At 60.2% G+C, this 112,168-nt stretch carries 118 protein-coding genes and 1 other RNA gene (1 of these 119 running past the window's edge); 51 read left to right on the top strand and 68 right to left on the bottom strand.

Translation table 11 applies throughout. From position 1 onward, the window contains the following. From AAC599_RS04830 to AAC599_RS04770, 13 genes are all read right to left on the bottom strand, one after another. A protein-coding gene (locus AAC599_RS04830) for a cell envelope integrity protein TolA (protein ID WP_340149273.1) crosses the window boundary here: on the bottom strand, positions 1-283 show its 5' end (the start). It extends 668 nt beyond the left edge of the window; the window shows 283 of its 951 coding nt (coding positions 1-283); the start codon lies at positions 281-283; the stop codon falls past the left edge of the window. A 15-nt stretch (positions 284-298) separates the two neighbouring features. Continuing rightward, entirely contained in the window at positions 299-769 is a 471-nt protein-coding gene (gene tolR, locus AAC599_RS04825) for a protein TolR (RefSeq protein ID WP_340149272.1), read from the bottom strand. Between the two features lies 1 nt (position 770). Continuing rightward, positions 771-1,490 carry a protein TolQ gene (gene tolQ, locus AAC599_RS04820; RefSeq protein WP_340149271.1) on the bottom strand — a complete coding sequence of 240 codons (720 nt, stop codon included), beginning with the start codon at positions 1,488-1,490 and terminating at the stop codon, positions 771-773. Beyond that, positions 1,491-1,979 carry a tol-pal system-associated acyl-CoA thioesterase gene (gene ybgC, locus AAC599_RS04815; RefSeq protein ID WP_340149270.1) on the bottom strand — a complete coding sequence of 163 codons (489 nt, stop codon included), beginning with the start codon at positions 1,977-1,979 and terminating at the stop codon, positions 1,491-1,493. Then, positions 1,972-3,018: a Holliday junction branch migration DNA helicase RuvB gene (gene ruvB, locus AAC599_RS04810; protein ID WP_340149269.1), complete on the bottom strand. Its 1,047-nt coding sequence runs from the start codon at positions 3,016-3,018 to the stop codon at positions 1,972-1,974. The genes ybgC and ruvB overlap by 8 nt, the downstream gene beginning before the upstream one ends. Next, positions 3,015-3,632, bottom strand: a complete 618-nt coding sequence (gene ruvA / locus AAC599_RS04805) for a Holliday junction branch migration protein RuvA (RefSeq protein WP_340149268.1) — start codon at positions 3,630-3,632, stop codon at positions 3,015-3,017. The genes ruvB and ruvA overlap by 4 nt, the downstream gene beginning before the upstream one ends. Continuing rightward, on the bottom strand, positions 3,629-4,144 hold the full coding sequence (gene ruvC, locus AAC599_RS04800; RefSeq protein WP_340149267.1) for a crossover junction endodeoxyribonuclease RuvC: 516 nt from the start codon (positions 4,142-4,144) through the stop codon (positions 3,629-3,631). Before ruvC ends, ruvA begins: the two co-directional genes overlap by 4 nt. A 26-nt stretch (positions 4,145-4,170) precedes the next feature. Next, a complete protein-coding gene (locus AAC599_RS04795) occupies positions 4,171-4,923 on the bottom strand; it encodes a YebC/PmpR family DNA-binding transcriptional regulator (RefSeq protein ID WP_340149266.1) in 753 nt (250 codons plus the stop codon). A 107-nt stretch (positions 4,924-5,030) separates the two neighbouring features. Further along, entirely contained in the window at positions 5,031-5,849 is an 819-nt protein-coding gene (locus AAC599_RS04790; RefSeq protein WP_340149265.1) for a TIGR00282 family metallophosphoesterase, read from the bottom strand. Next, on the bottom strand, positions 5,846-6,418 hold the full coding sequence (locus tag AAC599_RS04785) for a 5-formyltetrahydrofolate cyclo-ligase (protein WP_340149264.1): 573 nt from the start codon (positions 6,416-6,418) through the stop codon (positions 5,846-5,848). Before AAC599_RS04785 ends, AAC599_RS04790 begins: the two co-directional genes overlap by 4 nt. 36 nt (positions 6,419-6,454) lie before the next feature. Further along, a non-coding RNA gene (gene ssrS / locus AAC599_RS04780) (6S RNA) lies at positions 6,455-6,613 on the bottom strand. A gap of 9 nt (positions 6,614-6,622) precedes the next feature. Further along, a complete protein-coding gene (locus tag AAC599_RS04775; RefSeq protein ID WP_340149263.1) occupies positions 6,623-6,934 on the bottom strand; it encodes a cell division protein ZapA in 312 nt (103 codons plus the stop codon). A 2-nt stretch (positions 6,935-6,936) separates the two neighbouring features. Then, positions 6,937-7,197 (bottom strand): hypothetical protein, encoded by a 261-nt coding sequence (locus AAC599_RS04770; protein WP_340149262.1) that lies wholly within the window; start codon positions 7,195-7,197, stop codon positions 6,937-6,939. Between the two features lie 403 nt (positions 7,198-7,600). On the opposite strand from AAC599_RS04770, the gene tkt reads away from it, so the two are divergent. The 9 genes from tkt (at position 7,601) to AAC599_RS04725 (ending at position 16,863) form a co-directional block, all read left to right on the top strand. After that, positions 7,601-9,604, top strand: coding sequence for a transketolase (tkt, locus tag AAC599_RS04765; RefSeq protein ID WP_340149261.1), 2,004 nt, complete (start codon positions 7,601-7,603; stop codon positions 9,602-9,604). 55 nt (positions 9,605-9,659) lie between these two features. After that, positions 9,660-10,667: a type I glyceraldehyde-3-phosphate dehydrogenase gene (gene gap, locus AAC599_RS04760; RefSeq protein ID WP_340149260.1), complete on the top strand. Its 1,008-nt coding sequence runs from the start codon at positions 9,660-9,662 to the stop codon at positions 10,665-10,667. Between the two features lie 35 nt (positions 10,668-10,702). After that, a complete protein-coding gene (locus AAC599_RS04755) occupies positions 10,703-11,896 on the top strand; it encodes a phosphoglycerate kinase (RefSeq protein WP_340149259.1) in 1,194 nt (397 codons plus the stop codon). Positions 11,897-11,924: 28 nt separating this feature from the next. Next, the gene (locus AAC599_RS04750) at positions 11,925-12,938 is read left to right on the top strand and encodes a class I fructose-bisphosphate aldolase (RefSeq protein WP_340149258.1); all 1,014 of its coding nucleotides are present in this window, start codon (positions 11,925-11,927) and stop codon (positions 12,936-12,938) included. 14 nt (positions 12,939-12,952) lie between these two features. After that, positions 12,953-13,612 carry a thiamine phosphate synthase gene (thiE, locus tag AAC599_RS04745; protein ID WP_340149257.1) on the top strand — a complete coding sequence of 220 codons (660 nt, stop codon included), beginning with the start codon at positions 12,953-12,955 and terminating at the stop codon, positions 13,610-13,612. A gap of 42 nt (positions 13,613-13,654) precedes the next feature. Next, entirely contained in the window at positions 13,655-14,218 is a 564-nt protein-coding gene (gene efp / locus AAC599_RS04740; RefSeq protein ID WP_340149256.1) for an elongation factor P, read from the top strand. A 47-nt stretch (positions 14,219-14,265) separates the two neighbouring features. Beyond that, a complete protein-coding gene (locus AAC599_RS04735) occupies positions 14,266-15,069 on the top strand; it encodes an inositol monophosphatase family protein (RefSeq protein ID WP_340149255.1) in 804 nt (267 codons plus the stop codon). Positions 15,070-15,157: 88 nt separating this feature from the next. After that, a complete protein-coding gene (locus tag AAC599_RS04730) occupies positions 15,158-16,174 on the top strand; it encodes an NADPH:quinone oxidoreductase family protein (protein WP_340149254.1) in 1,017 nt (338 codons plus the stop codon). 41 nt (positions 16,175-16,215) lie between these two features. Further along, positions 16,216-16,863: a hypothetical protein gene (locus AAC599_RS04725; protein ID WP_340149253.1), complete on the top strand. Its 648-nt coding sequence runs from the start codon at positions 16,216-16,218 to the stop codon at positions 16,861-16,863. Between the two features lie 13 nt (positions 16,864-16,876). Here AAC599_RS04725 and AAC599_RS04720 read toward each other — a convergent pair whose 3' ends face one another. Together AAC599_RS04720 and AAC599_RS04715 are read right to left on the bottom strand one after the other, a co-directional pair. Beyond that, positions 16,877-17,209: a YbjQ family protein gene (locus AAC599_RS04720; RefSeq protein WP_340149252.1), complete on the bottom strand. Its 333-nt coding sequence runs from the start codon at positions 17,207-17,209 to the stop codon at positions 16,877-16,879. Further along, entirely contained in the window at positions 17,206-17,418 is a 213-nt protein-coding gene (locus AAC599_RS04715) for a hypothetical protein (RefSeq protein ID WP_340149251.1), read from the bottom strand. Before AAC599_RS04715 ends, AAC599_RS04720 begins: the two co-directional genes overlap by 4 nt. A gap of 247 nt (positions 17,419-17,665) precedes the next feature. Here AAC599_RS04715 and AAC599_RS04710 point away from each other — a divergent pair, with 247 nt between their 5' ends. From AAC599_RS04710 to AAC599_RS04690, 5 genes are read left to right on the top strand one after another with little or no spacing between them, the layout of a single operon-like run. Beyond that, positions 17,666-18,658 carry an OmpA family protein gene (locus tag AAC599_RS04710; protein WP_340149250.1) on the top strand — a complete coding sequence of 331 codons (993 nt, stop codon included), beginning with the start codon at positions 17,666-17,668 and terminating at the stop codon, positions 18,656-18,658. A gap of 2 nt (positions 18,659-18,660) precedes the next feature. Then, positions 18,661-19,860 (top strand): hypothetical protein, encoded by a 1,200-nt coding sequence (locus AAC599_RS04705; protein WP_340149249.1) that lies wholly within the window; start codon positions 18,661-18,663, stop codon positions 19,858-19,860. Between the two features lie 32 nt (positions 19,861-19,892). Beyond that, entirely contained in the window at positions 19,893-21,275 is a 1,383-nt protein-coding gene (locus tag AAC599_RS04700; protein WP_340149248.1) for a peptidoglycan -binding protein, read from the top strand. Beyond that, the gene (locus AAC599_RS04695) at positions 21,276-22,211 is read left to right on the top strand and encodes a glycosyltransferase family 9 protein (protein ID WP_340149247.1); all 936 of its coding nucleotides are present in this window, start codon (positions 21,276-21,278) and stop codon (positions 22,209-22,211) included. Continuing rightward, positions 22,208-23,269, top strand: coding sequence for a glycosyltransferase (locus tag AAC599_RS04690; RefSeq protein WP_340149246.1), 1,062 nt, complete (start codon positions 22,208-22,210; stop codon positions 23,267-23,269). Before AAC599_RS04695 ends, AAC599_RS04690 begins: the two co-directional genes overlap by 4 nt. On the opposite strand, the gene AAC599_RS04685 is transcribed toward AAC599_RS04690, so the two are convergent. Continuing rightward, complete coding sequence (locus AAC599_RS04685) at positions 23,258-25,066, bottom strand: ABC transporter transmembrane domain-containing protein (RefSeq protein ID WP_340149245.1); 1,809 nt, start codon at positions 25,064-25,066, stop codon at positions 23,258-23,260. The genes AAC599_RS04690 and AAC599_RS04685 overlap by 12 nt on opposite strands. A gap of 164 nt (positions 25,067-25,230) precedes the next feature. Here AAC599_RS04685 and rpmE point away from each other — a divergent pair, with 164 nt between their 5' ends. After that, complete coding sequence (gene rpmE, locus AAC599_RS04680; RefSeq protein ID WP_340149244.1) at positions 25,231-25,458, top strand: 50S ribosomal protein L31; 228 nt, start codon at positions 25,231-25,233, stop codon at positions 25,456-25,458. A gap of 81 nt (positions 25,459-25,539) precedes the next feature. Here rpmE and AAC599_RS04675 read toward each other — a convergent pair whose 3' ends face one another. Next, positions 25,540-25,986 carry a DUF1465 family protein gene (locus AAC599_RS04675; protein WP_340149243.1) on the bottom strand — a complete coding sequence of 149 codons (447 nt, stop codon included), beginning with the start codon at positions 25,984-25,986 and terminating at the stop codon, positions 25,540-25,542. 214 nt (positions 25,987-26,200) lie between these two features. Between AAC599_RS04675 and AAC599_RS04670 the strand changes: the two genes are divergently transcribed. The 3 genes from AAC599_RS04670 (at position 26,201) to AAC599_RS04660 (ending at position 28,449) form a co-directional block, all read left to right on the top strand. Continuing rightward, the gene (locus AAC599_RS04670) at positions 26,201-26,656 is read left to right on the top strand and encodes an Hsp20 family protein (RefSeq protein WP_340149242.1); all 456 of its coding nucleotides are present in this window, start codon (positions 26,201-26,203) and stop codon (positions 26,654-26,656) included. A 162-nt stretch (positions 26,657-26,818) separates the two neighbouring features. Then, positions 26,819-27,808, top strand: coding sequence for a succinylglutamate desuccinylase/aspartoacylase family protein (locus AAC599_RS04665; protein WP_340149241.1), 990 nt, complete (start codon positions 26,819-26,821; stop codon positions 27,806-27,808). A gap of 41 nt (positions 27,809-27,849) precedes the next feature. Beyond that, on the top strand, positions 27,850-28,449 hold the full coding sequence (locus tag AAC599_RS04660) for a cadmium resistance transporter (protein WP_340149240.1): 600 nt from the start codon (positions 27,850-27,852) through the stop codon (positions 28,447-28,449). 2 nt (positions 28,450-28,451) lie between these two features. On the opposite strand, the gene AAC599_RS04655 is transcribed toward AAC599_RS04660, so the two are convergent. From AAC599_RS04655 to AAC599_RS04635, 5 genes are read right to left on the bottom strand one after another with little or no spacing between them, the layout of a single operon-like run. Next, positions 28,452-28,895, bottom strand: a complete 444-nt coding sequence (locus tag AAC599_RS04655) for a thioesterase family protein (protein WP_340149239.1) — start codon at positions 28,893-28,895, stop codon at positions 28,452-28,454. A 13-nt stretch (positions 28,896-28,908) separates the two neighbouring features. Continuing rightward, positions 28,909-29,757: a dTDP-4-dehydrorhamnose reductase gene (gene rfbD, locus AAC599_RS04650; RefSeq protein ID WP_340149238.1), complete on the bottom strand. Its 849-nt coding sequence runs from the start codon at positions 29,755-29,757 to the stop codon at positions 28,909-28,911. Next, entirely contained in the window at positions 29,757-30,809 is a 1,053-nt protein-coding gene (gene rfbB, locus AAC599_RS04645) for a dTDP-glucose 4,6-dehydratase (protein WP_340149237.1), read from the bottom strand. The genes rfbD and rfbB overlap by 1 nt, the downstream gene beginning before the upstream one ends. Next, positions 30,806-31,375, bottom strand: coding sequence for a dTDP-4-dehydrorhamnose 3,5-epimerase (gene rfbC / locus AAC599_RS04640; RefSeq protein ID WP_340149236.1), 570 nt, complete (start codon positions 31,373-31,375; stop codon positions 30,806-30,808). Before rfbC ends, rfbB begins: the two co-directional genes overlap by 4 nt. Before the next feature lie 56 nt (positions 31,376-31,431). Then, positions 31,432-32,310 (bottom strand): hypothetical protein, encoded by an 879-nt coding sequence (locus AAC599_RS04635; protein WP_340149235.1) that lies wholly within the window; start codon positions 32,308-32,310, stop codon positions 31,432-31,434. 151 nt (positions 32,311-32,461) lie between these two features. Between AAC599_RS04635 and AAC599_RS04630 the strand changes: the two genes are divergently transcribed. Then, complete coding sequence (locus AAC599_RS04630) at positions 32,462-33,088, top strand: glutathione S-transferase N-terminal domain-containing protein (protein ID WP_340149234.1); 627 nt, start codon at positions 32,462-32,464, stop codon at positions 33,086-33,088. Positions 33,089-33,114: 26 nt separating this feature from the next. On the opposite strand, the gene AAC599_RS04625 is transcribed toward AAC599_RS04630, so the two are convergent. From AAC599_RS04625 to AAC599_RS04605, 5 genes are all read right to left on the bottom strand, one after another. Then, positions 33,115-33,807, bottom strand: a complete 693-nt coding sequence (locus AAC599_RS04625) for a hypothetical protein (protein ID WP_340149233.1) — start codon at positions 33,805-33,807, stop codon at positions 33,115-33,117. Then, entirely contained in the window at positions 33,797-34,861 is a 1,065-nt protein-coding gene (locus AAC599_RS04620; RefSeq protein ID WP_340149232.1) for a DUF2157 domain-containing protein, read from the bottom strand. Before AAC599_RS04620 ends, AAC599_RS04625 begins: the two co-directional genes overlap by 11 nt. A 92-nt stretch (positions 34,862-34,953) precedes the next feature. Then, the gene (gene ettA / locus AAC599_RS04615; protein WP_340149231.1) at positions 34,954-36,633 is read right to left on the bottom strand and encodes an energy-dependent translational throttle protein EttA; all 1,680 of its coding nucleotides are present in this window, start codon (positions 36,631-36,633) and stop codon (positions 34,954-34,956) included. A gap of 88 nt (positions 36,634-36,721) precedes the next feature. After that, positions 36,722-37,588 (bottom strand): hypothetical protein, encoded by an 867-nt coding sequence (locus AAC599_RS04610; RefSeq protein ID WP_340149230.1) that lies wholly within the window; start codon positions 37,586-37,588, stop codon positions 36,722-36,724. Between the two features lie 55 nt (positions 37,589-37,643). After that, entirely contained in the window at positions 37,644-38,609 is a 966-nt protein-coding gene (locus tag AAC599_RS04605) for an AEC family transporter (RefSeq protein WP_340149229.1), read from the bottom strand. Positions 38,610-38,818: 209 nt separating this feature from the next. Between AAC599_RS04605 and AAC599_RS04600 the strand changes: the two genes are divergently transcribed. Next, positions 38,819-39,694, top strand: coding sequence for a hypothetical protein (locus AAC599_RS04600; RefSeq protein WP_340149228.1), 876 nt, complete (start codon positions 38,819-38,821; stop codon positions 39,692-39,694). A gap of 5 nt (positions 39,695-39,699) precedes the next feature. On the opposite strand, the gene AAC599_RS04595 is transcribed toward AAC599_RS04600, so the two are convergent. Next, positions 39,700-40,023, bottom strand: a complete 324-nt coding sequence (locus tag AAC599_RS04595; protein WP_340149227.1) for a TfoX/Sxy family protein — start codon at positions 40,021-40,023, stop codon at positions 39,700-39,702. 6 nt (positions 40,024-40,029) lie between these two features. After that, positions 40,030-43,518, bottom strand: coding sequence for an indolepyruvate ferredoxin oxidoreductase family protein (locus AAC599_RS04590; protein ID WP_340149226.1), 3,489 nt, complete (start codon positions 43,516-43,518; stop codon positions 40,030-40,032). A 302-nt stretch (positions 43,519-43,820) separates the two neighbouring features. Between AAC599_RS04590 and AAC599_RS04585 the strand changes: the two genes are divergently transcribed. Next, a complete protein-coding gene (locus tag AAC599_RS04585) occupies positions 43,821-44,213 on the top strand; it encodes a YbaN family protein (protein WP_340149225.1) in 393 nt (130 codons plus the stop codon). Positions 44,214-44,223: 10 nt separating this feature from the next. Here AAC599_RS04585 and AAC599_RS04580 read toward each other — a convergent pair whose 3' ends face one another. Continuing rightward, the gene (locus AAC599_RS04580) at positions 44,224-45,609 is read right to left on the bottom strand and encodes a PLP-dependent aminotransferase family protein (RefSeq protein WP_340149224.1); all 1,386 of its coding nucleotides are present in this window, start codon (positions 45,607-45,609) and stop codon (positions 44,224-44,226) included. A 132-nt stretch (positions 45,610-45,741) separates the two neighbouring features. On the opposite strand from AAC599_RS04580, the gene AAC599_RS04575 reads away from it, so the two are divergent. Then, positions 45,742-46,374: a LysE family translocator gene (locus AAC599_RS04575; RefSeq protein ID WP_340149223.1), complete on the top strand. Its 633-nt coding sequence runs from the start codon at positions 45,742-45,744 to the stop codon at positions 46,372-46,374. A gap of 9 nt (positions 46,375-46,383) precedes the next feature. On the opposite strand, the gene AAC599_RS04570 is transcribed toward AAC599_RS04575, so the two are convergent. Together AAC599_RS04570 and AAC599_RS04565 are read right to left on the bottom strand one after the other, a co-directional pair. Beyond that, positions 46,384-48,198: an ATP-binding protein gene (locus AAC599_RS04570; RefSeq protein WP_340149222.1), complete on the bottom strand. Its 1,815-nt coding sequence runs from the start codon at positions 48,196-48,198 to the stop codon at positions 46,384-46,386. A gap of 10 nt (positions 48,199-48,208) precedes the next feature. After that, positions 48,209-49,249 (bottom strand): TAXI family TRAP transporter solute-binding subunit, encoded by a 1,041-nt coding sequence (locus tag AAC599_RS04565; RefSeq protein WP_340149221.1) that lies wholly within the window; start codon positions 49,247-49,249, stop codon positions 48,209-48,211. A 150-nt stretch (positions 49,250-49,399) separates the two neighbouring features. Here AAC599_RS04565 and AAC599_RS04560 point away from each other — a divergent pair, with 150 nt between their 5' ends. The 6 genes from AAC599_RS04560 to AAC599_RS04535 all read left to right on the top strand — a co-directional run bounded on the left by AAC599_RS04560 (position 49,400) and on the right by AAC599_RS04535 (position 53,050). After that, positions 49,400-50,263, top strand: a complete 864-nt coding sequence (locus tag AAC599_RS04560) for an alpha/beta hydrolase (RefSeq protein ID WP_340149220.1) — start codon at positions 49,400-49,402, stop codon at positions 50,261-50,263. Positions 50,264-50,290: 27 nt separating this feature from the next. Then, the gene (locus tag AAC599_RS04555) at positions 50,291-50,677 is read left to right on the top strand and encodes a nuclear transport factor 2 family protein (RefSeq protein ID WP_340149219.1); all 387 of its coding nucleotides are present in this window, start codon (positions 50,291-50,293) and stop codon (positions 50,675-50,677) included. Between the two features lie 2 nt (positions 50,678-50,679). After that, positions 50,680-51,312 (top strand): LysE family transporter, encoded by a 633-nt coding sequence (locus AAC599_RS04550; protein ID WP_340149218.1) that lies wholly within the window; start codon positions 50,680-50,682, stop codon positions 51,310-51,312. After that, a complete protein-coding gene (locus AAC599_RS04545) occupies positions 51,309-51,797 on the top strand; it encodes an N-acetyltransferase (protein ID WP_340149217.1) in 489 nt (162 codons plus the stop codon). Before AAC599_RS04550 ends, AAC599_RS04545 begins: the two co-directional genes overlap by 4 nt. Before the next feature lie 11 nt (positions 51,798-51,808). Further along, positions 51,809-52,369: a hypothetical protein gene (locus tag AAC599_RS04540; RefSeq protein ID WP_340149216.1), complete on the top strand. Its 561-nt coding sequence runs from the start codon at positions 51,809-51,811 to the stop codon at positions 52,367-52,369. A gap of 132 nt (positions 52,370-52,501) precedes the next feature. Next, positions 52,502-53,050: an STM3941 family protein gene (locus AAC599_RS04535; protein ID WP_340149215.1), complete on the top strand. Its 549-nt coding sequence runs from the start codon at positions 52,502-52,504 to the stop codon at positions 53,048-53,050. A 6-nt stretch (positions 53,051-53,056) separates the two neighbouring features. Here AAC599_RS04535 and AAC599_RS04530 read toward each other — a convergent pair whose 3' ends face one another. Genes AAC599_RS04530 through AAC599_RS04515 form a run of 4 tightly spaced genes read right to left on the bottom strand, consistent with a single transcriptional unit; the run spans position 53,057 to position 54,583 of the window. Beyond that, complete coding sequence (locus AAC599_RS04530) at positions 53,057-53,437, bottom strand: DUF2238 domain-containing protein (RefSeq protein WP_340149214.1); 381 nt, start codon at positions 53,435-53,437, stop codon at positions 53,057-53,059. Next, positions 53,373-53,654 carry a DUF2238 domain-containing protein gene (locus tag AAC599_RS04525; protein ID WP_340149213.1) on the bottom strand — a complete coding sequence of 94 codons (282 nt, stop codon included), beginning with the start codon at positions 53,652-53,654 and terminating at the stop codon, positions 53,373-53,375. Before AAC599_RS04525 ends, AAC599_RS04530 begins: the two co-directional genes overlap by 65 nt. A 51-nt stretch (positions 53,655-53,705) precedes the next feature. Then, positions 53,706-54,125, bottom strand: a complete 420-nt coding sequence (locus AAC599_RS04520) for a cytochrome c (protein WP_340149212.1) — start codon at positions 54,123-54,125, stop codon at positions 53,706-53,708. After that, complete coding sequence (locus AAC599_RS04515; RefSeq protein WP_340149211.1) at positions 54,122-54,583, bottom strand: VOC family protein; 462 nt, start codon at positions 54,581-54,583, stop codon at positions 54,122-54,124. The genes AAC599_RS04520 and AAC599_RS04515 overlap by 4 nt, the downstream gene beginning before the upstream one ends. Before the next feature lie 46 nt (positions 54,584-54,629). Between AAC599_RS04515 and AAC599_RS04510 the strand changes: the two genes are divergently transcribed. After that, entirely contained in the window at positions 54,630-55,046 is a 417-nt protein-coding gene (locus AAC599_RS04510) for a lipocalin-like domain-containing protein (protein ID WP_340149210.1), read from the top strand. Here AAC599_RS04510 and AAC599_RS04505 read toward each other — a convergent pair. The 4 genes from AAC599_RS04505 to AAC599_RS04490 all read right to left on the bottom strand — a co-directional run bounded on the left by AAC599_RS04505 (position 55,043) and on the right by AAC599_RS04490 (position 62,807). Beyond that, complete coding sequence (locus tag AAC599_RS04505; protein ID WP_340149209.1) at positions 55,043-55,834, bottom strand: enoyl-CoA hydratase-related protein; 792 nt, start codon at positions 55,832-55,834, stop codon at positions 55,043-55,045. The two genes, AAC599_RS04510 and AAC599_RS04505, sit on opposite strands and share 4 nt — an antisense overlap. Before the next feature lie 114 nt (positions 55,835-55,948). Then, a complete protein-coding gene (locus AAC599_RS04500) occupies positions 55,949-56,575 on the bottom strand; it encodes an RT0821/Lpp0805 family surface protein (RefSeq protein ID WP_340149208.1) in 627 nt (208 codons plus the stop codon). A gap of 92 nt (positions 56,576-56,667) precedes the next feature. Beyond that, positions 56,668-61,020 (bottom strand): translocation/assembly module TamB domain-containing protein, encoded by a 4,353-nt coding sequence (locus AAC599_RS04495; protein ID WP_340149207.1) that lies wholly within the window; start codon positions 61,018-61,020, stop codon positions 56,668-56,670. After that, positions 61,020-62,807, bottom strand: a complete 1,788-nt coding sequence (locus AAC599_RS04490) for an autotransporter assembly complex family protein (protein ID WP_340149206.1) — start codon at positions 62,805-62,807, stop codon at positions 61,020-61,022. The genes AAC599_RS04495 and AAC599_RS04490 overlap by 1 nt, the downstream gene beginning before the upstream one ends. Positions 62,808-63,123: 316 nt before the next feature. Here AAC599_RS04490 and AAC599_RS04485 point away from each other — a divergent pair, with 316 nt between their 5' ends. The 3 genes from AAC599_RS04485 (at position 63,124) to AAC599_RS04475 (ending at position 65,050) form a co-directional block, all read left to right on the top strand. Then, complete coding sequence (locus tag AAC599_RS04485; RefSeq protein ID WP_340149205.1) at positions 63,124-63,753, top strand: DUF6134 family protein; 630 nt, start codon at positions 63,124-63,126, stop codon at positions 63,751-63,753. A gap of 121 nt (positions 63,754-63,874) precedes the next feature. Then, entirely contained in the window at positions 63,875-64,549 is a 675-nt protein-coding gene (locus AAC599_RS04480; protein WP_340149204.1) for a hypothetical protein, read from the top strand. A gap of 123 nt (positions 64,550-64,672) precedes the next feature. Beyond that, positions 64,673-65,050: a PilZ domain-containing protein gene (locus AAC599_RS04475; RefSeq protein WP_340149203.1), complete on the top strand. Its 378-nt coding sequence runs from the start codon at positions 64,673-64,675 to the stop codon at positions 65,048-65,050. Here AAC599_RS04475 and AAC599_RS04470 read toward each other — a convergent pair whose 3' ends face one another. The 21 genes from AAC599_RS04470 to AAC599_RS04370 all read right to left on the bottom strand — a co-directional run bounded on the left by AAC599_RS04470 (position 65,051) and on the right by AAC599_RS04370 (position 81,899). Further along, positions 65,051-66,286, bottom strand: coding sequence for a beta-ketoacyl-ACP synthase (locus AAC599_RS04470; RefSeq protein ID WP_340149202.1), 1,236 nt, complete (start codon positions 66,284-66,286; stop codon positions 65,051-65,053). It abuts the gene before it with no gap. Beyond that, positions 66,283-67,008 carry a 3-oxoacyl-ACP reductase FabG gene (gene fabG, locus AAC599_RS04465; protein WP_340149201.1) on the bottom strand — a complete coding sequence of 242 codons (726 nt, stop codon included), beginning with the start codon at positions 67,006-67,008 and terminating at the stop codon, positions 66,283-66,285. Before fabG ends, AAC599_RS04470 begins: the two co-directional genes overlap by 4 nt. A 13-nt stretch (positions 67,009-67,021) precedes the next feature. Next, entirely contained in the window at positions 67,022-67,444 is a 423-nt protein-coding gene (locus AAC599_RS04460) for a hypothetical protein (protein ID WP_340149200.1), read from the bottom strand. Then, positions 67,441-68,619, bottom strand: coding sequence for a beta-ketoacyl-[acyl-carrier-protein] synthase family protein (locus AAC599_RS04455; RefSeq protein WP_340149199.1), 1,179 nt, complete (start codon positions 68,617-68,619; stop codon positions 67,441-67,443). The genes AAC599_RS04460 and AAC599_RS04455 overlap by 4 nt, the downstream gene beginning before the upstream one ends. Beyond that, the gene (locus AAC599_RS04450) at positions 68,616-69,119 is read right to left on the bottom strand and encodes a DUF3261 domain-containing protein (protein WP_340149198.1); all 504 of its coding nucleotides are present in this window, start codon (positions 69,117-69,119) and stop codon (positions 68,616-68,618) included. The genes AAC599_RS04455 and AAC599_RS04450 overlap by 4 nt, the downstream gene beginning before the upstream one ends. After that, complete coding sequence (locus AAC599_RS04445) at positions 69,110-70,342, bottom strand: tryptophan 7-halogenase (protein WP_340149197.1); 1,233 nt, start codon at positions 70,340-70,342, stop codon at positions 69,110-69,112. The genes AAC599_RS04450 and AAC599_RS04445 overlap by 10 nt, the downstream gene beginning before the upstream one ends. Beyond that, entirely contained in the window at positions 70,343-72,667 is a 2,325-nt protein-coding gene (locus AAC599_RS04440) for a hypothetical protein (protein ID WP_340149196.1), read from the bottom strand. Next, on the bottom strand, positions 72,664-73,272 hold the full coding sequence (locus AAC599_RS04435; RefSeq protein ID WP_340149195.1) for an outer membrane lipoprotein carrier protein LolA: 609 nt from the start codon (positions 73,270-73,272) through the stop codon (positions 72,664-72,666). The genes AAC599_RS04440 and AAC599_RS04435 overlap by 4 nt, the downstream gene beginning before the upstream one ends. Then, complete coding sequence (locus AAC599_RS04430) at positions 73,266-73,676, bottom strand: acyl-CoA thioesterase (RefSeq protein WP_340149194.1); 411 nt, start codon at positions 73,674-73,676, stop codon at positions 73,266-73,268. Before AAC599_RS04430 ends, AAC599_RS04435 begins: the two co-directional genes overlap by 7 nt. Beyond that, positions 73,673-75,379, bottom strand: a complete 1,707-nt coding sequence (locus tag AAC599_RS04425; protein WP_340149193.1) for a glycosyltransferase — start codon at positions 75,377-75,379, stop codon at positions 73,673-73,675. The genes AAC599_RS04430 and AAC599_RS04425 overlap by 4 nt, the downstream gene beginning before the upstream one ends. Next, positions 75,376-75,756, bottom strand: a complete 381-nt coding sequence (locus tag AAC599_RS04420) for a hypothetical protein (RefSeq protein WP_340149192.1) — start codon at positions 75,754-75,756, stop codon at positions 75,376-75,378. Before AAC599_RS04420 ends, AAC599_RS04425 begins: the two co-directional genes overlap by 4 nt. Positions 75,757-75,768: 12 nt before the next feature. Beyond that, entirely contained in the window at positions 75,769-77,127 is a 1,359-nt protein-coding gene (locus AAC599_RS04415; protein ID WP_340149191.1) for an AMP-binding protein, read from the bottom strand. A gap of 3 nt (positions 77,128-77,130) precedes the next feature. After that, a complete protein-coding gene (locus AAC599_RS04410; RefSeq protein ID WP_340149190.1) occupies positions 77,131-77,709 on the bottom strand; it encodes a hypothetical protein in 579 nt (192 codons plus the stop codon). After that, the gene (locus AAC599_RS04405) at positions 77,690-77,935 is read right to left on the bottom strand and encodes an acyl carrier protein (RefSeq protein WP_340149189.1); all 246 of its coding nucleotides are present in this window, start codon (positions 77,933-77,935) and stop codon (positions 77,690-77,692) included. The genes AAC599_RS04410 and AAC599_RS04405 overlap by 20 nt, the downstream gene beginning before the upstream one ends. Beyond that, positions 77,932-78,201: a phosphopantetheine-binding protein gene (locus AAC599_RS04400; RefSeq protein ID WP_339630773.1), complete on the bottom strand. Its 270-nt coding sequence runs from the start codon at positions 78,199-78,201 to the stop codon at positions 77,932-77,934. Before AAC599_RS04400 ends, AAC599_RS04405 begins: the two co-directional genes overlap by 4 nt. Continuing rightward, positions 78,194-78,967, bottom strand: a complete 774-nt coding sequence (locus tag AAC599_RS04395; RefSeq protein ID WP_340149188.1) for a lysophospholipid acyltransferase family protein — start codon at positions 78,965-78,967, stop codon at positions 78,194-78,196. The genes AAC599_RS04400 and AAC599_RS04395 overlap by 8 nt, the downstream gene beginning before the upstream one ends. Then, positions 78,960-79,697 carry a beta-ketoacyl synthase chain length factor gene (locus AAC599_RS04390; protein ID WP_340149187.1) on the bottom strand — a complete coding sequence of 246 codons (738 nt, stop codon included), beginning with the start codon at positions 79,695-79,697 and terminating at the stop codon, positions 78,960-78,962. Before AAC599_RS04390 ends, AAC599_RS04395 begins: the two co-directional genes overlap by 8 nt. Positions 79,698-79,706: 9 nt before the next feature. After that, positions 79,707-80,114, bottom strand: coding sequence for a hypothetical protein (locus tag AAC599_RS04385; RefSeq protein ID WP_340149186.1), 408 nt, complete (start codon positions 80,112-80,114; stop codon positions 79,707-79,709). A 185-nt stretch (positions 80,115-80,299) separates the two neighbouring features. After that, positions 80,300-80,737: a PAS domain S-box protein gene (locus tag AAC599_RS04380; protein WP_340149185.1), complete on the bottom strand. Its 438-nt coding sequence runs from the start codon at positions 80,735-80,737 to the stop codon at positions 80,300-80,302. Beyond that, on the bottom strand, positions 80,734-81,417 hold the full coding sequence (locus AAC599_RS04375; RefSeq protein ID WP_340149184.1) for a 5-formyltetrahydrofolate cyclo-ligase: 684 nt from the start codon (positions 81,415-81,417) through the stop codon (positions 80,734-80,736). The genes AAC599_RS04380 and AAC599_RS04375 overlap by 4 nt, the downstream gene beginning before the upstream one ends. Positions 81,418-81,431: 14 nt before the next feature. Beyond that, a complete protein-coding gene (locus AAC599_RS04370; protein ID WP_340149183.1) occupies positions 81,432-81,899 on the bottom strand; it encodes a group III truncated hemoglobin in 468 nt (155 codons plus the stop codon). Between the two features lie 83 nt (positions 81,900-81,982). Here AAC599_RS04370 and AAC599_RS04365 point away from each other — a divergent pair, with 83 nt between their 5' ends. Further along, positions 81,983-82,396, top strand: a complete 414-nt coding sequence (locus AAC599_RS04365) for an Rrf2 family transcriptional regulator (RefSeq protein ID WP_340149182.1) — start codon at positions 81,983-81,985, stop codon at positions 82,394-82,396. A gap of 12 nt (positions 82,397-82,408) precedes the next feature. Here the strand turns inward: AAC599_RS04365 and AAC599_RS04360 are convergent, their stop codons facing one another. Continuing rightward, complete coding sequence (locus AAC599_RS04360) at positions 82,409-83,086, bottom strand: ChrR family anti-sigma-E factor (RefSeq protein ID WP_340149181.1); 678 nt, start codon at positions 83,084-83,086, stop codon at positions 82,409-82,411. Next, positions 83,086-83,682 carry a sigma-70 family RNA polymerase sigma factor gene (locus tag AAC599_RS04355; protein ID WP_340149180.1) on the bottom strand — a complete coding sequence of 199 codons (597 nt, stop codon included), beginning with the start codon at positions 83,680-83,682 and terminating at the stop codon, positions 83,086-83,088. Before AAC599_RS04355 ends, AAC599_RS04360 begins: the two co-directional genes overlap by 1 nt. Before the next feature lie 161 nt (positions 83,683-83,843). Here AAC599_RS04355 and AAC599_RS04350 point away from each other — a divergent pair, with 161 nt between their 5' ends. Genes AAC599_RS04350 through AAC599_RS04340 form a run of 3 tightly spaced genes read left to right on the top strand, consistent with a single transcriptional unit; the run spans position 83,844 to position 87,225 of the window. Beyond that, complete coding sequence (locus AAC599_RS04350) at positions 83,844-85,175, top strand: FAD-dependent oxidoreductase (RefSeq protein ID WP_340149179.1); 1,332 nt, start codon at positions 83,844-83,846, stop codon at positions 85,173-85,175. Then, positions 85,165-85,980, top strand: a complete 816-nt coding sequence (locus AAC599_RS04345) for a DUF1365 domain-containing protein (protein WP_340149178.1) — start codon at positions 85,165-85,167, stop codon at positions 85,978-85,980. Before AAC599_RS04350 ends, AAC599_RS04345 begins: the two co-directional genes overlap by 11 nt. Further along, complete coding sequence (locus AAC599_RS04340; RefSeq protein ID WP_340149177.1) at positions 85,981-87,225, top strand: cyclopropane-fatty-acyl-phospholipid synthase family protein; 1,245 nt, start codon at positions 85,981-85,983, stop codon at positions 87,223-87,225. A gap of 9 nt (positions 87,226-87,234) precedes the next feature. On the opposite strand, the gene AAC599_RS04335 is transcribed toward AAC599_RS04340, so the two are convergent. Both AAC599_RS04335 and AAC599_RS04330 read right to left on the bottom strand, forming a co-directional pair. Then, a complete protein-coding gene (locus AAC599_RS04335; protein ID WP_340149176.1) occupies positions 87,235-87,681 on the bottom strand; it encodes a nuclear transport factor 2 family protein in 447 nt (148 codons plus the stop codon). Continuing rightward, complete coding sequence (locus tag AAC599_RS04330) at positions 87,678-88,424, bottom strand: SDR family NAD(P)-dependent oxidoreductase (RefSeq protein ID WP_340149175.1); 747 nt, start codon at positions 88,422-88,424, stop codon at positions 87,678-87,680. Before AAC599_RS04330 ends, AAC599_RS04335 begins: the two co-directional genes overlap by 4 nt. 160 nt (positions 88,425-88,584) lie before the next feature. Between AAC599_RS04330 and AAC599_RS04325 the strand changes: the two genes are divergently transcribed. Further along, positions 88,585-90,174 carry an AMP-binding protein gene (locus tag AAC599_RS04325; RefSeq protein WP_340149174.1) on the top strand — a complete coding sequence of 530 codons (1,590 nt, stop codon included), beginning with the start codon at positions 88,585-88,587 and terminating at the stop codon, positions 90,172-90,174. Positions 90,175-90,176: 2 nt separating this feature from the next. Here AAC599_RS04325 and AAC599_RS04320 read toward each other — a convergent pair whose 3' ends face one another. Then, entirely contained in the window at positions 90,177-91,091 is a 915-nt protein-coding gene (locus AAC599_RS04320; RefSeq protein WP_340149173.1) for an NAD(P)-dependent oxidoreductase, read from the bottom strand. 201 nt (positions 91,092-91,292) lie between these two features. On the opposite strand from AAC599_RS04320, the gene AAC599_RS04315 reads away from it, so the two are divergent. From AAC599_RS04315 to AAC599_RS04250, 14 genes are all read left to right on the top strand, one after another. Further along, positions 91,293-92,813 carry an acyl--CoA ligase gene (locus AAC599_RS04315; RefSeq protein WP_340149172.1) on the top strand — a complete coding sequence of 507 codons (1,521 nt, stop codon included), beginning with the start codon at positions 91,293-91,295 and terminating at the stop codon, positions 92,811-92,813. Beyond that, positions 92,810-93,793, top strand: a complete 984-nt coding sequence (locus AAC599_RS04310; RefSeq protein ID WP_340149171.1) for a 2-dehydropantoate 2-reductase — start codon at positions 92,810-92,812, stop codon at positions 93,791-93,793. The genes AAC599_RS04315 and AAC599_RS04310 overlap by 4 nt, the downstream gene beginning before the upstream one ends. Before the next feature lie 132 nt (positions 93,794-93,925). Next, on the top strand, positions 93,926-95,680 hold the full coding sequence (locus AAC599_RS04305) for a gamma-glutamyltransferase (RefSeq protein ID WP_340149170.1): 1,755 nt from the start codon (positions 93,926-93,928) through the stop codon (positions 95,678-95,680). 5 nt (positions 95,681-95,685) lie between these two features. Next, the gene (locus tag AAC599_RS04300) at positions 95,686-96,861 is read left to right on the top strand and encodes a GNAT family N-acetyltransferase (RefSeq protein WP_340149683.1); all 1,176 of its coding nucleotides are present in this window, start codon (positions 95,686-95,688) and stop codon (positions 96,859-96,861) included. Between the two features lie 2 nt (positions 96,862-96,863). Next, on the top strand, positions 96,864-97,682 hold the full coding sequence (locus tag AAC599_RS04295; protein ID WP_340149169.1) for a thioesterase domain-containing protein: 819 nt from the start codon (positions 96,864-96,866) through the stop codon (positions 97,680-97,682). Further along, positions 97,675-99,504 carry an AMP-binding protein gene (locus AAC599_RS04290; RefSeq protein WP_340149168.1) on the top strand — a complete coding sequence of 610 codons (1,830 nt, stop codon included), beginning with the start codon at positions 97,675-97,677 and terminating at the stop codon, positions 99,502-99,504. Before AAC599_RS04295 ends, AAC599_RS04290 begins: the two co-directional genes overlap by 8 nt. A gap of 164 nt (positions 99,505-99,668) precedes the next feature. Further along, positions 99,669-100,877 carry an acetyl-CoA C-acetyltransferase gene (locus AAC599_RS04285; RefSeq protein ID WP_340149167.1) on the top strand — a complete coding sequence of 403 codons (1,209 nt, stop codon included), beginning with the start codon at positions 99,669-99,671 and terminating at the stop codon, positions 100,875-100,877. Positions 100,878-100,888: 11 nt separating this feature from the next. After that, positions 100,889-103,036, top strand: a complete 2,148-nt coding sequence (locus tag AAC599_RS04280; protein ID WP_340149166.1) for a 3-hydroxyacyl-CoA dehydrogenase NAD-binding domain-containing protein — start codon at positions 100,889-100,891, stop codon at positions 103,034-103,036. 149 nt (positions 103,037-103,185) lie between these two features. Beyond that, entirely contained in the window at positions 103,186-103,680 is a 495-nt protein-coding gene (locus AAC599_RS04275) for a MarR family transcriptional regulator (protein WP_340149165.1), read from the top strand. Then, a complete protein-coding gene (locus AAC599_RS04270; RefSeq protein WP_340149164.1) occupies positions 103,661-104,869 on the top strand; it encodes an HlyD family secretion protein in 1,209 nt (402 codons plus the stop codon). Before AAC599_RS04275 ends, AAC599_RS04270 begins: the two co-directional genes overlap by 20 nt. Next, positions 104,866-106,401 carry a DHA2 family efflux MFS transporter permease subunit gene (locus tag AAC599_RS04265; RefSeq protein ID WP_340149163.1) on the top strand — a complete coding sequence of 512 codons (1,536 nt, stop codon included), beginning with the start codon at positions 104,866-104,868 and terminating at the stop codon, positions 106,399-106,401. Before AAC599_RS04270 ends, AAC599_RS04265 begins: the two co-directional genes overlap by 4 nt. A gap of 99 nt (positions 106,402-106,500) precedes the next feature. Beyond that, positions 106,501-107,652 (top strand): acyl-CoA dehydrogenase family protein, encoded by a 1,152-nt coding sequence (locus AAC599_RS04260; RefSeq protein ID WP_340149162.1) that lies wholly within the window; start codon positions 106,501-106,503, stop codon positions 107,650-107,652. Next, a complete protein-coding gene (locus AAC599_RS04255) occupies positions 107,649-108,707 on the top strand; it encodes an acyl-CoA dehydrogenase family protein (RefSeq protein ID WP_340149161.1) in 1,059 nt (352 codons plus the stop codon). Before AAC599_RS04260 ends, AAC599_RS04255 begins: the two co-directional genes overlap by 4 nt. A 42-nt stretch (positions 108,708-108,749) precedes the next feature. Further along, positions 108,750-110,438: an amidohydrolase family protein gene (locus AAC599_RS04250; RefSeq protein WP_340149160.1), complete on the top strand. Its 1,689-nt coding sequence runs from the start codon at positions 108,750-108,752 to the stop codon at positions 110,436-110,438. A 4-nt stretch (positions 110,439-110,442) separates the two neighbouring features. Here the strand turns inward: AAC599_RS04250 and AAC599_RS04245 are convergent, their stop codons facing one another. Further along, the gene (locus AAC599_RS04245) at positions 110,443-111,294 is read right to left on the bottom strand and encodes a TauD/TfdA family dioxygenase (protein WP_340149159.1); all 852 of its coding nucleotides are present in this window, start codon (positions 111,292-111,294) and stop codon (positions 110,443-110,445) included. Positions 111,295-111,337: 43 nt separating this feature from the next. Further along, positions 111,338-112,123 (bottom strand): short-chain dehydrogenase/reductase, encoded by a 786-nt coding sequence (locus AAC599_RS04240; RefSeq protein ID WP_340149158.1) that lies wholly within the window; start codon positions 112,121-112,123, stop codon positions 111,338-111,340. Between the last annotated feature and the right edge of the window lie 45 nt (positions 112,124-112,168).

The following is a 112,168-nucleotide window of genomic DNA, read 5'->3' as shown; positions in this document are numbered from 1 at the left end:
CGGGCTCGGGCTCTGGCTTTGGCTCGGGCGCAGGCGCCGGCTCGGGTTTCGGCTCCGGCTTCGGCGCCGGTTCCGGCTTCGGCGCGGGTTCGGGCTCCTTCTCCTTCTCGGGCTCCGGTGCCGGTTTGGGCAGGTTGGTTATCTCCGCCACATCGACGATCTCCACCTCGATAATCACCGGCGGCTCGAACAGCTTCGGGTCCGTGAACAACGGCAGGCCCGTATACATGACCACAAGGATCAGCAGATGCAGAACGGCCGAAGCTAGGGCAGAGACTCTCATCGGTCGGAGGACCCCTTACTGGTTACTGTCGTTTGTCGCTTTGGGCCGCGCGCTTCCGGGTCCGGCGGACACCATGGCGACGCGCTTGAACCCGGCGTCATGGATTTCGCCCATGACCTCGAGAACACGACCGTAATTCACATTGGTATCGCCGCGCACGAAAATGCGCTGGTCCTGCTTGGCGCCGGTGACGGCCTGAAGCTTCGGCACCAGATTTTCCAGCATGACCTCCACATCCTCAAGGAACAGCCGTCCCTCGCCATCGACACTGATGACCAGCGGCTCGTCATTGCCCTGCACCGTCGCCGCCTTGGTATTGGGCAGCTCCAGCGGGACACCGACGGTGAGCAGCGGTGCCGTCACCATGAACACGATCAGCAACACCAGCATCACATCGACAAAGGGCGTCACGTTGATTTCCGACATCTGGGTATGACGGCGGCGGCGGCCCTTGCCGGTAAAGGCTTTGTAGTTATTCGCATCCATATCAGTCGTCCTGATCGAGCTGGCGCGAGAGGATGGCGGAGAATTCTCCGGCAAATCCTTCCAGCCGCGTAATGATCCGCTGCAGATCGTTGGAGAATTTGTTATAGGCGACAACCGCCGGAATGGCCGCAACAAGGCCGAGGGCGGTGGCGAACAGCGCCTCCGCGATACCCGGCGCGACAACGGCGAGGCTGGTGTCTTTGGTGGCGGCGATCGACTGGAAGCTGTTCATGATACCCCAGACCGTGCCGAACAGGCCGAGAAAGGTCGCCGTCGAGCCAACCGTCGCAAGGAAGCCGAGATATTTCTCCAGCCGTTCCACCTCGCGGTCGATGGTCACCCGCATCACCTGATGGATGCGCGCCTGCAATCCGGTATGGGTATGCTTGCCAAGTCCCCTCTCGGTCGAGCGGGACCATTCCTTCATCGCGGCGGCAAACAGCATGGCCAGCGGATTGTCGGGATTGGATCCGACGCGGCGATGCAGGTCCTCCAGATTGCCGCCGGACCAGAATTCATTCTCGAAATCGTCCGCATCGGCCGTGATCCGCCGGAAGCGGATAATCTTGTCGATAATAATCGCCCAACTCCAGAAGGACGCCAAAATCAGCACGATCATGACGATCTGCACAACAATATCCGCCTGCACAAACAGGCCGATCATCGATAAATCATGAGCCTCGCCCCCCATCTGGGAGACCACAATTGCATCGTTTTCCATTTACTCTTCCCTGGCTAAAGTCTTCGCTCGCAAAGCCGAATTGCCCAATATCGCATTAAACTTTTCATTTATGGCAGAAGAAAGACGCTGCGGCCGCCCTTCCGTATCCAGGCAGGCGACCCGCACTTTCGTTTCCACCAGACGTTCCTCGCCGCGGTTGATATCCTGCCGCATATGCAGGGACGCGCCCCGCAAATCCGTCACCGTCGTGACGACTTCCAGTTCATCCTCCATCCGCGCCGGACGGAGATATTCGATTTCGCAGGCCCGGACGACGAAATTCGCCCCCTCCTCCACCATCATCGCCTGCTGGTTGATGGCCAGTCCGCGCAACATGTCCGTGCGCGCCCGTTCGGTGAACTTAAGATAGTTCGCGTAATATACAATACCGCCCGCATCCGTATCCTCCCAGTAGACGGACAGCGGAAAGATATGCCGCGTCCCGTCGGCACCGCTTTCGAACCGGCCGAGCATTCTGGGGTCAGTCATCGGGCTTCTCTTCCTCGATCAGTGACAGCTGCTCGCTGACCGCCTTCGGAAAGGCGAGGCCGAGATGGTCAAAGGCGGCCTTTGTCAGCAACCGCCCGCGCGGGGTCCGCTGCAGAAAGCCCTGCTGGATCAGATAGGGCTCGATAATATCCTCGATCGCGTCGCGCGGCTCGGAGAGCGCCGCCGAGAGCGTTTCCACCCCGACCGGGCCGCCGCCGAAATCATGGGCGATCCGCCCGAGATAGCGCCGGTCCATACTGTCCAGTCCGCGCTTGTCCACTTCCAGCCGGTTGAGCGCCGCATCGGCCTTGACCGCATCGACAAGGTCGGACCCGGCCACGGCCGCGAAATCCCGGACCCGACGCAGCAGCCGTCCGGCGACGCGGGGCGTGCCCCGGCTGCGGCGGGCAATCTCAATGGCGCCATCTTCCGTCAAATTCACACCGAGGACGCGGGCGCCGCGGGCGACGATCAGTTTCAACTCGTCCGGCTCATAGAAATTCATCCTAAGCGGAATACCGAAGCGCTCGCGCAGCGGCGTCGTGATCAGGCCCGAGCGCGTCGTCGCACCGACCAGTGTGAACGGCGGCAGATCAATGCGTACGGAGCGGGCCGCCGGTCCCTCCCCGATGATCAGGTCGAGATGGAAATCCTCCATCGCCGGATAGAGAATTTCCTCCACCGCCGGGCTCAGGCGATGAATCTCGTCAATGAACAGAACGTCGTTTTTCTCAAGATTGGTGAGCAGCGCCGCGAGATCGCCCGCCTTGGTGATGACCGGTCCGGCGGTGGCGCGGAAATTCACCCCGAGCTCCCGCGCGACAATCTGCGACAGGGTCGTCTTGCCAAGACCGGGCGGTCCGAAAAACATTACATGATCAAGGGCTTCGCCGCGCGACTTCGCCGCCTGGATGAAGACGCTCAAATTCTCGCGGACCTGTTTCTGGCCGATGAAATCGTCAAGCACCTGCGGGCGGAACTGGGTCTCGATATCGTCCTGACCGCTGGCGGCGGCGCTGACAAGCCTGTCGTCACTCATGCGGCAAGCTCCTTCAGTCCGGCGGTGATCAGGGCTTCAACGGTGGCATCAGGGCCAAGGGCACGCGCGGCGGCGGCCACGGCCCCGAAGGCGTCCGCCCGGCCATAGCCAAGATTGACCAGCGCCGAGACCGCATCTCCGGCGGCGCCCTGCGCCGGTTTCGGCGCGGTGGCGCTGATCTCGGCATTAAAGGCGACGGGGCCAAGGTCCATTTTCGCGACCTTGTCCTTCAACTCCGCCGTGATCCGGCCCGCGACCTTGGGCCCGACGCCGGACACACGGGTAAGCGCCGTCTTGTCCTGGGCGGCGACGATCTGCGTCAGCTCATCCCCGGCATAGAGAGAGAGGATACCGAGGGCGACTCGCGCGCCGACCCCCTGCACGGTCTGCAGCAGCAGGAACCAGGCCCGCTCCGCCACGCCGTCAAAGCCGTAGAGATGAATGTGATCCTCGCGCACATGGGTTTCGATATGAAGGCTGACGATCCCCCCCGCTTCCGGCAGGTTGCGGAGCGTGCGGCCGGAACAGAAGACGAGATAGCCGACGCCGCCGACATCGATGACGATCCAGTCTTCGCCAATGCTATCGAGCTTTCCGGTCAGCTTCGCGATCATCCTGCCCGTCCCGCCATCATGGTGGCTTTTCCAAGGTTGCGCCGGCTGCCCGCATAATGGGCATGGCAGATGGCAACGGCGAGCGCATCCGCCGCATGTTCATTGGCGATCTCGCAGCCGGGCAGCAGCATGCCGACCATGGCGTGGATCTGTTGCTTCCCGGCATGGCCCGCACCGACCACCGATTTCTTGATCTTGTTGGGGGCGTATTCTTCGACCCGCAGGCCGTGCAGCGCCGGGACCAGCAGGGAAATACCGCGCGCCTGGCCGAGTTTCAGGGTCGAGACCGGGTTCTTGTTGACGAAGGTTTCCTCGACCGCGGCCTCAACCGGCTGCCAGTCGGCGATGACTTTCGCAATGCCGTCATGGAGTTGCACCAGACGCTGCGACAGGTCCAGCGTGCCGTCGGAGGAAATCGCGCCATTGGCCAGATGGCGAAGGGAATTGCCCTCTGCCTCGATGATCCCCCAGCCGGTGTGGCGAAGCCCCGGATCCAGCCCCAGTAAACGCATAATAAAACTACTACCCTTTGTAAGAGTTATCCGTCCAGTTTCTCCATAATTTCTTCGGGAATGTCAAAATTGGCCGAAACCTTCTGCACATCGTCATTGTCTTCCAGCACATCCACCAGCTTGAACAGGGAATTGGCCAGGTCTTCCGTCTCCACCGGGATGGTGTTCTGCGGCTTCCAGACAACGCCCGCTTCCTGCGGGGAACCGAATTTCTCCTCCAGCGCGTCGCGCACGTCGTTGAAATCCTCCATCGCGCAAGAAACGTCATGAATCTGCGTATCGCTTTCGACATTCTCCGCGCCAGCTTCCAGCGCCGCCTCGAACATCTCATCGGCGTCGATATTCTCCGCTGAAAAGATAACCTGGCCGATGCGGTCGAACATGAAGGAAACGGAGCCCGTCTCGCCCATCGTGCCGCCAGCCTTGGCGAAAGCGGCGCGGACATCGGCGGCAGTGCGGTTGCGGTTATCGGTCAATGCCTCGACAATGATGGCAACGCCGCCGGGACCATAGCCTTCATAGCGGATTTCCTCATAGGTCTCCGCGTTCCCCTCGCCGGAGGCGCGCTTGATCGCCCGGTCGATATTGTCATTGGGCATATTGTCGCTACGGGCAGCGGAGATCGCGCCGCGCAGGCGCGGGTTCATGGCCGGGTCCGGCAGGCCGGACTTCGCCGCCACGGTCAGTTCGCGGATATGCTTGGCGAAGATCTTGGCCCGCTTTTTATCCTGCGCACCCTTTCGGTGCATGATGTTCTTGAATTGGGAATGTCCCGCCATGTCTTGATCTCTTGGTCCTGATACTGTTGTTTACGATGTTCGATGTTCCGCCGTTTGTAACCGATCCTCCGCCAAGAGGCACGTCCTTTTTGCATCGCCGCTTATGGTTAATCGATTACGGGCCACTGCTCCATCAGACGGCCGCCGACCCGGAGCGGCGAAATATATTTCGCAAGGCCGGTTTTGTCATCCGTTTCTACGAAAATACCACAGGCCGTTCCGGGGCCAAGCGCCGGGGTGAACCGTCCGCCGGGGATTTTCCGGACAAAACGGCGCAGCGGTTCCTCCGTGTCCATGCCGATCACCGAATTATAGTCGCCGCACATCCCGGCATCGGTCTGGTAGGCGGTGCCGCCCGGGAAGATCTGCGCGTCCGCCGTCGGGATATGGGTATGGCTGCCGACCACCATGGAGACGCGACCGTCGCAATAATGCCCCATGGTCATCTTCTCGGAGGTGATCTCACCATGAATATCGACGAGGATTGCGTCATACTTTTTGTTTAAAGGATTTCCGGCGAGCAGTTTATCGACGGCGGCAAAGGGATCATCGAGCGGGTCCATGAACAGCCGTGCCATCACCTGCATGACCAGGATGCTCTTGCCGCGGCGGGTCTTGAACGCGCTTGCGCCGCGCCCCGGCGTATCCTTCGGATAGTTGAGCGGGCGGATCATGCGCACGTCCTTCTCCAGATAGGGCATGATCTCCTTCTGGTCGAAGCTGTGATTGCCAAGGACGATGCAGTCCGCCCCGGCATCATAGAACTCGGCGGCGATTTTCTCGGTGATGCCGAAGCCGCCCGCCGCGTTCTCGCCATTGACGACGACGAAATCCGTCGACAGCCGCTTGCGGATTTCCGGCAGCCTCTCGATGAGAACTTCCCGGCCCGACCGGCCCACCACATCCCCAAAATACAGGATTCTCAAACTATCTTCCTAACATACTGCTCAGTCACAACCCAGTCGAGCCGATGGTCATAGCGGTCGGTGACGACTTTCGCCACCTCCTGCGCCGCATAGGCATAGCCAATCGCCACGCATGCCCCCTCCCGTTTCAGTTTCTCCAGGGTGCGGTCGTAAAATCCGCCGCCGTAGCCCAGTCTATAGCCCGCGGCGTCAAAGGCAAGCATCGGTGTGATCACCAGCGTCGGCGTGACATAGGGCGCGGAGGTCGCCGGGACCAGCACCTTGAAGGCGCCGGGCTCCAGCACCGTGTCCGGCTCCCACCGGCGGAAGGCGAGCGGATGATCCTTCTTCTCGACGACGGGAAGCGCGCAATTGACCCCACGCTCATGCAGCGCATGAAGCAGCGGCCTTGTATCAAGCTCACTGCCGAGCGGCCAGTAGAGGGAGACCGTCTCCCCCGCCAGCGTCGGAAATGCGCCCAGGAATTGCGCCGCCGCCCGATCGCCGACGTCGCCCGTCTCCATCTTCGCCCGGGCCGCGAAGGCCGCGTCGCGCTGGATCTGCTTCTGCTGGGAGAGGGACAAGGTCACGAACGGATTATCATCAATCGTCGGTAAAAAAGAAAATGCTGCACCAACATAGCCGTCGACGCGTGGAAATCTCTGTGGCCTGACAAGTCAGGTGGGCGCCGGTATGATAGGACCACGGTCCAGTCAGGGATCAGCTCCCAGGATTTCGTTATTGGCCCCAGGATATCATTCGTCTAACGCACAAGCCAGTGCAGCACAGCTCATTTAAGCGTTTTCAAGCTTTTGTGCAATAGCCTCGATTTTTTCTGCCCAGGCCTCCTCGGAGGCGCTGTTATCGCCCCCCTCCGCATCCTCGCGCAGCTTCTCGATGGTCTCATAGGCCTGCGACAGGTCATCGGCGATCAGCAGGGACGCCATCATCAGCAGCTGCCCCTCGCTCGCGTTGCCGATCGATTCCGTCAGGTCCTGCACTTTTTTATCGACGAATTCCGCCAGATATTCCAGATGCTGTTCCTCCCCGTCGCCACAGACGATAGGATAGGAGCGGCCGTTTACCTTGACTGTCAGTGATCCCATTTCTACTGCTCCAATAGCATGCTGAGCTGGTCGATGGAGTTGTCGAGGCGGCCGGAGACGGTCTGCGTCTTGCGTTTCAGCGCCTCATATTTCCCGCGCAACGCCTCCAGCTCGGCTTTCAGTGCTGCATTTTCCGCCGCCAGATCGGAGCCAACGGCCACCTCCGCCGCGTTATTGCGGTTCTGGAGGGCGCCTGCGGCAGCCTTTTCCAGCCGGGCAATCGCGGCGTCAATTCTCGATTCGCTGTTCTGCTCGTTCCCCATCAGTCCATTCCACACTGTTTATGGTCAGTTACCGGAAATCCCTCACCTTTGACAATACGATCATGCCGTAATGCTCGTCAACCTAATTGGTTGCCTCACTTTTTCCACAATTCCCGCTGTTTCCGTGAACTAAGCGGTTGACGTGGTGCGAATTGGGCGGCATCTTCCCCCCGATTCCGTAGCGAATGCCTTTTTGACCGGCAATTCCGGAGACCGTCGCGCCTTCTCAGGGAGAGCTACCCATATCCGGACTGACCCGGCAAACTGGAGACATTTTGAAACCAACCCGAAGACGGGCACCAGCAATCTGAAAGCACATCCCGTGTGATCGCTCGGCACCTTGCCGCAACTGGCACCGCTGACGATATGAACGGATTTTCTGGTGGATGGAGATGAGCCAAGTATGAATAAAATCGGGCTTAAGTCGTCAACAAACTCAAGCGAACATAACGATATGGCGAATGCCATTCGCGCCCTCTCGATGGACGCGGTCCAGGCCGCGAATTCAGGGCATCCGGGCATGCCGATGGGCATGGCCGATGTCGCCACGGTCCTGTTCTCCAAATTCCTGAAGTTCGATCCGGCCAAACCAAACTGGGCCGACCGCGACCGCTTCGTGCTGTCCGCCGGTCACGGATCGATGCTGCTCTATTCCCTGCTCTATCTCACCGGCTACAAGGACATGACACTGGGGGAGATCAAGAATTTCCGCCAGCTCGGCGCGAAAACCGCCGGTCATCCGGAATTCGGCCATGCAGACGGGATCGAGACGACGACCGGTCCGCTCGGCCAGGGCCTGGCCATGGCTGTCGGCATGGCGCTCTCGGAAAAGATGCAGGCGGCGCGCTTCAAGGACATCGTCGATCACCATACCTATGTGATCGCCGGCGACGGCTGCCTGATGGAAGGCATCAGCCATGAGGCCATTTCCTTTGCCGGCCACCTCGGCCTTGGCAAGCTGATCGTGCTATGGGACGACAACTCCATCAGCATCGACGGCGCGACCGAGCTTGCAGTCTCTGATGATCAGGAAAAACGGTTCGAGGCCGCGGGCTGGGACGTGCATGCGGTCAACGGCCATGACGCCGAAGAGATCGAAGCCGCCATCAAGGCGGCGCAGAAAAGCAGCAAGCCGTCGATGATCGCCTGCCGCACCACTATCGGTTTCGGCGCCCCGAACAAGCAGGGCACCTCCGGCGCCCATGGCGCACCGCTTGGCGATGATGAAATTGCCCTCGCCCGGACCGAGCTGGGTTGGCCCCACGCGCCTTTCGAAATCCCGAACACGATCCTTGATAAATGGCGTTGCGTCGGCACCAAGGGCGCCCGCCTCTCCGCCGCCTGGGAAAAGTCCTTCAAGGCGCAGCCCGAAGATGTACAGGCAACCTTCAAGACCGCTATCGCCGGAAACCTGCCGCCGGAGCTTGAGGACGCAATTATCGATTACAAGCGCCGCCTGAGCGAGGAGGCCCCTGGCTGGGCAACCCGCAAATCCAGTCAGGAGGCGCTCAAGGTCATCAATGACAAGATCACCTGCACCGTTGGCGGTTCCGCCGACCTGACAGGCTCCAATCTGACGCTGACATCACAGCTGGAGCCGATCACGCCGGAAGATTTCTCCGGCCGGTATATATATTACGGCGTGCGCGAATTCGGCATGGCCGCGATCATGAACGGCATGGCGCTGCACCGCGGCTTCATTCCCTATGGCGGCACTTTCATGGTGTTCACCGACTACGCCCGCCCGGCCATCCGCCTCTCCGCCCTGATGGAGCAGCGGGTGATCTATGTAATGACCCATGATTCCATCGGTCTTGGCGAAGACGGTCCGACCCATCAGCCGGTCGAGCATCTGGCCGCCCTCCGGGCGATGCCGAACCTTAATGTCTTCCGTCCGGCGGACGCGGTGGAGACGGCGGAATGCTGGCTGCTGGCGTTGCAGGCGACCAAGACCCCGTCGATCCTGTCGCTCAGCCGTCAGGGACTGGAGCTGGTCCGCAAGACCCATACGGCGGACAATCTCTGTGCCAGGGGCGCCTATGAGCTGGCGGGATCGAACCTGGAGACGAAAGTCAGCCTGTTCGCCTCCGGCTCCGAAGTCTCCATTGCGCTGAAAGCACAGAAAATGCTGGAGGCCGAAGGCATCGGAACCCGCGTCGTTTCAGTCCCCGCCTGGGAATTATTTGCAAAACAGGACGATGCTTACAAAAAAGAAACACTTTGTCCTGATACTGTGCGCATTGCCGTCGAGGCAGGTTGCGATATGGGCTGGGAAAAATTCACCGGTCCGGACGGCGGCTTTGTCGGCATTAACAGTTTCGGTGCGTCCGCGCCTGCGGACAAACTCTATGAACATTTTGGCATTACCGCCGAGGCCATCGTCGCCGCGGCAAAAGACAGGCTTTAATTGGGTCGATAACGGCCGGCGGTCACGGGACCCCGGTAATCAGGAGTAGAAGAAAATGACTGTTCGTGTAGCAATTAACGGATTTGGACGGATTGGACGGAATATCCTGCGGGCGATTTATGAATCGGGCCGTACGGATATTGAAGTTGTCGGCATCAACGACCTGGGCTCGGTCGAAGCCAACGCCCATCTTCTGAAGTATGACAGTGTGCATGGCCGCTATCCCGGCACGGTAAAGGTTGACGGCGACACCATCGACCTCGGCCGCGGCCCGATCAAGGTCACCGCGGAACGCAACCCGGCCGACCTGCCCTGGGGCGCCCTCAATGTCGATATCGCCTTTGAATGCACAGGCATCTTCACCAAGCGCGACGCCGCCGCCAAGCATCTGGAGGCAGGCGCGAAAAAGGTCCTCATCTCCGCCCCCGGCACCGATGTCGACCTGACCGTCGTGTATGGCGTCAATCATGACAAGCTGACGAAGGACCATACGGTCGTTTCCAACGCGTCCTGCACCACCAACTGCCTGGCCCCGGTCGCGCAGGTGCTCAATGAAAGCGTCGGCCTCGTTCATGGTTTCATGACGACTGTACATGCCTTTACAGGCGACCAGCCGGTGCTCGATACCCTGCATTCCGACCTGCGCCGCGCCCGCGCCGCCGGTATGTCCATGATCCCGACTTCCACCGGCGCCGCCAAGGCTGTCGGCCTGGTGCTGCCGGAACTCGCCGGCAAGCTCGATGGCACCTCGGTCCGGGTTCCGACACCGAATGTCTCGATGATCGACCTGACCTTCGTCGCCGGCCGCGCGACCACCAAGGACGAGATCAACGCCGCCATCACCGAGGCCGCGAACGGCCGCCTGAAAGGGGTGCTCGACGCCAACAGCGATCCGGTCGTCTCCATCGACTTCAACCACAGCCCGGCGTCCTCGACTTTCGATCTGACCCAGACACAGGTGATCGACGGAACCTTCGTCCGTGTTCTGAGTTGGTATGACAACGAGTGGGGCTTCTCCAACCGCATGAGCGACACGGCTATCGCGATGGCGAACGCGAAGTAGGAAGCAAGAAGAAGTAACGGACGGAGACGAGACGTATGGTCGATTTCAAGACCCTTGATGATCTGGATGCCAGCGGCAAGACCGTTCTGGTGCGGGTCGATCTGAACGTGCCGGTGGAAAATGGCAGGATTGCCGATTTCACCCGCATTGACCGGATCCGGCCCACTCTGGACCAACTTGCCGACAAGGGGGCGATCGTCCTGCTGCTCAGCCATTTCGGCCGGCCCAAAGGCAAGGCCGTGCCGGAAATGTCTCTCCGTCCGATTGCCGAGGGACTGTCGGATCATATCGGCAAGCCCGTCACCTTTATCGAGGACTGCATCGGGGAGCCTGTGCAAAAGGCGCTCAAAGATGCCAAGGCGGGCGATATCCTGCTCGCCGAGAATGTCCGCTATCACGCGGGCGAGGAGAAGAACGACGCGGATTTTGCGAAAGACCTCGCCGCCGCGGGCGATCTCTATGTGAATGACGCCTTTTCATGCTCCCACCGGGCCCATGCCTCGACCGAGGCGATTGCCCATCTGTTGCCGGCCTATGCGGGCCGCAATATGGAAGCGGAACTGACCGCGCTCACCAAGGCGCTCGAAAAGCCGGAACGGCCCGTGATGGCGGTTGTCGGCGGCGCCAAGATCTCCAGCAAGCTCGACCTGCTGTTCAACCTGATCGAAAAGGTCGATATTCTGGTGATCGGCGGCGGCATGGCCAACACCTTCCTGAATGCGCAAGGAATTAATGTCGGCGCCTCGCTCTGCGAGCATGACCTCGCCGATACCGCGGTGGAAATCCTCGAAAAGGCGGAGAAAGTCGGCTGCGAGGTTCTCCTGCCCGCCGATGTCGTCCTGGCGAAGGAATTCAAGGCAGGGGCGGAAAACCGCGCTGGCAAGCTTGATAGCGTCGAGGAGGATGAAATGATCCTCGATATCGGGCCGGATACGGTGACGCTCCTGAAAGCACGGCTTGCCATGGTCAAGACGCTGATCTGGAACGGCCCTTTCGGTGCCTTCGAGATCGAGCCATTCGATGAGGGTACGGTCACCGTCGCGAAAGCGGCCGAGAAGCTGACGAAAGCCGGCGAGCTGATTTCCGTTGCCGGTGGCGGCGATACGGTCTCGGCGCTCGCAAAAGCCGGGGTTGCCGACGGCTTCACCTATATCTCAACGGCAGGCGGCGCCTTTCTTGAATGGATGGAAGGCAAGACATTGCCGGGGGTCGCCGCACTTGCCCGCTGATCGGGCCAAACTACGGGAGACGATTAAAATGGATGACATGGACCTTGAAGATATTGCGAAGGCGCTGGTCGCGCCGAGCAAGGGCATTCTCGCCGCCGATGAAAGTACCGGCACGATCAAGAAGCGTCTGGAGACCATCAACACCCCGAGTACCGAGGAAACCCGCCGCGACTATCGCGAGCTGTTGCTCTCGAGCGAGGGTGCAGGTGATTATATCAGCGGCGTCATCCTCTATGATGAAACCATCCGCCAGCAGGCGAAGAACGGCACGCCGCTGACCGAACTTATCAAGAGCCAGGGCATCATCCCCGGCATCAAGGTCGATACGGGCGCGAAGCCCCTCGCCTTTTCCGAAGGGGAACTGGTGACCGAAGGGCTTGACGGCCTGCGCGACCGGCTCAATGAATATCACAGGCTCGGTGCCCGCTTCGCCAAATGGCGCGCTGTCATCTCCATCGGCGACGGCGCCCCCAGTCAGTATTGTATCGACACCAACGCCCATGCCCTCGCCCGCTACGCGGCGCTCTGTCAGGAAGCCAACATCGTGCCGATTGTCGAGCCGGAAGTGTTGATGGATGGCGATCACAATATCGACGAATGTTATGCGGTCACGGAGACGACGCTGAAAACCGTCTTTGACGAGCTCTACAAACAGCGCGTCGTGCTGGAGCAGATGCTGCTGAAACCCAATATGGTCGTCTCGGGCAAGGACTGCCCCGAACAGGCAGGCATCGACGAAGTCGCCACCAAGACCCTCTATTGCTTCGAGCAGACGGTCCCCGCCGCCGTGCCGGGCATCGTCTTCCTCTCCGGCGGCCAGAGCGAGCAGCAGGCGACGGAACATCTCAACGCCATGAACCAGATGGGCAGCTATCCGTGGGAGATCAGCTATTCCTTCGGTCGCGCGCTGCAGGCCTCCGCGCTCAGCACCTGGCAGGGCAAGCCGGAGAATATCGAGGCGGCCCAGAAAGCCTTCCTCCACCGCGCAAAACTCACCAGCGCCGCGCGCGACGGTGGTTATAGCGCGGATATGGAAGAGTAAGGGTTCGAATTCAAATGGGGACAGCGCCTCAAGAAGAACGGGAGCGTCCCCGTCTCTACCTGATATCACCCGCCGTCATTGATCTTGATTCCTTTGAGGCCGACTTTCGCGCGGCGCTCTCAGGCGGCGATATCGCCTGTTTCCAGCTGCGCCTGAAAGACCGTCCGAAAGAAGAGATTATCAAAGCGACCAAGCGTCTTTTCCCGATTGCCGAGGCGGCGAATGTCGCCTTTCTCCTCAACGACGATGTTGATCTCGCCAAGGAACTCAAAGTTGATGGCGTGCATGTCGGTGCCGAGGATATGCCCTATAGGCAAGCCCGCGCGCTGCTCGGGCCCGACGCGATTATCGGCGTCACCTGCAAGAATTCCCGCCATCTCGCGATGGAAGGCGGCGAGATGGGCGCGGATTACGTGGCCTTCGGCGCCTTCTTCCCCTCCTCCACCAAGGCCAATACGACCAAGGCGGACCCGGAAATTCTGGAATGGTGGGCCAATACAACGACGGTGCCCTCCGTCGCCATCGGCGGCATCACCGTCGAGAATGCGGAAACGATCTTGCAAAGCGGCGCCGATTTTCTCGCCGTCGGCAATGGCGTCTGGGGCTACAAGGACGGCCCGAAAGAGGCCGTCGCCGCCTTTAATCGCGTGATTGATAAGGTCATGACAACCTGATAGGTTCCGGCCAGATTTTTTTGACAGAAGCGAAGATGAAACATGAAAATTAACGGAAATGCCATTCGGCCCGGCAACGTCGTCGAACATAAGGGCGGCCTCTGGGTCGCCGTCAAGATCCAGCATACGCAGCCGGGCAAGGGCGGCGCCTATCTTCAGGTCGAACTGAAGAACCTGCGCGACGGAAGCAAGCTGAACGAGCGTTTCCGGTCCTCTGAATCGGTCGAGAAAGTCCGCCTTGAGCAGAAGCCGCACCAGTTCCTCTATGAAGACGGAGAGCTGCTGACCTTCATGGATACCAGCACCTATGAGCAGGTCTCCATCGCGAAAGACATGGTCGGCGAGCGCGCCGCCTTTCTGCAGGACGGCATGGATGTCGAGATCGAGTTTCACGAGGACAGCCCGCTGACCGTGATCCTGCCCGAACAGGTCGTCCTGGAAATCACGGATACCGAACCGACGGTGAAGGGACAGACGGCTGCCTCCTCCTATAAACCGGCGATCCTGGAAAATGGAATACGGGTCATGGTGCCGCCTTTCTGCGGCAGCGGCGAGAAAATCGTTGTCAACACGGAAACATCCGAGTATCTCAAGCGGGCGGAGTAAACCCCCCGCCTGAATCCCCGTTTCCAGATCAAGAGTAAAACAGCATCATGGCGCGAAAATCTGCTGACATCAATGCAATGGAACTTTCCGCCCGCAAGGCGGCCCGCAAGCTCCTGCGCGATTTCAACGAAGTTGAGCATTTGCAGGTCTCCCGCAAGGGACCGGCGGATTTCGTCACGCAAGCCGACCTCACCTGCGAGGCGACCCTGCGCGAGGAACTCGCCCGGCTCCGCCCAGATTACGGCTTCATCACCGAGGAAGGTGAGAATATACCGGCGAAGGATGGGGAACATTACTGGGTGATCGACCCCCTCGACGGCACCACGAATTTTCTTCACGGCCTCCCCCATTTCGCGATTTCCATCGCCATCAAAACGGGCAAGGAAATCACGGCGGGGATGGTGCTGGACCCGGTCAAGGACGAGATGTTCTGGGCGGAAAAAGGCGGTGGCGCCTATGTCAACACCCGCCGCCTGCGTGTCTCCAGCCGGACCCGCATGGCCGACAGCATTTTCGCGACCGGCATTCCCTTCATGGGCAAGAAGGACCATGGCAGGTTTCTGAAAGAGCTGGAGCGGTTCATGGAAGTCTCCGCCGGGGTGCGCCGCTACGGCGCCGCGTCCCTCGACCTCTGCTACGTCGCCGCCGCCCGCTACGACGGCTTCTGGGAGCGCGATCTGCAGGAATGGGATATCGCCGCGGGCATCATCATCGCCCGCGAGGCGGGTGCCCTCGTCTCACAAATCGACGGCGGCGAGAAAATGCTCGAAAAAGGCGACATCCTCGCCAGCAATCCCGGCGTCAACAGCGCCATGATGGAAATTTTCCGCGAGCTCCGGCTCGGACGATAGTTCATGTAAATCAAAGACTTGTAATTGGCGTCGGGTTCTCTATTCTAAGGCCCGCCTATTAACAATAACAAGTCAGGATCAACGTGACATGCGTGCTATCGTCATCCATGAATTCGGCAACTACAAAGACGTTGCGAAGCTCGAAACCCTTCCCGTTCCGGAGCCCGGCCCCGGTGAAGTCGTCGTCCGTAACAAGGCGGCCGGGGTCAGCTTCGCGGCCACCCTCAACATCGCCGGAAAATACCAGCGCAAGGCGCCCCTTCCCTACATCCCCTCGACGGAAACCGCCGGTATCGTCCATGCGGTCGGCGAGAATGTAAGTCGCGTTGCCGTCGGCGATCATGTCATGTGCAGCGTCAATCACGGCGGCGCCGCCGGGTTCTGCCGGATCGAGGATGTCGCCTGCCTGAAAATACCGAAGGATATGGATTTTGCCGTCGGCTCGGCGATCATCACCTCCTACAACACCTCCTACGGAGCGCTGGTGCGCCGAGCCAAGCTGCAAAGTGGCGAGACATTACTGGTTCATGGCGCTGCCGGGGCGGTCGGCATGGCCGCAGTCGAGATCGGCAAGGCTCTCGGCGCGACAGTGATTGCCGTCGCCGGCGGGGAAAAGCATTGCGAGACGGCCCGCCGCCATGGCGCAGATTATGTCATCGATCACCGGCAGGAAGACTTTCGCGAGCGGGTGATGAAATTCACCGACGGTCGCGGCGTCGATGTCGTCTATGACAGCATCGGCGGCGATGTGACGATCCAGTCCATCCGCTCCCTCGCCTGGGAAGGACGGCTGCTGACCATCGGCTATGCCTGCGGCACGATCCCGAATATCGCGGCCAATACGCTGCTGCTGAAAAACGCGTCCGCGATGGGCTTCAACCTTGGCCATTTCTTCGGCTGGTCGCCGGGCGGGAACCGGCGGGAACATATCGATGCTCTCGATGAGATGGCGGCCGGTGTTCTCGATCTTTATGCGAAGGGTCTCGTCAAGCCCGAGATCGGCGCCCGCTTCCCGCTGCATCGCTTCGTGGATGCCCTGGATGCGGTCGTCAACCGTGAGGTAGACGGAAAATGCGTTGTCGAGATGAGTGAAGAAGATTATTAAACTCTAATTCACGTTTGTTTGTCTGCCAATTAGGAAGTTTTGTGTATTTTGTAAATCTGATTAAAGCTGTCTTCACCTGGGGGAATATATTTCGCTGCATTGTCTTTGCCTGTATTCCGGCGGGACTGTTCTATATCATTTCTGTCCTCGTCATGAAATCGGCAGGCTTTGATCTTATCCAGATATTGAGGGATCCGGCGCAGCAGACGGAAACATCGAGCTTTCTCGGCTTCCTGTCCAACATCGGCAACTGGGCATGGGTGTCCGCGGCGGCGATTTGCTTCTTCAGCGCGATAAATGTCGGCGCGCCGGGGGCTGCCCGCCGCCGGGAGCTCACCCTGATGGTCGGAACGCTCTCGCTGGCCCTTGCCGTAGATGATTTCTTCCTGATCCATGACCGGTTCATTCACGAATATATATTATATGCCACCTATGCGGTTCTGGCGCTGGCGCTGTTGGCGCGCCATTACAGGCAGATCGTCAAGATTGACGGGTTTCCCTTCCTGCTGGCGGGTACCTTTCTCGCATTATCGATCCTGACGGATCTTATCCAGCTGGATATACCCGTTCGATATTCCCACAGTCAGGTCGTGGAAGAAGGCTTCAAGTTTCTGGGGGCGACAACCTGGCTCTATTTCAGTGTCCGGATGGGCCTCAGTTTTCAGCAGTTCCTGACCCGGAAGGCCTGACGGGCTCCGTTCCTTATTTCTGCTTCAGCCGGACGGCGGTTCCGAAGGCGAGGATCTCGGCGGAACCGGCCATCACCATCGAGGTGGTGAAGCGCATCCCGACAATGGCATCCGCGCCCTTCAGCCGGGCGTCCGAGATCATGCGGTCCGTCGCCTGCTCCCGCGCTTCCGCCATCAGCTTGGTATATTCCCTGACTTCCCCGCCCACCAGGTTGCGAAGGGCAGCGATGATGTCGGTGCCGATATGCTTGGCGCGGATGACATTCCCTCGCACGAGGCCGATCACCTCGGTAATCTCGTGGCCCTTGATCTCATCGGTGGTCGTTACAATGATGTCCGCTCTCATTTGTCGACATTCTCCTCGTAATATCTGTCTTCGGCATTGGTCTTGTGCTGCCACAGCACCCGGAACAGCAGGAAGCCGAGCGCGCCCAGGACGATCAGAAGGACGAGGCCGAACGGAAAGGGGGCCATCGCCCCGGCGAAAAGCAGGAACAAAAGATAGATCCCACCGCCAAAGATCACCAGCATCAAGGCTATTGTATCAAGCTTCATCGTTACCACCCTCCTTCAGCCGAGACATGATTGCCGCCCGCTTTCAGCTTATGGAAATAGGACAATATCGCCAAATACTTTCATAAAACTAAACGATTGTCGCCGTGCACCGGCTAAGTTATTGTGCTATGCAATCGCCTGTCTGCCCAAAAGTTGACATTTTCCGGGATCAGGTTCGGATAACGGGGCAGCAATGCACGCAGGATGGAAACGCCATGGTAACGCAGTCACGCAAGGGAGGGAGCCGATGAAAAAATCACGAGCAACGGCCTGTCCCCTGACCCTGCTCGCGCCCTATGCGCTGGCCCTTCCACTGGTAATCACAGCCATCCCCCTCGCCCTGGCCGATACGGGCAATGCCACGCGGCCGCTGGTCGAAGTGAATATGACGGTGCTGCAACCGGCAGGATCGAGCAGTCGCGCCCCGACCCGGATCATCGACGGGAATACGGTAATCACCCTGACGCCGCCGTCGCTGCGCCCGAAAAAGCCGGAAACGCCGCCCGAGAAGATCGTTACCCCGCTGACCAAACCCTCCCTCACCCTGCCGGAGACCGAGGTCGCCGAAGCGCCGCCCGTTCCGGTGCCGCCGATCAATCCGGCGAAGCTCCCCGCCGCAACGGAGGAGGCGAAATTCGAGGATGTCTCCACCCCCGTGGTCAAGATGGACACTGTACCGATCCCGACACCCGAGATTGTCGAAAATTTGAAATCGGAAGCCGCGAAAGAGGCTGCGGAAAAAGTGACGAAAAGCGCCGAAGCGCCGCAGGCCCCCGCCGAGACGGAAAAGGCTGCGGAGACTGATGCCACTGCCGAAACAGAACCCGCCGTTCAGTCGGAAGAGGAAGCGGCGAAGGAAATCCAGCTGGCCGCGATTACGCCCGACGCCGGTCCACCCGCCAGCAAGGCACTTGCCAAAGCAACGGACGACCAGAATAACCTCACCCGCATCCTCTTCGCCGAGGGGGAGATGGAACTGCCGGACGCGGCGCAGGCCAGCCTGCAATCCATTGCCGATCAGGTCATCAACGGGGAGCGGCAGAATGTCCAGCTTCTCGCCTATGGCAGCGGCAGTAATGTCAGCGCCGCGCGGCGTCTTTCCCTCAGTCGGGCGCTGGCGGTACGCTCGGAACTGATGACCCTCGGCGTGGACAACAAGAAAATTGAAGTCCGGGCCCTTGGCGAGCCGGAAGGCGACGGCCCGTCGGATCGCGTTGACCTCCTTTTGATTACACGGTGACCATGACAACATATTCGAATGTCGAAACCCATAACCTGGCGGGCACACCCAATATCAAGAAACCGCGCCGTTACCTTATCCGCATGGCCATCTTTATCGCCATCGCCATCGCCATAACCGCCTTCCTCTATCCGCAGATACAGACGGCCTTTTTCGCCAATCCGCTGTTGAACGGCCTGATCATTTTTGTCTTGCTGTTCGGGATTGCCTTTATTTTCCGGCAGGTCTTCATGCTCTCGGGCGAGGTCAACTGGACGCACACACTGCGCCGGCTGGAATCGACCCAGCCGACCGCCCGGCCGCCACGCCTGCTGGCGCCGCTGGCGACCATTATCCATGACAGCAAGGGCCCTGTCCGGCTGAGCGCCATGACAATGAACACCCTGCTCGATAGCGTCAGCGCCCGCCTTGATGAAGGGCGGGATATCTCCCGCTACCTGATCAATGTGCTCGTCTTTCTCGGCCTGCTCGGCACCTTCTGGGGATTGCTGGAGACGGTCGATTCCGTCGGCGGCGCCATCTCGACCCTCAATGTCGGCGGCGGCGGCGATTTCGCCCGCATTTTCGATGAGCTCAAGCTCGGCCTTGAAAAGCCGCTGTCGGGCATGGCCGTGGCCTTTTCCTCCTCCCTCTTCGGTCTGTCGGGCTCCCTTATCCTCGGCTTTCTCGATATGCAGGCAGGACAGGCGCAGAACCGCTTTTACACCGATCTGGAAGAATGGCTGACCTCCATCACCCGCTTCACCAGCTCCGGCTCGTCGATCGTCAGCGACGGCGATCAGAGCGTGCCTGCCTATGTCCATGCCCTGCTGGAGCAGACGGGCGAGAGCCTCAACAATCTGCAGCGCACTCTCGCCCGCAATGAGGACAAGCGCGGATCAGCTGAGAATTCCCTGATCAGCCTGAGCGAGCGCCTCGCGGCGCTGACCGACCAGATGCGCACGGAGCAGGACCTGATGGTCCGGCTTGCGGAAAACCAGACGGAACTGAAACCGGTTCTGGAACGGATCGCAAAATCCGGGGAGACCGCCGGCCTCGATCAGGCGAGCCGCAACCATCTTCGGAACCTGGATGTGCATATGGTCCGCCTGCTGGAGGAAAGCGCCGATGGCCGCGACCATGTGGTTCAGGAAATCCGCAGCGATATCAAGCTGTTGACCCGCACAATTGCCGCTATTGCGGAAGAAAGCCGCCGTGGGTGAGGTAATGCCCAGTGCCCGGAACGGAGTAAGTTATGGCTCGTAGACGCCGCGGACAACGCGCCCCATACGAGATTTGGCCCGGTTTTGTCGATGCGCTAACCACGCTGCTGCTGGTGATCATCTTCCTGTTGGTGGTGTTCGTGCTGGCGCAGTTCTTCCTCTCGCAGGCCCTGTCGGGACGCGACGCTGCGCTTGAAAAGCTGAACCAGCAGGTCAATGAACTCGCCGACCTTCTGGCGATCGAACGGCGGACCAGCGCCAATCTGGAAAACCAGATCAGCCAGCTCACCATCGATATGACCCGGCTTGAGGAAGAGCGTGACAGCGTCATCATCCAGCTCGACACCCTCACCAGCCGCGCCCTCTCCGCCGAGGAAGACCGCGACCGGCTGACGGTCCTCCTCCGCGAAGAAAAAGAGAAAACCGCCGAGATAGAGGAAAAACTGAGCGCCAGCGAGGAGAAACTCGATGTCAGCGAGGAAAGCCTGAAAGCCAGCCTTGCCGAACTTGAAAGCCTGCGGCGCGATATCGCCACGCTGGAGGAAACCCGCAAAAACCTCGAAGAGGAAGTCGGCAAGCTCGCCGCGACCATCGAGGATAAGGACAGCGAAATCGGCAATCTCCGTGATCGCAGCAAGGAGTTGGAAGCGCGCATCGCCGATGAGCAGGAACGCACCAACCTCGCCCAGGAGGAGATCGAGGCGCGGGAAATCCGCCTCGCCGAGCTGCAGACCCTCTATCTGCAGACCCAGGACAAGCTGGAGGAAGAAGAAGAACTGTCGGCAGCCGCCCGCTCGCAGGTGGCTGCGCTCAATACCCAGATCAACGCGCTCCGCAACGAGCTGGCCAAACTGAACCAGCTGCTGGATGCGAGCGAAGCCAAGGACGCCGAGCAGAAAGCCCAGATCGCCGACCTTGGCAAGCGGCTCAATCAGGCGCTGGCCGCCAAGGTGCAGGAACTGCAGCAATACCGCTCCGAGTTTTTCGGCAAGCTGCGCGAAGTGCTCCGGAACCGTCCCGGGATCAGCGTTGTCGGCGACCGCTTTGTCTTCCAGTCGGAAGTTCTGTTCGATGCGGGCAGCGCGGAACTCGGCCCCGACGGCAAGCAGGACATGGCCAAATTCGCCGAAACCCTGCTTGAAATCGCCCGCGATATTCCAGACGATATCGATTGGATCCTCCGCGTCGACGGCCATACGGACAAGCAGCCGATCAGCACGGCCCGCTTCCCCTCCAACTGGGAGCTGTCCACCGCCCGCGCCGTCTCGGTCACGAAATTCCTGATCAGTCAGGGCGTATCGCCGAACCGCCTCGCCGCGACCGGCTTTGGTGAATTCCAGCCCATTGATTCCCGCGATGATGAAATCGGGTATCTCCGCAACCGGCGGATCGAGCTGAAACTGACGGAGCGCTAAGTGGCGGGCACAGGCCGGAACATTCTTGTCATCAAGCATGGCGCCATGGGCGATGTGATCCTCGCGCAGGGTCCGTTTCAGGCCATCCGCGCCCATCATGGCGATGCGCGCATCGTCCTCCTGACCACGCGCCCCTTCGCCGCCTTTCTTGAAAAATCCGGGCTGTTCGATGAGGTCTGGATCGATGAGCGCCCGAAGCTGTGGCAATTATCCAAGCTCATCCCGCTGATCCGCAAGCTGCGCCGGGGCCGCTTCGACCGGGTTTATGATTTGCAGACCTCGACCCGGACCAACAGCTATTTCCGCTTTTTCCCGAGCCGCAGAAAGCCCGAATGGTGCGGCATCGCGAAAGGCAGCTCCCATCCCCATGACAGCCCGCTGCGCACCAAGATCCACACGATCGAGCGGCATATCGACCAGTTGAAGGTCGTCGGGATCGAGAGCGTGCCACCGGTCGATTTCACCTGGGCGATGACCGATATCTCGCGCTTCGAGCTGCCTGAGAAATATGCGCTGCTGGTGCCGGGCGGCTCGGCCCACCGGCCGGAAAAACGCTGGCCCGCCGCCCGCTTTGCCGAGCTCGCGGTTTATCTGGATAGCAAGGGCATTACGCCGGTGCTCGTCGGCGGCAAGGCGGAGGCCGAGGCGATCGCGACGATCCGTGAGCATTGCCCGGCGGCCATCGATCTTTCATCCCGGACCGAGTTTGGCGATATCGCGGCGCTCGGTGCCGGGGCGACGCTCGCGGTCGGGAACGACACCGGGCCATTGCATCTGATCTCCGCCGTCGGCTGCAAGACGGTGGTGCTGTTCTCGAAGGCGTCCGATCCGCATATGTCGCGCCCGCGCGGGCAGGACGTTACCGTGCTCCGCGAAGATGACCTCGCCGACCTGCCACTCGCCGCCGTGCTGGGCAGTCTGGGACTGGACGAATGAGCGATGGAGCGGCGGGCACCGTACTTTGGTGGGGCCGTTTAGATCCTGACTACTCCCGCAACCGCATCCTCCGTCAGGCGCTTCTCCGGCTCGGCTGGAAAATCGAGAATTTCCGCCCAAGGATCAGCTCGCTTGGTCATCTGGAGGCCATCTTCAAGGGCGTGAAGAAGCCGGACCTGCTCTGGCTCCCCGCCTTTCGTCAGCGCGACATGGCGGCCGCCGCGAAATGGGCGGCGCGGCGCGGCGTGCCGATCCTTTTCGATCCGATGATCTCTTCCTACGACAAGCAGGTATTCGAGCGGCAGAAGTTTCCGGAAGAAAGCGCATCTGCCCAAAAACTCCTGAAACAGGAGCGGGCACTCTTCGCCGCCGCCGATCTTGTCCTTGCCGATACCGCGGGCCACGCCACCTTCTTCCGGAAGACGCTGAACATGCCCGCCGAGAAAGTCCGGGTGGTCGCCCTCGGAGCGGAGGAAGGGCTTTTCACGCCCGCACCGATGACGGAAAAATCGCCGGACGCGCCGCTGGAAGTGCTGTTCTTCGGCAGTTTCATCGGCCTGCAGGGACCCGAGATCATTATCGAGGCGGCGAAACGCTGCCGGACGGAGGTGCGCTGGACAATGCTTGGCGACGGCCCGCTGAAAGAGGCATGCGAGGCTGCGGCGGCGGGACATCCCGCCATCCGCTTCGAAGGGTATCTTCCCTATGAGCAGCTCCCGGCACGCATTCACGCGGCCGATATCCTGCTGGGTGTGTTCGGGATAAGCGCCAAGGCGGAACGGGTCATCCCCAACAAGGTCTATCAGGCGCTGGCCTGTGGTCGCCCGGTGATCACCCGCCGTTCGACCGCCTATCCGGGTGGCGAGACCACTGGCCTTCTGCAGATACCGGAAGGCGACCCAGATACGCTCGCAGAAACTGTGGCGGAGCTTGCCGAAAATCGCCACGACTTACCGGCGCGCGGCCTTGCCGCAGAGAAATACTATGTGGAGAATTTCAGCATGGAAACGATCCGCGCCCAGCTTGCGGACGCGCTGGCGCTGGTCTTACGCCGATAGGGCGTCGCGCCCGGTATTGAACTGCAGCTTCGCCAGCTTGGCGTAAAGCCCGCCTTCCTTCATCAGCTCTTCATGGGTGCCCTGGGTCACGATTCGGCCATGCTCCAGCACGATGATCCGGTCGGCGTTCAGCACCGTCGCCAGCCGGTGGGCGATGACCAGCGTCGTGCGGTTCTCCATCAGATGCTCAAGCGCAATCTGCACCATCCGCTCGCTCTCCGCATCGAGGGCGGAGGTCGCCTCGTCGAGCAGCAGGATATCCGGATCGCGCAGGATGGCGCGGGCAATGGCGATGCGCTGCTTCTGACCGCCGGACAGCTTGACCCCGCGCTCGCCGAACTCGGTATGAAAGCCCTCGGGCATAGCCTCAATAAACTCTGTGGCGACGGCGGCATCGGCGGCGGCGCGCACTTCCGCATCGCTCGCCTCGGGGCGGCCATAGCGGATATTCTCCATGGCGGAATCGGCGAAGATCACTGCATCCTGCGGCACCAGCCCCATCAGCGCCCGCAGCCGCGTCGGATCGACATCGGCGATATTGACGCCGTCGATGGTGATTTTGCCGGATTGCGGATCGTAGAAGCGCAGGAGAAGCTGGAACATCGTGGTCTTTCCGGCACCGCTCGGCCCCACCAGCGCAATCGTCTCGCCCTTGGCAACCTCGAGGTCAATGCCGTTGAGCGCCGCCGTATCCGGGCGGGAGGGATAATGGAAGCTGACCCCGTCGAATTTGATATTGCGCGTCACGCTGTCGCCGATCGGCGTCGGGTTCTCGGCAACCTTCACCGTCGGCACTTCCGCCAGGATTTCGAGGAGCCGCTCCGATGCCCCGGCGGCACGCTGAAGATCGCCCCAGACCTCGCTTAGCGATCCCATGGACCCGGCGACCACCACCGCATAGAAGACGAAGGAGGCGAGCGTGCCCGCCGACATGGAGCCATCAACGACCGCCGTCGCCCCGCTCCAGAGCACGAAATCAATGGCGCCGAAAATGAGCAGGATCACCAGCGCCGTCAGCCAGGCCCGCGCCTGTATCCGCTTGACGGCAATGCGAAAGCTCAGCTCGACCGCCTCGCCGAACTGGACGCGGTCATGGGCCTCATGGGTATAGGCCTGCGATGTCTGGATGGCGCGCAACGTCTCGTCGGCGCGGGAACTGACGGCGGCAATGCTGTCCTGGTTGGTCCGGCTCAGCTTGCGCACCATACGGCCGAAGATGATGATCGGCACCAGCACCAGCGGCACGACGATCAGCACCATTCCGGCAAGCGCCGGGCTCGTGTAGATAAGCAGCGCGAGACCGCCCAGAAACAGCAGGAAATTCCGAAGCGCGACCGAGATGGAAGAGCCGATCACCGTCTGGATCAGGGTCGTATCCGTGGTCAGGCGCGAAAGCACCTCCCCCGTCCGGGTAATCTCGAAAAAGGCGGGGTTGAGGGTGAGGACGTGATTGAAGACGGCCTTGCGAATGTCGGAGATCACCCGCTCCCCGATCCAGGAGACGAGATAGTAGCGCCCGAAGGTCGCGAAGGCGAGCACGGCGACAACCCCCATCAGCCCGATGAAATAAGGCTCCAGGCTGGCGGAGCCGGCGGAAAAGCCCTTATCCAGCAGCAGCCGGATCGCCTGCCCGATCATCAGCGTGGCACCGGCCGCGAAAATCAGGGCGATCAGCGCCCCGACGACCCGCCAGCGGTAGGGCGCGACGAATCGCGACAGTTGCCATAGCCGCGTTACCACTTTTTTCGATTTTTTTGCCTGTTCCGCGGTGCGGTCTGTCTCGCCTAAATCAGTCACGCGTTTCGTCCGATCAAGTCATACTTTGTGCTCTAGGGTGTAAAGGTCACGGCCAGGAATGCAAGAAAAAATGCCAAAAATCACATCTTTGCTTGCCATCGGCCCAAAGCTTTAATATAAGGCGCGCTGAACAGATTTTAGCGTCCCCAAAAGGGTGAGCCGACATGAAAAAAGATATACATCCCGATTACCACACGATCACCGTCGAAATGACCGATGGATCGACATTCGAAACCCGTTCGACTTACGGCAAGGAAGGGGACACCCTGAAGCTGGATATCGACGTCAAGACCCACCCGGCCTGGACCGGCGGCGCGCAGCATTTGCGCGATGACGGACGGGTAGCCAAGTTCAACAAACGCTTCGCGAACTTCGGCATCAAGTCGAGCTGATCGACGACAACGACCGTTAAGGGTTATCGGATCAGGCGCCTCACCCGGCGCCTTTTTCTTTGCTTGCGACCGGATGCGCCGTTACGGATTGGCGCGGCGGTAGGCCGCCTGCCCCTGCTGATCGAGGCGGAGAAGCCGCTGATACAGCCGCTCGCTCCGATCCAGAAGCGATTGCAGCCCTTCGGGCAATATCGCCGGATCGCACACCGGTTCCTCGGGCAGGCAAATCTCCAGATGCTGAAGGTGGCATTCCTCCTTCTGCGCTTCGGCGGCGGTGATTTCCCCAGCCTGCAGGGCGCGCTGATAAAGCAGCCAGGCCATCCCCTCGGTCAGCCGTGTCGTCAGCCGCAGCGATTCCGCCGCATAGCCGAAATTGGCCTCCACCGGCAGATGGCGCACATCTTCCTTGCCGCGACCGGCGAGATAGGCTCGCGCCTCCCGCACGAGGTCCAGCGCCTCGTCATAGGTCCGTGTGAAAAAGATGGTTTCAGACCCGGCAACCGCCCGGCCGTTATCACTCGCGCTCATCAACTACCCTTTGCCACCCTTCCTTGGGTGGAAATCCCTTATACAACTGAAAGAAAATTAGCCTTCAAAAGTTAATTTTCCATCTTTGACCCTCTTGAATCTGTCGGGAAATGCCACATATATGGGGCATCAGGCGCCGATTAAGGGCCTGAAAACAAGGGTTTGGCCCAGTTTGGGGAACCCGCAGATATATTGCTTCATAGGAGAATATAAAATGCGTACATATGACTTTTCACCTCTCTTGCGTTCCACCGTCGGTTTCGACCGCATTGAGCAGCTTTTCCGCGGTTTTGAACGGGCCTCTGCCGAGAACAGCTATCCGCCCTACAACATTGTTCGCAAAGATGCCGATAACTATCGCATCACCATGGCGGTTGCCGGGTTCGAGGAAGATCAGATCGAGATTGTCGCCACGCAGAATTCGCTGAAGGTGACCGGCAAGTCGGTCGAGGAAAAGGACGCGACAGAAGGACAGCAGTATTTGCATCGCGGCCTTGCGTCCCGCTCTTTCGTACAGAATTTCGAACTTGCCGAAACGATCAAGGTTGTCGGCGCAGCCATGGAAAACGGCCTGCTGCATATTGACCTCGTTCGGGAAATTCCGGAGGAGCATAAACCCCGGACGATTGAGATCAACAAGGACAAGCTTATCGAAAACAAAGCTGCCTAATCCCGTCCCTCTCTTGACGGAAGATAGCCCGCCCGCGTTGGCGGGCTATTTTTTTGCCGAAAGGAGACGGCGGCGCGGCATAGAGACATATCTCTCATGGCGTCCAGACCCATTGCCCGATATAGTGAGAGAAAGTCCTCCCACACTACAGGTGTTTTCTTCATGTCCTCGCTTATTTCCACCAAGATTGATTTCGATAAAGACGGTATCCAGCATGGATATCTCCAGCTGCTGCATTCCGTCCATCGCTCCGCCTATGGCTATATCCCGATCCCGATTGCCAGTCTGAAAAACGGCGACGGGCCGACGGTGCTGCTGATGGCGGGCAATCATGGCGATGAGTATGAGGGACAGGTGATTCTCTCCAACCTGATCCGCACCCTGCCGCTGGACCAAATCCGCGGGCAGCTGATTATCCTGCCGATGGCGAATTTCCCGGCGGCCGAGGCGGGGCTCCGCACCTCGCCTATCGATCACGGCAACCTCAACCGCTCCTTCCCCGGTGTCGATACCGGCACCCCGACCCAGCAGATCGCCCATTATATCGAACATACGCTGCTGGAACGCGCGGATTTCCTGTTCGACCTGCATTCGGGCGGCAGTTCGCTGTTCTACACACCGACGCTGCTTTTCTCGGTCACCTCCGACGATCCGCATCTCGCCATGAAGCGCGACATCGCGGAAGCCTTCAGCCTGCCGCACACCCTCTATTTCGAGCGCAGCGATGCCGGTAGTTTCTCCTCCGCCGCGGCGTTTCGCAAGGGCGTCTGCAGCATCCTGACGGAGCTTGCCGGTGGCGGCACCGTCTCGAAGGGACTGCCAAAGCTGGCAGGCGATGGCCTGCTCCGCTCGCTCCATCGTATCGGCGTGATCACCAGCGCACCGGAAGCCGCGCCATCGAAAGGCCGCGTCTTCTCGGAAGAGGCGAGCATTTTCGCGACCGAACCCGGAGTGTATGAGCCGCTTGCCGATCCCGGGGAGGATGTCGCGGAAGGCCAGCCCGCCGCCCTCATCCACCGCACCGAGACGCCGGGCCGCGAACCGATCGAGCTCTTTTTCGAGGGCAAGGGCGTCATCCTCGCCAAGCGGCAGGGCGCCCGGGTCATCCGCGGCGACTGCCTGTTCCATATCGGCCAGAATGAAGAGCTGTGATCCGGCGCAAAAGGATTTAGAAACGGGCGGACTGCACGCGCATGCATGACATTCTTATTGCCCTCTCGGTGAGCTTCATGGCGTTTGTCTCGACCAGCATGGACAATCTGTTCCTGCTGATCACCTACACGCTGCACCCGAAATACGGGATCGCGAAAGTCCGCGCGGGCTATCTGCTCGCCGTGCTCATCATGCTCGGACTCTCGGTTGCCTTCGCCCACGGAATGCAGCTGCTGCCCGCCCATATCGTTCCCTGGATCGGTCTGATCCCTATTGCCATCGGCCTTTATGAGTTGTGGCTGCTGCGACGGGGCGGACCGGACGCCACGGCGGAGACGGAGGATATCGGCAGTGCCAAACGCGGCAGCGTCCTCGCCATTACCATGATCATGCTCACCCATAGCTGGGATTCCATTGCCGTGCTGGCCCCGCTCCTCTCCGATACCCGGCCCGGCCTGATCGGCTGGATGGCGGTGAGCGTCATCTGCGCCGCGATCCTCCTCACCCTGTTCGCGCAAAAGATCGTGGGCCATGAGAAAATCAGGATCCAGCTTGCCCGCTATGCACCAAAAGTCCTGCCCTTCCTGCTGATCGCCGTCGGCCTCTATATCCTGACCAACACCCCGACGGATATCACGTAAGGTTACGCATCCGCCCGGGAAGAGCCTTCAAAAGCCGCGAACATATTGCGGATATCGTCGCTGACGGGGGCGGTTTTGTGGGTGGTCTGGTGGGTGTTGACCCAGACGATCTCGCCGGTGCAGTAGCGGGTATCCTCCCCCTTGGCGAAGATGGCGAGCTCAAAGGTAATTGAGGTGCGGCCGATCTTTGAAACCCGGCAGCCGACCTCGATCTCGGCATCGAACAGGATCGGCTTCTCATAGAGGACGAGGGATTTGACGAGGTGGAAATCCTCCCCGGTTTCCCTGACATAGCCCTGATAATCGAACCCGAGGTGGCGGAAAAACTCCGTGATGGTGGTGTCGAAATAGGTCAGGTAATGGGCGTTGAAAACGACGCCCTGCCCGTCAATCTCGGAATAGCGCACGCGAAAGGGATGAAAGAAGCGAAAATCCTGCCGGGACACGGGCCCCTCCTGCCTATGATGTCTTGTCCAGAATGCGCGATAATGCCTGCCGCCAGTCCGGCTGGTCAATATCGAAGACGCGTTTTATTTTCCAGCAACCCAGCACGGAGTTCTTTGGCCGCGTCGCCGGGACAGGATACTGCTCCGTCGGGATCGGATGGAGGACGGGCGTCTCCCGCCCTTCGAAAATCGCACAGGCGAAACCGTACCAGGTGATCGCCGGGGCGCCGCAATAATGATAGATGCCCCAGTCGGTAAAGCCGTCCTTCGCGACCCGGCTTGCGATTTTCAAAAGCGCATCGGCAATATCCGCCGCCGCCGTCGGCCCGCCTTTCTGGTCGTCAACGATGTTGAGCTCCTTATGGGTCCCGCCAAGGCGGAGCATGGTGTTGACGAAATTCTGCGCGCCGCCGAAAACCCAGGCCGTGCGGAGAATGATATGTTTGTGAGAGACCGCAGCAACGCGCGCCTCCCCCTCCGCCTTGCTCTTGCCATAAACGCTGAGCGGGCCGATCGGGTCCTCCTCGACGTAAGGGCCCGGCTTGCTGCCGTCGAAGACGAAATCCGTTGAAATATGCAGAAACGGAATGTCGCCGCAGGACGCCGCGAGATTTTCCGGCCCCATCGCATTGATGGCAAAGGCGGCCTCAACATCGTCCTCGGCCTTGTCGACCGCGGTATAGGCGGCGGCGTTGATCACTACATCGGGCGCGGTCGCCTCGATCGCGGCCTTGACGGCGGCACGGTCCGAAATATCGAGGGCCTGCCGGTCCAGCGCAATGATCTCGGCGTCATAAGAAGGCGCGGCGGACTGGAGCGCCTGCCCCACCTGCCCGTTCGCACCGGTCACCAGTATTTTCATCAGCCCTTGGACCCGAGCCCGAGCCGTTCCTGCGTATAGTCCGCCGCGACCGCCTTGACCCAGTCGAGATTGTCGAGATACCAGTCGACGGTCTTCTCAAGGCCGGTGTCGAGATTGAGGGACTGCGACCAGCCGAGTTCCGCCTCGATCTTGGAGCAGTCGACGGCATAGCGGGCATCATGGCCCGGCCGGTCCGTGACATAGCGGATCAGGTCCTCATGCGGGGCCTTGCCCGGATATTTGCGGTCCATGATCTTGCAGATGCTGCGGACCATATGGATGTTCGTCTGCTCGGCCCGGCCGCCGATCATGTAGGTCTCGCCGATCTTCCCGCTTCTGACCACATCCTGCAGCGCCGTCGCATGGTCCTCCACATAGAGCCAGTCGCGGATATTCTCACCCTTGCCATAGACCGGCAGCTCCTTGCCATGCAGGCAGTTCAGGATGATCACCGGCAGAAGTTTCTCCGGGAACTGGTAGGGTCCGTAATTGTTCGAACAGTTGGTGACCAGCACCGGCAGGCCATAGGTGCGGTGCCAGGCCCGCGCGAGATGGTCGGAGCCCGCCTTGCTCGCGGAATAGGGGGAATTCGGATCATAGGGGCTGGTTTCGGAGAACTGCCCCTCCGCCCCGAGCTCGCCATAAACCTCGTCTGTCGAGACATGCAGGAAGCGGAACGCGTCCTTCTCCGCCTTGTCCAGCGCGCGCCAGTACTGATAGGCGGCGTCCAGCATGGTGAAGGTGCCGACAAGGTTGGTCTGGACGAAATCGGCCGGACCGTCGATCGACCGGTCAACATGGGATTCGGCCGCCAGGTGATAGACCGCGCGGGGCTTGTATTTGGCGAACAGGGAGCCGATCCCCTCCCGGTCGCAGATATCGGTCTGGGAAAAATGATACCGCGGGCTGTTGCTGACCGGCTTCAGGCTCTCAAGGGATCCGGCATAGGTCAGCTTGTCGATGATCACGACATCTTCCTTGCCCTGGTTGATCAGGTCGCGCGCGAGGGCGGATCCGATAAAGCCGGCGCCGCCTGTGACAAAAACAGTCATCTGGTTTCCTTAAAGTCAAATAATCTCGTCTGGTCCTTTAATAACGGCAAAATCTTATCTTTTTCTGAAAGAATCGCCTTATCCGCCGATACCGGCCAATTAATCTTCAAGGCCGGATCGTTCCAGAAAATGCCGCAATCATGCTCCGGGCTGTAGTAATCGGTGACCTTGTAAACGATTTCCGTATCCGGCTCCAGCGTACAGTAGCCATGGGCGAATCCCGCCGGAACCCAGATCTGCCGCCAGTTATCCGCCGACAGTTCCGCCGTAACATGCTGGCCGAAAGTCGGGGAGCCGACGCGGATATCCACCGCCACATCGATCATCGATCCGCGGGTCACGCGGACCAGCTTGCCCTGCGCCCTCGGATCGAGCTGGTAATGCAGTCCCCGGAGGACGCCCGCCTCCGCATTGGCGGCGTGGTTGTCCTGCACGAAATCCATGACCAGGCCCAGCTCTTCCAGTGTCCGGGCGTTCCAGACCTCGGAAAAGAAGCCCCGGTCATCGCCGAATTTCTTCGGGGTCAGGATCTTCACATCGGCAATTTCTGTCGCTTCTATTTGCATATTGTACTCTGTCCTTCACGATGCCGCCGCCGGGCGGCGCTGGCCTATTATAGTGCCTATTTCCTGTTATAACGTAAACAATCCGGATAGCTAACCGTATAGCGCGCCACATCAATTATGCCGTCGTCGAACATGATTTCAAGCTGATAGAAATAGATCCCGCCGATAGTCATGGAGACCAGCTGCTGGCGTTTCGTACAGCTCAGCGACAGAAGCTCGCCCTTGACGCCCTGCTGCCAGTATATACTCCGCTCGACATTGCTCTCCAGCTCCCGGCGCAGGAATATCGACAGCATCAGCCCGTCCGCCGCAACTGCCGTCACCTCAAGGTTCGGGTCGATCATTTCCGGTTGCTCCGGACGGGCGGCGATCAGGCGGAAGGTGCCGGTCAGCTGCTCCAGCAGGCGGATGTCCACCCGCTCCCCGTTCGGCCAGTAACGGACCATGTTGTGCCGCCCGGTCACCGCCTCCCGGTCCACCAGCGGCAGCTCGCTGGCGACGCAGAAGCCCTTGTTCATCTTCTCGCGCGCCGTTTTATCGCCCTTGCCGCCCTTGAGGGTGATCAGGAATTCGAAGTCGAACCCCCGGTCCAGCAGATAGCGCGCCTCCGGGTCGGCGCAGGCCTCGGCCCGCAATTCATCGACATAATTGCCGATCACATTCGTGCGAAAGGCGGTTACGATCTCTTCCGCCTCCAGCCGGTCCAGCTGATAGTCGAAATGATCGGCGACCAGGCGCCCATCCACATTGCGATAGGTAAATTCGAGTTGCGGCGGGGCTGTCACCGGCGCGCCCGCCTCCGCCTTCGCAAGGTAACGCTCCGCCACCTGCCGTTCCGCCGGATCGTCCGGCCAGCTGATCTGCTCCGCGCGCTGCATATTGCTGGCGCAGGCGGCAAGGCCGAGAAACAGGACCGGGATCAGGAGTGCTTTCATTCTGCCTCTGAAGCTTGGGGTAGGATGCACAGTATAGAAGCCTTTTCCGTTTCTTCATTCATAAATTGCCGTCGCCGTCCCCACAAATAAATTAGTCCACTTTCCTGAAATTACCGGGTAAGCTCGGCAAAAATAAATTGAAGGATCACAAATGTTCAAACTTTTCTTCTCGCCCGGAACCGTCGCCCTCGCCTCGCATATCTCCCTTGCCGAGACCGGTGCCGATTATGAGGCCATCCAGGTTGATTTCGCGAACGCGGCGCAGACGAAGCCCGACTATCTCGCCGTCAACCCCAAGGGCCGGGTGCCCGCGCTGGTCACGGATCGGGGCATCCTGACGGAGACACCGGCGATCCTTCTCTTTATCGCGCAGTCCTTTCCGGATGCCCGGCTGGCGCCGCTCGATGATATCTACCGCCTCGCCGAGATGCAGTCCTTCAATAACTATCTGTGCGCCACCGTGCATGTCAACCATGCCCATCGCATGCGCGGGCTCCGCTGGGTGGAGGAGACGGACACCGCCGCGATCGAGGCGATGAGGCGCAAGGTGAAAAGCAATATGAATGACTGCCTTCACCTGATCGAGGACAAGATGTTCGAAGGCCCCTGGGTCATGGGCGCGGACTACAGCGTCGCCGACGCCTATCTCTTCACGGTCGGTCGCTGGATGGAGAGCGACGGCCTCGCCGTTGAGGACTACCCCACCCTCGCCGACCACCGCGCCCGCATGATGGACCGCAAAGCCGTCCAGCGGGCCATGTCCGAGCAGGGGATGTAACTTCAGCGGAGTAGCTGCGCTCTCGCCTAAAGGCGCTCGACGCGGCTGATCCAGGGTTCATACCGTGCACCGAAGCTAAGAGTGATCCGGTATTCCAGCGTACAGGAGTCGGGGGAAGCAGAGGGATAGGTAACTCCCGCCGGTTTATCGCGCGCGTATATTTCCTTGAAAATATCGCGATAGTCACTGTGAATGGCGATGCTGGAGCGGGCGAGTTCCCGGAAAAAATATTCCTTCCCCTGCCCGTTTTCATGAAGGCGCACATACCCCTTCACGATTGCATGGCCTGTGCTGTCCGGATCGGGCGTCTTCAGATCGGCCACCTCGGCGGCGCTATCCGCAAAAACAAGGTCGTTCGGACCGATGACTTTCCCACTCCCCGACCAGTCTTTACGCTCTTCCGCCAGCCGGGCGCGGTGTTCCTCAAAGACCGGACCGCCCTGCTCGATCAGGAGATAGGCCGTGCGGGCCTGTTTCCGCCTTCCATAACCCGCGGTATCCGCCATAACCTTGCCGTCCAGTATCGGCGGGGAGGGAATGTTCAGGGTGAAATACCGCCCCTCCTTGTGCAGATAGTGGCTGTCAGGTCCTATGAGATGGCAATCATCGAAGGTGATTTCCCCGGTCAGCGTCCCGCTCCTGTTCCACCAGACATCGCCGAACAGCCAGACATTGGCAAAGATCATTACGAGAAGCGGCAGAAGAAACTTACCCCGCATTGCCAGCCTCCCGTCGGCCCATCAGCCGCAGTTTTCGCAAGACCAGGATCACCAGGACGGCCAGCAGCCCGAGGATGAGGAAGAAGATATAGGCCGGCCATTTATCCCAGAACCAGTCGAAATATTTGAATAACAGGAACAGGATGAGGAAACAAGCAGCGAGACAGGCCCCAACCACCCAGCCTGCGCGCACCGAAAGCGCAAGCGCGCCCGACCCGATGACAAGAGCGACAACGAGATAGATCCATTTCTGCATCTCTGTGCTGAACGGCAGTACGCTGTCCGGCACCCCGATGGCGAGGGAGAGTAGCAGCAGGAAAAGACCCAGCATCCCCACAAGGAAGAAAATAAGTCGGTTGTCCCGGACCCACGAGACCCGCAGCACTACGGGCGCGAGCAGGAACAGGGCAAATCCCGCGAAATAGAATTCCGCAATAAATTCCTGCAGCCAGTATAACCCAATAAAGCCCGTGAGCGACGCCCCGATAAAGACGGCGAGACTGGCAAGGCCGAGGCCAAGGACCAGGTCTAGCCCGTGCCGGATAGCCAGAAGTAAGGCAAAAATTCCCCAGGAAAAAAACGCCCCAGGTGAAGGAGTTATATTATAAATCTCAGCTAGAAGATGAAGATTGAGAACGAAGCAGGCAATCGTCACCAGCGCCGCCAGCTCCGTGAAATAGCTGGTCCTGAACAGGCGGGCCACCAGTTCGGTCACCGCCCAGCCGAGAAACGGCGCAAGGGTGGCCAGCGTCACCTGAAGCGGCGTTGAAAAGGCATCCCAGTAGTGATTGAAAAATAGGAAGACCGCGAGGGAGAGGGCCACCGCGCCGAGGCCGGACACAAGGCGCATTCCCCAGGACAGATGCGCCTCCCCGTCGTTGAGGTTCGTATCGAACGCCGCAGAAAAGCGGGACAGCAGATCGTCATGATAGGCGGTGACGCGGCTTACATCTTCCGCCGGGAGGTGGAGAATACCTTCCGTCTCCAGCTCGGACAGTTCGTCACGAAAAGCCCTGATCCGGCGTGACCGCCGTTCCGCGTCAACTTTGTTCACCCTGCGTCCCTGCCGCTGCCTCAATACCCGCCAATCTAGTACAAATATATATTTTAAACAATTAAAAAGTCCCGCAGGCAGACGCAGAAATCTTACCGCTTGATCGGCTTGTATTTGATGCGGTGGGGTTCGGTGGCCTCCTTGCCGAGGCGTTTCTTCTTGTCTTCCTCATAGGCCTCGAAGTTGCCTTCGAACCATTCGACATGGCTGTCGCCCTCATAGGCGAGCATATGGGTGGCGACGCGGTCGAGGAACCAGCGGTCATGGCTGATGACCACGGCGCAGCCCGCGAACTGCAGCAAGGCCTCCTCCAGCGCGCGGAGCGTATCGACATCGAGGTCGTTTGTCGGCTCGTCGAGCAGCAGGAAGTTTGAGCCTGATTTCAGCATCTTCGCGAGGTTGACGCGGTTGCGCTCCCCGCCGGAAAGCTGCCCGACCTTCTTCTGCTGATCGGCGCCCTTGAAGTTGAAGCCCGAGACATAGGCGCGGCTGTTAATCTCCTTCTTGCCAAGCTCGATCACCTCGTTCCCCTCGGAGATTTCCTCCCAGACATTCTTGTTGGGATCGAGCGTGTCACGGTCCTGATCGACATAGCCGAGCTTGACCGTCGGGCCGACCTTGAAGCTGCCGCCATCGGGTTCCTCCTGCCCGGTCAGCAGCTTGAACAGCGTCGTCTTACCGGCGCCGTTCGGCCCGATCACGCCGACAATCGCCCCCGCCGGAAGTTTAAAGCTCAGATCGTCGATCAGCAGCTTGTCGCCGAACGCCTTGGAGATGTGATCGGCCTCGACCACCAGATCGCCGAGCCGCGGCCCCGCCGGGATGTAAATCTGCATATTGTCGGCCTGCTTCGAATTCTGCTCGGCCAGCAGGTTCTCATAGGCGCTGATACGCGCCTTCGATTTCGACTGGCGGCCCTTCGGTCCCTGCCGGATCCATTCGAGCTCCCGATCCAGCGTCTTCCGCCGCGCATCCTCTGATTTCCCTTCCTGGGCGAGGCGCTTTTCCTTCTGCTCCAGCCAGCTGGAATAGTTGCCCTCCCACGGGATGCCATGGCCGCGATCAAGCTCCAGAATCCAGCCCGCCACATTATCGAGGAAGTAGCGGTCATGGGTGACGGCCACCACGGTGCCGCTATAGTCATGGAGGAAGCGTTCCAGCCAGGCGACGCTCTCGGCATCGAGATGGTTGGTCGGCTCGTCGAGCAGCAGCATATCGGGCTGCGAGAGCAGCAGACGGCAGAGCGCAACGCGGCGGCGCTCCCCACCGGAAAGCTTGGTGACATCGGCGTCCCCCGGCGGACAGCGGAGCGCATCCATGGCGATCTCCACCTCACGGTCGAGGTCCCAGAGGTTCTGCGCGTCGATCTGCTCCTGCAGCTCCCCCTGCTCCGCGATCAGGTCGTTCATCTCATCGTCGGTCAGCTCCTCGGCGAAGCGGGCCGACACCTCGTTGAATTTATCGAGCAGCGCCTTCTTCTCACCCACCCCGTCCATGACATTGCCGAGCACGTCCTTCGCCGCATCCAGCTCCGGCTCCTGCGCGAGATAGCCGACCTTGACCCCGTCGGCGGCCCAGGCCTCGCCGGTGAACTCGGTCTCGATCCCCGCCATGATTTTGAGCAGCGTCGACTTACCCGCGCCGTTCAGGCCAAGCACGCCGATCTTCGCGCCGGGAAAGAAGGAAAGCCGGATGTCCTTCAACACCTGCTTGCCGCCCGGATAGGTCTTCGACAGACCATTCATCACATAAATATACTGATAAGACGCCATGGGGATTTCCGCTCCTGATCCACAAATTTTCCGCTGCGCCCCTTTTAGCGAAGAGACGAGGGATACGCAATTGCTGTGATGAGCGCTTTCAGAATTTTAAACGGTCTAAAATGCTTTTATTGTTGTTTGAATTTTCATCGTTTTTAAAAAATTCGTTCCACTCATGATATTCACTATGATTAGGCATCAGGTCTTCAGGAAAGTCCTGGATCCGACTTATCTTAGGAGATTTTCGGCCATACTTTTTTGCTAACTCGCAACCATATTCATGGAGATCCCTACCTATTAAATTAGAAAAGTAAATACAATCATCTACACATATGGATATATTTCTCATTGCGTCAGGATAGGTAGTATTTATGCGTCCATCTTGAGTTTTTTGAGCATAATATATAGCGGCAAGGTCATTAAAAGTACCGTCCTCATGCGCCGCCAAAATATCTTTCTTTAAATATTCTCTTTGAGATACAGCTTTCTCAAAACTTATATAACTTCTTTGTAGAACCGTAACTGCACGTATCACTCTCTCTATACTTGAAATTCTATCCGTAATTAAATTATGAAGAGTTTCAATGGGAATATTAGGAATATCTATGTCAATTAAATTGATATTGGGTGAAAAAATAGCGGTTTCAGGAATTTCATTTCTTCTTTTGCGTTCCAAGAATTCATTGTAACTCGCCTTGCTATTTTCATAATCCGTCATTAGCGGCGCAGTTTGTTCCTTCTTGATTGAAATAAAGCTATTAGTTATGTCGAAAGCGATTGCTATAGCGACATTTGTATTGCGAATTTCCTGAAGAATCTGCTCTGACCGTTGACGTCTTTTAGCAATAAGATATGCAGCTATTGCACCGGCAAATGCACCAGCAAGCGCAGTAATAAAATTACTATTTAAAAGGCACCAAATGAAACTGAGTATTGGCAGAACACAACCCCATATATTTTCCCACATTTTTAGTTATTCCTATTAGAAACAAACCTAATAGTAGCACTAAGAGTTAATGCATTCACCCCACAAATAAATCCGCGGGCATCAGGCCGGTTGTCATCGCATACAATAAAAGCGTCACGGTGACGACGGAGATCATGGTGGTGAGCAGGATGGTGGCGGAGGCGCGCTCGACCCAGACGCCATATTGCTGGGCGATAACGAAAACATTTGTCGCGGTCGGCAAGGCTGCGAGCAACACCGCCGTATAGACCCAGAGCGGATCGAAATCGCCAAAGAAGCTTAAACTTAGATACATGGCGACCGGATGCACCACGAGGTTGAAGGGGATGATGAAGGAAAGCTCCCCCGGTATGCGCTTCAGGGGCCGGAGCGCCAGCGTCACCCCCATGGCGAAGAGCGCGCAAGGAGCCGCGGCCTGCGCCAGATAGTCGATCAGCCGCTCGATCGGCAGCGGCGGCGTGAACCCGACGATCGCCGCGGCGACACCGACGATGGTGGCGATGATAAAGGGATGCAGGAAGACTTTTTTGGCGATCTGGGCCATCAGGGCGCCGACATGCCGTTCCTTCCCGCCGGAGAGCGCCATCATGGTCGGGGCGACGATGAAATGCAGCACATTCTCGAAACAGAAGATAAGCGCGAGGGGGACAGCAGCCTCCTCCCCGAAGGTGAGCAGCGCGATCCCCGGCCCCATATAGCCGATATTGCCATAGGCGCCCGCGAGGCCCTGGATGGTCGCCTCGGGCGAGGTCGCCTTCACCACCAGCCGGGCAATGGCGTAGACGGCGAGGAAAATCACGAAGGTGGTCGAGATATTGGTGGTGATGAATTCCCAGCTCGTCAGCTTTTCAATGGGCGTTTTTGACAAGAGCTTGAAGAACAGGCAGGGCAGCGCGACATAGATGATGAAGGTGTTGAGCCAGCCCATGGCCTCGGTCGGCTGCTTTGTGATGCGCGCCGCGAGATAGCCGAGCAGGATCAGCCCGAAAAGAGGAAAGACAAGCCCGGCGATTTCAGCCATGTAACACACCTTGATAACAATCAGATATTTCCTACTACCGCGCGGGCAAGATGTGGTCAATGGATAAGGCGCCGTCTTCCATGGGTCTTGAAACAAGAACCCGTCTATCGTAAAAGTATCGTCGTGAAATACGTATTTAAGTAGTATTTGACTGTATCGACAGAGAAAACATCCTTTCGGCTGAGCCCTCAAACATGGAGTATTGGAAAATGAAACCAACACGTCGGGATTTTTTGGCACTCGGTTCCTGGATGGCGGGTCTGCCGCTTTTTTTACCTTTTCTCGCTAAGGCTGAGGCGGGCTCCCTCAATCCCGACGTGCAGAACGTCATTGCCTTTTTCAAGGCGCGTGACTATCGGCAAGTGCCATCGCTTGATCTCATCACCGGCGATAGCTTTAACGATGGCGTGCGCTATGACGAGAGCGCGCCGGGCGGCCTTCAGGACGGGAAAACCGTTATTTTACAAAGATGTATTCGCATGGAAGATATAAACATCGATGACCGTCCGGATGTTCTTCCCTATTTTCATATTCTGGCCATCAATTTGAAAGGCCCGTTCCCTTCCGCCATGGGCCTGCGGACAATGCTGGATTACCTTGTCAATCACCTTGAACTCGATCCCGCCCGGCTGGCCTTCGTATCGACTGATTTTTTCACTCCCTATCTGCCGCATCTGGAGCCGTTCGGAATTGAAGCCTCCCAGTTTGTAATCCGCGACAGGAAGGCCGCATTGGCCGCCGGAGACGGTTCAGGTTTTTTCTCCCCGAAGGGTCATCCACATGTGAACCCCTACCATTCCGTATCCATGCATTACGCTGAAGATCCCGACGCAATGCAGCAGGAGCTGCACCATACGCTTCCCGGCTTTATAGAGATTGGCGAGGTCATGATCCATGAAGATGCGCCGGAGGTCGAAGATCTGCAGATCGCCGCCATCGGGCTGGAACGGATATCCATGGCGATGGGTAATCCGGTTGAAAGCTTCGCTCAATCGCGGGATATGGCGCTGGCCGCCCTCGAAGCAGAGGCAAAGAGGCGGAACGTTCCGCTCCCGCCCGCGTATGACAAGCTGAAATCTGCCTGATCGCGTTACTTCGGCGGCAGGCTGCCGACAAAGCGGAGCGCCAGCGCCGTCCAGCGCTCCAGCCCGGTCTCGATCGCTTCGCCGGCATCGACCCAGACGAAGCCGCCCATCCGGCGGCCACCATGGACCATCGGTTCGGCGCCGGGCATCTCCAGCGCCTCGGCCTCGTTCTCCTTGCCGACGCGGAACATGAAGCGATCCTCCCCGGTGCCGCAGAGCATATTGCCGTTCAGCAGAAAGCAGACGCCGCCGAACATCTTCTTCTCGCTGATCCCGGTGCGAGAGCCAAGCGCGCTGCGAAGAAGATCGGCGGTGTGTTCGTGCGACATGGCGTATTATTCCGCCGCGAGCGGCTCGACATCGCCTTTCTCGAAGCGGTCGAGCAAGCTCTCGCGTTCCGCCTTCGCGGTCTTGAGATGCCGCTCCTTCACATGGCCGAAGCCGCGGATATGTTCGGGAACCGAGGCAATCTCGATGGCAAGCGGCAGGTTTTCCCGGGTCAGCTTGCCGGCGATATCCGTCATGGTGTCGGCATATTCACTGATCAGCGCCCGCTCGGCTTTGCGTTCCTCCGTCTTGCCGAAAGGATCGAGCGGGGTTCCGCGCAAGGCCTTGAACTTCGCCAGCAGGCCGAACGCCTTCATCATCCAGGGGCCAAATTCCTGCTTGACCAGATGGCCGGTTTCCGGGTGCTTTTTCGCGAAAATCGGCGGCGCGAGATGGAACTTGAGCTTGAAGTCGCCTTCGAACTGATCATTCAGCTTCTTTTTGAACTTGCCGTCCGTATAGAGCCGCGCAACCTCATATTCATCCTTATAGGCCATCAGCTTGAAATAGTAGCGCGCAACCGCCTCGGTCAGGGCGGTGGAGCCGGGCGCGGCGGCGCTCTCCGCCTTGCCGATGGCCTCGATGAGCTTCAGGTAACGCTTCGCATAGCGGCCGTTTTGATAGTCTTTCAGGAAGTCCGCGCGCTTCTCGATGATCTTATCGAGGGTTTCAATCTCTACCACATCCGCCGGGGCGTCGGGCAGGGCGATTTTCTCGACCTCGCTCTGGCTGGCGGCGGCCTTGCGGCCCCAGGCGAAACTCCGCTTGTTGGCGTCCACCGCGATGCCGTTGAGTTCGATCGCCGTCTCGATGGATTTGAGGGACAGCGGAATGGTGCCGCGCTGGAAAGCGAAGCCGAGCAGGAACAGGTTGGCGGCGATGGAATCGCCCATCAGCGCGGTGGCCAGCGTCGTGCTGTCGATGAACTCCGCCTGCTCCCGGCCGAGGCTTTCGCTCAACAAACCGGTCAGGCTGTCCCGGTCCATGGCAAGGTCCGGGGTCAGCGTGAAGGCGGCGACGGGCACCACATAGTCATTGATGATCGCCTTGGTGCGACCGAGGTCATAGGTCTGCAGCGCCTCCTTGCTGGCGGCCACCACCAGGTCACAGCCGACGACCACATCGGTCTGGCGGCTCGGGATCCGGGTGCCCGCAAGATCGCCAGCGGATTTGGCAAGACGCACATGGCTCATGACGGCGCCGTTCTTCTGGGCAAGGCCCGTCTGATCGAGGATCGAGGCGCCCTTCCCTTCCACATGCGCAGCCATGCCGAGCAGCGCGCCGACGGTGATCACGCCGGTGCCGCCGATGCCGGTCACCAGAATGTTGTAGGTGCCGTCGATGGCCGGAACTTCGGGTTCGGGCAGGCCCGCTGCCGGGTTCATCATATCGATCTCGCTGGAGGTGACTTCCTTCTTCTCGGGCTTCCTGAGGCCACCGCCCTCGACGGTGACAAAGCTCGGGCAGAAACCCTTCACGCAAGAGAAATCCTTGTTGCAGCTTGACTGGTCGATTGTCCGCTTGCGGCCGAACTCGGTTTCCAACGGTTTCACCGACACGCAGTTCGATACCACGCCACAATCGCCGCAGCCCTCGCAGACCAGCTCGTTGATGAAGGCGCGTTTCGCAGGATCAGGGAACGTGCCGCGCTTGCGGCGGCGGCGTTTCTCGGCGGCGCAGGTCTGGTCATAGATCAGCGCCGTCACGCCCTCGACCTCCCGGAGTTCGCGCTGCACCTTGTCGAGATCATCACGGTGATAAATCTTCGTGCCCGGTGCCCATTTGGTATCGCTGGCGTATTTGTCGGGCTCGTCCGTCACAACGACCACCTGCTTCACCCCTTCCGCATGCACCTGCTGGCTGATCAGCCAAGGTGACAAGGGTCCGTCGAAGGGCTGGCCGCCGGTCATGGCGACGGCATCGTTAAACAGGATCTTGTAGGTGATATTCACATTCGCCGCACAGGCCGCGCGGATGGCGAGGAGGCCCGAATGGTAATAGGTGCCGTCGCCGAGGTTCTGGAAGATATGCTTTTCGTTGGTGAAGGGCGACTGACCGATCCAGTTGGCTCCCTCCGCCCCCATATGGGTATAGGTCTGGGTCCGCCGGTTGGGCATATAGACCGCCATGGTGTGACAGCCGATCCCGGCCATGGCGCGGCTCCCCTCCGGCACGTTGGTGGAGGAATTATGTGGACAGCCCGAGCAGAACCAGGGCGAGCGCGTCACCGGCGCGGCGGGCATGTCATTGCCGCTCTCGCGGGCCTCGGCGATACTGATGCCTTCCATCACGCTGTCGGACAGATCGCGGAGCTTGAGACGGGAGGCAATCGCCCGCGCCACCATCGCCGGGGTCAGTTCCCCGTCGGAGGGCAGCAGCATTTCCCCCTCCTCATCCTCCTTGCCGACCAGCATCGGATGCGCTTCCATCCCGTAGAGGATTTTCGCGATCTGATCCTCGATCAGGCTGCGCTTTTCCTCAATGACGAGGATTTCATCCAGCCCGACGGCAAATTCGACAAGCCCTTCCGGCTCCAGCGGCCAGGGACAGGCGACCTTGTAGATGGAGAGGCCGATTTCCTCGATCTCCTTCTCATGGATGCCGAGATCACCGAGCGCCTGCTCCACATCCAGCCAGGACTTACCCGTGGTGACGATGCCAAAGCGACGCTCACTTGAATCGGTTGTGATTTTATCGAGCTTGTTGGCCCGCACGAAAGCCTTGACCATTGGGATCTTGTGCCGCATCAGGCGGGTTTCCTGCGCGAGGCTGTTATCGGGCCAGCGGATATGCACGCCATCGGCGGGCGGCTCGATATCGTCGGGGATGACAATTTCCACCCGGTCCGGCCCGACATAGGCGGTGGCCGAGCTTTCGACCGTATCGGTCAGGCATTTCATGCCGACCCAGGCGCCGCTGTAGCGGGACAGGGCAATGCCGTAGAGGCCGTAGTCGAGATATTCCTGCACGGTGGCCGGGTTGAGGATGGGAATCATCGCCGCCGCCAGCGCCTGTTCGCTCTGATGCGCAACCGTCGAGGATTTCGCCATATGGTCGTCGCCCATCAGGACGAGAACGCCGCCATTCGGCGAGGTGCCCGCCATATTGCCATGCTTGAACACGTCGCCGGAGCGGTCAACGCCCGGCCCCTTGCCATACCAGATGCCGAAGACGCCATCGAAATCAGTCTTGCCGAACATGGGAAGCTGCTGCGTGCCCCAGATGCTGGTCGCGGCCAGATCCTCGTTCACGCCCGGCTGGAAATGGATATCGTTGTTTTTCAGGAACGGCTTCGCCTTCCACAGGGTCTGGTCATACAGACCGAGCGGCGAGCCGCGATAGCCCGAGATAAAACCGCCGGTTTTCAGACCGGCGGCGGCATCGCGCTGACGCTGCATAATCGGAATACGGACGAGCGCCTGCGTCCCCGTGATAAACACCTGACCGCGCTCCAGTTCATATTTGTCATCCAGGCTGATGGCAACCAGATCATTCATTCTTGTTCTCCCGCGCCCCGGGATCAATTTATCAGAGGAACCGTCTACCGCCAGCCATTCATTCTCTGGCCTGTTCGTTGTTCTTCTCTGTGCCGGGCACCTCTTGTCATAGCATATGTCCAAGACGGGTGACTTACAAGCGGTGAGATTATGGGCAGCGGTCAAAAACGCCCCGGCAATTTGCAACAATCTCAAAACATTGGGGATTATTTCCCTTCTCCGGTCATTTTTTCCACCCTATTTCATGAAAGTATGCGAGAACCGGCGTCAAGACCCCTGATTTGCGAGAGAAAGCCCGTTTGATGAGGCAACAGACGAAGAAAATTTTGCTGCTGCTGATCGGCTGGTTTTTTGTCGCCCTCGGCACTATCGGCCTGTTCCTGCCGGTGTTGCCGACGACGCCGTTCCTGCTGATCTCCCTCTGGGCGTTTTCGCAAAGCTCCGAACGGTTTCACGACTGGCTCTATAACCACCGGGTTTTCGGCCCGCCGCTTCAGGACTGGTCCCGCTACGGCGTGATCCCCTTGCGGGCCAAAATCGTCGCCATCGGCACCATGGCGATCAGCGCGACGTTGGTCATTATCTTCTCCAGCACGCCCTGGTACGGGATTACCGCCATGCTGCTCTTGATGGGCATCGGCGCGGGCTTTATCCTGACCCGCCCGAGCCGCCCAAAGAATCAGGACGCCGCCTGAACCCAGGCCCTCAGGTCACCATAATCGGGGAATTTTCCTGCGAGAGCAGGGTCGCCAGCCGCTCCAGCGCGCGAAGAACCCGGCCCTCATGCGGCTCCGCCATCAGGCAGAGGCGGATATGCCGGGCCGCAACAGTCTTATGCATGGCGAAGGTATCCCCGGCGACAACGATGATATTCTCGCGCCGGGCGGAGGAGACGAAATCCGACATCTCCTGCCCCTCCGGCAGGCGCAGCCAGAGATGGGCGAGCGGCGAATCATCCGGGGTCGGCGGCGTTTCAAGCCACGGGCCCAGTATCTTGCGCGCTGCCCGCTCCCGCCGGAGGCAGACCTCGGTCAGCAGATCCGCCTGCGCCGACACCTGCCCCGACTGCACCAGAAAATTCGCGATATCGAGGATGATCGGGGAGGTCATCCAGTTGATCGTCGTCATCTTGGTGGCCAGCCGCGGCACCAGATTTTCCGGCGCGATCAGATAGCCGAGCCGGAGCGCCGGGCTCATCACCTTGGAAAAGGTCGCGAGGTAAAGCGTGATGTCCGGCGCCAGATCGTAATAGGCGGGAATCCGACGGTTATGCAGCGGCGCATAGGCGCTGTCCTCGACGATCAGCACGCCATGGCGGCGGGCAATCCCGATAATCTCCTCGCGCCGTTCCAGCGGCTGGGTCGCGCCGGTGGGGTTGTGATTGGTCGGCACCGTGATCAGCAGGCGCACCTTGCCGCGGCGGCAGGTTTCCTCGAACGCCGCCGGGATCATTCCTTCCGCGTCCATGGCAATCGGCGCGATGCGCAAATCCAGCTCATAGGCCGCCGCGCGGATGCCGGGATATCCAAATGCTTCCGTCGCCACCGTCTCCCCGGGGCTCGCCAGGGTTGCCATGGTCAGATACAGCCCCGACTGGGCGCCCTGGGTGAGGATAATGTTGTCGGTCTCGACATAGCGGATCAGGCTCGACAGCCAGCGCGCCGCCACCTCGCGGTCAAACGGCCGGCCGCGGCTGTCGGAGTAGAAAAAATAGGCATCCGGCTCGTTCCGCCGGAGCAGCCGCTGCGCCGCATCGCGCAACCGGTCCTCGGTCTCGATATGGAAATAGCTATTCTTCGACAAATCGGTGAGATCGCTCGCCCCCTCTTTCCAGCTTTCCTCGGGAAAAAAGGCGCCGCGGCCAACGGCGGCATCATCGCCGGGTGTGCCATAGACGAACGTCCCCTGCCCGACCCGGCCGTAGCAATAGCCACGCCGTTCCAGCTCCGCATAGGCGCGGCTGGCGGTGCCGACGGAACATTGATATTCGAAGGCGAGATCACGATGGGTCGGCAGCTTGTCGCCGGGCTCCATCCGGCCGTCTTTGACCAGCTCGATAAAGTCCGCAACGATCCTCTCGGATTTCTTCATGTCCGCTCCCGTCTGCTCCGGAATTATATTGTCACAGTGACAATATAGCATTTGACGGAGACATTATTATAACAATATTGATACAATGTAAATTGTCTTAATACTCTTTTGCAGCCTGCAGGAACACCCAAAATGGACTACGGAAAGATGGCTTTGGTAACGTTGTTTGCCATTTCGATGGTCGGCTCTCCGGGACCGGTGAATATGCTTCTGATGGCCTCCGGCGCGAACTTCGGTTACCGGCGGTCTTTCCCCTTCCTGGTCGGAAGCATTTCGGGATTTCTGCTGGTCTGCATTGCGACGGCGCTGGGGCTTGGCACGCTGTTTACGACCTCCCCAGTCCTGCAGCTTGTCTTCCTCGGCGCGTCGCTTTTGTACATCCTGTATCTTGCCTGGCGGGTGGCGATGGCGAACCCGCAGCTGGCAACGGCGACGGAGCAACCGGGATTCCTCTCCGGGATCGTCCTGCATCCGCTCAATCCGAAGGCCTGGGTGACCATCGTTGCGGCCTATTCGCAGTTCATCTCGCCCGAGGACAGCTATGCAACCCAAGCCATTGTTATCATAGCAATTTTCCTGATCGTCAGCCTGCCGTTCAACTCGCTCTGGTGCTATGGCGGCGATCTCCTGCGGCGGCTGGTCACCTCGCCCCGGATCATGCGGATGATCAATATCTCGCTGGCGGCGCTGATGCTGATTGTCGTCGGCTTCGCGCTAGTTCAATCGGATGTGCTGAAACCCCTGCTTGCCACCCTCGGCGGCTGACGGCGCGGTTTAGCTCGCCTCGGCCATGCGCATAGTGCGCTCGGGCGGGAAATGCAGGGTGCAGACGGTCCCGACATCAACCTCGCTTTCCAGCGTAAAGGTCGAGCCATGAACATCGGCGAGCATCTGGACCAGCGTCAGGCCAAGGCCGGTGCCCTCGTTATTGCGGGCGTAGGAGGTCTGCACCTGACCGAAGCGGTCAAGCACCCTCGGAATGTCATCGGCGGCAATCCCGATGCCGGTATCGGTCACCCGGATATCGAGGCCGTTATCGTCGCGAACTGAGATATTTACGGTGACGGAACCGCCCTTGTTGGTGAATTTCACCGCATTGGAGACGAGGTTGACGATGATCTGCTTGATCCGGGTTTCATCACCCAGAAAGACCGGCAGTTTCTCCGGCACCTCGGCGACCAGCGCGACCCCGGCCTCCAGCGCGCGCACGGACAGCATCCGGAAGCAGGACTGGATGACCGCAGAGAGATCGATTTTCCGCTCGGAAAGCTGGAGTTGTCCGGCCTCGATCTTGGCGACGTCGAGCACATCGTTGATCAGACCGAGCAAATGCCGCCCGGCACCGTGAATATCCGATGAATATTCCTTGTAGTTCGGATGGCCGAGACTGCCGAACGCCTCGGAGGTCAGCAGTTCGGAAAAGCCGATGATGGCATTGAGCGGCGTGCGGAGTTCATGGCTCATATTGGCGAGGAACTCAGACTTGGCGCGGTTGGCAAGCTCCGCCATCTCCTTCGCCTTGCGCAAGTTGACCTCGCCGCGCACACGGTCGTTCATGTCCGTCAGCGTACCTTCAAGATAGAGTAGCTTTCCGTGATCATCGAAGACGCCATGGGCATTGATCGCTGCCCAGGTCATGGTGCCGTCTTTGCGCTTCCACTGATAGATCTCGTCGATCAGATACTGCTTTTTGCAGAGCAGCATGAAATGCTTGAGCGCCACGTCGGGATTGTCATAAACATCCGCCGTCAGCGTCGAGACTGATTGTTTCATATCCTCCGGCGACGCATAGCCAAGAAGGGCGGCGAGCGCCGGGTTGACATCCATCAGGCTGCCGTCGGCATACACCTGAAAAATGCCTTCCGTCGCATTTTCATAGATCCGGCGGTGCTTGAGTTCGCTTTGTTCCAGCGCGATTTCGGACGCGCGGCGGTTATAGATATAATAGATCAGGACGGCGGCAAGCCCGGCAAGGCCCAGCAGGACCAGCAACACGGCATCACGAAAGATATCGACCTGGTTTGCCTGCTCCCGCAGCAGGCTGGTTGCTGTATCGTTTGACAGGGCGTTCAGCTCCTCCGCCTTCAGCAACGCCTCCTCCGCCCGGCCATGAGCCGTTGCGAGAACAACATTATTCGTTGGCGGTAACCCGCCAATACCATCCCGAAGCCACTCCCGCATATCATGAAGCGCCGGGCCGAGAACGCCGTAAATGGCCGCTGTCCCGATCAGGTTGTCAAAGCCGTACTGCACGCGCTTCTCGTTCAGAAGAACGCGGACATGATCGAGCCGGTTCCGGGCGACATCGAGAATCTTTTCGCGTTCCGCGCCGGTCTGAAGCCGGGCAATGGCGATGGCATGGGACACCTCGTGAATGTCATAGAGGATGGAGGCCATGGCCTGCGAATCCTCCACCACCTTGAGCGGAATGGATTCCTCGATACTGGACAATGTCACCTGGACATAGCGAACCGTGCCGATAACAAACAACGTCAGCAGCAAAATAGCGACAATATAGTTATTCTGCCGCTTCAGCAGATTGCGGGGATGGCATTTCCAGGCGAAACTGTACAGCTTGTCGGCAGTCATCAGATGCGGCTCAATTCGGGTTCTGGGTCGAGTTAATGGTGGCGACCGCGGGCAGGACCTCATCATAATAGCGCCGCGCCCCGGGATGCAACGGCACACTCATCGAGGCAAAGGCGGATTTCAGATTGATCGTGTTCAGCTTCGGGTGGATGCCGAGCTTGCGGACACTCGGCAGGTTTTCCCAGAATTTCTTCGTGATCTCATACACCAGTTGTTCGCTCTGGTCTTTATGCACCAGCCAGAGCGCGGCGACGCCGAGCGTGCGAACCTGGTCGATACCGTTATAGCTGTCCGCGGGAATGGCTGTCCTTGAAAAGAAGGGATTGTCCTTGGACAGCCGCGCGGCCACGGGCCCGTCAATCGGGATCAGCGTGACCAGACCCTCGGCGTTCAGATCCGCAATCGCCTTTGACGGGGTACCCGCAACGACGAAGAAAGCATCAAGGTCTCCGGCGCGCATCTTCTTGAGGGCATCCGACGGCTTCACATATTGCGTCTTTAACTCGCTTTCCTGCAGGCCATAGGCTTTCAGGATGATGCGGGCGGCGACGATGGTGCCGGAGCCGGGATCGTCAAGCGAGACACGGCGGCCGCGAAGATCGTTGATAGTGCCAATGCCCGAGCTCTTGCGCGCCACGAGGTGAATATCCTCTCGGTAAAGGCTGGCGATCGCGCGGATGTCCTCGAAAGGTTTGGCGTCCTTGTAAATGCCGGAGGCCGTATGCGCCCAGAAGGCGACATCGGATTGGGAAAAGCCGCTTTCGATGCGGCCTTCGCGGATATCCTCAAGATTGGAGACAGAGCCGTTGGCGGACTGGGCAACCGCAAGAAGATGGGCGACCCCGCAGGGCATCGGCGCACAGTTCTCCTTGCCCGTCGGATTGGTGATGGCATGGGCGACGCCCTGGCCGACCGGATAATAGGTGCCGCTGACACCGCCGGTGCCGATGCGGAACAGGCGGGTTTCCCCGGCGGACGCGCCGGCGCCACCTAAAGGCGAAAGGGCCAGCGCAAGAAATCCGGCGAGGATGAGCGAAAAGCGGATACGCATGTTACTTTCCTTCTTGATCGGCAAGAATTGTCCTTTTCCCCGGACGGGTCAGCCGATAATATGGTCATTCAAGCGACGACCCTAACATGGCCGCGTTAATGAGCCGTAAACGACCCCGGGACAAACCGGGCCGAAAACCGAAGGGACATCATGCAAGACACCGCCCCGAAATCCCCGGAAGAGATCGCGTTTCTGAACACCGAATATCTGCCGCGCCGGGCGGTGCCCAACATGCAGGAGTATTTCGATGCTGCCGCCGCCAGGAGCGCCGAGGCGCGGACACGTCTTGCGAGCAATCTCGACATCCCTTACGGCGACACGGCGCTGCAACGGCTGGACATCTTTCCCGCTGGCCAGCCCGGCGCCCCGGTCTTCGTCTTTATCCATGGCGGCTACTGGCGCGCGCTCGACAAGAGTTTCTACAGCGATATCGCCGAGACTTTCACCGCCGCCGGAGCCACGGTTGTCCTGCCGAACTATGATCTCTGCCCGGCGGTGTCAATCCCCGATATCGTGACCGAGATGCGAACGGCGCTTGCCTGGGTGCATGCCAATATCGCTGCGTATAACGGAGATGCGAACAAGATTTACGTCTGCGGCCATTCGGCGGGCGGGCATCTGACCGGCATGATGATGACGACGGACTGGGCGGCCATGGGGTTGCCGTCCGATCTTCTGAAGGGCGCCGCGCCCTTGAGCGGTCTCTTCGATATCGAGCCGCACCGCCATACGGAACTGCAGGTCGATATCCGCCTGACCGCGGAGGATGCCGCCGCCAACAGCCCGCAGAACCTCACGCTTTATGCAGATTGTCCGGTGATCTGCGCCGTCGGCGGCGGAGAGAGCGCGTCTTTCCACCGACAGTCGAGGGAATTCGCCGACAAATGCCGCGCCGCAGGGCTGCCCGCCGACTATCTGGAAACCGGCAATGACAACCATTTCGAGATTACCGAGCGATTGCTGAAGCCCGACGATCCGCTAACGCTTGCCCTTTTGAAATTAATGGGGCTCTAATAGAGAAAACAACCCGGGAGACCCGCCATGACAACGACCCTGACCAACAGCCGCGAACACCTCTCCGCCCTGACCGACCGATTTGTCGATGCCTTCAACCGGCAGGATATCGACGCGGTGATGGCCTTCTTCGCCGAAGACGCGGTGTACCGAGATGCCTACGGCAAGTCCCATGAAGGGCTGGCGGCCATCCGCAAGGCGTTCGAGCCTGTGCTGAACGGCGCGCTCGGCAAGATTAACTTCGCGGGCGAGGACCGCTTCATCGATGCCGAGGCCGGAAAGGTGATGGACAGCTGGGTCCTGCATATGCATATGGGCGAAGGGGCGGACAAGGAGGCGAGCATGACCGGCCTCGACCTTCTCACCTTCAAGAACGACAAGCTGGTCCGGAAAACCACCTACCGGAGGGGATAGTCATGGATGTCACACTGATTTTGCTGTCCGTTTTCGGGATCTTCATTCCGGCGCTGATGCTGCCGGGGCCGGATTTCATCGGCGTCGTCCGCTCCTCCATGACCGGCGGAACGCGCGCCGGGCTGCTCACCACCCTCGGGGTTTCGCTCGGCCTCCTGATGTATGCGAGCCTCAGCCTGCTCGGCCTTTCGGCCATCCTTGTGCAGTATGAATGGCTGGCCTGGACGGTAAGGGTCGCGGGCGCATGCTACCTCATCTATCTCGGCATCCGGCTCTTGTTCGTAAAGCCGGACGCGATGGAGATCGATCCGGCGGCGCGAAAACCCACCCGCAACGCCTTCCTGTTCGGCTTTCTGGTCACGCTCACCAACCCCAAGGCAGTCGTGCTGTTCACCAGCGTCTTCGCGACGGCGGTAACGGCGGAGACGCCCGTCTGGCTTCTCGTCCTGATGATCGCGCTGGTCTTCGCAAGCTCCCTCCTCTGGTATACGATCGTCAGCCTGTTCATGTCGAGTCGGCCGGTGATGACCCGCTTTGCGAAAGCCCGCCACTGGATCGAGCGGACGGCCGGGGCCTGCTTTATCGCCATCGGCGGCAAGCTGCTGAGCGACGCCCGCAATCCCTTGAGCCCGTGAGCCTCTCCCTTCGCGCGGAACGCCCGGCGGATACGGCAAAAATCCGCGACATCATCACCGCCGCCTTCGGACAGGCGGACGAGGCCGAGCTTGTCGATGCGCTCCGCCTCGCGGGCGATCTCACCCTCTCTCTGGTTGCCGAGGACGACGGAGAGATCGTCGGTCATATCGCGCTCTCGCGCCTTAAATCCCCCAAAGACGCCCTCGCCCTCGCGCCCGTCTCTGTCGCGCCGGACCGGCAGGGAGAGGGCATCGGCGGCGCGCTGATCCGCCACTCAATTGAGGAGGCTCGCCGGAGCGGTGACGCGCTTATCTTCGTCCTCGGCGAGCCCGCCTACTACACCCGCTTCGGCTTCTCCGTTGAGACCGCCGCGCCGTTCGACTGCATTTATGCCGGGGAATATTTTATGGCCTTGCAACTAAGCACCGAAAAAACAGCCCCCGCCGAGGTTATTTATGCGGACGCGTTTGGGGGCTTGGGGTAGGTATCTTCAAAATGATTACTTATGGCGACGTTACAGAAATCAGCTACAGCCCGCGCCTCAAACTATTGGTGTTTATAGCACTTATCGGTTTCTGTATAATCACCTTATGGAACATAGATATCGACTTCTCTGATTTCTGGACGAGTTCCTATATAAAGATAAGCATCGAACCGAAATCCTGGTTGATGCCCGTTTCGCTGTTCCTTGTCTCATATGCATTTATTGTTGCGGTCCCCGCATTACTCGATAGCCATGTTCAGGTTCGGATTAGTAGAAAAGGTTTTTATTGGAGAAGGTGGAGCGAAACGACGATACCGTGGTCGGAGGTTGTTGAAATTAATGCCGGAACATCCTCAAAGCACCATGCGCCATATGTCCGATTGCAGGTTCGGAATTCAAATAAGTATAAAAACAAAGGCGTCCCCTTTTTCCTCAGATTTATCAGAGCAATTGAATTTCCGATCCGATTTAACTCGAGTGATGAGATACTCATTCAGACGTCACTTCTTGAAGGTTCCAACAAGGAAATTCTGGCTGCTTTTCAATCCGCTTATGAAAAGTACGGCAGCTAATACCTTTCTCAAGCTTAACCAGATTTTGCCCCACCGGACCGCTATTCCCGTCATCGTAACCTGCTCTAAATAATTGATTTTTCAATTTTCTATAATTATAAAAATAGAAACTGCTGCGCCGAGATTTTAACGATGTCAACTGATGATGAAATAATCGAAATTCGAAATAATCGAACGTTGGCCCTTTTGCTGATGCTCGCCACCGGATTTTTTGCCGTAGCAAGCATTTTGTTTTTGAACATAGATATATCCGATTTTTGGGGCAGCTTGGCGAAAGGAATAGAAACGCAGGAAAAAGGCTGGATATTCGTTTTGGGATTTCTCTTCTGCAGTGCGCTTTATTTAAATGCAGTCTACCGGCTTTTTGATCGGCGGGTGCAACTAAGAATTAGTAAGGAAGGCCTTTATAGCCGCAACTGGTCAAGGAAGTTAGTTCCCTGGTCTGAAATTAAAGACTTTGAGTTATTCACTGTACGACCATACAGAACTTTTGGGTTATTTCCCATTCGATTTGCAGCCGTAATCTTGAATACGACTGAGAAAAAGAAAAATGAATATCTTAACAAGCTTTTCAAATATTCTGTACCCGGCGATTTAGCGATAACAATGACCGGGCTAGATTGCTCCTATAAAGACATTCTTGCATACATGAGAGAGGCTCATACGAATTACAGCGATTAATTGTTCTCACCCCACCCTCGCCAATTGCCTGTCATGCAGTTTTGAGAGCAACAACAGCGCTAGTATTGCACCGGTGAGGGCGAGGGCCATGTCGCTCTGGGTGTCCCAGATATCGCCCTGCGTCGCGAGAAAATCATCGGCGGCGGAACCGGTGAGGACAGCCACCCACCATTCGATCAGCTCGTAAAAGGCGCTGAAGGCGAGGCAGATGGAGACGATGATAAAATTCCGCCAGTTCGCCCCGCTGATAACGTCCCGCCGGATCAGGATTTCCCGGGCGATAATCGCAGGGATAAAACCCTGCGCGAGATGGCCGACGCGGTCATAGTGGTTTCCGCTCGAACCCGAACCACGGCTTGATGGTATCGAACAGCGGCACCTCGGCATAGGTGTAATGCCCACCCACCATCAGGATGATGCAATGGATGAAGATGAGAGTGTAAAGCAGCGGCGTTAAAGGGAATTTCTTATAGGTCAGCACGAGGATGGTAAGGCCGATCAGGGCCGGGCCGACCTCCAGTATCCAGATGAAATAACTCTTTGGCTCGATTGCCGACCAGATCAGCACGGCGAAATAGATGCTGAGCCAGATCACTTTCCACATGTCTGTTTCCCCCAATAGCCTGATACTGCGATTGCCGCGCCCGGCGCGGCGCTAGTTGATGCCATTGGCGCGCTGGAGTTCACGGATATAGAGAACGATAGCAGCCAGATCCTCATCTGTCACCGCCTCCACCGGCGGCATGTCGCCGAAGGGCCAGTGATGCGCCCGCACGCCCGTTTTCGCGGCGCGCCAGAAGCTGGCATCGCCATGATGGCCGGGTTCGTAGATTTTATGAACCAGCGGCGGGGCGACGCCGTCCTGCCCGGCGGCATTGACCCCGTGGCAGGAGGCACAGTTGGTATCGAACGCGCCCTTGCCGAGCCGGGCCGCCGCCGTCAGTTCCGGCACGGTGACGGAGACCATCGGCGCACCGCTGCCGCCCTCCCCGCCTGACCCGGCCGTCAGCAGGTAATATCCGCCACCGATCAGCGCCAGCAGCGCCAGCGCCGCCCATATTCTTTTCCTGCTCATGGGGCTGGCGGGCCTTTCAGCTCCACCACATTGCCTTCGGGATCATTGATATAGAAGGACGGGCCCTGCCCCTCCGCGCCGTAGCGGCTCTTGAGTTCGCCCGCATCGATGCCGTGGCGCGCGAGATGGCGGCGGACCGCGTCCTCGTCGAACGGCTCCACCCGGAGGCAGAAATGATCGAGATTGCGCCCCTCCTTCCCCGGGGCCGCGCCGCCCATCTGGCCGAGCGTGCCGTCAACGGGCACGATGTCGATCAGGGCCGTCCCGGCGCGCAGCTGATAGAGGCCGATGCCTTCCTGCACCTTCTCGACAGGGCAGCCGAGCACCTCCTGATAAAAGCCCATCATCTTCTCAAGATCCTTAACCCGCAGCACGATATGGTCGATATTGCTGATTTTAAACATATTTCCCTTCCCTGATTCGATCCCTGATTTTACAGCTTTTAGTGGCCGCGCCAAGCTGCTACCTTGAAGATTACATAAGAACAAGAAAAGGAAAAATCCAATGATTACCCGCGACGACCTGATCGGCACATGGCGCCTGAAAAGCTGGACAAGCCTCAAGAACGGGGAGCCGGTCGGCTATCCCATGGGCGAGGATGCGAAGGGCCAGATCATCTATTCGCCGGAAGGACGGATGAGCGGCTTCCTGATGCGCCGCGACTTCGCCGAGCAGCCGCGCGACACGGCGGCAAGCCCGGACATCTGCCTCGCCTATGGCGGTGATTTCCGCGTCGAGGGGGATGAGGTTATCCATGACGTCGATGTCGCGACCGTGCCCTACTGGATCGGCAACCCTTTGATCCGGACCGTGGTCCTGCAGGGAGAAAATGTTCTCCTGAAGACCAAGCCGGAGACCACCTCATCGGGCAATACCTATGAGCATCACCTGCTGTGGGAGCGGATCGGCGGCGAGCCCTAGCGGCCCTTCCAGACGGGTTTGCGCTTCTCGGCGAAGGCGCGCGGGCCCTCTATACGGTCTTCCGAGTTCATCAATGTCTCGAACGCGGGATAGCTTTTCTGGTTGGTGATCGCGTCGGCGAGCGAGGGCTCGTCGAGGCTGCGCATCACCGTCTCCTTGGAGGCGCGAATGGCAAGCGGGCTCGCGCGCAGGATCATCTGGCACCAGCGGTCAATCGCCTCCTCCATCGCATAAGGGGCGACGACCTCATTGACGAAGCCCAGCCGCTCCCCCTCTTCCGCATCGACATTGTCGGAACTCAGGATCAGCCCCATCGCCTTCTTGAGACCGATCTGGCGGGCGAGCCGATGCAATCCGCCGCCAAGCGCGACGGCGCCGACCAGCGGTTCGGGCAGGCCGAAGCGGGAATTTTCCGTGGCGATGATCAGGTCGCAGGCGAGCGCAATCTCGAACCCGCCGCCATAGGCGATCCCCTCGACCGCCGCGATTACCGGCTTGGCGAGGTCATAACGCTCGATCAGGCCCGCATACCCATTTTTGGGATATTCCCGCGCCTTGGGGTCCTTGCTGGCGGCAATGGCCTTGAGGTCGCTGCCCGCGCAGAAGGCGCGCCCGCCGCTCCCGCGTAGCACGCAGATATACTGATCCGCATCCTCGGCGAAGGCATCGAGGGCGCGCTGCATCTCCGCATGCATCTCGGGATTGATGGCGTTTAGCACTTCCGGCCGCTCAAAGGTGATCCGGGTGATGTGATCGTCCGTGGTGACCGAGATAAATTCGTAGCTCATGCGGGGTTCCTTTTCCGACGGGGGCTTCTTTATTTTCTGCCATCATAGCAATCAAAGACAAGAAGCCCACCAGAAAAACAGCCCCGCCGCCCGGAAGCTGCCGGGCGATATGGATCAGTTCATCAGCTTCCAGCTGCCATCGACCTGACGGCAGGCGATACCGTAGCTTTTCTGGATCTTGCCGTCGATGTCCGCCTCGGCGGTATATTCGCGGCAATATTCCCCGCTTTGCTGCTGATAGGTGCGTTCCGGGCTGATTTCATATTCGGCGCCGTTCTGCGGGTTGTTCCAGACGATTTGCTGTCCATCTTCGGCATGTTCCATGGTCTGGCCGATGCAGTTCTGATCGACCTCGTCCATGCTGCGGCCAATCGCCCCACCGAGCAGATAGCCGATGATCGTACCCCCGGCGACGGCGACAAGCTTGCCATCGCCCTTGCCGATCTGCGATCCGGCGACACCGCCGACCGTCGCGCCGAGCACACTGCCCAGCAGTTCGCGGTTACATTCGCCGACATCAATGCCAAAGGGCACCGTGGCCACCGGCGCGGCATAATAACCCTTGTTTTTCTTGCCCTTGCCTTTTTTCATCTGCTTGTCGCGATAGCCATGGGCGGGCGCCCAGGGCGGCGGATCGGCCTTGACCGGCGCGATATCGGCCGCGACAAACCCGAGCGCCAGCATCGGCACCATCGCGGTCCGGAGCAGGCTGCTCCTGGCCGCAGTTGCGTTAAATGTCATCACTTTATCCCCTTTTTTGACATAAGAGATCGCTCGATTGTCGAAGGTAAGGATGAATTATGTCTTAATCCGGGCAGGCAAATTCCGGCGGTTCAGTAGTCCCATTTCCAGAAAATGCCAACGCTGCTGTCCGTGGACTGGCCAACCTCGCTCTCGACCGAGATATTGGGCGTCAGCTCGATCTGCACCTTGGCGCGGGTGCTGTTGGCCCCGGCGCCCTGATCCACGCCGACATAGACATTGTCGGTCACGTATTTTCCGACGCTGAGCTCCGCCGCCCCGGTTTCCGCATTGGTGCTGGCGCTGATCACATCGACGCCGAGGGTCTCGCGCGCAAAGCCCGTGATGCCGCCACCGCCACCAAGCTTGCCCGACAGGGTCGCGATGGTTTCCGCGAGCTGCACCGCCTCCAGCGCCGAGAGCTTGCCCGATGACTTGCCGAACAGCACATAGGAGAGCACCTCGTCCTGCGGCAGCCCGTCGGGGGAGGTGAAGCTGATTTTCGGGTTCGAGGCGGTCCCCGAAATGGTCACGATGGCCGTCACATTCGGCCCGTTATAGCGCGCCTTCAGTGACAGTTCCGGGTTGATCGTCTCGCCGCCGACCAGCGCGATCTCCCCTTCCTGCAACTGAAAACTCTTGCCGGCGAAGGTGAACTGGCCACGCACCGGGCTCAGCTCGCCTTCGATCCGGGGCCGGGCCGCCGTCCCGCGCACGATGAAATTCCCCTTCCATTCGGAATCCAGCCCGCGCCCGCGAATGAACACCCGGCCCGGCAGATGCAGATCGAAATCCAGATTGACCGTGGATGGCAGGGCGGAAGCCTCTTTCTCCTTCTTCGGGGCGCCGGGGCGGTTGACCTCCTGATACTGCAGATCGACGATATTCGGTGCGACGGAGCCGCCGATATTGATCTCGACTTCCCGCGTCGTCACACTGCCCTCGACGAAGAGGTTGCTCGTCTCGCCCTTGACGACGATATCGCCGTCGGTGATGACCATGATGTCATCACGGTTGACGGCGAGCAGCCCGGCCATGGTGGTGGTCACATCCACGCGCGGGTCGGTCAGGGTCTCGAAATTGACGGTGCCGGATGACCTGATGGTGCCGCCCTGATCATCGACGGCGCTGGTCTCGATCGTCAGCACCTCGCTGTTGGCGATATCCGCCTTGATGGAAATGTTGCGGAGCAAAGTGCCCTGCTCGATCTCCTCGAAATAGCCGTCGGCAAGGCGCAGGTTGCCGTTGATCTCCGGTTCGTTGATCGTGCCCTCGACCGTGGCGTCGGCGGTGAGCTGACCGCTCATCTTTTGAGTATCCATCGCAAGAAGCGGCCATATCTTACTGAGTTCGCTATCAATATCCAGTCTGGCATTAACCGGTTTATCCTCATCTATCCGGACGTTGAACGGATCGAGGGAGAGGTCAAACGGCAGCCGCCCCGTGATGTCGATGGTGGTTGCCTCAAGCCCCGTGACATCGCCGCTGACGGCCAGTTCCCCGTCCTTCAGATCGGCGGTGACGGTGCTCGCGAAGGCGGGCAGCTCGGCATATTCCTCCTCCGTCAGCCGCACGTCCGTCGCTTTCAGGTTCAGCGTACCGCGGGCCGGACTGCCCTTCTCGACGGAGAGCGTCGCACCGCCGTCCAGCCCGCCTGCAAGCGCATAATCCGGATTGACGAGCGCTACCATATCGACGGGCAGGTTCCTGAAATCAAGCGTCGCCTTCGCCGCCGCGGGCGTCAGGCTGGCCTCCGCCTGCATCTCTCCCTCCCCGAAGGCGAGGATAAAGCGATCGAGCGTGATAGTCTCCCCCTCCAGCGTCAGGGCGAGCGGCTGTTTAAGCGCAATCTTGCGCCCCGCAAAAGCGCCATCGAGGGCGGCGAGCCGGATAACGGTCGCCGGATCATCAAGCGCGAGATTGCCACTGCCGGTAAGTTCCAGTTCGGGTTCCGCGCCGCGCGTGAGCGCTATGCGGTAGTCAAGATCGGTGAAGCCGCCCTCAACCTCGGCCCTCAGCGATTTAAGCTCCTGCGCCGCGAGGCGGATATTGGCGATCTCGGCGGAGGCGGTGAGCGCCGGGGCATCGAAGGTCCCGGTCATCGACGCCTTCGCCGTCAGCGTTTCAAGGGCGATATCGGCAGAGTCAAGCTGTAGCGCCATGCCGTTCACGGTGGCGTTGATCGCCTGCTCCCCGCCCTGATCGGCGAGGGTCGCGGCAAGATCGAGGCTGCCTGCCGCGCTTTCGCCGGCCAGCGCCGCAACCGTTGCCAGGTCCGGGATTGCCGCCTTGACCTCCCCGCTCATCGGGCTGCCGTCAAAGGGCACGGTGAGATCGCCGGTAATCCTGTTGTCCTGCTCCGTGATGCGCAGATCGCTGAGTTCCAGTCGATCATAGTCCGGCAGGGCAAACCCGGCATCGGCGAGCGCCGTCAGCTTGTCATGACGCAGACGGAGGGAAATCTTTCCATCCGGCGAGGTCGCGAGCGACTGCATGTTCACCTCCGCATCGAGCGCGCCGAGGGCCATGCCGTCAACGTCGAGATTGGCAACATCGAGCCGCCCGTCAATGGCCGGATCTTCAAGTGCGCCGGTCAGATTGGCCTGGAGCACCGCGTTTCCTTTGAGCGGAACGGCCGCAAGGTCGCTGAGCGGGGCGAGCGCGGGAAGTTTGGTGGTGAGGTCCGCCGTAATCGTCTCGAACGTCATCGGCAGCTGCGCTTTGCCCGTCACCTCGCCGGAGGCAAAGGCCAGCAGGATATCGGAGAAGGTCAGTTTTTCCTCCGCCATGTCGATCTTCACATCCAGCGTCGGGGACGGACCGATAAGCGGCTGCAGGCTCGCGTCCTGAAGGTCGAACTGCTCGGTGCGGGCCTTGAGGCTGCCGGTCAGGGCCCGGCTGATGTCGGGGCTGGTCAGGCTGAGATCGGCGATCAGCCGCCCGCCCATCGGCGCCGCGCGGGAGAGGTCGTCAAGGGTGAGCGCGACATCAGCCTCGGCGCTCAAATCCCCGATATTGAGCGCGCCCGCCCCCTCGGCCAGGACATGCGCACCCAGCAGGCGCAGCGCGATCAGGTCCAGCTTCTCCGTCTTGAGCGCATAGGTCAGCTCGAAATCGATGTCGAGGTTTTCACCGACAAGATTGGTAGCCTCCGGCGGCAGCTTCGAAAGCTCGACCAGCGCGGCGGAGCCTTTGAGCGGGATGACTTCCAGCGCGGCAAGGTCGAGCTTGGAGGTAAAGGTGCCCGTCACCTCCCGCGCGGCGAGGCTGTCCTCGACATCCAGTTCCGTCGCCTTCACCAGCGCATTGGCGGTCAGGGCATCGAAGGTGCCGTCAAGATCAAGGGTGACCGTGCCGCCGGAAATCGCCGCCGGGGCCATCAGCTTGTTGACCTCGGCGGTATCGCGCAAGGTCGTGGTGAGGGAGAGCTTGACCGCCTCGTCGGCGGGCGCAACGCTGCCGCTCGCACTCACCTGAAGCACCGCATTCGCAAGATCGGCGGAGGTGAGCGTCACTTCCGTTGTCTCGGTGTCATAGACCAGCACGGCGGCGATGGAGATGCGCGAGTCATCGACCAGCGGAATGTCCGCCGCCAGCGATTGATCGAGCGCCGCACCACCGTCGAGATCAATGCTGATCTTCTCTGCGCCCTCTGTGCGGATCGCGAAATCAGCCTCGAATATGCGGCCCGCGCTTGCCTCCAGCTGCCCGGCCCAGCCATTCAGCGGCCCGTCGCCAACCACGGTCGCGCGGATCGCCGGATAGCCCGGCAGGGCGAGCAGACGGGACATCAGCCCGCCCTCGGGTTCCTCAAGCCGGATATCCACCGCCAGCGTTTCCGCCGCCGGGTCAAAATCGATTGTCCCGTCAAGGCCGTTGTCGCTGCCCTGCTCGGACAGCCTGATCTCGCTATGGATGACATCATCGATCTTGGCATTGAGATTGACCAGCAGGCTCAACTCCGCCGCCTGACCGGCGACCGGCTCGGCGATTTGTATGGTCTCAATCTCGAAGCGGCCGAGGCGGATATTGACCGGCAGCTTCGGGAGGCCGGGGGCGCTCTCCGTCTCCTCCTCCGCCGATGGCGGCAGGACGGGCTGGCGGTCGATCTCCAGCCGCGCCGCCGTGATCGCCGCGATATCCAGGGTGCCGCCCAACAACTCGAGCGGCGACCAGGCACCGCGGATGTCCTCGATCCGGAGCCATTCCCCTTCCGGGTCTTTCAGGCGGACGCTCGCAATCGAGAACTCGCCGAAGATGTTCCCTTCCAGCGGGCCAAGCTCGATCATCAGGCCGTCCGGGTCGTTGACCGCCTCCTCGATCTGAAAAACCAGCAGCGCCCGCCCGCTATCGGTCTGCAGGAAGCCATAGGCCCCGCCGAGCAGCAGCAGGACAATCAGGATCGGCGCCAGAATGAGGGTGGCGATGAGCGTCTTGCGTGTCATTAGAAGGCCTGACCGATGCTGATATAGATCTGATAGGAATCATCGACATTGGGCCGCTTGTTGAGCGGCACCGCGACATCGAGGCGGATCGGGCCGATCGCCGTGTAATAGCGAAAGCCGAGGCCCGCACCCCAGAGAAATTCGCCGGAGAAATCGGGGGCCATGCTCTCATAGACATTGCCGCCCTCGATAAAGGGGACGATGCCGATGCTGTCGGTAATCTTGACCCGCGCCTCGAACCCGACCTCGAGCAGCGAGCGCCCGCCGATGGGATCGTTATTGGCATCCAGCGGGCCAACGGTCTGGTACTGATAGCCGCGCACAGAGCCGCCGCCGCCGGCATAGAAGCGCTTGGGAGCCGGGATCGCAGAGGCGCTGTCTCCGGCCATCATGCCCATCTTGGCACGGGCTGCGAGAATCAGCCGTTCGTTATCGATAACGGAGTAATAGGTCGAGCCATCGAGTTCCAGCCGCAGGAAATCCGGCGAGACATCATTCAGCCCGAGATAAGGCACCAGCTCCGCGCTGAAGCGCCGTCCCTTCGTCGGATCGAGCAGATCGTCGGTGGAATCATAGCGCGCCGTCAGCGGCAGCCCCGCCAGCGCGTAGCTCTCCTCAACACCGCTGTCGTCGATGACGGCATATTCCAGCGAGACCCCGGCACCCACGACCCATTTCTTGCGCCACCGCCGGTCAATCCCGACAAAGGCGGTCGCGGAGTCTTCGTCATAAGCCTCGGTATTTTCCTGCTTGAGGTCGAAGCTGGCATTCAGGTTGTGATCGAGCTTGATAAAGTTCGGCTTTACATAGGTGACTTTAAGCTCGCGGCGGATTTCCGCAATGGTGAGATCGGCCCGGAGCTTCTCGCCGGAGCCGAACATGTTGCGGTTCTCCCAGTAGTATTGCGTGCCGAAGCCCTCGCTGGTCGAGAAGCTGGCGCCAAGGCCAATAGAACGATGCTCCCGCTCCTCGAAGATGAGGGTGATCGGCACGGTGCTGTCGGTGGGCGCCTCTTTTCGCGGTTTCAGCCGGACAGTATTGAACAGCCCGGTGCGAAGGTATCGTCGGCGCAGGTCATCGAGAACGCGGACATCATAGAGCTTGCCCGGCTCCCATGCGGCGAGCCGCCGGACATAATCCACCTCCACCGTTTTCAGGCCTTCCAGATTCAATTCCCCCATATAGAGGCGCGGCCCGGGATCGAGGGTGATCGTCACCTCCATGGCGTCAGTCCCAAAATCGACAACCGCGTCCTGCTTCTCCACCCGCGCATCCGGATAGCCGCGGTTGGTAAGTTCGACCACCGCCTGCGCCTGGGCGCTGACCACGGGTTCGGAGCGCGCGGGCATGCCGATCTCGATCCCGAGATCATCGAGCGTCGGCACCGGCGGATTGTCCGCCCGCTCGGTAAAGCCGATCTCGAACTTCGTGATCCGGAACAGCGGCCCGGGGGTGATATTAAAGGTGACCGCAACGGGCGACTGTTTGTCGTCGATCTTGAAGGCGACCTCGTTTGCGTAATAGCCTTCCGAGCGCAAAACCTTCTTGAACCCCTCCACATCCTCCTCCGCCCGGCGACGCAGCGCGGCCAGGCTGGCGGGCGTTTTGTCGGCGAGCTGTTCGAGGCGGGAGGACTGTTCCAGCAGGTCGTCAATCTCATCACTCGGCGCGCCGTTGATGATCACGTCATAGCTGAAATCCGGCGCCGCCGTCGTCGAGACATCGGACTCCGCCGCACGGGCCGGAGGCAGACCGGCAAGCGGCATCACGACCGCCAGCAGCAGCATCCACAGGAACCAATTTTTAAAACGGCAGAGATACAAGATGTCAATTTCTCGGAAAAGGTCCGGAAACACACCCCGGACAATCACTTAAGTCAGATTTTTACAGCATTTTCTATAGTTCATAAACTAATGTCCCTGCCCCTCAGAGTCTAGGTCAGCGAAGAATAAAAGCCTGGAAATCGCGGGAGGTTGAAACAAATCCATTGAGAGCATAAGTAAAACTAATACAACTTAAAGTATATATATCGATAACATCATTTTTACACAAATCGCCGTTAAAGGCTGTATAATGAAAGTTCCCATTCAGGAGAAGACTTAAATGCTGCGCACCCTGCTCGCCCCGCTCATGATTATCAGCCTGTTCGCCGGAACCGCCCTTGCCGACAGCACGCAACGGAACCTGTTCGCCTCGGTCTATCTCAAGAAGGACAAGATCGGCCATGTCCATCTGACAACGACCCGCAATGAAAAGGGCGAGATCGAGAAGCTGAGCGCCAATGCCTCGGTTTCTTTCCTTGGCATGGAAGTCTACGGCTTTACCCAGAATCTGAAGGAAAGCTGGCACAGCGGGGAGTTGCAGGACATGAACGGCAAGACCGACGACAACGGCACCGCCCATGAAATCTCCCTCGCCCGCAACTCCGAGGATTATCAGGCAACCTATAACGGCAAGGAGCTGACCCTGCCGCTCAACGCCTTCCCGACCTCTCCGTGGCATTACGCCATCACGGAAAACACCCTGCTGTTCAATATCGTCGATTTCGAGCTGCTGAACGTCAAGATCGCCAAGGACGCGGAAACCGTCGATATCGGCGGTAAAAGCGTGGATACGGAGAAATTCACCTTCACCGGCGACTGGCAGGCCACACTCTGGTTCGACAAGAACAAGGACTTCGTGAAAGGCGAATATGACGTCTCCGGCCGCCAGGTCACCGTAATTCTGGATTAAGCAGCCGAGGACCAGATATTTTTTATCCGGCAATCTGGCCTTTGGTCTGTTTTCTCTTGCAAATGCGTGTATTGAAGTAATATTAATACGCCCATAAATTACTTCAACAAGTTGGGTTTTCATGATTCGTCTATCCGTCGTAGCGGTGGTTCTCTCCTTTTTGTCAGCTTGCGGGCCCACAAAGCTGGAAAATAGTTTTAACTTTAATTCTACAAATAAAAACAGTCTTCTAGTTGTTTATGACTCAGGTGAAAACAAGGCGAATAAAATTATATTCGTACAAACGGATCTGGAAAATTCCCAGTTTAAAGACGAGACAGAAACATTTCTGCTTTGCCCCGCTAGTTGCGGAGGAATGACCAACTACAACACCTTCAAGCTGCAACAGGGACCCGCCAGTTACTTTGCGAAAGTCGTTCCGCCCGGCCAGTATTCGCCGCTAGCGAAATGGTGGCGGAATATGATCGCAAGGGTAAGAACCTGCTATAGCAAAGGAAGCTACGTCTTCGACTTCAAACCCGGCACGATCAACCTCGTCAACCTGAACAGGCTGGCCGGCTCGACAGCAATGGCGAGGCAGAATTTGGCCTTGATTTTAAATACATACCCAAACATCAACGGCGACATCGTCACCACCAAGCCCGTTGCCAAAATCGCATTCGAAGAAGCCGAGGAAAAGAGCTTTGGGGAGCCGTGCTTTCCCGAAACCGGAGGGCAGCCTATCGAAATACTGAAGCGATTTGATGTATATCAGATAGAGGCACGTGACAGTCGCAGCCCCGATAATATCAACTAAAAAAAATTCTGCCAAAATTTGACGGAAGTTTAGTGCTTATTCACGCGAGTTTTTTAATCCATATTAATCTCTTTTCGATTTAATGGCTTCTCGGTATAGTGGCCGGGACAGGTATCAGTAGGATTGGGTAAGACAATTTCGGAACAGAATGACGACAACGCTTCCGGGATCGACAAGCGGAAGTACAAACGCAAGACAGTCATGTGGAACGGCAAGCTGTCCCTGCTCTGGGGGGCGCGCCTCGTGGGAAATGAACAGACGGTTCCCGGCGTGGTACGCGATCTTTCGGTGACCGGCGCCCGGTTCCAGACGAAGATCGATTTCCGCTCGACCAACGAGGTTATTCTGGAAGTGCCGCGCTTCGGCACCTTCAACTGTCATCTGGTCTGGCAGAACGGCCGGATTGTCGGCCTCAACTTCGTCGATCCGCCGGAATTCATCTATAATGCGGTCAACGCGGCGCTGCCCGGCATCTCCCTCGACGTCAACCCGGCGGCCTGATCAGCCCTCTTCGGGATTTCGGAAAATCAGCGAGCTGTTGATGCCGCCGAAGGCGAAATTGTTGCTCATCAGATGGCGGACGGCAACGTTGCGCCCTTCACCCATCACGTAGTCAATCGCCGCGCAGGCCGGATCGACATTCTCCAGATTCGCCGTCGGTGCGAACCAGCCCTCGCGCATCATCTCAATGCCGAGCCAGGCCTCGATCGACCCGCAGGCACCAAGGCTGTGACCGAAATAGCTTTTGAGGGAATGGATCGGGATATCGGCCCCGAGGATTTCAAGCGTCGCGTGGCTTTCCGCAATATCGCCCTGCTCCGTCGCCGTGCCATGGCCGCTGATAAAATCGATATCGGCGGCGGTCAGCCCGGCATTATCGAGAGCCGCCTGCATCGCCACTTCCATGGTCGCCTGCGTCGGGTTGGTGATATGGCGACCGTCGGAATTGGTGGCAAAACCGACAATCTCGGCCAGAATGGTTGCGCCGCGGGCCTTCGCATGATCATAGGATTCCAGCACCAGCGTCGCCGCCCCCTCACCGATCACCAGCCCGTCGCGGTCCTTGTCGAACGGACGCGGGGAGCGATGAGGCTCGTCATTGCGGATGCTGGTCGCGTAGAGGGTGTCGAACACCGCCGCCATGGTCGGGCAGAGTTCCTCCGCCCCGCCCGCGACCATCATGTCCTGCATGCCATATTTGATCGCCTCATAGGCATAGCCGATGCCCTGGCTGCCGGAAGTGCAGGCGCTGGAGGTCGGGATGACCCGGCCCGCAAGGCCAAAGAAAACGCCGATATTGACCGCCGTCGTATGGCCCATCATCTTGACATAGCTGGTCGCGGAAAGATCGCGGGAATGGCCGTCGCGTATTAGATCGGTAAAGGCCAGAACCGGCTTCGTGCTGCCGAAGGAGGAACCATAGGCAACGCCCATGCGCCCGGATTTCAGCACCGGATCATCCAGCAGCCCCGCCATGTCGAGCGCCCGTTCCGTCGCGTAGACCGACATTTTCGCGACCGGCCCCATACTACGGAGCGCCTTGCGAGAATAGCGGTCATCGATATTGAACCCCTCGACCGGACCGGCGAGACGGGTGTTGAGGCCATCATAGAAATCCCAGCTTTCCATGCGGCGGATGCCGGTCTCCCCGGCTCGCATGCGCGCCGAGATCGTGCCCCAGTCCTCTCCGAGTGAGGTGACCCCGCCCATTCCCGTAACAACCACACGCCTTGTCATGCCATTCCCCCGTTTACCGAGATCACCTGCCGGGTGATATAGCCCGCCCCGTCCGAACAGAGGAAGGCGACGGTCGCCGCCACCTCATCGACATCGCCAAGACGGCGGAGCGGTATGAGTTTCATCATCTCCTCCAGCGGCAGATCGTCGCTCATCGCGGTCTCGATCAGGCCGGGGGCGACGCAATTGACCGTAATCTTGCGCTTCGCCAGTTCCAGCGCCAGTGCCTTCGCCGCGCCGATCAGGCCGGATTTTGAGGCGCTGTAATTCACCTGACCGCGGTTGCCCATCTCCCCGGAGACCGAGGAGATCACGACGATCCGCCCGCCCTTGCGCGCCGATACCATCGGCATGGTGATCGGCTTCAGCACATTGTAGAAACCGTCGAGATTGGTATGGATGACGGCGTCCCATTCCTCGTCGGTCATGGCCGGAAAGGCGGTATCGCGGGTAATGCCCGCATTCAGCACCGCACCGTAGAAGGCGCCGAACTCCTCGACTTCCGGGATCAGAATATCGCGGCATTCATCGCGGTCGGAGATATCGAACTGCACAAGCCGCGCCGTGCCGCCCGCCGCCGCGATCAGCTCGACCGTCTGCATGCCTGCATCGCGGTTGCGCCCGCAATGGGCGACAATCTCAAACCCGTCCTTCGCGAGCCGCAAGGCGATGGCCCTGCCGATGCCGCCGCTTGCCCCTGTGACCAAGATTCTTTTCTGCATGAACTCTCAACTTTCAGGGTTGATATACATTAAGCCGGGCTTCGGCGACAAGCTTTTCCGCCCGGTGAATGGTGCAATCGAAGACCGCCATCGGCGCTTCGTCATAGACCAGATGGACCGTGATGCTAAGCCGGTCGCCGATCTCATAGCCGGGACAGCCGAGCGCGAGGTTGCGGCTGCCGATCAGATAGCCGATCCGTGGATTTTCGCCTGCGTTGCGCGCCTTGATCCCGCTATAGGCGGCGATGGACTGCGCCATATATTCGATACCGACATAGGCGGGCACCCCGCCCCCGTCCATGAACGGGCTGCCCGCCGTAATCTCGACCGTGGAGGTCACGGTTTCCTCATCATAGCTCTCCACCCCGTCGATCAGGATCATCGGCGGCGCATGATAGAGAATGTCGGTTATGTCATAGGGGCAGGGTTGCATCATGTTTCCTCCCGACTGAGGATAACACTGATATTGTTGCCGCCAAAGGCAAAGGAATTCGTCATCATGGCGCGGGCCTCGGGCGCCTTTGTCCCGACCGCCACGAGATTGACCGGCGGCAGTTCCGGGTCCGCCTCCCCGTCCCAGACATGCGGCGGCAGTGCGCCGCTCTCCTCCTGCAGGGCGAGCCAGAGGAAGGCAAGCTCCGTACTGCCCGCCGCGCCGAGCGTATGCCCCGTCAGCGGCTTGGTGGAGGAACAGGGCACCCTGCCCAGCAGCTCAAACGCGGCCTTTGCCTCCATGCTGTCGTTGAGTTCTGTCGCCGTGCCATGGAGATTGAGATAGCCGATATCCTCAGGCGCAAGCCCGCTTGCCTCCAGCGCCCGGCGCATGGCGTTGAAGGCGCCCGTTCCCTCCGGGTCCGGCGTGCTCATATGATGGGCGTCCGATGTCTCGCCGATCCCGGCGATGCGAACCGGGGCTTTATCCCGGCTCATCAGGAAGACCGCCGCCCCCTCCCCGATATTGATGCCGTTCCGGTTGCGGCTGAACGGATTGCAGAGCGTCGGCGACAACAGATCGAGGGAGCCAAAACCATTCAGCGTCAGGCGGCAGAGCGTGTCCGCCCCGCCGACAATCGCCGCATCGCAGAGGCCCGCCGCGATCATCCGCCGCGCCGAGGTGAGGGTTTTCGCGCTTGAGGTGCAGGCGGTCGAGATGCTCATCGCCAGCCCTTCGAGGCCGAAATAGCTGCGGACGAAGAGCGCGAGGGAGGCATTATCCTGCCGGTCATAGTCGAAGCCATCCGGAAACGCCCCTGTCTTCACCTTCCCGGCGATGCCGGGTTCGTTATCGCTGATTCCCGAGGTGCTGGTGCCGAGAACGACCGCCACCCGCTTTGCGCCGTATGTCTCGATGGCGGCGCGGATATCGGGTTCGATCTCCTGCAGCGCGGCCAGCAGCATGCGGTTGTTGCGGCTGTCATACTTTTCAAGGCTTTCCGGAATATCGGGGAGTGGCGCCGTGACCTTGCCGACCATTACCTCCTGCTCCGCGAGGAAGCCCGTCGCCGGTTTCATGCCCGAACTGTCGCCCGCGAACAGGGCCGTGGCGACGGCGGCCTTGCCGGCACCGAGCGGGTTGATCAGCCCGAGGGCGTAGAGATACACCGTCGTCATTCGGTCAACTCATAGGAAATGATCGTCATGTCATAGTCGTTCGCCGGATCGCGGATTTGCACCGTTTCGTTCCACGCATTCTCCCGGCTGCCCTGATAGGTGATGTCCAGATCCTCCGCCCGGTCCGCAACCTTTTCCTGCATCGGGTCATCTTCCGGCCAGTAGGTCGCGACAATGACTTTGAGAATATCGGCCGCGTCGAGATTGCCGGTTATCCAGTCCGCCTTGCCCGACCGCACGCCCGTCTCGTCCCAGAGGATATCAAAGGCGCGCCGCCCGAGCGAGTCCAGCCCGACAAGCAGCAGTTTCTCTTCGGTCAGGCTCAGCCGTATCTGCAGGGCGAAGGGCTGATCGCCATAATTGCCGTTCAGGATCTGCACCACCTCGCGCGGTTCTGCCCCGGGCAATTTCCAGGGTGTCTCGGCGATATCCGCAGAGCGGCCGGTCGCACAGGCGGCCAGCAGAAATATCAGCAGAAAGGCGATTGATCTTATGAACATTGCAAGGCCACCAGATCCAGATACCGCCGCCCCTGCCGGACGAAGGGGTTGTCGTTATCCCAGGCGTAGCCCGCCAGGATGGAGACGATCATTGCCTTGATCGGATTGCCCTCGGCGGGCGGGTTGAAGATGATTTCCTGAAGGTCGCCCCGGTACCAGGCCTCGACAAAGACGCGGAAGCAATCGACCCCCTTTTGCAGGGGAAGCGCGAAATCCTGATCCCAGTCGACTTCCTCCCCCGCAAGCTGCCGCATCAGCGGATCGACCAGCAGCTCGGCGGATTTGAAGGCGACGGTAACGCCTGAGGAAAACACCGGATCGAGAAACTCCCCGGCATTGCCGAGCAGCGCATATTGCGGCCCGGCGAGTTTGCTGACCTTCGTCGAATAGCCCGATATTTCCGATACCGGGCGCAATTCCCGCGCGCCCTCCAGCAGGCCACTCATCTCCTGCGACTGGTTGATCACGGCCCAGAGCCTGTCCGACGGGCTGCCGTCAAACTCGGCGAGGCGCTCCGGCGGGATGACAGCCCCGATGGAGGATTTCCCGCCCGAGAAGGGGATCAGCCAGTACCAGATATCGCGGCATTCCGGATGCACGGTGATCAGGATCTTGTTGCGATCGAACTCCCGCCCGTCCAGCTGATCCGCGACATGGGTGAACAGCGCATGGCGCACTGGGAAATCCGATGGCGCATCGAGGTTCATGAGGCGCGGGAGCACCCGGCCATAACCGCTGGCATCCACCAGAAAACGCGACGTCAGGCGGAACGCCCCTTTCGGTCCCGTGCCGGTGACCGTCGCGCCCTCATCGTCAAAGGCGACGTCCAGCACATCCTGCTCAAAGAGCAAATCCGCTCCTGCATCCGCCGCCGCATTGGCGAGCAGCATATCGAACCGTTCGCGCTCGACCTGGAAAGTGGTGGCCGGACCCGCGGTGAACTTGTCGGCAAAATCGATGGAGGTGAAGCGCCGGTCGTCGGAGAAATTGGCGCCGTTTTTGAACTGAAAGCCCGCCGCTTCGATCACCGGCAGAAGGCCCGCCTTCTCCAGAAAGACCATGGATTGCGGTAGCAAACTCTCCCCGATGACAAAGCGCGGGAAAACGCTTTTCTCCAGAATGGCAACCTTCAGCCCGCGCTGGACCAGCAGCGTTGCCGCGAGCGCGCCCGCGGGTCCCGCGCCGATGACGATAACGTCGAAATGATCTGAAGTTGCGGTCATTTACACAGGCTCCGTCATCGGATGGTCAAGATCGGAGGCGAGCGGCGCCAGCAGATAGGCCAGCGTGATTCCCACCAGAATGGTGATCCCGAAGGCATGAATGGCAAAAGTCTCGCTGAGCGCCAGCATGCCGAACGCCAGCAGGGTCGAGATGGTCGACAGCCCGTTGGCGAGCATGGCCCGGCGCTGACGCTCCCCCGCCGCCTCGCGGTTGAACAGGGCATAGTCGAGCCCGATGGCAAAGATCAGCAGCAGCGACATGGCGTTGAAAAAGGTGAAGGGTTCGCCGATCAGCGCGATCAGGCAGGGCGCGAGGATCACCGCTCCCGCCGAGGGCATCATCACCTTCAGCGCCCCGAAAATACCGTAGCGCAGCGACAGGAAGACCCAGACGACACCATAGGCGATGGCCAGCATGATCAGCGCCCGCACCCGATAAGCACCGAAGGTCTTGCTCAGGCTGTCGGCCTGGCTGATCAGGGAGACATTCGGCGACTTCTCGGCAAGCGCGGCGAGCGGTACCGTATCCTTGACCCCGCTCAGCGAGACCGCATGCACGACGATGCCGGGCGTCGTATATACCCGGAGCTGGGAGAAAGTGCCCGGCAGCGTCTCTCCCGTCAGCTGATCGAGGGTGAGCACCCCGAGGGTCGGGCCATAGGGCACATCTCCCGAAAGGCCGAGCGCCGCCATATGATCCGGCAGCGCCGGGAGCAGTTCCGCCTCGACCAGCGCCTTGTTTTCCATCTGCCGCGCTCGCGAAGGAATAAACTGCGAGATCATGCGGTAATTGCCGATCATCCCGCTCGCCCGAAGGGCCTCGAGATCGAGGGAGAGCGCCTCTTCCGCCTGCAGGACCTCCTCGGTACTGGCGCCGCGCACAAAGAAACGGTGCGTCTGGTTCTCGATCCCGGCAAGGAGGCGGATGGCCTGTTCCTCGGCCTGCAACTCGGGCGGCAGGGATTGCAGGCGGCGGACATCGTCATCAACGACAATCTGCGTCGCGCCGAGCCCGCCCGCCGCGATCAGCAGGCCGATAATCGGCAACCGCCATTTGCGGTTCTCGCTCTTCCACCAGAAATGATGCAGCCGCATGGAGAAGGCCAGATATTTCTCGCCATGGGTAAAGGGTTTTGAGCGGTCGAGATAGGGGAAGAGATACAGCACCGTCAGATAGGAAAGCGTCAGGCCGGAGGCGGAAAAAATCGCAATCTGCTGCAATCCGGGAAACGGAGTCAGCGCCAGGGTGACAAAGCCGAGCACCGAACTCACCAGCCCCAGCGTCAGGCCGGAGCGAATGGCCCGCGCCCGGGCGCTGGGCACTGTCGTCTGCCGATTGAACCGCTCGCAGAAATAGTGAAAGGCGTAATCCACGGAAATGCCGATCAGCCCCGCTCCGAAAACAAAGGCGAGAAGCTGCAGCGTGCCGAAGAAAATCAGCGTGACCGCGAGGCCGCCCGCAATGCCCGACGCCACCGCGATCAGGGTGAGCGCCAGCGGATGAAAACTGCGGAAGATAAGGAAATTGAGAATGACAATGCCGAGCAACGAGATAATCCCGATGAAGCCCGCCTCCTGCTCCGCGCGGCGGTAGGCATGCTCTCCGTAGAACACTGCCCCGGTCTTCAGTATCTCGACATCGCCGTAATCCTTGTCGAGCTGTTCCGACATTCTGTCGAACACATCAAGAGTTCTTGCCTGGACACCCTTGTCGAAGGCGCTGCCGACAAGCTTGCCGCGCACCAGCACATACCATTTGCCCTCCTCTTCGACCGCAAGGACATTGGCGCGGTTCACCAGCTTCGAGCTGTTTTTCAGGCTGGACGTCAGATAATTCGGTAGCAGCAGCAGGGGATCGCGGCGGATCATCTCCGCATCGGTAAGGGATAGCGGCGAGAGGATCTGCACCATGGCGCGGTCCATCAGGACCTGACCCTGCCCCGCCGCCAACAGCTTGCGGTCCCCCTCTGTCAGCAGACCGGCGCGGTGCGGGAACAAGGCCTTGTTGAGGTTCGTCAGCGTCGCGACCGGTGTCCCTTCCTGAATGTCGCGGAACACCGACGCATTGATCAGCGCCCGGTTAAGGTCAAGCGCCGCCGTCCTCGCAATCTCGAAATCCGCATGGCCGACAAGGGCGATCAACTGGTCCGAGCCAAGCGTCCGTTCCGCCGCTTCCGCCCGGGCGACCCATTCGGCCTCTTCCGACTGCGGGAGCATGGCGACGATGTTGGTATTCAGCGGCAGGCCATCCTGAAACCGCCAGCCAATGACGGCGAGCGCCACCCCGACCAGCAGCAGATAGATGACGAAGCCGGTCCGGATCATGACGGATTTTTCCGCGCCGCGCGTTCCGCCTCGGTGACAGTCTCGACCGGGGCAATGCGTTGATCGGAGAAGGTGATGACATCACGGTCGCCATTGCTCTTGACGATTTCCACGACATCGAGAAAGTCGCTGATCCTGAAATTGAGATAGGCGAAGGGAAGCGAGAGGCCGCTGTCTTTCGGCGAGAAACGCAGCGAGAACTGCTCCTCCGACGGCTGAAGTTTCTCGCCCGCCATTTCCTCAAGCGGCGCCCAGTTGCCACTCAGGCTGTTCTCCAGCGTATCGCGCAGCAGCTTGAAGGCCGGAAACTGCTTGAAACCGAGCCGGGTCACCTCGGCGCCGTTCATGCCCTGACTGAGGCCTTCCTTGTCGATAACCATGCGGCTGTCAAAGGGGGTTTCCGTCTGCCAGATCAGCGCGTCCTTCGGTAGCAGGAAAAACTCGCCCGAGGAACGGATCGGCTTGTCGAAGCCGCGCAGGTAGCGCTCCTGCTGGAACCGGCCCATCAGCGCCTCCCCCTCGCCGAGGGTGAGCGGCGCGGCGCGGACCGCAACGGAGGACGCAAGGAGCGCGACGGATATCAACAGGCAAATGACTCTTAGCACAGCAGGGCTTCAACTTTTTGGTAAAGAACGGGTGGAGACTGGAATAGCATCTCTTCGGCGGTATTATCAATTGCCACCTGAATTGTAAATCCCTGGGTTAATTTCTCGCCGGTATCTAGATCGGTGATCAGATAATTGATTTTCAGGCGGTTTTCATATTCGACGAGCGTCGCCGTCACCGTCACTTCCTGTCCGAACCGCAAAGAACGCACATATTTGATCCGCATATCGACGATCGGCCAGGCATAGCCGCTGTCGCGCATCTGGTCATAGTTGTAATCGATCTTGTCAAGCAGGGCACAGCGGGCCTGCTCGAAGAAGCGCGGATAGTTCCCGTGCCAGGCGATGCCCATGGGGTCGAGGTCATAGAACTGACATTTGACTGTAATATCGGCGGATATCATTTTGTTTCCTCGTTCTTTTTATCCGGCGGGCCGAAATTTTCGGGAATCGCCCAGAAGTCATAAAAATTGTACCACTGTTCCGGATATTTCAGGCAGATTTCCTGCAAAATTCCCGCATATTCCGTCATCGGCCCCTTGAGGCCGTTGTCGGCGCCGCGCGACCGGGTCACGCGATCGGTGAGTTTTTCGAACAGAATCCGGTGCCGGTCCCCTTCGCGCAGGCAATGCAGGACATAGACCGGACAGCCGAGGAGCGCCGCCATGATCCAGGCTCCCTCGGAGAACGGTGCCGGGTCGCCGAGAAAATCGATCATACGGATTCGCTTGCCGCCGGAAAGGGAGATGCGGTCGCCCGCGATCACGATCCAGTTGCCCGCCGCCAGCTTTTCCTCCAGCTCGATCAGGGTCGCGGGTCCGATATCCTCGACCTCCATGATATCGACGGCCGCGGCGGGGTTGGTCTCGCCGAGCAAACGGTTGAAGCGTACGGCATTGCGGGTATGGGCAAACACGGTGATATTGTCGATCCCGCGGCTGGCCCCGACGGCGCGGAGAATATCGACATTCCCGAGATGGGAGGTGACCACCATCATCCCCTGTTTCCGGCGCACCATTTGATCAAGCAGAGCGAGATCATCCTGCATCAGGGCCTCGCTGGCGATCTGGCCATGCCAGGCGGCGAGCTTATCGAGCGCCATTCTCCCGAAGGACTGGTAATGCCGCCAGAGCTGACCCAGCCCGGGCTCCCGCGCCTCCCCCTTTGCCGCATAGAGCCGCCGCCAGTAATCGCGGGAGGCGCGGCGCTGCGTCCCTCCGGTCAGGAAGAAATAGAGCAGGACGGGCTGCAGGCAGACCCAGCAGAACCGCCATCCCGCGAGCCGGTAGACCCCGAGCAGGAATTTGAGGCCAAGCGCCGCGCCGCGCTCATTGAGCCGCCCCCAGTGCCGCGCCGTTTCCGGCGGCGGCCTGCCAGCGCGATTGCGGAGTATCTGCGGCAGCCGCAGCAGCATTCCGAAGACAAGCCGCGTATGCATCCTGGTGATCAGCCAGTTATCGGCGCCGAGGCGGAAGTTGGAGGTGTTGTCCTCGGGATAGGTCACATGGATCGGCAGCATCCGGACCGGGGTCCCGCGCCAGTTCATCCGCACCATGATCTCGGTGTCGAAATCCATGTAATGGCCGACCCTTTCGCTCTCGATCACCGCCAATGCCGGGGCCAGCGGATATATCCGGTAGCCGCACATGCTGTCGGTAATCGCCATCGAGAGGGTTTCGATCCAGACCCAGACATGGGTGATCCAGCGCGCCATTTTGCGCGATGTCGGGATCGTCTCGTCATAGATCGGCTGGCCGCTGATCAGGGTATCGGGATGGAGCGCGGCAAGCTCGATCAGCGCCGGCAGGGCCGCGAGATCATGCTGCCCGTCCGCATCGATCTGCAGCGCATGAGTGAAGCCTTCCGCCGCCGCAAGGCGAAAGCCCGCCATCACGGCCGCCCCCTTGCCGCCATTCTCCGGCTGCCGGTGCAGGGTGACGCCGCCCGCCGGATCGTGAAGCTTGGCAAGCTCGGATTTCGCGGGCTCCGCGCTGCCGTCATCGATGATGAAAATACGCAGGCCATGGGTCTTCAGGGCGTCGATCACCCCGCCGATATGGCGATAGTGGTTATAGCTCGGCACAATGGCCGCGAGGGCGTGGCTCATCGGTCCGCCAGTACGAAATGACCCGATGAGCAAAGCTCGCCGTTATCGCTGAACAGAAAGGAAACCCGTCCCTTCTCGCGCTGCCATTCCAGCCGCAGCCTTAACGCGCGCTCCGGCAGGATCAGCTTGGCGAACTTGATCTGGCCCATCTTTTCAAACGCGCCCTCGATCCCGAAATAGCGCCGGGCGAGACGGGCCGCCCAATCGATCTGCGCAACGCCGGGCAGGACCGGTTCGCCCGGAAAATGCCCCTGGAACTGGAACAGATTCGCGCGGGCGACAAGCTCAAGCTCGACGATATCGCCCTCGTGCTGCGCGGACAAAATGTCCGGCTCTGTCCGGCCGTCGGACCATCGAATGTCACTGGATGTCTGCATGGTCCGCTCAGTTTAATCCGCCCCGTCCCCGCCCGTAAACAACTCATTGAGCGCAACCTGCTGGCGCTTGCCCTGGGCATTGACGGGCAGCCGGTCGACAAACCGCCAGCGCTTGGGCATCGCGGCATTTTCAAGATTGGGCGCAAGCTCCCGGCGGAGCGCCCGGCCGAGGCGAAAGGCGCCGATTTCGGCATGCTGCCGCCATCCGGTGTCGCTGAGTTCGACCACCGCGACCAGTGTCTCGCGCCCGCCGTCCAGGATAAACGCCGCCGCCTCCCGCACCAGCGCCGAGCGGGAGAGATATTTCTCCACCTCGGCGAGGGAAATGCGCTTGCCCTCGATCTTGACGAACTGGTTGGCGCGGCCCGAAAGGATAAAGCCGCCATCCGGCTGCAACTCCGCGATATCATTGGTCGCGTCCCAGTCGCCGCCGTCCGTATAGTTCGATTTTACGCTCAGCAGGCCCTGATCGTCAATGCGCGTCCGCATCCCGGGAAGCGGCGTGAAGGGCGTTCGCGGCTCCCGCTGCTGGCGATGGGCAACGCCGCCCGTCTCGGTGCTGCCATAGACTTCCGTCGGGATCGGCCCGAAGGTCGCGGCGGCCGTTTGCGCCGCCTCGAACGGGAGGGGGCCACCGGCGGTGAAGATCACCGGCGCCGCGCGCTCCTGCGGCAGCGGGTCCATCGGCGGGATGCGGGTCAGATGCGCCGGGCTGGAGACGAAACAGGCCCCCGGCGGCGCGGCGGCGAGCAGTTCCTCCCATATCTCGAAGGTCTTGGGAAAAAACAGCCGCCCCTCACACAGCGGCAGCAGGCATTTGAAATAGAGGCCGAAGATATGCTGATGGCTGACCGTCCCGAGGGTGGCCGCGCCCGCAAGCCGGGCACCCCATGTCTGATCGAGCACGACCAGCTCATCCTCGATCTGGGCAAGGGATTTCGGCACCCGCTTCGGCATGCCGGTGGAGCCTGAGGTGTAGAAATCAAGCTGGCAGCCGTCGGGATCGAGCGCCGAGAACGCCGCCGCGCCACCGATCGCGCCATCGATGGGGATTAGGTCGCCGTCCCTCTTTATATCGGAGAGAAGCGGGCAATCCGCAGTAACGAAATGCGCCAGCATCCCCGGCAATGCATTGGGGGGAATGATGATCCGGCAGTCCGCCTGTAGCCCCGCGAGGAAACCGGTGGCAAAGGCATAGCTACTCTCCGTCGCCAGCACCAGCCGGTCACACTCCCGCGCACGAATGCGCGCGGTGAGGTCCGCGACTTCCGCCCTGAACTCCCCGAATGTCTTCATAGCACCGGCGACCTGCGCCACAGGCGTCTCCTCCGCCCGGTCAGAGGTCAGCAATTGCGATAACAGGACAAACACCGCTCAACTCACTTTTTTACGTTTCACAAACTGGCGGAGAAGGAACTCCCCGCCGAACATCAGGCCGATCAGGATATAGGAAATGAAGCCGTTATAGAGGGTCCAGGCTTCAAGATCGGCATAGAGCGCCGTCCAGAGCGACACGGCCGCGTTAAGAAGGAAGAAAACAACCCATGCCACGGTGACATTGCGGGTATAGCGGATGGCCTGCTCATCCAGCTCCCCCTCCATCATGCGGGCGAACCGCTCGATAATCGGCGGCGGGTTCAGCAGGGAGTAGCCGAAGAGGAAGGCGAAGGACAGACTGATCAGGACCGGATAGGCCTTGATCGCCAGCAGCTCGTTCACGCCGAGCAGCAGGACAATCGCCATGACGACAGCGACATAGATGCCGAATTCCGACCGCTGGGCACGGCGCTGCCGCTGCAACAAGAGGCGCAACACCAGAAATACGACCAGCGCCAGACCGACGGTCAGCGGCGGGAAATGCACCAGGCCGAAATAAACGACAAACGGGTATGAGAGACTGATCAGGACAAACAGCAGGTCCAGTGGCCGAAGCTTACGCCGCCAGGAGGGCATGAACCCGGTCCACCACATCGCCAACCGACCGCACGGTGCGGAATTCGTCAGGTGGAATCTTCTTGCCCGTCAGGTCCTGCAGCTTGACCACCAGATCGACGGCATCGATGCTGTCGAGATCGAGGTCCTCGTAAAGCTGTGCATCCTCGGAAATCAGTTCCGGCGGCACCTCGAACATATCCTCGAGATACTCGCGGAGCTTTTCATAGACTTCGTCGCGGGTCATGCGCCCAGCTCCTTCCTTTCGGATTTGATAAAGCTGGCAAGGCTGCGGACGGAGGCGAAATGCTCTTTCAGGTCTTCGTTCTTGGCGTTGATCTTGATGCCATAGGTCTTCTGGATGGCAACACCGAGTTCCAGCGCATCAATTGAATCAAGCCCCAGACCGTCGACGAAAAGGCGCTCCTCGCTGTCGATTTCCTCGGGCGTGATGTCCTCAAGATTGAGGGTCTTGATCACCAGTTTCTTAATTTCCTGTTCAAAATCATTCATTGCAAAGTTTTCCAACATAATATTGTTCAAGCTCCCGCGTGAGCTTGCGAACCTTCAATGACCTCGGTTCATGCCTCAGATAACCGTGCATGTCCAGTTGTTCATGAAAGGTTATATCAAATCGGGCCTGACGGGGTGGGATTTCATACCACGGACTCCCTTTCGTCAGTGTCGATGGCTCGCATTTTATAATCACAAGCTGTATAGGAGCATTAAAAAATGTCGCAATGTTGGCAACACCGCGCTGAAACTTAAGGTCCTGCCCCGGAACCGAGCGGGTTCCTTCGGGAAAAACGAGGATATTCTGCCCGCTTTTCAGCGCTTTATCGCATTGTTGCAACATGGTTTGCGCATCGCCGTCATTGCGGATATAGCCCGCCGCACGCATCACCCCGCCCATATAGGGATTGCTCCAGAGTTCATGCTTGATGATGCATTGCACGTCCGGCATGCGCGACATCAGGAACACCGTATCCAGCAAGGACGGGTGATTGGCAATGATCAGCGCGCCGCGGCAATCTTCCAGCTTTTCCGTCTCGTGAAAGCGGGAATCGATGATGCCGCCGACCCGCAAAAAATAGACGAATCCCCGAAACGCGTGATAAATCGTCCGCCGCACGCGGCGGATTCGCCTCTCTTCATCGCGGGTTAAGAGCGCGATTGCGGGAAAGATGAAAATCGTCATGAAAATGCCGCCGATGCCGAACATCGAAAAGGCAAGGCCGGTGCCGAACAATCGCCAGACGTAATTCAGATGCTCACGCATGACGGCGGCACCACCAGTCACCCTCGGCGCCGGACCAGTTCCAGTCGGCCTCCCCGCGCAAGAGGAAGCGGATGAAACTTTGCAACGGATCGCCGGACATCTGCCGTGTCGGCGTGCCGTCGAACCCAAAGCGATAGCCCGCCTCCTCCTCACCCTCCGTTGCCGAGAGCAGCAACCCGAGGGCGCAGACCGGCGTCTCCGGTTCCTGAAACGGGGCATAGAATTCTGGCAGCTTTTCATCGCAATGCAACAGCAGGACGGGCGTCGACGGATCCTCCTGCAACCATGTCAGGGCCTCGATCACGCCAAGGCACAGGCTTTCCCCACCCGCCGCGATGGCGGTGTGGGATTCCCGGTTTTTCGAGATAATGGAGAGCATCCCGGCCAGCGAATTATGGACGGACATGCCGAAGCCGGTGGGGGAGATCGGCTCATCCACCGACATGCTCTGCAGGAGGGAGAGCATCTGGGTGACATTGCCGTTGCGCGAACTGAAGACGACGCGGGGTTCATCCTCCGTGCCGACATCCATGGCCACGCGCAGGGCGACCTTGCCGATCCGTGAGAGCCGACGGCGCAATCCGGCAGGCAGATCGCGCACGTCGGGCGCATCGTCGGTGTCGGGAATATCGGCATTCCCTGCGGCCCAGTCCTGCCAGGCCGCCCGGTTGTCCAGCTCCGGCGCCCAGGCGGCCCATCGCTGAACCGCGAAGGAAACCCCGCTATCCACCTGTCGTCCCTATGCGCTGAGCGCGGCGACATTCAGGTTCTTGTTGATGTCGTTCTGCAGGGTCCGGATCCATTTGTTGTAGCTCCGGTGAATTTTCTCCCCGTCATAGAGCAGATCGCTACTTGAGACATAATTGATCGAGTAATTCGTCTTGGTGTAGGTGATCTCGATGACGGCCACATGGGTGCGGTTATGCAATGTCGCCTTCATCTTGCCGGGCGTAGCATCGCTGACAACCCAGCCCCGGTTGATGGCGGAGGTCTGGATGATCGTTCCGATGTTATCGAGCGACGTTTCCTGAAGCTTGACCGGAACCGGGTTCGCCTCGGCATTATAGACGGGCTGAACGCGCCCGAAGCAGCCGCTGAGCAGAACCGCAAGGACGGCAACCATCGCTATTTTATAAAACTGTTTCATTATACTTCCCCTTCGGAGTTCAAGACATCGCCTTATGTCCGGGGCTCTACCGGACTGACTGCCGCTAGATTTACAACCGTTGGGGCGGAAATGAAAGACCATGCATTGATTTTTTTGATATTTCTGAAAACCGAAGGGTCCCGCAGCAACAGGTTGCATGGCGGATCGGAACGGCACACAGACCGTCATCCGTCCCGCGCGGCACCGCCACTTTCACGCAAGGCAGTTTGCAGCTTTTTGACACGTGCGAATTCATCGGAGACATCCCGGATAACGGCGGCCACCCCGGTCATCCGACCATCCGGACCGGACAACGGCAGGATCGAAAACTGGATGGAAATTGTTGTTCCGTCCTTGCGAAGCGCGGGAACGGACAGAAGATCACCCGCCCCGTATTTCGTCTCTCCTGTCAACATCGTCTCGCGATATCCGTCACCGTGACGCCGCCGCAGCCTTTCCGGCACAATGATGTCGAGCGGCTGGCCCATGGCCTCCTCCGCGGTAAAGCCGAAAATCCGCTCCGCCGAGACGTTCCAGAGCCGGATGACCCCTTCATCGTCGGACACGACAAGCGCATCGGGCATGTTCCATATGAAGAGTTCCGCGAAATTTTCGAGGTTCATGGAAAGACCGTTCCCGCTTCCGTCACCATCGCCGTCATGGCAATGTCATGGGGTTGCGGATAGATGGTGGGAAGGCGCGCCTGTTCATAGCCGATGCCGATGGCGCGGGGCCTGCGCTCCAGCGCCGCAAGGGTGCGATCGAAAAAGCCACCGCCATAGCCGAGGCGATAGCCAGCCGAATCGAACCCGACCACCGGCGCAATCACCACATCGGGCAGCGTTTCCGGCCCCGAGACCGGTGTCGGAATGTCCCAGATTCCGGGCTCCAGCGGCTGTCCCAGCGCCCAGAGACGGAAAGTGAGCGGTCGCCCCTTCGCGATCACCACCGGCAGGGCAACACGTCCGCCGCGCGCATATATCTCCGGCACCCAGGGCCGCAGGTCCGGTTCACCCTTGATCGGCCAGTAGAGACTGACAGTCAGGCCCGTCATACCGCCGATCGAGGTCTCCATGGCGGCAATAATTTTTTTTGTGTACGTCCGTCGCTCTTTCGCCGGAATGGCCTGCCTGTTGGCGAGAAGCCGTGTTCGCGTCGCCTTGCGCCAGCGCATCACATCGCGGACCGCCTGATCATCCGGCGCGGGCGCGAGACCCATATAGACCGGATCGATTTCATGCATATAACAGGGCGGCGAGGCAAATTCCGCCGGCGCATCCTCGTCCTCGTCTCGTCCAGTCATGCCGCCCCTTTCCGTCAGCTTTCCAGTGCCACGTCGAGCGCGTCATTCACATAGCGTTCACCGCGCGCCAGCAGCACCTTGTTGCGGCTGGCGATTCCCAGCTCGAAACTGCTGGCGATGCGGCGGGCGCGATCCATGAAATAGTCGGCTGCGGGCGGCGGGCAGACCTCGCGGGCCGTCTCCTCAAACAGCGCGAGCCAGCGATCGAAATGCCGGGAATCCACGGGCAGGAAGACATGCTTGACCATGGGCTGCCCATGATATTCCCCGGTCAGCAGCGTCACCGAGGACCAGAAAACGCACATTTTCTTCAAATGCGCATCCCAGTCATCAATGCGGGCCGCAAATATCGGCCCGAGCAGCGCATCATCCCGGATACGCGCATAAAAGCGGTGAACAAGGCTTTCAATCATCGCATCATCGATGCCGGTGCGGTTCTGGATGTCGGCCGTTATCGCGACCCTGTGGGGAGGTTGGGGCATGGCGTTTTCCTAATAGGTATTTTAAATACCTATTTAACATGCTAGACTGCGAAGTCCAAATATTTTCTGGGGTCGAAGCAAAAATGCGCCTGACGAAATTTACCGATATCGCGTTGCGGGTCCTGATGGTGAGCGCCCATGATATAAGCCGGACCTATACGGCGGACGAGATCGCCCGCGAACTCAAGGTGTCCCACAACCATCTGACGAAGGTGATCCGCGACCTTGCGAAAACAGGTATCCTCGCGACCCAGCGCGGCAGCGGCGGTGGCTTCCGCCTCGCCCGCGCGCCGCATCAGATCACTTTAGGGGAAGTCGTGCGCGGTCTTGAGGGTGACAGCGCGATCGTCGAATGTTTTCGCCCCGACGGTGGCAATTGCAGCCTGACGCCGCATTGCAAGCTGAAGGGACGTCTCGCCACCGCGCGGGAAGCTTTCCTTCGCGATCTCGATAAAACCAGCATCGCCGAATGCCTGTCCCCGGCGCATGCCTTTTAAGAAAGGCCCGCGTTAAATCCCGAAGACCGGCTGGAGAAGACGGCTAAAGAATCCGGAGAACTTCAGCGGCGCATCGGTCGCAATCAGACAGATGCAATCCTCCGACGTGTCGGCGACGGGTTGATGGTTCGTCGTCCCGTCGAGATCGGCGAAATCGCCCGCCTGAAACCGCCCCAGCTCATCGATATAGGAGCCGCGCAGGATCAGCGTCACCTCCTGACCGGAATGGCTGTGCTCGGGTATGGTCTTGCCCGGCGCGATTTTCAGCAGCCGGAGCGTGCCCTTCTCTCCCGGTGCCGGTTCCCAGGGCAGCGGAAAATGGCTGACGCCGGGCACCAATGTGCGCCAGGGAATGTCATCCAGTGACGTGGGCATCCGGTCCGCCAGCGGTTTCGGCACGCCGGTATCGGCATAGACGCGGGTTTTTTCCGCCTCCTTAACCGCCAGCAGGCTTTCCTGCTCCGCCCGGCTCGGGATGACGTCGGCGAGCTCCCGCTCCGTCCGGGCAAGCTCCATCGGCTCCGCTTCCATGAGCAGCAGCCCGGCCATATCCTCCATCATCGCCAGACTGCGCCGGCATTTGGGGCAGATCGCCAGATGGGTCGCGACAACGACGGATAAACTCTCCGCCAGCGTCCCGTTGGAATAAGCCATCAATGTATCATCGCCAATATGGTGTCGGATGGTCATCAATATACCTCCAGTTCCGCACGAATCTTGCCAAACGCCAGCCGTAGCCGGGACTTGACGGTGCCAAGGGGGAGATCCAGCTCCTCGGCGATTTCTCCATGCGATTTTTCATCAAAAAACGACATTCTGATAATCTTCATCTGTTCCGGCGGCAGCACCGCCATGGCTTTCCTGATCCGCTCCCGGTCCTGCTTGCGGCTGACCGCCTGTTCGCCCGTCTCCGGATCATCCGGCACATAGCAGGGATCATTCGGGTCAGGCTCCGGACGGCCTTCTTTCCGCAGTCGGTCAATCCTGACATTCCGCGCGATCGTGTAGACCCAGGTCGATGCCGAGGCTTTGGACGCATCAAAAAGTGACGCCTTGCGCCAGACTTTCATCATGGTCTCCTGCAACACATCTTCGGCCGCGCTTTCCGCCAGCCCGCGACTGATCAGGAAATATTTCAGACGCGGCGCAAGGTCCGCGAAAAGACGCTTGAAGGCCAGCGAATCGCCGCTCGTCGCAACAGCCTCAAGATCGCGATCAAGATCGGTCTCTTTCGGTTGTCCCTTGTCTTCCTTCACACTATGCCCGACACCGTCTCTAGACGTCATACCTGCCTTCATATCGTCAACAGCCCATGGGTTTCGCGCTCAGTCTACACTTATTACGGCCCAATGTCGCAGTTGGATCATTTTCCCGTGCATTTTTGTGATCCAGTCCGGAAAATGTCACGTATCTCAAGCAGATCAGTTAGAAACCGGCGGACGAAACCATGAAAAAAATTGCAGTGATCGGAAGCGGAATATCGGGCCTCTCAGCAGCCTGGCTGCTGTCACGGACCCATGATGTCACCCTGTTTGAGAAAGACGACCGCCTCGGCGGCCACAGTAATACGGTGGAAGTGGACGGGCAACAGGTGGATACGGGATTTATTGTCTATAACCAGCGCAACTACCCCAATCTCGTTGCCTTCCTCGACCATCTGGGGATCGCGAGCAAGCCGACGGAAATGTCTTTCAGCGTCTCCCTCAATGATGGCGCCGTCGAATATGCGGGCACCTCCCTCGATGCGATGTTTGCCCAGCGGTCGAACCTGCTGCGTCCGGCCCACTGGGGCATGATCCGGGATATCCTGAAATTCTACCGCACGGCCCCTGCCCTGCTTGAGGAGGCGGAGAAAGAACACTGGACGTTACGCGATATCCTGACGGCTGGACACTATGGCCATGCCTTCACCGATTATCACCTGCTGCCTATGGGGGCGGCCATCTGGTCCACCCCGGCGGCGGACATGCTCGACTACCCGGCGGCGGCTTTCATCCGCTTTTGCAATAATCATGGCCTCCTGCAAGTCAACGACCGGCCCGAATGGCGGACCATTACCGGCGGCAGCCGCGAATATGTCTCGCGCATTGCCGATATTCTAAAGGACCGGGTGCATCTCAACAGCGCCGTTGCCGCCGTGCATAATGACAGGAACGCCGTCATCGTCGAATGCCGCGACGGCCGTATCGCCCGCTTCGATGATGTGGTGTTCGCGACCCATGCCGATCAGGCCCTGCAGATGATCGCTGAGCCGAGCGCGGCGCAGCGCAAGCTGCTGGGTGCCTTTTCATACGAGAAAAATCTCGCCGTGCTGCACCGGGATGCCGCGCTGATGCCGAAGCGGCGCAAGGCCTGGGCCAGCTGGAACTATCTCGGGACCACGGGATCGGGAGAAGAGACGGAAGACAGCCTCTGCGTCACCTACTGGATGAACCGCCTTCAGGGGCTCGACGCCGAGCAGGATTATTTCGTCACCCTGAACCCGGCGGTGGAGCTACAACAAGGGACCGTCATCCGCAGTTTTCCATACGAACATCCGCTCTTTGATAACGCCGCCATCGCCGCGCAGAAACTGCTGTGGAACCTGCAGGGGCAAAAAAACCTCTGGTTCTGTGGCAGCTATTTCGGCTATGGCTTTCATGAGGATGGTATTCAGTCGGGCCTTGCGGTGGCGGAGGCGCTCGGCGGAATCAGGCGGCCATGGAAACATGATCCCGCCGCGTCACGTATTCATTTGCCGGAGACCGGCGCAGGAGCGGCCCTTGCCGATGTTGCCTGATAAACCGATGCAGAAAAGCGCGCTCTATAACGGGGTTGTCACCCACCGGCGGCTGACGCCGGTCGGCCATCACCTGAAATACAGGATTTTCTACCTGCTCCTCGATCTCGATGAACTGCCGGAAATTGCGGGGCGGATTCCCTTCCTGTCGCTGAATAAGCGCAACCTCGTTTCCTTCCGGAGCCGCGACTTCGGGGTCGGCAAACCGGACGATCTGAAACGCCATATACTGGAGACGGTGCGCGCGAGCGGGCTAACCGCCGAGATCGCGTCGATCCGGCTCCTTTGTATTCCGCGGCTGTTCGGCTATGCCTTCAATCCGCTCAGTACCTATTACTGCTTCGATAAGGACGACACCCTCGTCGCCCTTGTCTATGAGGTGAGCAACACCTTCAAGGAGCGGCAGAGCTATGTGCTCCCGGCGGGCGAGGCAGATGCGAAGGGGCTGTACAGGCAGGCCTGCGCGAAAGAGATGTATGTCTCCCCCTTCATGCCGATGGACTGCCGGTATGAATTTTCCCTGCTGCCGCCCGGGGAGACGATCGCCCTCTCCATCCGCCAGTTTCATGAGGGCGCGCCGATCCTCAATGCCTCCTTCATCGGGGAATATGCCGAGTTGAACCGGCGCACCCTCGGCGCGGCGCTGATGAGATTCCCTTTCAACAGCGTCAAGGTCATCGTCGGCATCCATTGGGAGGCACTGAAACTCTGGCTCAAGGGCCTGAAGCTGGTGGACCGGCCAGCAAAAGACACCCCTCCGCCCCCGGTTTCCCACGGTCTTGTTGAAAAGTATCAGGAGAAGTAAATGACCGACGTCACGCCGCAATCTGACCTATTGTCCGCCGGTCGGAAACACGGGACGGCCTCCGTTACCCTTCCCCGCAGCCCGTGGATCCGGGCGCTTGTCCATGGGCTGTCGCGCATTGCCGTCGGCCGCCTGACCCTGATCCTGCCGACCGGGGAGCGGCTTGTATTTGGCGCCGCCGGAGCAGACGATCCGCAGGCGACGCTGCATCTGCATAACGCCCGCGCCGCCCGGCGCATGATCCGCGGCGGCAATATCGGCCTTGGGGAGGGCTATATGACGGGAGACTGGTCAAGCCCGGATTTAAGGGCGCTGATCGAGCTGGCCATCCTCAATGAGGAGAGGTTGAGCGGCGCCCTGCTCGGCCGGTGGTGGAGCGGCCTTGCCCGCGCCCTCCGTCATTTCCGCACCCGCAACAGCCGGAGCGGCAGCCGCCGCAATATCGCCTATCACTATGATCTCGGCAATGCGTTTTACCGCCGCTGGCTGGATGAGACCATGACCTATTCCGCCGCGCTCTTCACCGAAGACGGGCAATCGCTGGCCGAGGCGCAGCGCGCCAAATACCGCCGTATCGCGGATCTGGCGGAGGTTAAGCAAGGTGCGCGGGTGCTTGAAATCGGCTGCGGCTGGGGCGGGTTCGCCCGGCTTGCGGCCAAAGAATATGGCGCCCATGTGGAGGGTATCACCCTCTCCGCCGAACAGCTCGCCTTCGCCCGCGAGGCCGCGGAAGCCACGGGGCTGACGGAGCAGACGGCCTTTCACTACCGCGATTATCGCGACCAGAAGGGCCGCTATGACGCGATCGTCTCCATCGAGATGTTCGAGGCGGTGGGCGAAGAACATTGGAGCAGCTATTTCAAGGCGCTGAAGCGTAACCTTGCGGCTGGCGGGCGGGCAATTGTCCAGGTCATCACGCTCGATGAAAAACGTTTCTTGGAGAGCCGCAAATCAGCCGACTTCATCCAGCGTTACATCTTTCCGGGTGGCAAGCTGCCGTCAAAGACCGCCTTTATCGAGGCGGCGGCAAAGGGCGGGCTGACCGCCACGATCCGTGAGGAATTCGGCGGCGACTATGCGAAAACGCTCAACCTCTGGCGGGAGAAATTCCTGGCCGCCTGGCCGGAGATAAAACCCCTCGGCTTCGATCAGCGATTCCATCGGATGTGGGATTATTACCTGCAATATTGCGAAGCCGGGTTTCGCCGCAAATCCATCGATGTGGCAATCTTCGAGCTTCGCTGATCCGCGTTATCAGGAGAGCCGCAGCCGCCCCTTGATCAGGCGGATGAGGAAGCCGATAACCGGGATTTTCTCATAGAAATGCGAGGCGGCATCCCAGTAGTCGATATGGCTGGTAATAAACCCTGTCTCATCAAAGCGGATTTCCGAGAGGCCGGTAAAATCAATCGCCCCCAGCTTCGGGACATGGCCGGTGAAGCGCCATTTCAGGATCGCCGTGCGCTCCCCCTGCCGCCGGAAGCTGTCCGTCACAATGAAAGCGGGATTGTCCATATCCTCGAACATCTTGCGGAATAGCGCCTTGACCTTTTCCCGTCCGGTCACGCGGTTGAACGGATCCTCGAACGTCACATCATCGACCGCCAGCAGGTCGAGGTCATTGATGCTGTCCGGTGTCAGGGTCTCGAAATATTTCGCATAGGCGTGCAGCACGGATTCATGGCGGTCCGGAGTTGTCATTGATTTGTCCCCTTGCGGATGAGCGGGATGGACAGGGCGTAGGGCAGCATGCGGATGAATTTCAGGATGAGAGCGAAGCGGCGCGGAAAGGCTATCTCGAACGCCGTGCCGTCTATTCCTTTTCGGATGCGGCGCGCGGCATCGTCAGCCTCCATCAGGAAGGGCATCGGAAATTTGTTGCCCGCCGTCAGCGGTGTCTTCACGAAACCCGGATTGACCACCTGGATCAGGATATTGCTCTCCGCCAGCTCCGTGCGCAGCGCTTCGGAGAGATTGATCAGGGCCGCTTTCGACGGGCCGTAGGCAAGCGCGAGCGGTAGTCCCTGATACCCGGCGACGGAGGCAATCAGGACGAAATGCCCGGCCCCCGCCTTCTTGAAATGCGGCAGGACCTGCTCGATAACCCGCACCACGCCGAGGTAGTTGACCTCCATGATCTTCGCGGCTTTCTCGCTTGAAAAATGATCGACAGACATGGGCTGATAGGCCCCGGCGCCGAGGATGACGAGGTCCGGCCCCGCGCCCTCTCCGTAGAGTGACTCGACGGCGGCACTGATGGAGGCGGTGTCGGTTACATCGATCGGCACCGCGGTTATACGATCAGGATGGAGACGAGCAACCTCGGCCAGGGTATCCGCGCTCCGGGCGCTGATCACAACATCCTTGCCGTCTTCCGCATATTGCAGGGCCAGTTCACGGCCGATGCCGGTGCTGCCGCCGATGATCCAGATTTTCTGTCCCATTATCACCCATCTTGCTTGATCCGGTGTTGCTCTGTTCTACGCAGAGGATACAGCGCCGGATCATCTTCGCATCCATATTTTCCATTTTCTTATCGGCAGGTCTGGCAATTCGCAAAATTCCTTTTTATGATTTCCGAAAAGAATAACAAGGGACAGGGACATGACATTACTCTCCGCAATCGAACAATCTCACAAGGCGATGGTCGAGGGGCGCGATATTCCGTGGCTGCTCCGCCAGTGGGTGGAACGCACCCCGGACCAGCCTTTCATGATCTGGGAACCGTTCGAGGGCAGGCCGCAAACGCTGACCTATGCGGATTTCAGCGTCAAGGTAGAGGCTGCGGCCGCCGCGCTCCATGCGCGCGGGGTCGCGCTCGGCGACCGGGTGATGCTGCATCTCGACAACAGCCCGGAGTTTGTCATCTCCTGGTTTGCCTGCGCCCGTGTCGGCGCGGTGGCGGTGTCCACCAACACCCGCTCCGTCGCCCGGGACATGATCTATTTCGCCGATCACGCCGGGATTGTCGCCGCCATTACCCAGCCGTCCTTTGCCGAGCTGGTCAGCTCGTCCGCGCCGGATATCAAGTTCCTCGCGGTTACCGACAATAACGCCGGCAGCCCCGATGCGGTTCCGGACGGCATCGATTATATCCCCTTCTCAGAGCTGCTCGCGGAAACCGCACCTTGCCCCGCGCGCGCCACCGACCCCTTCGCCAACCTCGGCGTGCAGTTCACCTCCGGCACCACATCGCGGCCCAAGGCCGTTCTCTGGACCCATGCCAACGCGATCTGGGGGGCACAGATGAATGCCGCCCATATGCGGCTGTCGGGCGATGACATCACGCAGGTCTTCCTGCCGCTCTTTCATACCAACGCTCAGTCCTATTCGATGTTGGGCAGCCTCTGGGTCGGCGGCACCATGGTCGTGCAGCCGCGATTCTCCGCCTCGCGCTTCTGGGACGTGGCGATCCGCAACAACTGCACCTGGTGCTCCCTCATCCCGTTCTGCGTGAAGGCGCTGCTGGCGCAGGACCCGCCGCCGGATCACAATTTCCGTTTCTGGAACCCGGCAGTCCGCATGCCGGAGGTGGAAGAGGCTTATGGCATCCGTACCTATGGCTGGTGGGGCATGACGGAAACCATTACGCAAGGCATTGTCGGCGACATCGACCATCCGGGCCCGACTCGCTGTATCGGCCGTGTCGCCCCCGGCTATGATATCGAAATCCGCCATGAGGACGGCCGCCATATCAAGCCGGGCGAGCGCGGCCTGCTCTATATCCGCGGGGTGCGCGGCGTCAGCCTGTTCAAGGAATATTTCCGCAATCCCGAGGCCAATGAGAAGGCCTTCGATGCGGACGGCTGGTTCGAGACCGGCGATGTCATCCCCATGGATGAAAACGGCAACCTCTTCTTCGGCGACCGGGAAAAGGACATGCTGAAAGTCGGGGCGGAGAATGTCGCCGCCTCAGAGATTGAGGCCGTCATTCTGGAGAGCGGCTGGGTCAATGAATGCGCTGTGGTCGGACAGAAGCATTACATGCTGGATGAAGTGCCGGTGGTATTCGTCACCCCCACCGCCGCGGCGCCCGACGATCTTAAGGAACAGATCATTGCGCTCTGCAAGGCCAATCTCGCCGATTTCAAGGTCGTGCGCGATGTCATCATACTGGAAGACTTCCCGCGCTCGACCCTTGAGAAGATCGCCAAGAAGGAACTCCGCGACAGCCTGCCCGCGATCGAGGCCTGAAATTAGCCGTCCCGCTCCTGATCCTTGCCGAGCGGGACGGATTCCAGCGCATAGATAAGGCTGCCGATCCCGCTTTCAGGATACCCCTCCGCCTGCACCCGGCGATAGGTATCGAGAAGCCGCTCGGCGACGGGCAGGCTGGTACCCCTCGCCCGCGCCAGTTCGCAGGCGATCCCGAGGTCCTTGATAATCGTCCGGGTCGAACCGACCAGCTCGCCGGAGATCATGCGCGGCATGTAATGCTGTAGAAGCGGCGAATCCGCCCAGCCGCCCTTCACCGCCTGCGGCAGCGCATGAATATCGAGGCCGAAACGCAGGCCCAGCGAGAGCGCCTCGGCCATGCCGGAAATGGCACTGGCGGAAATGATCTGGTTGCAGGCCTTCGTCGCCTGACCGCATCCGGCCGGGCCCATATGGGTAACCTGACCGGCAAAGGCCGCGAGAATTTCCGACGCGCGGTCAACATCCTCAGCCGCGCCGCCCGCCATGACGGCCAATGTTCCTTCCGCCGCGCCCTTTGGCCCACCGGAGACCGGAGCATCGATCCAACCCGCGCCGGTCATCTCATAAAGCCGCGCCGCCATCTCGCGCGTGCGCTCCGGATGGACGGTGGAATGATCGATGACGAGCTTGCCCGCGCCCGAACCTTTCAGTCCCTCTGCCACACCACCGGACCCGAAGACAACCTCCTCCACCGCTTCGGTGTTGGAAAGGCACAGGCAGATCGCATCGCAGTCTGCGGCCATGGCCACCGGCCCGTCGCTCGCCACCGCGCCTGCCTCGAGCGCGGGCGTCATCTGCTCGGGCCGCCGCGCCCAGACATGAAGCGGCAGACCAGCGCCCGCAATCCGGAGTGCCATCGGGAGGCCAATGGCCCCGAGCCCGATAAACCCTGTTGTCATCCCTTTCTTTGCCATATATCCCCGCCATCCCCGCGTTTCAGGTTAGTGAATGATTAGTCAGTCATTGTAATAGCTTTTGCACAGGCTTCAACCGAATAAAGGAACCGGCCTTGCTCTGTCATAAGAGACAAGTTTAGCGTGACAGGAGGCGGGTTAATGGGGCAATCTGCCTGACATAATAATTCAGGATTACAAACAGCGGGGATCGTCAGTCGAATGTCAGAAGCCACGACGCTTGAAAATCTTATCGGGAGGGGACAGGACGCAATGCCGGCCATCGGCGCACCGGCCCGCTCCCCCCTCTCCTATCAGGAACTGCGCAATCTCGCCTCGGCCACCATCGTGCGGCTGAACGAGCTCGGGATCGGGCACGGCGACCGGGTGGCCATCGTGCTCCCCAACGGGCCGGAAATGGCCAGCGCCTTCGTCACCGTCGCCTGCGCGGCGACGACCGCCCCGCTCAACCCGGACTACAAGGCGGAAGAGTTCGAATTTTATCTCGACGATCTCAAGGCGAAGGCCCTGCTGGTCGAGGAAGGCAGCAGCAGCCCGGCTGTGGCGGTCGCCAAAAAGCTCGGCATCGCGGTGATCGAGCTGGTGGCGGGGAATAATACGCCCGCCGGATATTTCACGCTGAAGGGTGACAACATCGGCGCACCATCAAAGCCCGGCGCCGCCGGGGCGGAGGATATCGCGCTGATCCTGCATACCTCCGGCACCACGTCGCGGCCCAAGATCGTGCCGCTCAGCCACCGGAATGTGACGGCATCGGCGGGGAATATCGCCCGTTCGTTGAAGCTGGAACCGGCGGATAAATGCCTTAACATCATGCCGCTCTTTCATATTCACGGGCTGATCGCGGCGGTGCTTTCCTCCCTGCAGGCCGGGGCAAGCGTGACCTGCACGCCGGGGTTCAACGCCCTCAAGGTCTTCGGCTGGATCGCGGATGAAAGCCCGAGCTGGTACACCGCCGTCCCGACTATGCATCAGGCCATTCTGGCCCGTGGCGGACGCAATGCGGACATCGTGTCGGCGGCGAAACTACGCTTTATCCGCTCCTCCTCCGCCTCGCTCCCGCCGCAGGTGATGACGGCGCTGGAAGAGATGTGGAACTGCCCGGTGATCGAGGCCTATGGCATGACCGAGGCCGCGCATCAGATGGCCGCGAACCCGCTGCCGCCCGCAAAACGCATTCCAGGCAGCGTCGGCATCGCGTCGGGACCGGAGGTTGCCATCATGTCGGCGGAGGGGAAGATTCTGACCGCCGGCGAGACAGGAGAAATCGTCATTCGCGGTGACAATGTCACGACGGGCTATGAGAACAACCCCAAGGCAAATGCGGAGGCCTTCACCGATGGCTGGTTCCGCACCGGCGATCAGGGCATCATGACTGATGAGGGATATGTCACCATCACCGGACGGCTGAAGGAGATCATCAATCGCGGCGGCGAGAAAATCTCCCCGCGCGAGGTTGACGAGATTCTGATGAACCATCCCGCGGTCGAGCAGGTGGTGACCTTCGCCCTGCCCCATGACAAACTCGGGGAGGATGTCGCGGCGGCGGTGGTCCTGAAAGAGGGACAGACGGCAAGCGAGGCGGAGCTTCGCGATTTCGCCGCCCAAAGCCTTGCCGCCTTCAAGGTGCCGCGCAGCATCACGCTGCTCGATGAGATTCCAAAAGGGGCGACAGGCAAGCTGCAACGCATCGGCATGGCCGAAAAACTGGGACTGGTATGATGAAGATATGTATTTATGGCGCCGGCGCCATCGGCGGACTGATCGGCGGATTACTGGCGCGTAAAGGAGAGGCAGAAGTCTCGCTCATTGCCCGCGGGCCCCATCTCGCCGCCATTCAGAAGAACGGCCTGACGATCAAGGGACCGGAGGAAACCTTCGTTCTTGATAACATCACGGCCACGGACGATCCGGCGGAACTTGGGCCGCAGGACTATGTGATCATTGCCCTCAAGGCGCATTCCGTCGCCGGGATCGTCGACAAGGTCCAGCCCCTGCTCGGCCCGGAAACGGCGGTGGTCGCGGCGCAGAATGGCGTGCCCTGGTGGTATTTTTACGGCATCGAGGGCGAGACAGAGAACCGCCGGGTCAAGGCGGTCGATCCGGACGGCAAGATCTGGGACGGCATCGGGCCCGAACGCGCCATCGGCTGCGTCATCTATCAGGCGGCGGAGGTGACCGAGCCCGGCGTCATCGCCCATATGGCCGGAGACCGTTTCCCGGTCGGCGAACCCACGGGCGAGCGGACCGAGCGGGTCAAGGCCCTCTCCAAGCTGCTGATCGGTGCCGGGCTGAAGGCCCCCGTGCGGACCGATATCCGCTCCGATATCTGGGTCAAGCTCTGGGGCAACCTCAGTTTCAACCCGATCTCCGCGCTGACCGGCGCAACGCTCGACCTCATCACCGGCAATCCGGAAACCCGCACCGTCGCCCGGAAAATGATGCTGGAGGCGCAGGCCATCGGGGAATCCCTCGGCGTCAACTATCCGATCGATGTGGACGCCCGGATCGAGGGGGCCGCCGGGGTCGGTCCGCATAAAACATCGATGCTGGTCGACCTTGAGAGCGGCCGCCCGATGGAGATTGACGCGCTGGTCACCGCCGTGCAGGAAATGGGCGCGATTACCGGCCACGCCACCCCGACGATCGATACGGTCGTGTCGCTACTGCGCCAGAAGGCAAGCCTGCTTGGTTGCTATTAGGTCACGGGAAGCCATATCAGTGGCCACGGCACTGCAAACAGCCGCCAGATAAAGAGAAATTTAACGGTATTTATTGCATAATTTTGTTTTTAACACGGGAATGGCCGACAGTCTTTCGGCCAGTTGATCTGAATGGCACGTCAAAGCGGGGCGCAGACCGCCGCCACTAACGATAGCTATGCTGTTTCTGTCGGACATGACGTTGCCGCCGGAATAGCCAGGGATGTTCTGGACGCGGGCGGGAATGCCGTAGATGCCGGGGTTGCAGCCTCCATCGCGCTCACCGTCCTGCATTCGGAACAGGTCCAGTTCGGTGGCGTTGCACCGATCCTCCTCTATCTCGCCGATGAAAACCGCTATATCTCCATCGAGGGGGCAGGACGCTGGCCCGCCAGCGCGACGCCGGACTATTTCCGGGAAAAACACCGCGGACGTATTCCACAAGGCATCTTACGAACCGTTGTGCCCGCCGCGCCGGACGCCTGGCTGACCGCGCTTGCGCGCTTCGGCACCATGAGTTTTGCCGATCTCGCGGCCCCGGCGCAGACGCTTGCCGCGGATGGCTTCCCCGCCCATGACGATCTCGTCTCCTGCTCCACCCAGTTCGAGCGTTATTACCAGCGCATCAGTGACGACAATGCCCGCCTCTGGCTGCCGGGGGGCGCCCCGGTCGCGGCCGGGCAGATTTTCCGCCTGCCTGAACTTGCTAGGACAATCGGCCTGCTGATCGATGCCGACAGGAACGCCGCCCGGAAATCCGGGCGCGCCGCCGGGCTTCAGGCGGTGCATGATGTTTTCTATGAGGGCGATATCGCCGAGGCCATGATCCGGCATGTACAGGCATGTGATGGCTGGCTGACGCATGCCGATCTTGCCGCCCATCGCACGCCGGTTGTCGAGGCGACCGGGGCCGATGTGTTCGGCGGCAGGCTGTATACGCCCGCAAGCTGGACGCAGGGCCCGGCCCTCTCCCAGGCGCTGCAAATCCTCGATGCGGGCGGCATCAACCGCCTTACGCCGCAATCCGTCGGGGCCTGTCATATGATGATCGAAGCGCTGAAACTCGCGCTGGTCGACCGGGAGGCCTATTACGGCGATCCGGATTTTGTAGATGTCCCGATGGAAACCCTGCTCTCCCCCGCCTATGCCGCCACCCGCGCCGCCCTGATCGATACGGCGGCAGCGATCCATCCGCTCCCGCCCGCCGGAGACATTGCTGAACGCAGCACGACGTCCCCGTCCCCCGCCGCCGCACCAAATGAAGAGGCCGTGACTCTCGATACCTCCGTCGCGGCGGTAATCGACGGCGCAGGAAATATCTTTGCCTCCACGCCGAGCGATCCGTCCTTCGACGGGCCGGTCGTGCCGGAGCTTGGTTTCGTTATCTCGACGCGCGGCGCGCAAAGTTATGTGGAGGCGGATCATCCCGCCTGCCTTGCCGCCGGCAAACGCCCCCGCGTCAGCGCCTATCCGCTGATCTTCCGGGGGGCGGACGGCCGCCATATTGCGGGCGGCGGACCCGGCGCGGATTTGCAGCTTCAGGCCATGACACAGGTTCTGGCCGGCCATCTTGCCCATGATCTCGGCCTGTCTGAGGCGACAAAGGCCCCGCGCGTCTTCACCCATGGCGTTCCGGCCTCTACCGAGCCGCATCTTTCCTTCGCCGGGAAGGTCGTGATCGAGGATGAACTGCCCGAGGCGACGCTGACCGCTCTTGCCGCGCTGGGACACAAGGCCTCCCATGGCAAGGCAAGCGGCATTGCCAAGCCGTCCATCTGCCTCGTCGCGCGCGATCCGGACGGTTCCCTTGAGGCGGTCGGCGATCCGCGCCGCGCCAGCGGTCAGCATCTCAAGCAAGGCTCCCCCAGCGGAAAGGCAGTCGGTTGAACAGCATGCTGAATATGGAGAGCGGAATCGTCTCCGTCTTTACCGCCATGGCCGATATTCCGGCTAAGGACTGGGACCGCTGCGCCGGTCCGGATCATCCCTATGTGCAGCACCGCCATCTGCTGGCGCTGGAGGAAAGCGGCATCGCCAGCCCGGAAAACGGCTTTCATCCCCGCCATATCATTCTACGGGACAAGACCGGCAAGGTGGTTGCCGCCGCGCCTGCCTATCTCAAGGATCATTCGGAAGGCGAGCTCGGGGTCGATCTCGGCCTTGCCATGGCCCACACCCGGGCGGCGGGCCCTTACTACCCGAAGCTTCAGGTCGAAGTGCCAATGACGCCGATCGCCGGACCGCGCCTGCTGGTTTGCGCAGGCGAGAATGAAGCCGAAACCCGGCAAACCCTTCTCGCGGCGCTGCGGCAGCAGGCGGAAAAAGACAGCGCCTCCTCCGTCCAGATCACCTATATGACGGCGCCGGAATGGGATGCCACGGAAACTGCCGGTTTCCTGAAAAGCGAGGGCAATGCCTATGTCTGGCATAACCCGGGGGCGAATACATTCGACGATATTCTGGCCGCGATGCATTCGCGCGGCCGCTCCAAGGTTCGGCGGGAGCGCAAGAAGGTCGCTGCCGAGGGATTGACGTACCGGAGCTATCGCGGAGACAGCCTCACCGCGGAACTGGCCGCGCCCTTTTTCGAGATGTACGCCGCGACCTACAACCATAACAAAACGGAACTCTGGCATAACCTTGCCTATTTCGAGCAGATCTTTAACACCATGGCCGATGTTCAGGACCTCACCTTCGCATACAAGGGCGAGGAACTGGTGGCCATGCAGCTCAGTTTTCTGAGCGAGGAGACAATCTACGCCCATCATTGGGGACATTCGGGCGACATCCGCTTCCTGCATTTCGAGCTTGGCATCTACCAGACATATGAGACCGCGCTCGCGGGAGGGAAATCCGCCATTAATTTCGGCACCACCGGCCAGCACAAGGCCGAACGCGGCATCGCCATGGAACCCGCCTATCACAGCCTGTGGTTCCGCGCCCCCGACTTTGCGGAGATTGCAGAGTTTGGCATAAAGCGCAAGCGCGCCGCCGCGGCGAAGGAGCGCGTTGAGGAGAACGCCCGCCTGCCCTATGCAAATGGCGCCGAAAAGGAAAGCGGGAGGTGAATATGCAAAGATCGCAAAATTCCCTGCCCCGCACCCTGATGCGCATGAACAGCGCAGAGACAGGCGGCAGCCTCGTCTTCCTGCCGGATTTTGGCGGCCATGTCATCTATGCCCAACCGATCCAGAAAGTGCTTTCTTCGGAATATTCATGCTTTGGCGCCCGTCTCGCGCCGGATATGGTCGCGGTTCTCGATGACCTCGGGCTGACTGAGATTGCGGCCCGCTTTGCCGCCGACATCCACCAGAGCGACATCCCGCGCCCGGTTCATATCTGCGGCTTTTCCTTCGCGGGCCTGCTCGCCTTCGAGACGGCGCGGCATTTTTCCGCGCTGGAGCCATGGGCGGGGGAGCTGTTTATTCTGGACACCCGCATCCGCCCGCGAACCGTTGGCGCGCGGTTCCTCCGCAATCCGATGGAGGAAATGCTCTATGCCGCCCGCTATACCGCTCGCAACTGGCGCACCCTGCTCCCCGGCACGGAGGATCCGCTGGTCCTGCATCGCTACGGACAGATCCGCATGGACCTCGGCAATCACGCGGAGGCGCATCGCGCCATCATCCGCCAGCTCTATGCGAAGATGGCGGAATATACCCCGCTTCCCTGGACCGGTTCGGCCACCGTATTTCGCGCCGAGGATATCCAGTGGGGCTATCGTCTTGACGATCTCGGCTGGGGCCGGGTGATCGAGGGTCCGGTCACGCTCATCGATGTGCCGGGAGATCATCTTTCCATGCTGCGCGCGGCAGAAAATGCTGCTGTGCTTGCCGATAAAATGCGCCTTCGGCTGGAGGCGGTACAAAAGGAGTCAGTAAATGTTTGAGTTGCCGATCAAGCCGGGCGTACATGCTTTCGATCATTTCTGTGCCCATCTCGACCGGATGCTGGCGGCCAACAGCGAGAAGGAATTCGCGGAGCTTGCGAATGGCGCCGTCTCCTATGAGACACTGGCGCGCGACATGCGCCGTCTCGGCGTGGCGTTTGCGGACCTTGGCCTCGCCGTCGGAGACCGCGTCCTTGTCGCCTCAAAGGATGAGGGCGCGACGGTAAAGCTCTTCCTCGCGCTGCTGCGCGCCGGGATGACGCCGGTAATCGGTGATGCCGAGGTGACCGGACCGGAGCTTGGCGAACTACTGGAGGTCTGCGAACCCGCCGCGCTCTATGCGGACGAAGCAATGCTGGCCAATGCGGCGCTCGGCGGTAAACTGCCGCAATCAAAGATCATCCCGATCCGGGAAGTGCATGATGTGCTGTCGAACGGACGCGATCCCGGCGACTGGCCCGCCATCGAGGCCCGGCCCGACGTCGCGCTTCTGGTGCTGACCTCGGGCACCACCTCGACACCGAAGGCCGTGGAACTCACCCATGAAAACCTGATCGCGCAGCTTGCCATATTCAAGGATATCTACGGCTTTGACAGTGCCACGCGCCTGCTCAACCTCCTGCCGCTGCATCATGTGGACGGTCTCATCCGCGGGCCGCTCGTCGCCCTCTGGTTCGGCGGCTACCTCTATCGCCAGACGCCGTTCTCGGTGCAGAATGTGCCCACGATCCTGAAAAAATTCGGCGAAAGGAACATCACCCATTTCATCACCGTTCCGGCCATGCTCCGGATCGTCGCGCGGCTTGGCAGCGATGCCCGCGAGACCTTCACCGGGCCGGATTTCCGCTTTATCCTGTGCAGCGCCGACCTGCTCGACGCCGCGCTCTGGCGCCATGTCGAGGAAACCTTCAACACGCCCGTCGTCAATGCCTATGGGTTGAGCGAGGTGGTCTGCGACGCCCTCTTTGCCGGACCGGACGATGCCACCCGGCGGATCGGATCGCTCGGCCGACCGCATGGCTGCACAGCGGATATTCTGGATGATGACGGCAAGCCCGTCCCAGCCGGAGAGACCGGAGAGCTGGTGCTGTCGGGGCCGACGGTGATGCGCGGCTATTTCAACGCGCCGGAGCTGACCGCCGGCGTTATCCGCAATGGTGCCTTTCATACCGGCGACTATGCCCGCGTCGGCGAGGACGGCCTCTATGATTTCGTCGGCCGCAAGAAAACGGCGATTGTTTCCGCCGGGGCGACGATCCATCCCGAATCCGTGACTATTGTCCTCACCACCATGCCCGGCGTGGCCGAGGCCGTCGCCTTCGGAATCCCCGACACGGCGCGCGGCGAGAAGCTGGTCGCGGCGATTGCGCCGCAGCCCGGCCATGAGATCACCGCCGCCGATGCCTTCGCCTTCTGCCGTAAGCATCTCTCGGCGGAACGGACACCGGCCGAGTTCCGGATCATATCCTCCCTGCCGCGCGGCGCCTCGGGCAAGGTCCTGATGGCCGAACTGACCGCCGGGACAGCCGCTGCACCCACAGGCCTCGCTGAAGAGCAGGTGGAATTTGACAGCGAAAGCGGCAGCCTTGAGGACAAGGTCTGCGCGGTGGCCGCCAAATGCTTCAATGTCGATGCGGCAAGCCTGTCGGCGGACTCGACACCGTTCAACACCGACGGCTGGGATTCGCTCGCGCATATGACCCTGATCGAGGAGCTGGAGCTGGCCTTCGACATGCAGTTCTCCGCCGCCGAGATTGCCTCCATCGCCGCCCTGGGCGACGCTATGGAATTCATCGAAGGGGCGCTGGATACCAAGGCGTAAGTCCGCCCCTTCATTTCCTCTTATCTGTAATATCACCCGGCCATGGCATCGCCATTGACGGTTGCTTTTACCTGCGCGTAAACTAGGTCATCAGTAGAATATTTCACCATATGTCGCGCAGATAAACTGAACCCTCAAGAGTTCCCGATCAGGAGAGAACGGCAATGACAGAAGCAGCCTTCATTTATGATGCAATCCGCACCCCCCGCTCGAAGGGAAAGGCGGATGGCTCGCTGAACGAAGTTAAACCCATCACGCTGGTGACCACGCTGCTCAATGAAATGCAGCAGCGGCATGATCTCGACACCTCCCGTGTCGATGACGTCATGCTCGGCTGCGTCGCCCCGGTCAAGGAACAGGGATCGGTGCTGCCGAAGGTTGCGCTGCAGGTCGCGGGCTGGGATGAGAGCGTACCCGGCGCCCAGGTCAACCGCTTCTGCGCCTCGGGCCTTGATACCTTCAACACTGCCGCGGCCAAGGTCGCCAGCGGCTGGGAGGACCTGATCTGCGCGGGCGGCTATGAGAGCATGAGCCGCGTGCCCATGGGCAGCGACGGCGGCCCCTTCGCGGAGGACCCGGAAACCGTGCTTGCGACCGGCTTCGTGCCGCAGGGCATTGGCGCCGACCTGATTGCCACGATCGAGGGATGGTCCCGCGACGATGTCGATGAATTCGCCGTTCGCAGCCAGAAGCTCGCTGCCACGGCGCGCGACAGCGGCTGGTTCGACAAATCCGTGGTGCCGGTCCGTGACGAGAACGGCCTGATCATTCTGGAGAAAGACGACTTCATCAAACCGGATACGAATATGCAGACGCTCGGCAGCCTGAAGGCGAGCTTTGCCGGTCCCGGTGCCATGGGCTATGACGACGTTGCCCTCGCCCGCTATCCGCATGTCGAGCGGATCAACCATGTGCATACGCCCGGCAACTCCTCCGGCATCGTCGACGGCGCCTCTCTGGTGATGGTCGGCAACGAGAAAGTCGGCAAGGAACTGGGGCTGACCCCGCGCGGACGGGTGCGAGCGATTGCCCTGACCGGCACCGACCCGACGATCATGCTGACCGGTCCCGGCCCGGCATCGAAAAAGGCCCTGCAAAAAGCGGGGCTCACCCTTGATGACATCGACCTGGTGGAGATTAACGAGGCCTTCGCCTCCGTCGCCCTCCGGCTCCAGCGCGACCTTGATGTCCCGGATGAAAAACTCAATGTCGTCGGCGGCGCCATCGCCATGGGTCATCCGCTGGGGGCGACCGGCGGCTGCCTCGTCTCGACCATGCTGGACGAGCTGGAACGGCGCAATCTGAAACGCGCGCTGCTCTGCATGTGCGTCGGCGGCGGCATGGGCATCGCCTCCATCATCGAACGCGTGTAGGAGGCAGCATCATGACCGGATTCAGATACGAAAAAGACGCGGATAACATTGTCACCGTCACCATGGACATGCCGGGCCAGTCGGCCAACACCATGAGCGACGCCTATGACGGCTATATGAGCAAAACCATCGAGGCACTGGAAGGAGAAAGCGACCTTGCGGGGGTCGTCTTCGCCTCCGCCAAGAATACCTTCTTCGCCGGGGCCGACCTCAACTCCATCCTGACGACCGGGGAATCGATCGAGGATTTCTTTAACTTCATCGAAAATTCGAAGGGCTATTTCCGGCGGATTGAGAAACTTCCCGTCCCCGTCGTTGCCGCGATCAACGGCGCAGCGCTCGGTGGCGGCTATGAGCTCTGCCTTGCCTGCAACCACCGGATTGTCGTCGATAACCCGAAGGCCATTGTCGGCCTGCCGGAAGTAACCCTCGGCCTGCTGCCAGGCGCGGGCGGTGTTGTCCGGCTGACGGCGCTGCTCGGGCTGGAAAAGGCCCTGCCCCGGCTCCTTGAAGGCAAACCCGCGAAACCGGGCAAGGCCCTCGCCGAGGGGATGGTCGATGCGATTGTCGGCTCGGAGGAACAGCTTGTCCCGGCGGCGAAAGCCTGGATCAAAGAGAACCCGGAGGCGGCAGCGCAGCCCTGGGACCGCAAGGGGTTCAAATATCCCGGCGGCAATGCGGATGCGCCCAATATCCGCATGACGGCGACCGTTGCCCCGACGATGCTCTACAAGAAGACACGCGGCCTGATGCCCGCGCCGGAACGCATTCTCGACCTTGCGGTCAACTCCATGCGGATGGGCTTTGAAAGCGCGCTCCGGGCGGAGAGCCGGGGGATTTGCGCGCTCGTGCAGACACCCGAGGCCAAGGCCGCCATCGCCACCTTCTTCTTCGGCCTGAACGGCATCAAGAACGGCAAGTTCCGCCCGGAAGGCGAGCGCTGGAAAGCGAAAAGCTCTGCCGTGATCGGCGCCGGCATGATGGGCGCCGGGATCGCCTGGTCCCACGCCGCGCGCGGCCTGCCCGTGTATCTCAAAGACACCGATCTTGAGAAAACGGCGAAAGGCAAGGCCTATTCCGAAGGGCTGGTCGCCAAACGGATCAAGCGCGGCCAGATGGAGGACGAAGACGGCAAGGAACTGCTCGATCACATCAAGCCGACCGACAAGGACGCCGCCTTCGCCGGATCGGACATCATCATCGAAGCGGTGTTCGAGGATATTTCCCTCAAGGAAATCGTCATTCCGGAAACCTTCAAGCAGCTCGGGGAGAACGGTATTTACGGCTCCAACACCTCGACCCTGCCGATCTCGATGCTGGCGGCGGCCTGCCCGGACCCAGCCCGCTTCATCGGCATCCATTTCTTCTCCCCGGTCGATAAAATGCAGCTCGTCGAGTTGATCAAGGGCGAGAAAACCAGCGAGGAGACCTTGCGCAAGGCCTATGACTATGTGACGCAGATCGGCAAGATACCGATCATCGTCAATGACAGCCGGGGCTTCTTCACCTCCCGCGTGTTCGGCACCTTCACCGATGAAGGCGCGAGCCTGATCGTCGACGGCGTCGATCCCGCCCTGATCGAGCGGGCGGCCTGGAAAGCGGGGATGCCCGTCGGCCCCCTCGCCGTCGCCGATGAAGTCAGCCTCGTGCTGCAAAAGAAGGTCCATGATACCCACAAGGTTCTCGACAAGCGGCTGGGGCTAAAGGACGGCTTCCCGAGCAATAACGACGCGACTGTCGCCGTCAACCACAAGATGGTGGAGATGGAGCGCGGCGGACGCCAGTATGGCGGCGGCTTCTATGACTACGCGGCGGACGGCAGCAAGACGCTCTGGCGCGGTGTCGACCAGTTCATGAAGGGCAACAGCGAAGTGCCGATGCGCGATATCGAGGACCGGCTCATCTATCGCCAGGCGATCGAGACTTTGCGCTGCTATGACGAAGGGGTCTTGCGCAACGAAGTTGAGGCCAATGTCGGCTCGATCTTCGGGATCGGCTTCCCCGCCTACACCGGCGGCGCGCTGCAGTTCATCCATGGCGTCGGGATCGATGCCTTCGCCAAACGGGCGCAGCAACTCGCCGAGACTTACGGGGACCGCTTCGCGGTGTCGCCCTCGGCCCTCGACAAGCTGAGACGGAGCGAGAAGAAGGCCGCCTAGGCACCGCCCTCGCCGCCGCCTGCAAGGGCATAAATCTTTAGAGCGCGCGCAAGGATTATCTTGCGCGCGTTTCTTTTTATACTAAATATCTGTTGAAATTTCATATACATTGCTTACTATATATGTACCTTAGTATGAGGACGGTATATATGCAAAATCCCGACAAGAGTATTGGCTTCCTGATTCACGACGTAACGCGACTGATGCGGCGCAACCTGATGCGGCGGGCGCAGGACCTCGACCTGTCGCAGGCGCAATGGCGCGCCCTCGCCTTCCTGTCGCGGCAGGAAGGGGTGAAGCAGATTACGCTCGCCGATACCCTTGAGATACAACCGATAACACTGGCCCGGATGATCGACCGGCTGGAGGAACTGGGCCTTGTCATCCGCCGTCCTGACCCCGAAGACCGCCGCGCCGTGCGGCTTTACCTGACGCCGGAGGCCCAGCCCCTGCTGGACAAGATGTGGGAGCGGGCCGCGCAGACCCATGAAGATGCGCAGGCCGACCTGACGGCCGCGGAGCGGGAGCAATTTATCAAGACATTACAACAAATGAAGCAGAGCCTGCTGGCGACAGAGGAACGTCTCGGCCGGGAGGATCTGGAACTGGAAGAAAGAATCGCAAATGCAGCCGTCCGATCCTGATTCACCGGACAAGACCACTCCCTCGGCTCATGGGCCGTCAGGGGAGAATAATGTCCCGAGCGTCGGCAAAACCCCGGCCCGGCCGCGCCGGCGTCGGCGCTGGCTCCGTCCGGCGCTGTTGTTGTTCGGGCCGCTGCTCGTCCTGCTCGTCGGCGGCTATTTCTATTTCACCGGCGGACGCTATGTCGAGACGGACAACGCCTATGTGAAGGCGGACAAGGTGATGATCGCGGCGGAGGTATCCGGCCTGATCGCCGATGTGAATGTCTCCGAAAACCAGCCGGTTAGCGCAGGCGATGTCCTGTTTCGCATCGATGACCGCCCCTATCGCATCGCCATGGCCGAAGCCGAAGCCGGGCTTGTCCGGGCCCGCGACGAGATCGCCAGCCTGAAGGCGACCTATCGGCAGAAGCTTGGCGAGCTCAAACTGGCGAAGACCAATATCGACTTCGCCAGGAAGGAACATGGCCGCCAGAACAAGCTGATCGCCAGCAGCGCCGTCTCCCGCAGCAAGCTCGATTCCACCCGCCGCGACCTTGATGTCGCGCAGCAGGAGGAGCTCGTGATCCGGCAGGAAATCTCGGAAATAAAGGCCCGTCTTGGCGGCGATGTCGATATAAAGATGGAGGATCATTCGCTATATCTTTCCGCAAAGGCGGCGAAAGACCGCGCCGCCCTCGATCTCGAGCGGACCGTGGTGCGCGCACCCTTTGACGGGATTGCGGGCAATACGCCGCAGATCGGCCAGCAGGTGATCGGCAACGGCGCCTTCACCAGCCCGGTCATGAGCCTGATTGCCAACAAGAACATCTGGATTGAGGCAAATTTCAAGGAAACCGACCTCACACATGTCACGCAGGGACAGGCCGTCATCATCCATGTGGACACCTATCCGGACCGGGAATGGCAGGGAACCGTCCTCAGCCTCAGCCAGGCGACCGGCGCCGAATTCTCCGTCATTCCGCCGCAAAACGCGACCGGCAACTGGGTCAAGGTCGTGCAACGAATCCCGCTGCGGATCAAGGTCAACGCCAATGTGGACGATCCGCCGCTCCGCGCCGGAATGAGCACCACGGTCGAGATTGACACCAAACAACAGCGCCATATACCGCATGTCCTGCATGTGGTCCTCGACTGGTTCAGCGCCATGCCCATAGCCACAGCGAACGAGACGGCCGACCGCAAATGACCGCCGCCGCCAGCGAGAGCACACCGCTTGAGCGGGGACTGATAACCGTTTCCATCATGCTGGCGACGATCATGCAGGCGCTCGATACCACGATTGCCAATGTCGCCCTGCCCCATATGCAAGGCACCATGTCGGCAACGCAGGACCAGATTTCCTGGGTGCTGACCTCCTATATCGTGGCCGCGGCGATCATGACACCACCGACCGGCGTGCTGGCGTCCCGTCTCGGGCGCAAGCGGCTGTTCGTTATCATGGTCACCGGCTTCACCATCACCTCGATGCTATGCGGAGCGGCCAATTCGCTCTCCGAGATTGTCCTGTACCGAATCCTGCAAGGGATGTTCGGCGCCGGGTTGGTCCCGCTATCGCAGGCAGTGCTGCTCGATACCTATCCCACTGAAAAGCATGGCTCCGCCATGGCCATGTGGGGCATGGGGGTGATGGTCGGCCCGATCCTGGGCCCGACCCTCGGTGGCTATCTCACGGAAATGTACAATTGGCGCTGGGTCTTCTATATCAACCTGCCCTTTGGCATCCTGGCGCTCCTCGGCATTCTGGCGTTCGTTCCGGAAACCACCCGGGACCGGGCCCGTCATTTCGATTTCTTTGGCTTCGCCCTGCTCTCCCTCGCCATCGGCTCGCTCCAGCTCATGCTGGACCGGGGCCATTCCGAAGACTGGTTTTCCTCCTCGGAGATCATTATTGAAGCCGTGGTCGCCGCGCTCTGCCTGTATATGTTCCTCGTCCATATGTTTACGGCGAAACGACCCTTTATCGACCCCAAGCTGTTCATGGACCGGAATTTCGCGGTCAGTCTCCTGCTGATTTTTATGATCGGGGTGATCCTGCTGGCAACCCTCGCCCTGCTGCCGCCGTTTTTGCAGAATCTCATGGATTTTCCTGTCCTGATCACCGGCTATGCGCTGGCACCGCGCGGCATCGGCACCATGATCGCCATGATGATTGTCGGCCGGCTGGTCGGGCGGATGGATACGCGCCTGCTGATCCTGACCGGGATCGCCCTCACTGCTCTCTCGCTCTGGGAAATGTCCCGCTTCACGACCGAGGTCCCCATTGCCACCATCGTCTGGACGGGAATCACGCAAGGACTCGGGCTTGGGTTTATTTTTGTTCCCCTCAGCACCCTCGCCTTTTCGACACTCGCGCCGCATTTTCGTAATGAAGGCACGGCGATGTTCAGCCTGATGCGCAATATCGGCAGTAGTATCGGGATATCCATCGTTTTCACCATGCTGTCGCATAATACCCAGATCAATCACGCCACCATGGCCGAGTTGATGAACCCGTTCCGCGATGCCATGCAGCGCCCCTGGCTGCCGGAGGCGTGGAACTGGAACACGACGTCGGGCGCCGTCGCGCTGAACGCGGAAATTACGGATCAAGCATCGACAATCGCGTTCCTCAATGATTTCACGGCGATGATGTGGGTGATGATCCTGGCAGCGCCATTGCTGCTGCTGCTCAAAAAAGCTCCGAAACGGGCATCGTCGGAACTCGCCGTGCCGGAATAGCGGTTGCCATATGCATCGTTCCTATTCAGAATAGGAGCGCAACAACAAAAAGAACGTGACCGGAAAATACCGGCCACCCGAAAGAGAAACCGGTTTCATATGCAATATTTCAATTTTGACCCCTACAGCCTGCCGCCGGAGGCCGAGGAGCTTCGCAAGGAGGTTCGTGCCTTCCTGAAAGAAGAACTCGCCGACTACCCGGCGGTGCTCCGCTCCCGTTCCTGGTCCGGCAAGAGCGCCGAGTTTTCCCGGAAAGTGGGGGAGCGCGGCTGGATCGGCATGACCTGGCCGAAGAAGTACGGCGGCGGCGAACGCTCCTTCTTCGAGCGCTACGCCTTTCTGGAAGAGGTGCTGGCCTATGGCGCGCCGGTGGGCAGCCACTGGATCGCTGACCGGCAGAGCGGCCCGACAGTGATGCGCTTTGGAACGGAAGAGCAGTGCCACCGCATCCTGCCCGGGATCATCCGCGGCGAATCCTTCTTCTGCATCGGGATGAGCGAGCCGGACAGCGGCTCCGATCTGGCCTCGATCCGAACCAAGGCGGTAAAAACCGACGGCGGCTATGTCATCAACGGATCGAAAATCTGGACGACCGGCGCCGAAAGCTGCGACTGGATGATCGCGCTGGTGCGCACCGGCAACAATCCGGAAAACCGCCATCAGGGCATGAGCCAGTTCCTGATCGATCTGAAAAACTCCAAGGGGCTGACCATCAGCCCGATCAAGAATATGGCCGGGGAAGTCCATTTCAACATGGTGGTGTTCGAGGATGTCTTCGTGCCCGACGAAAACCTTATCGGCGCGGAGGGTGACGGCTGGAAGCAGGTGACGGCGGAGCTTGCGTTCGAGCGCTCGGGTCCGGAGCGCTACATGTCCTCCATCCAGCTGCTGATCGAGATTATCCGCGAGGCAAAGCTTCAGCCCGACGCCCGTGCGCAGGAACAGATCGGCCGCCTTGTCGCCCATCTCGCGACAATGCGGCGGATGTCCATCTCCGTTGCCGGAAAGCTGGAAACGGACGCTAATCCGGCGCTGGAAGCCTCGGTCGTGAAAGACCTCGGCGCGGTATATGAACAGGAAATCCCGGAAATTGCCCACCGGATCGGCCGCGGGGAAGCCAGCATGACCGCCCTCAGCGATTTCGAGCAGGTTCGCGCCTATCTGACCCAGGCGGTGGTGTCCTTTTCCTTACGTGGCGGGACACGGGAAATTCTGCGAGGGATTATTGCAAGGGGGCTCGGTCTGCGATGAATGAAATGCGTCAGATTATGGCAGATACGGTTGAAAAGCTGTTCACCGAGCATGTCACAAAGAGCCTGAAGGAATCCGCGGAAGCTTCTGATTTTCCTGAGCATTTATGGAACGCCGTTGAGGAAAACGGGCTTCTGCATATCCTGGTGCCGGAGAAATTCGGCGGCGTCGGCGCGGAGTTTGCGGATGCCGAAGTCATCGCCCGCGGCATCGGCCGCCATGCGGTGCCCATGCCGGTGGTGGAGAGCATTCTCGCCAACTGGCTACTCGCGAGCGCGGAGATCGACCTTCCCGCCGGAATGACCGTGCTTGCGCCCGTCCGTGCGGAGGAAATGCTGTCCCTCTCCGCGGGCAAGCTGAGCGGAACCGCAACGCGCGTTCCCTGGGGCCGGACGGCGGCGCAGGTTGTGGTGATCACCGCAGAGGGTGACGTTGCCCTGATGGAAGCGGGCGCCTACAGCGTGACCGAAAACCAGAATATCGCCGGCGAGCCGCGCGATACGCTCACTTTTAAGGATGCCACCCCTGCCGCCACGGGCCGCCTGCCCGGCGGGACGACGCTAGGCTCAATCTTTGCCCTCGGGGCGATGATGCGCTCGGCGCAGATGGCCGGGGCGATGGAATGGATACTGGAGGCCAGCGTGCAATATGCCAACGACAGGGTCCAGTTTGGCCGGGCCATCGGAAAATTCCAGGCCATCCAGCAGAGCATGGCGGAGCTCGCCGGACATACGGCGGCCTCCGGCGCCGCATCCACCGGGGCGTTTCAGGCGGCCGACCTCGCCCAGCAATCCGGTTTGGACAGCACCTTCGAGATTGCCGCCGCCAAGACCCGGATCAGCGAGGCCGCGGGCATCGCCGCCGCGATCTCCCACCAGATCCATGGTGCCATCGGCTTTACCTATGAGCATGACCTGCATTTCCGCACCCGGCGGCTCTGGTCCTGGCGCGATGAATTCGGCTCCGACAGCTACTGGGCGGACTGGATTGGCGGTAATGTCCTGGAACGGGAGGCCGACGATCTCTGGCCCTGGCTCACGACCCGGCCCACCTAGAACAACAACAGCAGACAAACTGCGGCAGAGGAGACATTGACCATGACACTCAATATCAAAATCACTGGCGGAACCATCATCGACGGCACCGGTGCACCCGGCTATATCGGAGACATCGGCATTTTAGATGGTCGCATTGTCGCCGTCGGACAGGTTGACGAAGACGCCGACCAGGTCATCGATGCCACCGGCCTGACGGTGACGCCAGGCTTTGTCGATATCCACACCCATTACGATGCGCAGGTGATCTGGGACCGGATGCTGTCCATCTCCCCCTGGCATGGCGTCACCACCGCGGTCATCGGCAACTGCGGCTTCGGCGTCGCGCCGACCCGGCCCGACCACCGCACCAACATCATGCGCACGCTGGAAAAGGTGGAAGGCATGTCCTATGACGCGCTGGCAAGCGGTCTTGGCGATGACTGGCCGTTCGAAAGTTTTCCCGAATATATGGATGCAATCGAGGCGCGCGGCTCCGCCATCAATCTCGCGGTCTTCGCCGGACATACGCCGATCCGCACCTATGTCATGGGCCCGGATGCCGTGGAACGTACCGCCAACAACGACGAGATCGAGGCCATGGCCGATATTGTGCGCGGCGCGATGGAGGCCGGAGCCATCGGCTTTTCCACATCGCAAGCGACCACCCATCACGGCTATGGCGGCAATCCGGTGCCGAGCCGCCTCTCCGACATGATCGAGATCGACAGCCTCGTCTCCGCCGCGAAGATTTCCGGCGCCAAGATCATCCAGGCGACCGTCGGCCCGACCCTGTTTCATGACCAGCTGGCGCTGCTCGCCCGCAAGCATGACATCCCGGTCACCTGGACGGCGCTCCTCTCAGGGATGTCCGGTCCCGGCTCCCACCGCAAGCATCAGAAAATTACGAATGACCTCAGGGCCAATGGTGCGAAAATCCATCCGCAGGTCGCCTGCCGCCCGATCAATTTCGATTTCGAGTTTAACGAGCCCTTCCCCTTCGAGATGCGCCCCCTGTTCAAGCAGGTCATGAAAGCGGACCGGGAAGGACGCAAGGCGATCTATCGCGACCCCGAGTTCCGCAAGCAGTTCCGCGAGGATACGGCGGAAGGTGCGCGCAATGCCCTTGCCGGCTGGGTCGACCGGACGGTGGTCTCCATGGCACCGGACAATCCGGAATGGGAGGAACAGCCGCTTGTCGATGTTGCGAAAAGCGTCGGCAAGGATCCGGTTGATTTCGTGCTGGACCTGTCGCTGGAAACCGACTTCGTCGCCCGCTTCCGCTTCGCCATCACCAATTATGACGAGGAGGAAGTCGCCGAGCTGTTGCAGGACGACAACATGATCCTCGGCCTGTCCGACGCTGGCGCCCATGCCAGCCAGCTTTGCGATGCCTGTTATTCGACCCATCTGCTCGGTCATTGGGTGCGTGAACGCGGCACGCTGACGCTGGAAAAGGCCATCCATATGCTGACGCAGAAACCGGCGGAACTGTTCGGCATTACGGATCGTGGCGTCCTCAAGGAAAGTGCGCTCGCCGATGTGGTCATCCTCGATCCGGCGACGGTCGCGGCGGGCAAGCTGGAACGGGTCTATGACCTGCCGACGGGGGCGGATCGCCTGATCTCACCAGCAAGCGGGATCAAGACGGTGATCGTCAACGGCAAAGTCCTGCTGGAAGAAAACCAGACCTCCATCCCCGAAGCGGCGGCGCTTCCGGGCAAGCTCTTACGAAACGGCGTCGCCGCATGAGGCCTCAGGCCGCGGGCGGATCGGCGCTAAACGTCGTGCGATAGAGCAACCTGCGGACGCCATCATAATCATTGGTGGCGTAATGCAGGGAGGTGCGGTTGTCCCAGATCGCCACATCCCCGGCGCGCCAGCGAAAGCGGCAGGAAAAATCCGGGCGGGTGCAATGCTTGTATATTTCCGCGAGAACAGGGGCGCTTTCCGCCTCACTCATATCCTCGAACCGGGTCGTGTAGATCGGGTTCAGGAAGAGCGACCGGCGGCCGCTGAGCGGCTCGGTGATCACCGCCGGATGCAGGATTTCCCGATCGGCATCGGGATCGCCGCGGATCATGCGGATGGAAGCCCCTGACCGTTCCTCTTCCGGCGGTTGATGGGTCACGCCATAGGGCGCGCCGATATGTACCGCGCGCCGCCCGTCAACGATCTTCTTTAGTTTTTCCGGGAGGGAGGCATAGGCGGCCACCTGGCTCGCCCAGACCGTATCCCCGCCCACTTCCGGCACCTCGATTGCCGACAGGACCGATCCGGCGGGCGGGTTTTCAAGAAAGCTGAAATCGGAATGCCAGTCACCGCCGAAGACGCCGGTGTTACGTTCTTCCGCCTCTTTGAGTACGGCAATGACCTCGTCATCTTCCGGCATCGGCGCGACATAGGGGAGTTTCATGAGCGGTCCGAACACCTCGGTCAGCTGCTTTTGTTGCCGGATCGTCGGATGCAGGCCGCGCAGCGCGATCATCTGGTGATCCGCGAGTGCATGGCGCAGCAGATCCGCAAGATCATCCGCGATCCCCTCATCGATCCTGACGCCCGTGATCTCGGCTCCCATCAGCCCCGTGAGTTTTTTTATTTCAACCATTTGTCCGTATTGCTGTTTTGTCTCTTGATTTCGCCGCCGGGTATCAGGAAAAACTGCCCATGTTGCCGCCATGGCCGCCATCGACATTGACCACTGAGCCGCTCACGAAGCTGGCACGATCGGAGGCCATGAAGGTGACCACATTGGCCACCTCCTCCGCCGTTGCGGCGCGGCCGCCCGGCAGGTTGCCAAGATAGCTCTGCCAGCGGTCAGGATCGCCAAACTGCTGCTCTGCGCGAGTCCGCATCAAAGTCTCGATCCGTTCGATCGCGACGGCGCCGGGACTGACGGCAAGCACCCGCAGCCCGTCATTGAGGCTGCGCCCGCCGACCGCCTTGCTGAAGGCATTGAGACCAGCGTTCCCCGTGGTGCCCGCGACATAGCCCGCATCGAAACGATCCGCCGCGAGGCCGGTCACATTGATGATCACGCCATGGCCGCGGTCCTTCATCAAGGCATAATAGGCGCGGCAGAGATTGATATAACCGAAGACCTTCAGATCCCAGGCTTCCCGCCAGCGCGCCTCGTCAATCGAGAGGAGGTCGCCCGCCGGAATGGCGCCTGCGTTGTTGATGAGGATATCGGGGAGCACCGTTGCCTCCGTCAGCGTCCTGATACTGCGGCTGTCGCTCAGATCAAGGGCGGAATATGTCACCGTAACTTTGGTAGCTTCCGAGATGTCCGCCGCCGTCTTCGCCAGCAATTCCTCGTTCCGCGCGACCAGATGCACGGCGCAGCCTTCCGATGCCAGCCCGCGGGCGACCGCGGCCCCGATTCCCTTCGATCCGCCGGTGACAATGGCGCTTTTCCCATCAAGACCCAGATTCATTTTTCTCTCCTTTTTCTTTCGGTCTTACTATGGCATGATTTATCC

This window comes from uncultured Sneathiella sp. (genome assembly GCF_963976355.1).
Lineage (GTDB): Bacteria > Pseudomonadota > Alphaproteobacteria > Sneathiellales > Sneathiellaceae > Sneathiella.
This window is presented reverse-complemented; position numbering and strand designations above follow the sequence as displayed.

Coding starts and splice junctions, on each gene's coding strand:
- AAC599_RS04670 (WP_340149242.1), top strand. CDS start 26,201: ATGCGTACATATGACTTTTCACCTCTCTTGCGTTCCACCGTCGGTTTC.
- AAC599_RS04370 (WP_340149183.1), bottom strand. CDS start 81,899: ATGCCCCAACCTCCCCACAGGGTCGCGATAACGGCCGACATCCAGAAC.
- AAC599_RS04610 (WP_340149230.1), bottom strand. CDS start 37,588: ATGTGGGAAAATATATGGGGTTGTGTTCTGCCAATACTCAGTTTCATT.
- AAC599_RS04600 (WP_340149228.1), top strand. CDS start 38,819: ATGAAACCAACACGTCGGGATTTTTTGGCACTCGGTTCCTGGATGGCG.
- AAC599_RS04305 (WP_340149170.1), top strand. CDS start 93,926: ATGGCACGTCAAAGCGGGGCGCAGACCGCCGCCACTAACGATAGCTAT.
- AAC599_RS04460 (WP_340149200.1), bottom strand. CDS start 67,444: ATGATGCAACCCTGCCCCTATGACATAACCGACATTCTCTATCATGCG.
- AAC599_RS04520 (WP_340149212.1), bottom strand. CDS start 54,125: ATGAGCAGGAAAAGAATATGGGCGGCGCTGGCGCTGCTGGCGCTGATC.
- tolQ (WP_340149271.1), bottom strand. CDS start 1,490: ATGGAAAACGATGCAATTGTGGTCTCCCAGATGGGGGGCGAGGCTCAT.
- AAC599_RS04660 (WP_340149240.1), top strand. CDS start 27,850: ATGCATGACATTCTTATTGCCCTCTCGGTGAGCTTCATGGCGTTTGTC.
- gap (WP_340149260.1), top strand. CDS start 9,660: ATGACTGTTCGTGTAGCAATTAACGGATTTGGACGGATTGGACGGAAT.
- AAC599_RS04350 (WP_340149179.1), top strand. CDS start 83,844: ATGAAAAAAATTGCAGTGATCGGAAGCGGAATATCGGGCCTCTCAGCA.
- AAC599_RS04750 (WP_340149258.1), top strand. CDS start 11,925: ATGGATGACATGGACCTTGAAGATATTGCGAAGGCGCTGGTCGCGCCG.
- AAC599_RS04595 (WP_340149227.1), bottom strand. CDS start 40,023: ATGTCGCACGAACACACCGCCGATCTTCTTCGCAGCGCGCTTGGCTCT.
- AAC599_RS04720 (WP_340149252.1), bottom strand. CDS start 17,209: ATGAGAGCGGACATCATTGTAACGACCACCGATGAGATCAAGGGCCAC.
- AAC599_RS04635 (WP_340149235.1), bottom strand. CDS start 32,310: ATGAAAGCACTCCTGATCCCGGTCCTGTTTCTCGGCCTTGCCGCCTGC.
- AAC599_RS04690 (WP_340149246.1), top strand. CDS start 22,208: ATGAGCGATGGAGCGGCGGGCACCGTACTTTGGTGGGGCCGTTTAGAT.
- AAC599_RS04355 (WP_340149180.1), bottom strand. CDS start 83,682: ATGACGTCTAGAGACGGTGTCGGGCATAGTGTGAAGGAAGACAAGGGA.
- AAC599_RS04330 (WP_340149175.1), bottom strand. CDS start 88,424: ATGGGACAGAAAATCTGGATCATCGGCGGCAGCACCGGCATCGGCCGT.
- AAC599_RS04500 (WP_340149208.1), bottom strand. CDS start 56,575: ATGACATTTAACGCAACTGCGGCCAGGAGCAGCCTGCTCCGGACCGCG.
- AAC599_RS04265 (WP_340149163.1), top strand. CDS start 104,866: ATGACCGCCGCCGCCAGCGAGAGCACACCGCTTGAGCGGGGACTGATA.
- AAC599_RS04630 (WP_340149234.1), top strand. CDS start 32,462: ATGTTCAAACTTTTCTTCTCGCCCGGAACCGTCGCCCTCGCCTCGCAT.
- AAC599_RS04510 (WP_340149210.1), top strand. CDS start 54,630: ATGATTACCCGCGACGACCTGATCGGCACATGGCGCCTGAAAAGCTGG.
- AAC599_RS04315 (WP_340149172.1), top strand. CDS start 91,293: ATGTCAGAAGCCACGACGCTTGAAAATCTTATCGGGAGGGGACAGGAC.
- ettA (WP_340149231.1), bottom strand. CDS start 36,633: ATGGCGTCTTATCAGTATATTTATGTGATGAATGGTCTGTCGAAGACC.
- AAC599_RS04555 (WP_340149219.1), top strand. CDS start 50,291: ATGACAACGACCCTGACCAACAGCCGCGAACACCTCTCCGCCCTGACC.
- AAC599_RS04255 (WP_340149161.1), top strand. CDS start 107,649: ATGAATGAAATGCGTCAGATTATGGCAGATACGGTTGAAAAGCTGTTC.
- AAC599_RS04405 (WP_340149189.1), bottom strand. CDS start 77,935: ATGACCCGCGACGAAGTCTATGAAAAGCTCCGCGAGTATCTCGAGGAT.
- AAC599_RS04425 (WP_340149193.1), bottom strand. CDS start 75,379: ATGAGCCACGCCCTCGCGGCCATTGTGCCGAGCTATAACCACTATCGC.
- AAC599_RS04675 (WP_340149243.1), bottom strand. CDS start 25,986: ATGAGCGCGAGTGATAACGGCCGGGCGGTTGCCGGGTCTGAAACCATC.
- AAC599_RS04625 (WP_340149233.1), bottom strand. CDS start 33,807: ATGCGGGGTAAGTTTCTTCTGCCGCTTCTCGTAATGATCTTTGCCAAT.
- AAC599_RS04340 (WP_340149177.1), top strand. CDS start 85,981: ATGACCGACGTCACGCCGCAATCTGACCTATTGTCCGCCGGTCGGAAA.
- thiE (WP_340149257.1), top strand. CDS start 12,953: ATGGGGACAGCGCCTCAAGAAGAACGGGAGCGTCCCCGTCTCTACCTG.
- AAC599_RS04470 (WP_340149202.1), bottom strand. CDS start 66,286: ATGACAAGGCGTGTGGTTGTTACGGGAATGGGCGGGGTCACCTCACTC.
- AAC599_RS04440 (WP_340149196.1), bottom strand. CDS start 72,667: ATGATCCGGACCGGCTTCGTCATCTATCTGCTGCTGGTCGGGGTGGCG.
- AAC599_RS04705 (WP_340149249.1), top strand. CDS start 18,661: ATGACAACATATTCGAATGTCGAAACCCATAACCTGGCGGGCACACCC.
- AAC599_RS04770 (WP_340149262.1), bottom strand. CDS start 7,197: ATGGGGAACGAGCAGAACAGCGAATCGAGAATTGACGCCGCGATTGCC.
- AAC599_RS04480 (WP_340149204.1), top strand. CDS start 63,875: ATGATTCGTCTATCCGTCGTAGCGGTGGTTCTCTCCTTTTTGTCAGCT.
- AAC599_RS04775 (WP_340149263.1), bottom strand. CDS start 6,934: ATGGGATCACTGACAGTCAAGGTAAACGGCCGCTCCTATCCTATCGTC.
- AAC599_RS04665 (WP_340149241.1), top strand. CDS start 26,819: ATGTCCTCGCTTATTTCCACCAAGATTGATTTCGATAAAGACGGTATC.
- ybgC (WP_340149270.1), bottom strand. CDS start 1,979: ATGACTGACCCCAGAATGCTCGGCCGGTTCGAAAGCGGTGCCGACGGG.
- AAC599_RS04335 (WP_340149176.1), bottom strand. CDS start 87,681: ATGACAACTCCGGACCGCCATGAATCCGTGCTGCACGCCTATGCGAAA.
- AAC599_RS04565 (WP_340149221.1), bottom strand. CDS start 49,249: ATGCGTATCCGCTTTTCGCTCATCCTCGCCGGATTTCTTGCGCTGGCC.
- AAC599_RS04275 (WP_340149165.1), top strand. CDS start 103,186: ATGCAAAATCCCGACAAGAGTATTGGCTTCCTGATTCACGACGTAACG.
- ruvA (WP_340149268.1), bottom strand. CDS start 3,632: ATGATCGCGAAGCTGACCGGAAAGCTCGATAGCATTGGCGAAGACTGG.
- tkt (WP_340149261.1), top strand. CDS start 7,601: ATGAATAAAATCGGGCTTAAGTCGTCAACAAACTCAAGCGAACATAAC.
- AAC599_RS04410 (WP_340149190.1), bottom strand. CDS start 77,709: ATGCCCTCCTGGCGGCGTAAGCTTCGGCCACTGGACCTGCTGTTTGTC.
- AAC599_RS04455 (WP_340149199.1), bottom strand. CDS start 68,619: ATGACGACGGTGTATCTCTACGCCCTCGGGCTGATCAACCCGCTCGGT.
- tolR (WP_340149272.1), bottom strand. CDS start 769: ATGGATGCGAATAACTACAAAGCCTTTACCGGCAAGGGCCGCCGCCGC.
- AAC599_RS04325 (WP_340149174.1), top strand. CDS start 88,585: ATGACATTACTCTCCGCAATCGAACAATCTCACAAGGCGATGGTCGAG.
- AAC599_RS04300 (WP_340149683.1), top strand. CDS start 95,686: ATGCTGAATATGGAGAGCGGAATCGTCTCCGTCTTTACCGCCATGGCC.
- rfbC (WP_340149236.1), bottom strand. CDS start 31,375: ATGCAAATAGAAGCGACAGAAATTGCCGATGTGAAGATCCTGACCCCG.
- AAC599_RS04525 (WP_340149213.1), bottom strand. CDS start 53,654: ATGTGGAAAGTGATCTGGCTCAGCATCTATTTCGCCGTGCTGATCTGG.
- AAC599_RS04445 (WP_340149197.1), bottom strand. CDS start 70,342: ATGACCGCAACTTCAGATCATTTCGACGTTATCGTCATCGGCGCGGGA.
- AAC599_RS04360 (WP_340149181.1), bottom strand. CDS start 83,086: ATGACCATCCGACACCATATTGGCGATGATACATTGATGGCTTATTCC.
- AAC599_RS04295 (WP_340149169.1), top strand. CDS start 96,864: ATGCAAAGATCGCAAAATTCCCTGCCCCGCACCCTGATGCGCATGAAC.
- AAC599_RS04580 (WP_340149224.1), bottom strand. CDS start 45,609: ATGAAGAAATCCGAGAGGATCGTTGCGGACTTTATCGAGCTGGTCAAA.
- AAC599_RS04280 (WP_340149166.1), top strand. CDS start 100,889: ATGACCGGATTCAGATACGAAAAAGACGCGGATAACATTGTCACCGTC.
- AAC599_RS04605 (WP_340149229.1), bottom strand. CDS start 38,609: ATGGCTGAAATCGCCGGGCTTGTCTTTCCTCTTTTCGGGCTGATCCTG.
- rpmE (WP_340149244.1), top strand. CDS start 25,231: ATGAAAAAAGATATACATCCCGATTACCACACGATCACCGTCGAAATG.
- AAC599_RS04700 (WP_340149248.1), top strand. CDS start 19,893: ATGGCTCGTAGACGCCGCGGACAACGCGCCCCATACGAGATTTGGCCC.
- AAC599_RS04710 (WP_340149250.1), top strand. CDS start 17,666: ATGAAAAAATCACGAGCAACGGCCTGTCCCCTGACCCTGCTCGCGCCC.
- AAC599_RS04585 (WP_340149225.1), top strand. CDS start 43,821: ATGAGGCAACAGACGAAGAAAATTTTGCTGCTGCTGATCGGCTGGTTT.
- AAC599_RS04380 (WP_340149185.1), bottom strand. CDS start 80,737: ATGAACCTCGAAAATTTCGCGGAACTCTTCATATGGAACATGCCCGAT.
- ruvC (WP_340149267.1), bottom strand. CDS start 4,144: ATGCGTTTACTGGGGCTGGATCCGGGGCTTCGCCACACCGGCTGGGGG.
- AAC599_RS04535 (WP_340149215.1), top strand. CDS start 52,502: ATGTCAACTGATGATGAAATAATCGAAATTCGAAATAATCGAACGTTG.
- AAC599_RS04715 (WP_340149251.1), bottom strand. CDS start 17,418: ATGAAGCTTGATACAATAGCCTTGATGCTGGTGATCTTTGGCGGTGGG.
- AAC599_RS04560 (WP_340149220.1), top strand. CDS start 49,400: ATGCAAGACACCGCCCCGAAATCCCCGGAAGAGATCGCGTTTCTGAAC.
- efp (WP_340149256.1), top strand. CDS start 13,655: ATGAAAATTAACGGAAATGCCATTCGGCCCGGCAACGTCGTCGAACAT.
- AAC599_RS04505 (WP_340149209.1), bottom strand. CDS start 55,834: ATGAGCTACGAATTTATCTCGGTCACCACGGACGATCACATCACCCGG.
- AAC599_RS04485 (WP_340149205.1), top strand. CDS start 63,124: ATGCTGCGCACCCTGCTCGCCCCGCTCATGATTATCAGCCTGTTCGCC.
- AAC599_RS04430 (WP_340149194.1), bottom strand. CDS start 73,676: ATGATATCCGCCGATATTACAGTCAAATGTCAGTTCTATGACCTCGAC.
- AAC599_RS04290 (WP_340149168.1), top strand. CDS start 97,675: ATGTTTGAGTTGCCGATCAAGCCGGGCGTACATGCTTTCGATCATTTC.
- AAC599_RS04245 (WP_340149159.1), bottom strand. CDS start 111,294: ATGGTTGAAATAAAAAAACTCACGGGGCTGATGGGAGCCGAGATCACG.
- AAC599_RS04310 (WP_340149171.1), top strand. CDS start 92,810: ATGATGAAGATATGTATTTATGGCGCCGGCGCCATCGGCGGACTGATC.
- AAC599_RS04495 (WP_340149207.1), bottom strand. CDS start 61,020: ATGACACGCAAGACGCTCATCGCCACCCTCATTCTGGCGCCGATCCTG.
- AAC599_RS04735 (WP_340149255.1), top strand. CDS start 14,266: ATGGCGCGAAAATCTGCTGACATCAATGCAATGGAACTTTCCGCCCGC.
- AAC599_RS04285 (WP_340149167.1), top strand. CDS start 99,669: ATGACAGAAGCAGCCTTCATTTATGATGCAATCCGCACCCCCCGCTCG.
- AAC599_RS04345 (WP_340149178.1), top strand. CDS start 85,165: ATGTTGCCTGATAAACCGATGCAGAAAAGCGCGCTCTATAACGGGGTT.
- rfbB (WP_340149237.1), bottom strand. CDS start 30,809: ATGACTGTTTTTGTCACAGGCGGCGCCGGCTTTATCGGATCCGCCCTC.
- AAC599_RS04795 (WP_340149266.1), bottom strand. CDS start 4,923: ATGGCGGGACATTCCCAATTCAAGAACATCATGCACCGAAAGGGTGCG.
- AAC599_RS04400 (WP_339630773.1), bottom strand. CDS start 78,201: ATGAATGATTTTGAACAGGAAATTAAGAAACTGGTGATCAAGACCCTC.
- AAC599_RS04755 (WP_340149259.1), top strand. CDS start 10,703: ATGGTCGATTTCAAGACCCTTGATGATCTGGATGCCAGCGGCAAGACC.
- AAC599_RS04250 (WP_340149160.1), top strand. CDS start 108,750: ATGACACTCAATATCAAAATCACTGGCGGAACCATCATCGACGGCACC.
- AAC599_RS04570 (WP_340149222.1), bottom strand. CDS start 48,198: ATGACTGCCGACAAGCTGTACAGTTTCGCCTGGAAATGCCATCCCCGC.
- AAC599_RS04240 (WP_340149158.1), bottom strand. CDS start 112,123: ATGAATCTGGGTCTTGATGGGAAAAGCGCCATTGTCACCGGCGGATCG.
- fabG (WP_340149201.1), bottom strand. CDS start 67,008: ATGCAGAAAAGAATCTTGGTCACAGGGGCAAGCGGCGGCATCGGCAGG.
- AAC599_RS04375 (WP_340149184.1), bottom strand. CDS start 81,417: ATGACTGGACGAGACGAGGACGAGGATGCGCCGGCGGAATTTGCCTCG.
- AAC599_RS04365 (WP_340149182.1), top strand. CDS start 81,983: ATGCGCCTGACGAAATTTACCGATATCGCGTTGCGGGTCCTGATGGTG.
- AAC599_RS04420 (WP_340149192.1), bottom strand. CDS start 75,756: ATGCAGACATCCAGTGACATTCGATGGTCCGACGGCCGGACAGAGCCG.
- AAC599_RS04490 (WP_340149206.1), bottom strand. CDS start 62,807: ATGCTGCTGCTGGCGGTCGTGATGCCGCTTGCCGGTCTGCCTCCGGCC.
- AAC599_RS04575 (WP_340149223.1), top strand. CDS start 45,742: ATGGACTACGGAAAGATGGCTTTGGTAACGTTGTTTGCCATTTCGATG.
- AAC599_RS04540 (WP_340149216.1), top strand. CDS start 51,809: ATGATTACTTATGGCGACGTTACAGAAATCAGCTACAGCCCGCGCCTC.
- AAC599_RS04590 (WP_340149226.1), bottom strand. CDS start 43,518: ATGAATGATCTGGTTGCCATCAGCCTGGATGACAAATATGAACTGGAG.
- AAC599_RS04550 (WP_340149218.1), top strand. CDS start 50,680: ATGGATGTCACACTGATTTTGCTGTCCGTTTTCGGGATCTTCATTCCG.
- AAC599_RS04530 (WP_340149214.1), bottom strand. CDS start 53,437: ATGCCGAGGTGCCGCTGTTCGATACCATCAAGCCGTGGTTCGGGTTCG.
- AAC599_RS04320 (WP_340149173.1), bottom strand. CDS start 91,091: ATGGCAAAGAAAGGGATGACAACAGGGTTTATCGGGCTCGGGGCCATT.
- AAC599_RS04450 (WP_340149198.1), bottom strand. CDS start 69,119: ATGTTCATAAGATCAATCGCCTTTCTGCTGATATTTCTGCTGGCCGCC.
- ruvB (WP_340149269.1), bottom strand. CDS start 3,018: ATGAGTGACGACAGGCTTGTCAGCGCCGCCGCCAGCGGTCAGGACGAT.
- AAC599_RS04730 (WP_340149254.1), top strand. CDS start 15,158: ATGCGTGCTATCGTCATCCATGAATTCGGCAACTACAAAGACGTTGCG.
- AAC599_RS04385 (WP_340149186.1), bottom strand. CDS start 80,114: ATGAAACAGTTTTATAAAATAGCGATGGTTGCCGTCCTTGCGGTTCTG.
- AAC599_RS04270 (WP_340149164.1), top strand. CDS start 103,661: ATGCAGCCGTCCGATCCTGATTCACCGGACAAGACCACTCCCTCGGCT.
- AAC599_RS04260 (WP_340149162.1), top strand. CDS start 106,501: ATGCAATATTTCAATTTTGACCCCTACAGCCTGCCGCCGGAGGCCGAG.
- AAC599_RS04395 (WP_340149188.1), bottom strand. CDS start 78,967: ATGCGTGAGCATCTGAATTACGTCTGGCGATTGTTCGGCACCGGCCTT.
- rfbD (WP_340149238.1), bottom strand. CDS start 29,757: ATGAAAATACTGGTGACCGGTGCGAACGGGCAGGTGGGGCAGGCGCTC.